The organism is Meiothermus ruber DSM 1279 (assembly GCF_000024425.1).
Lineage (GTDB): Bacteria > Deinococcota > Deinococci > Deinococcales > Thermaceae > Meiothermus > Meiothermus ruber.
Window position 1 is genome coordinate 2779482 of record NC_013946.1, and the last position, 111300, is coordinate 2890781.

General features: G+C 63.7%; 106 protein-coding genes, 2 tRNA genes, 2 rRNA genes, 2 pseudogenes and 1 CRISPR repeat array (2 of these 113 running past the window's edge). Of the genes and pseudogenes, 61 read left to right on the forward strand and 51 right to left on the reverse strand.

All coding sequences use genetic code 11. The features are described 5' to 3' along the window. The 7 genes from MRUB_RS13760 to MRUB_RS13790 form a co-directional block, all read left to right on the forward strand. Positions 1 to 658: the 3' portion of a competence protein gene (locus MRUB_RS13760; protein ID WP_013014986.1), read on the forward strand. The gene continues 8 nt to the left of window position 1, outside the view; only the last 658 of its 666 coding nucleotides appear in the window; its start codon lies off the left edge, out of view; it ends in the stop codon at positions 656 to 658. 1 nt (position 659) lies between these two features. Then, complete coding sequence (locus MRUB_RS13765) at positions 660 to 1256, forward strand: type IV pilus inner membrane component PilO (RefSeq protein ID WP_013014987.1); 597 nt, start codon at positions 660 to 662, stop codon at positions 1254 to 1256. Continuing rightward, the gene (locus MRUB_RS13770; protein ID WP_013014988.1) at positions 1253 to 2278 is read left to right on the forward strand and encodes a hypothetical protein; all 1026 of its coding nucleotides are present in this window, start codon (positions 1253 to 1255) and stop codon (positions 2276 to 2278) included. The genes MRUB_RS13765 and MRUB_RS13770 overlap by 4 nt, the downstream gene beginning before the upstream one ends. A gap of 9 nt (positions 2279 to 2287) precedes the next feature. After that, positions 2288 to 3817, forward strand: coding sequence for a secretin N-terminal domain-containing protein (locus MRUB_RS13775; RefSeq protein ID WP_013014989.1), 1530 nt, complete (start codon positions 2288 to 2290; stop codon positions 3815 to 3817). Between the two features lie 96 nt (positions 3818 to 3913). Further along, positions 3914 to 5065, forward strand: a complete 1152-nt coding sequence (aroC, locus tag MRUB_RS13780) for a chorismate synthase (protein ID WP_013014990.1) — start codon at positions 3914 to 3916, stop codon at positions 5063 to 5065. Positions 5066 to 5150: 85 nt separating this feature from the next. Beyond that, positions 5151 to 5696: a shikimate kinase gene (locus MRUB_RS13785; protein WP_013014991.1), complete on the forward strand. Its 546-nt coding sequence runs from the start codon at positions 5151 to 5153 to the stop codon at positions 5694 to 5696. Further along, on the forward strand, positions 5677 to 6729 hold the full coding sequence (locus MRUB_RS13790; protein ID WP_013014992.1) for a 3-dehydroquinate synthase: 1053 nt from the start codon (positions 5677 to 5679) through the stop codon (positions 6727 to 6729). The genes MRUB_RS13785 and MRUB_RS13790 overlap by 20 nt, the downstream gene beginning before the upstream one ends. Here MRUB_RS13790 and ald read toward each other — a convergent pair. Further along, positions 6713 to 7816 (reverse strand): alanine dehydrogenase, encoded by a 1104-nt coding sequence (gene ald, locus MRUB_RS13795; protein WP_013014993.1) that lies wholly within the window; start codon positions 7814 to 7816, stop codon positions 6713 to 6715. The genes MRUB_RS13790 and ald overlap by 17 nt on opposite strands. A gap of 109 nt (positions 7817 to 7925) precedes the next feature. Here ald and MRUB_RS13800 point away from each other — a divergent pair, with 109 nt between their 5' ends. Continuing rightward, positions 7926 to 8375 (forward strand): Lrp/AsnC family transcriptional regulator, encoded by a 450-nt coding sequence (locus MRUB_RS13800; RefSeq protein ID WP_013014994.1) that lies wholly within the window; start codon positions 7926 to 7928, stop codon positions 8373 to 8375. 3 nt (positions 8376 to 8378) lie between these two features. Here the strand turns inward: MRUB_RS13800 and truB are convergent, their stop codons facing one another. After that, entirely contained in the window at positions 8379 to 9308 is a 930-nt protein-coding gene (truB, locus tag MRUB_RS13805; protein ID WP_013014995.1) for a tRNA pseudouridine(55) synthase TruB, read from the reverse strand. A gap of 64 nt (positions 9309 to 9372) precedes the next feature. On the opposite strand from truB, the gene MRUB_RS13810 reads away from it, so the two are divergent. The 8 genes from MRUB_RS13810 to MRUB_RS13845 all read left to right on the forward strand — a co-directional run bounded on the left by MRUB_RS13810 (position 9373) and on the right by MRUB_RS13845 (position 19178). Next, positions 9373 to 10179, forward strand: a complete 807-nt coding sequence (locus MRUB_RS13810; RefSeq protein WP_013014996.1) for an enoyl-CoA hydratase/isomerase family protein — start codon at positions 9373 to 9375, stop codon at positions 10177 to 10179. A 42-nt stretch (positions 10180 to 10221) separates the two neighbouring features. Beyond that, positions 10222 to 11100, forward strand: a complete 879-nt coding sequence (locus tag MRUB_RS13815; protein WP_015586676.1) for a pseudouridine synthase — start codon at positions 10222 to 10224, stop codon at positions 11098 to 11100. After that, positions 11006 to 11536, forward strand: coding sequence for a hypoxanthine phosphoribosyltransferase (hpt, locus tag MRUB_RS13820; RefSeq protein WP_013014998.1), 531 nt, complete (start codon positions 11006 to 11008; stop codon positions 11534 to 11536). The genes MRUB_RS13815 and hpt overlap by 95 nt, the downstream gene beginning before the upstream one ends. Positions 11537 to 11607: 71 nt before the next feature. After that, a complete protein-coding gene (locus MRUB_RS13825; protein WP_013014999.1) occupies positions 11608 to 12285 on the forward strand; it encodes a queuosine precursor transporter in 678 nt (225 codons plus the stop codon). Positions 12286 to 12494: 209 nt separating this feature from the next. After that, positions 12495 to 14916: a CRISPR direct-repeat array (repeat unit 37 nt; unit sequence GTTGCACTCGGGCAAAAGCTCGAGTGAGGATTGAAAC). A gap of 74 nt (positions 14917 to 14990) precedes the next feature. After that, complete coding sequence (locus MRUB_RS13830) at positions 14991 to 16430, forward strand: FAD-linked oxidase C-terminal domain-containing protein (RefSeq protein ID WP_013015000.1); 1440 nt, start codon at positions 14991 to 14993, stop codon at positions 16428 to 16430. A gap of 6 nt (positions 16431 to 16436) precedes the next feature. Then, positions 16437 to 17510 carry an FAD-binding protein gene (locus tag MRUB_RS13835; protein ID WP_013015001.1) on the forward strand — a complete coding sequence of 358 codons (1074 nt, stop codon included), beginning with the start codon at positions 16437 to 16439 and terminating at the stop codon, positions 17508 to 17510. A 14-nt stretch (positions 17511 to 17524) separates the two neighbouring features. Then, positions 17525 to 18802: a glycolate oxidase subunit GlcF gene (glcF, locus tag MRUB_RS13840; RefSeq protein WP_013015002.1), complete on the forward strand. Its 1278-nt coding sequence runs from the start codon at positions 17525 to 17527 to the stop codon at positions 18800 to 18802. 22 nt (positions 18803 to 18824) lie between these two features. Further along, positions 18825 to 19178 carry a DUF4147 domain-containing protein gene (locus MRUB_RS13845; protein ID WP_013015003.1) on the forward strand — a complete coding sequence of 118 codons (354 nt, stop codon included), beginning with the start codon at positions 18825 to 18827 and terminating at the stop codon, positions 19176 to 19178. On the opposite strand, the gene MRUB_RS13850 is transcribed toward MRUB_RS13845, so the two are convergent. Next, a complete protein-coding gene (locus MRUB_RS13850) occupies positions 19158 to 19589 on the reverse strand; it encodes a transposase (protein WP_157413585.1) in 432 nt (143 codons plus the stop codon). The two genes, MRUB_RS13845 and MRUB_RS13850, sit on opposite strands and share 21 nt — an antisense overlap. A 122-nt stretch (positions 19590 to 19711) precedes the next feature. After that, on the reverse strand, positions 19712 to 20212 hold the full coding sequence (locus MRUB_RS13855; RefSeq protein WP_081439958.1) for a winged helix-turn-helix domain-containing protein: 501 nt from the start codon (positions 20210 to 20212) through the stop codon (positions 19712 to 19714). Between the two features lie 18 nt (positions 20213 to 20230). Between MRUB_RS13855 and MRUB_RS13860 the strand changes: the two are divergent. Both MRUB_RS13860 and MRUB_RS13865 read left to right on the forward strand, forming a co-directional pair. Further along, a pseudogene (locus tag MRUB_RS13860) lies at positions 20231 to 21184 on the forward strand (glycerate kinase type-2 family protein); the annotation flags it as partial. 29 nt (positions 21185 to 21213) lie between these two features. Next, on the forward strand, positions 21214 to 21903 hold the full coding sequence (locus MRUB_RS13865) for an alpha/beta hydrolase (protein WP_013015005.1): 690 nt from the start codon (positions 21214 to 21216) through the stop codon (positions 21901 to 21903). Between the two features lie 3 nt (positions 21904 to 21906). On the opposite strand, the gene MRUB_RS13870 is transcribed toward MRUB_RS13865, so the two are convergent. The 9 genes from MRUB_RS13870 to mreB all read right to left on the reverse strand — a co-directional run bounded on the left by MRUB_RS13870 (position 21907) and on the right by mreB (position 30843). Further along, entirely contained in the window at positions 21907 to 22590 is a 684-nt protein-coding gene (locus MRUB_RS13870) for an RNA-binding protein (RefSeq protein WP_013015006.1), read from the reverse strand. After that, on the reverse strand, positions 22590 to 24263 hold the full coding sequence (locus MRUB_RS13875; RefSeq protein ID WP_013015007.1) for an ABC transporter ATP-binding protein: 1674 nt from the start codon (positions 24261 to 24263) through the stop codon (positions 22590 to 22592). Before MRUB_RS13875 ends, MRUB_RS13870 begins: the two co-directional genes overlap by 1 nt. A 60-nt stretch (positions 24264 to 24323) precedes the next feature. After that, positions 24324 to 25517 (reverse strand): glycosyltransferase family protein, encoded by a 1194-nt coding sequence (locus tag MRUB_RS13880; RefSeq protein ID WP_241476945.1) that lies wholly within the window; start codon positions 25515 to 25517, stop codon positions 24324 to 24326. Continuing rightward, positions 25507 to 26292 (reverse strand): acyl-ACP--UDP-N-acetylglucosamine O-acyltransferase, encoded by a 786-nt coding sequence (lpxA, locus tag MRUB_RS13885; RefSeq protein WP_013015009.1) that lies wholly within the window; start codon positions 26290 to 26292, stop codon positions 25507 to 25509. Before lpxA ends, MRUB_RS13880 begins: the two co-directional genes overlap by 11 nt. Continuing rightward, positions 26289 to 26732, reverse strand: a complete 444-nt coding sequence (gene fabZ, locus MRUB_RS13890; RefSeq protein ID WP_013015010.1) for a 3-hydroxyacyl-ACP dehydratase FabZ — start codon at positions 26730 to 26732, stop codon at positions 26289 to 26291. Before fabZ ends, lpxA begins: the two co-directional genes overlap by 4 nt. 37 nt (positions 26733 to 26769) lie before the next feature. After that, positions 26770 to 27732, reverse strand: coding sequence for a Gfo/Idh/MocA family protein (locus MRUB_RS13895; RefSeq protein WP_013015011.1), 963 nt, complete (start codon positions 27730 to 27732; stop codon positions 26770 to 26772). 207 nt (positions 27733 to 27939) lie between these two features. Then, the gene (lpxC, locus tag MRUB_RS13900; RefSeq protein WP_013015012.1) at positions 27940 to 28692 is read right to left on the reverse strand and encodes a UDP-3-O-acyl-N-acetylglucosamine deacetylase; all 753 of its coding nucleotides are present in this window, start codon (positions 28690 to 28692) and stop codon (positions 27940 to 27942) included. Between the two features lie 12 nt (positions 28693 to 28704). Next, on the reverse strand, positions 28705 to 29697 hold the full coding sequence (locus MRUB_RS13905) for a UDP-3-O-(3-hydroxymyristoyl)glucosamine N-acyltransferase (RefSeq protein ID WP_013015013.1): 993 nt from the start codon (positions 29695 to 29697) through the stop codon (positions 28705 to 28707). 99 nt (positions 29698 to 29796) lie between these two features. After that, a complete protein-coding gene (gene mreB / locus MRUB_RS13910; RefSeq protein ID WP_013015014.1) occupies positions 29797 to 30843 on the reverse strand; it encodes a rod shape-determining protein in 1047 nt (348 codons plus the stop codon). A 623-nt stretch (positions 30844 to 31466) separates the two neighbouring features. Between mreB and MRUB_RS15670 the strand changes: the two genes are divergently transcribed. From MRUB_RS15670 to MRUB_RS13950, 8 genes are all read left to right on the forward strand, one after another. Next, entirely contained in the window at positions 31467 to 31664 is a 198-nt protein-coding gene (locus MRUB_RS15670) for a helix-turn-helix domain-containing protein (RefSeq protein WP_041654084.1), read from the forward strand. 10 nt (positions 31665 to 31674) lie between these two features. Beyond that, positions 31675 to 32130 (forward strand): hypothetical protein, encoded by a 456-nt coding sequence (locus tag MRUB_RS13920; protein WP_013015016.1) that lies wholly within the window; start codon positions 31675 to 31677, stop codon positions 32128 to 32130. Beyond that, the gene (locus MRUB_RS13925; RefSeq protein WP_013015017.1) at positions 32123 to 35131 is read left to right on the forward strand and encodes a bifunctional DNA primase/polymerase; all 3009 of its coding nucleotides are present in this window, start codon (positions 32123 to 32125) and stop codon (positions 35129 to 35131) included. Before MRUB_RS13920 ends, MRUB_RS13925 begins: the two co-directional genes overlap by 8 nt. Further along, positions 35128 to 35442 carry a hypothetical protein gene (locus MRUB_RS13930; RefSeq protein ID WP_013015018.1) on the forward strand — a complete coding sequence of 105 codons (315 nt, stop codon included), beginning with the start codon at positions 35128 to 35130 and terminating at the stop codon, positions 35440 to 35442. Before MRUB_RS13925 ends, MRUB_RS13930 begins: the two co-directional genes overlap by 4 nt. Next, positions 35432 to 35998, forward strand: coding sequence for a hypothetical protein (locus MRUB_RS13935; RefSeq protein WP_013015019.1), 567 nt, complete (start codon positions 35432 to 35434; stop codon positions 35996 to 35998). The genes MRUB_RS13930 and MRUB_RS13935 overlap by 11 nt, the downstream gene beginning before the upstream one ends. Next, positions 35985 to 36368 (forward strand): hypothetical protein, encoded by a 384-nt coding sequence (locus MRUB_RS13940; RefSeq protein ID WP_013015020.1) that lies wholly within the window; start codon positions 35985 to 35987, stop codon positions 36366 to 36368. Before MRUB_RS13935 ends, MRUB_RS13940 begins: the two co-directional genes overlap by 14 nt. A gap of 368 nt (positions 36369 to 36736) precedes the next feature. Continuing rightward, entirely contained in the window at positions 36737 to 36994 is a 258-nt protein-coding gene (locus tag MRUB_RS13945; protein WP_013015021.1) for a hypothetical protein, read from the forward strand. Beyond that, positions 36954 to 38135 carry a tyrosine-type recombinase/integrase gene (locus MRUB_RS13950; protein WP_244403981.1) on the forward strand — a complete coding sequence of 394 codons (1182 nt, stop codon included), beginning with the start codon at positions 36954 to 36956 and terminating at the stop codon, positions 38133 to 38135. The genes MRUB_RS13945 and MRUB_RS13950 overlap by 41 nt, the downstream gene beginning before the upstream one ends. An 82-nt stretch (positions 38136 to 38217) precedes the next feature. Here MRUB_RS13950 and MRUB_RS13955 read toward each other — a convergent pair. After that, positions 38218 to 38292, reverse strand: a tRNA-Val gene (locus MRUB_RS13955). A gap of 86 nt (positions 38293 to 38378) precedes the next feature. Between MRUB_RS13955 and argB the strand changes: the two genes are divergently transcribed. Next, positions 38379 to 39131, forward strand: a complete 753-nt coding sequence (gene argB, locus MRUB_RS13960; protein ID WP_015586668.1) for an acetylglutamate kinase — start codon at positions 38379 to 38381, stop codon at positions 39129 to 39131. A gap of 40 nt (positions 39132 to 39171) precedes the next feature. Continuing rightward, positions 39172 to 40200, forward strand: a complete 1029-nt coding sequence (locus tag MRUB_RS13965) for a zinc-binding dehydrogenase (protein ID WP_013015024.1) — start codon at positions 39172 to 39174, stop codon at positions 40198 to 40200. A 116-nt stretch (positions 40201 to 40316) separates the two neighbouring features. Here MRUB_RS13965 and MRUB_RS13970 read toward each other — a convergent pair whose 3' ends face one another. Then, positions 40317 to 40646 carry a hypothetical protein gene (locus MRUB_RS13970; protein WP_013015025.1) on the reverse strand — a complete coding sequence of 110 codons (330 nt, stop codon included), beginning with the start codon at positions 40644 to 40646 and terminating at the stop codon, positions 40317 to 40319. A gap of 56 nt (positions 40647 to 40702) precedes the next feature. Here MRUB_RS13970 and MRUB_RS13975 point away from each other — a divergent pair, with 56 nt between their 5' ends. Further along, a complete protein-coding gene (locus tag MRUB_RS13975; RefSeq protein ID WP_013015026.1) occupies positions 40703 to 41275 on the forward strand; it encodes a LabA-like NYN domain-containing protein in 573 nt (190 codons plus the stop codon). Positions 41276 to 41318: 43 nt separating this feature from the next. On the opposite strand, the gene MRUB_RS13980 is transcribed toward MRUB_RS13975, so the two are convergent. The 6 genes from MRUB_RS13980 to MRUB_RS14005 all read right to left on the reverse strand — a co-directional run bounded on the left by MRUB_RS13980 (position 41319) and on the right by MRUB_RS14005 (position 46564). Then, entirely contained in the window at positions 41319 to 41606 is a 288-nt protein-coding gene (locus MRUB_RS13980) for a hypothetical protein (RefSeq protein ID WP_013015027.1), read from the reverse strand. Between the two features lie 17 nt (positions 41607 to 41623). Further along, positions 41624 to 42751 (reverse strand): ABC transporter permease, encoded by a 1128-nt coding sequence (locus MRUB_RS13985; protein ID WP_013015028.1) that lies wholly within the window; start codon positions 42749 to 42751, stop codon positions 41624 to 41626. Between the two features lie 68 nt (positions 42752 to 42819). After that, on the reverse strand, positions 42820 to 43257 hold the full coding sequence (locus MRUB_RS13990; protein WP_036198589.1) for a 3D domain-containing protein: 438 nt from the start codon (positions 43255 to 43257) through the stop codon (positions 42820 to 42822). Between the two features lie 433 nt (positions 43258 to 43690). After that, on the reverse strand, positions 43691 to 45289 hold the full coding sequence (locus tag MRUB_RS13995; protein WP_013015030.1) for a DAK2 domain-containing protein: 1599 nt from the start codon (positions 45287 to 45289) through the stop codon (positions 43691 to 43693). A 29-nt stretch (positions 45290 to 45318) separates the two neighbouring features. Next, positions 45319 to 45660, reverse strand: a complete 342-nt coding sequence (locus tag MRUB_RS14000; protein ID WP_013015031.1) for an Asp23/Gls24 family envelope stress response protein — start codon at positions 45658 to 45660, stop codon at positions 45319 to 45321. A 241-nt stretch (positions 45661 to 45901) separates the two neighbouring features. Then, positions 45902 to 46564 (reverse strand): DUF3108 domain-containing protein, encoded by a 663-nt coding sequence (locus MRUB_RS14005; protein ID WP_013015032.1) that lies wholly within the window; start codon positions 46562 to 46564, stop codon positions 45902 to 45904. Between the two features lie 184 nt (positions 46565 to 46748). Between MRUB_RS14005 and wecB the strand changes: the two genes are divergently transcribed. The 3 genes and pseudogenes from wecB to MRUB_RS14020 all read left to right on the forward strand — a co-directional run bounded on the left by wecB (position 46749) and on the right by MRUB_RS14020 (position 49298). Beyond that, positions 46749 to 47900, forward strand: coding sequence for a non-hydrolyzing UDP-N-acetylglucosamine 2-epimerase (wecB, locus tag MRUB_RS14010; RefSeq protein WP_013015033.1), 1152 nt, complete (start codon positions 46749 to 46751; stop codon positions 47898 to 47900). Beyond that, positions 47897 to 48441: pseudogene (locus tag MRUB_RS14015) on the forward strand (peptidylprolyl isomerase). The gene wecB and the pseudogene MRUB_RS14015 overlap by 4 nt, the downstream one beginning before the upstream one ends. Positions 48442 to 48467: 26 nt before the next feature. Beyond that, on the forward strand, positions 48468 to 49298 hold the full coding sequence (locus tag MRUB_RS14020) for an alpha/beta hydrolase (protein WP_013015035.1): 831 nt from the start codon (positions 48468 to 48470) through the stop codon (positions 49296 to 49298). Between the two features lie 5 nt (positions 49299 to 49303). On the opposite strand, the gene MRUB_RS14025 is transcribed toward MRUB_RS14020, so the two are convergent. The 8 genes from MRUB_RS14025 to MRUB_RS14060 all read right to left on the reverse strand — a co-directional run bounded on the left by MRUB_RS14025 (position 49304) and on the right by MRUB_RS14060 (position 57413). Next, positions 49304 to 50512 (reverse strand): extracellular solute-binding protein, encoded by a 1209-nt coding sequence (locus tag MRUB_RS14025; protein ID WP_013015036.1) that lies wholly within the window; start codon positions 50510 to 50512, stop codon positions 49304 to 49306. A gap of 60 nt (positions 50513 to 50572) precedes the next feature. Beyond that, positions 50573 to 51364, reverse strand: coding sequence for an SDR family NAD(P)-dependent oxidoreductase (locus tag MRUB_RS14030; protein ID WP_013015037.1), 792 nt, complete (start codon positions 51362 to 51364; stop codon positions 50573 to 50575). 10 nt (positions 51365 to 51374) lie between these two features. Next, on the reverse strand, positions 51375 to 52232 hold the full coding sequence (locus MRUB_RS14035) for an ABC transporter permease (protein WP_013015038.1): 858 nt from the start codon (positions 52230 to 52232) through the stop codon (positions 51375 to 51377). Continuing rightward, positions 52225 to 53172 (reverse strand): ABC transporter permease, encoded by a 948-nt coding sequence (locus MRUB_RS14040; RefSeq protein ID WP_013015039.1) that lies wholly within the window; start codon positions 53170 to 53172, stop codon positions 52225 to 52227. Before MRUB_RS14040 ends, MRUB_RS14035 begins: the two co-directional genes overlap by 8 nt. A 75-nt stretch (positions 53173 to 53247) precedes the next feature. Then, complete coding sequence (locus tag MRUB_RS14045; RefSeq protein ID WP_013015040.1) at positions 53248 to 54747, reverse strand: ABC transporter substrate-binding protein; 1500 nt, start codon at positions 54745 to 54747, stop codon at positions 53248 to 53250. Positions 54748 to 54948: 201 nt separating this feature from the next. Further along, positions 54949 to 56142 (reverse strand): M20 family metallopeptidase, encoded by a 1194-nt coding sequence (locus MRUB_RS14050; protein ID WP_013015041.1) that lies wholly within the window; start codon positions 56140 to 56142, stop codon positions 54949 to 54951. A 28-nt stretch (positions 56143 to 56170) separates the two neighbouring features. Further along, positions 56171 to 57166 carry a P1 family peptidase gene (locus MRUB_RS14055; protein WP_013015042.1) on the reverse strand — a complete coding sequence of 332 codons (996 nt, stop codon included), beginning with the start codon at positions 57164 to 57166 and terminating at the stop codon, positions 56171 to 56173. 34 nt (positions 57167 to 57200) lie between these two features. Beyond that, positions 57201 to 57413 carry a CDGSH iron-sulfur domain-containing protein gene (locus tag MRUB_RS14060; protein ID WP_013015043.1) on the reverse strand — a complete coding sequence of 71 codons (213 nt, stop codon included), beginning with the start codon at positions 57411 to 57413 and terminating at the stop codon, positions 57201 to 57203. 123 nt (positions 57414 to 57536) lie between these two features. Between MRUB_RS14060 and MRUB_RS14065 the strand changes: the two genes are divergently transcribed. Both MRUB_RS14065 and MRUB_RS14070 read left to right on the forward strand, forming a co-directional pair. Continuing rightward, positions 57537 to 59387 carry a phosphoenolpyruvate carboxykinase (GTP) gene (locus MRUB_RS14065; protein WP_013015044.1) on the forward strand — a complete coding sequence of 617 codons (1851 nt, stop codon included), beginning with the start codon at positions 57537 to 57539 and terminating at the stop codon, positions 59385 to 59387. Between the two features lie 65 nt (positions 59388 to 59452). Then, a complete protein-coding gene (locus MRUB_RS14070) occupies positions 59453 to 59863 on the forward strand; it encodes an acyl-CoA thioesterase (RefSeq protein WP_015586664.1) in 411 nt (136 codons plus the stop codon). 15 nt (positions 59864 to 59878) lie between these two features. Here MRUB_RS14070 and MRUB_RS14075 read toward each other — a convergent pair whose 3' ends face one another. Next, complete coding sequence (locus tag MRUB_RS14075; protein WP_013015046.1) at positions 59879 to 61216, reverse strand: hypothetical protein; 1338 nt, start codon at positions 61214 to 61216, stop codon at positions 59879 to 59881. 184 nt (positions 61217 to 61400) lie between these two features. Between MRUB_RS14075 and MRUB_RS14080 the strand changes: the two genes are divergently transcribed. From MRUB_RS14080 to MRUB_RS14150, 15 genes are all read left to right on the forward strand, one after another. Beyond that, positions 61401 to 63653 carry a RelA/SpoT family protein gene (locus MRUB_RS14080; RefSeq protein ID WP_013015047.1) on the forward strand — a complete coding sequence of 751 codons (2253 nt, stop codon included), beginning with the start codon at positions 61401 to 61403 and terminating at the stop codon, positions 63651 to 63653. A gap of 11 nt (positions 63654 to 63664) precedes the next feature. Next, complete coding sequence (locus tag MRUB_RS14085) at positions 63665 to 64312, forward strand: DUF92 domain-containing protein (RefSeq protein WP_013015048.1); 648 nt, start codon at positions 63665 to 63667, stop codon at positions 64310 to 64312. 168 nt (positions 64313 to 64480) lie between these two features. Continuing rightward, on the forward strand, positions 64481 to 64840 hold the full coding sequence (locus MRUB_RS14090; RefSeq protein WP_013015049.1) for a hypothetical protein: 360 nt from the start codon (positions 64481 to 64483) through the stop codon (positions 64838 to 64840). Continuing rightward, positions 64837 to 65511 carry a response regulator transcription factor gene (locus MRUB_RS14095; RefSeq protein ID WP_013015050.1) on the forward strand — a complete coding sequence of 225 codons (675 nt, stop codon included), beginning with the start codon at positions 64837 to 64839 and terminating at the stop codon, positions 65509 to 65511. The genes MRUB_RS14090 and MRUB_RS14095 overlap by 4 nt, the downstream gene beginning before the upstream one ends. A 26-nt stretch (positions 65512 to 65537) precedes the next feature. Continuing rightward, the gene (locus MRUB_RS14100) at positions 65538 to 66899 is read left to right on the forward strand and encodes a sensor histidine kinase (protein ID WP_013015051.1); all 1362 of its coding nucleotides are present in this window, start codon (positions 65538 to 65540) and stop codon (positions 66897 to 66899) included. 42 nt (positions 66900 to 66941) lie between these two features. Then, a complete protein-coding gene (locus MRUB_RS14105; RefSeq protein ID WP_013015052.1) occupies positions 66942 to 67724 on the forward strand; it encodes a DeoR/GlpR family DNA-binding transcription regulator in 783 nt (260 codons plus the stop codon). A gap of 172 nt (positions 67725 to 67896) precedes the next feature. Continuing rightward, positions 67897 to 69189 carry an ABC transporter substrate-binding protein gene (locus MRUB_RS14110; protein WP_013015053.1) on the forward strand — a complete coding sequence of 431 codons (1293 nt, stop codon included), beginning with the start codon at positions 67897 to 67899 and terminating at the stop codon, positions 69187 to 69189. 110 nt (positions 69190 to 69299) lie between these two features. Next, positions 69300 to 70139 carry a carbohydrate ABC transporter permease gene (locus MRUB_RS14115; RefSeq protein ID WP_013015054.1) on the forward strand — a complete coding sequence of 280 codons (840 nt, stop codon included), beginning with the start codon at positions 69300 to 69302 and terminating at the stop codon, positions 70137 to 70139. Further along, on the forward strand, positions 70136 to 71146 hold the full coding sequence (locus tag MRUB_RS14120) for a carbohydrate ABC transporter permease (protein ID WP_013015055.1): 1011 nt from the start codon (positions 70136 to 70138) through the stop codon (positions 71144 to 71146). The genes MRUB_RS14115 and MRUB_RS14120 overlap by 4 nt, the downstream gene beginning before the upstream one ends. Before the next feature lie 146 nt (positions 71147 to 71292). Continuing rightward, the gene (locus tag MRUB_RS14125) at positions 71293 to 73233 is read left to right on the forward strand and encodes a beta-galactosidase (protein WP_013015056.1); all 1941 of its coding nucleotides are present in this window, start codon (positions 71293 to 71295) and stop codon (positions 73231 to 73233) included. Between the two features lie 4 nt (positions 73234 to 73237). Beyond that, positions 73238 to 74692 (forward strand): glycoside hydrolase family 36 protein, encoded by a 1455-nt coding sequence (locus MRUB_RS14130; protein WP_013015057.1) that lies wholly within the window; start codon positions 73238 to 73240, stop codon positions 74690 to 74692. Between the two features lie 45 nt (positions 74693 to 74737). Then, complete coding sequence (gene galT / locus MRUB_RS14135; protein WP_013015058.1) at positions 74738 to 75778, forward strand: galactose-1-phosphate uridylyltransferase; 1041 nt, start codon at positions 74738 to 74740, stop codon at positions 75776 to 75778. A 66-nt stretch (positions 75779 to 75844) separates the two neighbouring features. After that, positions 75845 to 76849, forward strand: a complete 1005-nt coding sequence (locus MRUB_RS14140) for a M24 family metallopeptidase (RefSeq protein ID WP_013015059.1) — start codon at positions 75845 to 75847, stop codon at positions 76847 to 76849. Further along, positions 76849 to 77928, forward strand: coding sequence for a galactokinase (gene galK / locus MRUB_RS14145; RefSeq protein ID WP_013015060.1), 1080 nt, complete (start codon positions 76849 to 76851; stop codon positions 77926 to 77928). Before MRUB_RS14140 ends, galK begins: the two co-directional genes overlap by 1 nt. Positions 77929 to 77957: 29 nt before the next feature. Next, on the forward strand, positions 77958 to 78773 hold the full coding sequence (locus MRUB_RS14150; protein WP_013015061.1) for a PIG-L deacetylase family protein: 816 nt from the start codon (positions 77958 to 77960) through the stop codon (positions 78771 to 78773). A 5-nt stretch (positions 78774 to 78778) separates the two neighbouring features. On the opposite strand, the gene hslO is transcribed toward MRUB_RS14150, so the two are convergent. Beyond that, complete coding sequence (gene hslO / locus MRUB_RS14155; RefSeq protein WP_013015062.1) at positions 78779 to 79705, reverse strand: Hsp33 family molecular chaperone HslO; 927 nt, start codon at positions 79703 to 79705, stop codon at positions 78779 to 78781. A gap of 126 nt (positions 79706 to 79831) precedes the next feature. Here hslO and MRUB_RS14160 point away from each other — a divergent pair, with 126 nt between their 5' ends. Further along, the gene (locus tag MRUB_RS14160; RefSeq protein WP_013015063.1) at positions 79832 to 80353 is read left to right on the forward strand and encodes an HNH endonuclease; all 522 of its coding nucleotides are present in this window, start codon (positions 79832 to 79834) and stop codon (positions 80351 to 80353) included. Between the two features lie 124 nt (positions 80354 to 80477). On the opposite strand, the gene MRUB_RS14165 is transcribed toward MRUB_RS14160, so the two are convergent. The 3 genes from MRUB_RS14165 to MRUB_RS14175 all read right to left on the reverse strand — a co-directional run bounded on the left by MRUB_RS14165 (position 80478) and on the right by MRUB_RS14175 (position 83651). Next, positions 80478 to 80553: transfer RNA gene (locus tag MRUB_RS14165), tRNA-Gly, on the reverse strand. 11 nt (positions 80554 to 80564) lie between these two features. Next, positions 80565 to 80681: ribosomal RNA gene (gene rrf, locus MRUB_RS14170) — 5S ribosomal RNA — on the reverse strand. A 75-nt stretch (positions 80682 to 80756) separates the two neighbouring features. Continuing rightward, positions 80757 to 83651, reverse strand: a 23S ribosomal RNA gene (locus MRUB_RS14175). Positions 83652 to 83946: 295 nt separating this feature from the next. On the opposite strand from MRUB_RS14175, the gene MRUB_RS14180 reads away from it, so the two are divergent. After that, positions 83947 to 85164, forward strand: a complete 1218-nt coding sequence (locus MRUB_RS14180) for a molybdopterin molybdotransferase MoeA (RefSeq protein WP_013015064.1) — start codon at positions 83947 to 83949, stop codon at positions 85162 to 85164. A gap of 216 nt (positions 85165 to 85380) precedes the next feature. Beyond that, complete coding sequence (locus MRUB_RS14185) at positions 85381 to 87051, forward strand: DEAD/DEAH box helicase (RefSeq protein WP_013015065.1); 1671 nt, start codon at positions 85381 to 85383, stop codon at positions 87049 to 87051. A gap of 139 nt (positions 87052 to 87190) precedes the next feature. On the opposite strand, the gene MRUB_RS16010 is transcribed toward MRUB_RS14185, so the two are convergent. The 11 genes from MRUB_RS16010 to MRUB_RS14240 form a co-directional block, all read right to left on the reverse strand. After that, positions 87191 to 87496: a hypothetical protein gene (locus tag MRUB_RS16010; RefSeq protein ID WP_015586660.1), complete on the reverse strand. Its 306-nt coding sequence runs from the start codon at positions 87494 to 87496 to the stop codon at positions 87191 to 87193. Positions 87497 to 87546: 50 nt separating this feature from the next. After that, a complete protein-coding gene (locus MRUB_RS14195; RefSeq protein WP_013015067.1) occupies positions 87547 to 89055 on the reverse strand; it encodes a tripartite tricarboxylate transporter permease in 1509 nt (502 codons plus the stop codon). 9 nt (positions 89056 to 89064) lie between these two features. Further along, a complete protein-coding gene (locus tag MRUB_RS14200) occupies positions 89065 to 89496 on the reverse strand; it encodes a tripartite tricarboxylate transporter TctB family protein (RefSeq protein WP_013015068.1) in 432 nt (143 codons plus the stop codon). Positions 89497 to 89567: 71 nt separating this feature from the next. Beyond that, positions 89568 to 90533, reverse strand: a complete 966-nt coding sequence (locus tag MRUB_RS14205; RefSeq protein WP_013015069.1) for a Bug family tripartite tricarboxylate transporter substrate binding protein — start codon at positions 90531 to 90533, stop codon at positions 89568 to 89570. Between the two features lie 75 nt (positions 90534 to 90608). After that, on the reverse strand, positions 90609 to 91256 hold the full coding sequence (locus tag MRUB_RS14210) for a GntR family transcriptional regulator (protein ID WP_013015070.1): 648 nt from the start codon (positions 91254 to 91256) through the stop codon (positions 90609 to 90611). Positions 91257 to 91323: 67 nt separating this feature from the next. Next, on the reverse strand, positions 91324 to 92316 hold the full coding sequence (gene mutY / locus MRUB_RS14215; protein WP_013015071.1) for an A/G-specific adenine glycosylase: 993 nt from the start codon (positions 92314 to 92316) through the stop codon (positions 91324 to 91326). Positions 92317 to 92350: 34 nt separating this feature from the next. Beyond that, positions 92351 to 92752, reverse strand: a complete 402-nt coding sequence (locus MRUB_RS14220; protein ID WP_013015072.1) for a CoA-binding protein — start codon at positions 92750 to 92752, stop codon at positions 92351 to 92353. A gap of 22 nt (positions 92753 to 92774) precedes the next feature. Then, positions 92775 to 93347: an ankyrin repeat domain-containing protein gene (locus tag MRUB_RS14225; RefSeq protein ID WP_013015073.1), complete on the reverse strand. Its 573-nt coding sequence runs from the start codon at positions 93345 to 93347 to the stop codon at positions 92775 to 92777. Between the two features lie 19 nt (positions 93348 to 93366). Next, positions 93367 to 94281: a metallophosphoesterase family protein gene (locus MRUB_RS14230; protein WP_013015074.1), complete on the reverse strand. Its 915-nt coding sequence runs from the start codon at positions 94279 to 94281 to the stop codon at positions 93367 to 93369. A gap of 2 nt (positions 94282 to 94283) precedes the next feature. Continuing rightward, positions 94284 to 94502 (reverse strand): hypothetical protein, encoded by a 219-nt coding sequence (locus MRUB_RS14235; protein ID WP_013015075.1) that lies wholly within the window; start codon positions 94500 to 94502, stop codon positions 94284 to 94286. Between the two features lie 73 nt (positions 94503 to 94575). Continuing rightward, on the reverse strand, positions 94576 to 95907 hold the full coding sequence (locus MRUB_RS14240; RefSeq protein WP_013015076.1) for an Ig family protein: 1332 nt from the start codon (positions 95905 to 95907) through the stop codon (positions 94576 to 94578). 74 nt (positions 95908 to 95981) lie between these two features. On the opposite strand from MRUB_RS14240, the gene dcd reads away from it, so the two are divergent. From dcd to MRUB_RS14255, 3 genes are all read left to right on the forward strand, one after another. Next, on the forward strand, positions 95982 to 96530 hold the full coding sequence (dcd, locus tag MRUB_RS14245) for a dCTP deaminase (RefSeq protein WP_013015077.1): 549 nt from the start codon (positions 95982 to 95984) through the stop codon (positions 96528 to 96530). Positions 96531 to 96672: 142 nt separating this feature from the next. Beyond that, entirely contained in the window at positions 96673 to 97221 is a 549-nt protein-coding gene (locus tag MRUB_RS14250) for a peptidylprolyl isomerase (protein WP_013015078.1), read from the forward strand. Next, positions 97218 to 98324 (forward strand): ATP phosphoribosyltransferase regulatory subunit, encoded by a 1107-nt coding sequence (locus tag MRUB_RS14255; RefSeq protein ID WP_013015079.1) that lies wholly within the window; start codon positions 97218 to 97220, stop codon positions 98322 to 98324. Before MRUB_RS14250 ends, MRUB_RS14255 begins: the two co-directional genes overlap by 4 nt. A gap of 38 nt (positions 98325 to 98362) precedes the next feature. On the opposite strand, the gene MRUB_RS14260 is transcribed toward MRUB_RS14255, so the two are convergent. Then, positions 98363 to 99052 carry an FAD-dependent oxidoreductase gene (locus MRUB_RS14260; RefSeq protein ID WP_152024903.1) on the reverse strand — a complete coding sequence of 230 codons (690 nt, stop codon included), beginning with the start codon at positions 99050 to 99052 and terminating at the stop codon, positions 98363 to 98365. A 157-nt stretch (positions 99053 to 99209) separates the two neighbouring features. On the opposite strand from MRUB_RS14260, the gene MRUB_RS14265 reads away from it, so the two are divergent. The 3 genes from MRUB_RS14265 (at position 99210) to MRUB_RS14275 (ending at position 102477) form a co-directional block, all read left to right on the forward strand. Continuing rightward, complete coding sequence (locus MRUB_RS14265; protein ID WP_015586653.1) at positions 99210 to 100088, forward strand: metal ABC transporter substrate-binding protein; 879 nt, start codon at positions 99210 to 99212, stop codon at positions 100086 to 100088. 88 nt (positions 100089 to 100176) lie between these two features. After that, positions 100177 to 101328: a PQQ-binding-like beta-propeller repeat protein gene (locus MRUB_RS14270; RefSeq protein WP_013015082.1), complete on the forward strand. Its 1152-nt coding sequence runs from the start codon at positions 100177 to 100179 to the stop codon at positions 101326 to 101328. Positions 101329 to 101406: 78 nt separating this feature from the next. Next, positions 101407 to 102477, forward strand: coding sequence for a CobW family GTP-binding protein (locus MRUB_RS14275; RefSeq protein WP_013015083.1), 1071 nt, complete (start codon positions 101407 to 101409; stop codon positions 102475 to 102477). Here MRUB_RS14275 and speA read toward each other — a convergent pair. The 4 genes from speA to MRUB_RS14295 all read right to left on the reverse strand — a co-directional run bounded on the left by speA (position 102474) and on the right by MRUB_RS14295 (position 107604). Then, on the reverse strand, positions 102474 to 104366 hold the full coding sequence (gene speA / locus MRUB_RS14280; RefSeq protein WP_015586651.1) for a biosynthetic arginine decarboxylase: 1893 nt from the start codon (positions 104364 to 104366) through the stop codon (positions 102474 to 102476). The two genes, MRUB_RS14275 and speA, sit on opposite strands and share 4 nt — an antisense overlap. A gap of 153 nt (positions 104367 to 104519) precedes the next feature. Further along, positions 104520 to 104849: a DUF1905 domain-containing protein gene (locus tag MRUB_RS14285; protein ID WP_015586650.1), complete on the reverse strand. Its 330-nt coding sequence runs from the start codon at positions 104847 to 104849 to the stop codon at positions 104520 to 104522. Next, positions 104828 to 105331, reverse strand: coding sequence for a DinB family protein (locus MRUB_RS14290; protein ID WP_013015086.1), 504 nt, complete (start codon positions 105329 to 105331; stop codon positions 104828 to 104830). The genes MRUB_RS14285 and MRUB_RS14290 overlap by 22 nt, the downstream gene beginning before the upstream one ends. Positions 105332 to 105453: 122 nt before the next feature. After that, positions 105454 to 107604: a glutamine synthetase III family protein gene (locus MRUB_RS14295; RefSeq protein WP_013015087.1), complete on the reverse strand. Its 2151-nt coding sequence runs from the start codon at positions 107602 to 107604 to the stop codon at positions 105454 to 105456. Positions 107605 to 107822: 218 nt separating this feature from the next. Between MRUB_RS14295 and MRUB_RS14300 the strand changes: the two genes are divergently transcribed. The 3 genes from MRUB_RS14300 to MRUB_RS14310 are packed head-to-tail and all read left to right on the forward strand — an operon-like array spanning position 107823 to position 111039. Beyond that, complete coding sequence (locus MRUB_RS14300) at positions 107823 to 108626, forward strand: NUDIX hydrolase (protein WP_013015088.1); 804 nt, start codon at positions 107823 to 107825, stop codon at positions 108624 to 108626. Continuing rightward, a complete protein-coding gene (locus MRUB_RS14305; protein ID WP_013015089.1) occupies positions 108623 to 109651 on the forward strand; it encodes a bifunctional nicotinamide-nucleotide adenylyltransferase/Nudix hydroxylase in 1029 nt (342 codons plus the stop codon). The genes MRUB_RS14300 and MRUB_RS14305 overlap by 4 nt, the downstream gene beginning before the upstream one ends. Further along, positions 109648 to 111039 (forward strand): nicotinate phosphoribosyltransferase, encoded by a 1392-nt coding sequence (locus tag MRUB_RS14310; protein WP_013015090.1) that lies wholly within the window; start codon positions 109648 to 109650, stop codon positions 111037 to 111039. The genes MRUB_RS14305 and MRUB_RS14310 overlap by 4 nt, the downstream gene beginning before the upstream one ends. Here MRUB_RS14310 and MRUB_RS14315 read toward each other — a convergent pair. Continuing rightward, positions 111036 to 111300 carry the final stretch of a phosphopentomutase gene (locus MRUB_RS14315; protein WP_015586648.1) on the reverse strand. Its footprint extends 884 nt past the window's final position, so only the last 265 of its 1149 coding nucleotides appear in the window; its start codon lies beyond the right edge, outside the window; its stop codon occupies positions 111036 to 111038. The genes MRUB_RS14310 and MRUB_RS14315 overlap by 4 nt on opposite strands.

Below are 111300 nucleotides of genomic sequence, written 5' to 3' on the forward strand. Positions count from 1 at the left end.
ACTCAACCTCCTGCCCAAGAACCTGCGCCGTCGGGTTGAGCCCGGCTGGTGGCGCCTGGCCGCTGTGGCGGTGGTGCTCGCGGTGCTGGGGACGGTGGCCTTCCTCCATCTCTCTACGCTCTCAAGGGTTCAGGCACTGGAGAACCAGCGCGACCAGCTCCAGGTAGAGGTGGATGTGCTACGCCCCTTCATCGCCGAGCAAAACCGCCTCAACCAACAACAGCGCGAACTCGAGCAGCTCCTAGCCGTGCGCAACCAGCTACGCGAACGTTTCGTGCCCTGGTCGGACAACCTGGCCCTGGTCATCAATCAGATTCCACGGGAAGGCCGCCGGTTTGGGGTGGCCCTGCGCAGCATCGGCACCAAAGTCCTCACGCCCCAAGAAGTCCAAAGCAACGTACAGAACGGTCTATACGACGGTAAGCCGGTCAACGTGGAATTCAACCTCCAAGGCGAAGCCATCGGCCAGAACGCCCTGATTCGCTTCGTTGAGGCCTTCGAAACCTCGCCGCGCTTCGGCATTAACTTCCAAAGTGCCAGCCTGGATCAGCAGCGGCAGCTTTACACCTTTGGGGCCACCATCGGCCTGGTTCGGCCGACCTCGCAAACCACCAGCAACACATCGGGAGGTGAAAATAGTGGTAGCCCTTCTCGCTAGAATGGGCCAGCGTGAGTGGGCCATCGTCGCTATAGTGGCCGCCTTGTTGCTGGGCATGATGTGGTACTTCTTTGTAACCCAGCCCCTCCAAGGGCGCATCCCCGAATTACAGGCCGAGGTGGATCGCCTTACCGTCGAGCGCGATCGGGGCCGTGCGGCCCAGCGCGCCTTGCCCCAGCTTCGTGAGACCATTGCGCGCCTAGACGCCGAGCGGCAGCAGTTCTTGCGCGAACTGCCCCCCACCGAGCAGCTTGGTCGGGTGTTGAGCTCCCTGGCGCAAACCGCCCGGGAAAGTGGGGTGGTGCTGCGCGCCCTGAGCCGCAGCCCTGGGGACAACCAGGGGGTTGCCAATGTGCGGGCCACCAACCTGGCCTTGCAGGTTGAGTCGCCCTTCCCCGAACTGTACGTGTTCTTGCGCAACCTCGAGGGTCTGCAGCGCTTCGCCACCGTCTCGGGCCTCAACCTCACCCTTGGCGGCAGCGGGCCCGCCGCTACGGAGGCCCAGGCCACCAACCCCATCATCAACACCAGCCTGACCATGACGGTCTACACCTATACCGGTCAGGCCCAGCCCAACCAACCTGGAGGTCAGCCATGAATTTCCTCCAGCGCATGCCCCAGGGAGCCAAAGTAGCGCTGGTTGCAGTCCTCCTGGTAGCGGCCGTGGCCGCTTGGTACATCGGCTTCTTCCGTCCAAACCAGGCAGCCCAGCAGCCTGCGGCCCCCACCCCAACACCCGCACCTGAGCCCAGCGCCCCGCTGACCACTGCCCGGCCCCTCGAGGTGCTGCCGGTGCCTTTTCTGGTCACCGAGGCGCCCCGCTCAGAGCAAGCACAGGAGCAGGGTCAAAGCCCCGTCGCTGTTGCAACCACCCAGCCACGGGTAACGGTGCCGCCTAACCCCTTTGTACCCCTGATCATCGAAACGGCGCCAACCGCTGTGGCCCAGCCCAACCCGCCAGCCCCGGCCCTCACCAGCCGCCCAGCCACCGCGCCGGTAACCCCGCAGCCCATCCCAAGCCAGACCACCCAGGTACAGGTGCGGCAACCCACCACCCCGCTACCACAACCCAGCCTACCTGGCACCCGACCCACGCCCAGCGTAGCTGCACCTTCTACCCCTTCCGCCCCACCCCGCCTGGCCCAGGGCACCACTCGCACCAGCCTACCCCCTGCAGTCAGCCTGGGTTCGGGTGCGCTTCCCATCCGCCTCACCCCTCTAGAACGCGAACTGAGCAGCGTGGGTGCTTCCACCACGGCCGCAGCGGCCCTGGATGTCCAGCCCACCGCCGCCAGTGGCAGCAGCCTCGACTTCGCACGAGCCGAGATCGATGCCCGGCTCGCCCAGGTGCTCGAGCCCAAAAGCAGCCTTAGCCGCACGCAGGAAACCACCCAGGAAAGCAGCCTGGCCCGCTTCGTGCGCGAGCAAAACCTCAAGCTCTCGGGGGTGGTGCTGGGCCCAACCAGCGTAGCCATCTTCCAGAGCAAGGACGGCTTTACGGTACTGCCGGTCGGCCGCACCCTCCCTGGTAGCGATGTGCTGCTTAAAAGCTTGAGTGCAAAAGAAGCCCTCTTGGTACAAGGTTCGGAAAGCCTGAACCTGACGATGGACAATCCCTAGGCGGTGAATATGAAGCGTTTGATTGCTCTTTTGGTGGTGTTGAGTCTGGCGCTGGCCCAGGGTACTTTGCCCAGGGATGCCCGCTTCGACCAACCGGTAAGCAACATCGGCACCAACCTACCCCTACCAGCCCTGCTGGACGCGCTGGCCCGTAGCGTGGGGCTCTCCCCCATCCTGCGTGACATCCCCAACGTCAACGTTACAGCCGACATCGACCAGAAACCCTTCCGGCAGGTCTGGGACTTGCTCATCAACACCTACGGCGATGGCCGCATCACCTACGCCTTGCTCGATAACAACGTAATTGTGGTAGGGCCCAAGGAAGTGGTGGATCGGGCCCGCGGGCAGACCGCCCAGCCCGCCCAAACCAGCGAGCCGGTAGCACGTGAGTTCTACCAGGTGCGCTCGGGCGACCCAGCCGCCCTGGCCACCTTTGTTCAGCAGGAGGTGCCGGGGGTTACTGTGCGGGCTGTACCCGGACAAAATGTGCTCTCCATCAGCGGCCCCTCCCGGGCTGTAAACGACGCTCTCAACTTCTTGCAGCGCATCGATGTACCCAGGGCCACCACAGCGACCATACCGGTGGTGCAAAAGTCGTTTGCCCTCTCGCATGCCCGCGCCACCGAACTGGCCGATGTGCTGGGCAAGGCCATCACAGCCCAAGCCCAGGGCCAGACCACCCCGGCTCAAGGGCAAGGGCAAGGGCAGGCCCAGCCTGCCCCGCAGGTAACGGTGGTGGCCGAACCCCGCACCAATACCCTGATCGTTACCGGCACAGCCGAGCAGATTGCCCTGGCCGAGCGCCTGATTCCCAACCTGGATCGGCCTGTGCAGCAGGTGCAACTGCAAATCCGGGTGCAGGCGGTTTCAGGTGAGGTCATTCGCAACCTGGGTATCAAGTGGGAGACCGTCTCAGGGGGCAACCTGATCGCCAGCTTCCTGTCCACCGGGCTCAACCTGATCTTCGATGCCACCCGCAGCCTGGCCTCCCTTAACATCCGGGCGGTGCTGGACGCCCTGGAAAAACAGCAGCTTTCGCGCCGCCTGAGCGACGCCAATGTGCTGGTGGAGGACAACTACGGCGCCGACACCTCCGACCTGCGGGCCACCGGGGCCAAGGGCGCGGAGATCAAGGTGGGGGGTCGGCTGCTCATCCCCATTACCATCGGCGATCAGATCACAGTGCGTGAGTTCGATTATGGCCTGCTGGTGCGGGTACGCCCGCAAATCTCAACCGACGGCAACATCCTGCTCGAGGTCTTCACCCAGACCGGCGGCGACCCGGCTGATGGCCCAGCCGGCAGCATCCGCATTCCGCAACAATCCACCCTATCCAAACTGCGCATCCGCGACGGCCAGACCGTGGTGCTGGGGGGCCTGATTCAGAAGGTGACCGACACCTCCGAGACCAAAATTCCCCTCCTCGGCGATATTCCCTTGCTGGGCGAGCTTTTCAAACAACGCACCTCCTCGATCAAGGACGATGAGCTGATTGTGATCATCACCGGTAACATCGTTAAGGACTCCGCCCAGCGCTAAGCCCCGTATCCCCAACAGCCGGGCCCTGTCCCGGCTTTTTTCATATGGGCCCCTACGCGGTTTTGGACTTGGCCGCGGTTATGCTAGATTCTGTTCATGCGTTTTCTGACTGCTGGAGAATCCCACGGGCCACAGCTCACAGGCATTGTGGAAGGCCTGCCCAGCCAGCTCCCCCTTACGGTGGAGGACATCAACCCCTGGCTCAAGAAGCGCCAGGGCGGGTACGGGCGCGGGCGGCGGATGGTCATCGAGACCGACACAGTGGAGTTTATGAGCGGTGTGCGGGCCGGGCGTACCACCGGCGCACCGGTGACCCTGGTCATCAAAAACACCGACTACCGCAACTGGGTCGAGATCATGGATCCAGCCCCCGGCAACGAGCCGCGCAAAAAGGCCCTTACAGCAGCCCGGCCCGGCCACGCCGACCTTGCGGGGGGTGTCAAATACGGGCATAAAGACTTACGCGATGTGCTCGAGCGGGCCTCGGCCCGCGAAACCGCCATGCGGGTAGCGATAGGGGCCATCGCCCATAAGCTGCTCTCGTTTTTTGGGGTGGAAAGCGCCTCGTTCGTGGATGGGATGGCCGGGGTCTGGAGCGAGGTTCCCTTCGACTGGGGCCTCAAGGAGCGCATCGAGGCCAGTCCGGTACGGATGACCGACCCCCAGGCCGAAGCCGAGGTGATCCGCCGCATAGACGAGGCCAAGGCCGCCGGCGACACCCTGGGCGGCATCATCGAGGCCCGTTTCAAAGGACTGGTCATGGGGCTCGGCTCCCAGATGCACTGGGATCGCAAGCTCGACGGGCGCATCGCCCAGATGGTGATGAGCATTCCGGCCATTAAGGGCGTGGAGATTGGCCCCGGTTTTAGCAACGCCATGAAGCCGGGCTCGCAGGTTCACGACCCCATCTACTGGGAGGCCAGCCGGGGCTACTACCGCCGGAGCAACCGTTCGGGGGGCACCGAGGCCGGTATGACCACCGGAGAAGAGCTGGTGGTGCGGGCTGCTCTTAAGCCCATCGCCACCCTGATGAAGCCCCTACCCACGGTTGATGTGGTGACGCACCAGCCCGCCGATGCCGCCCGGGAGCGCTCCGACGTGACCGCGGTGCCAGCGGCCAGCGTAATTCTGGAGGCCCTGGTGGGCATCGTGCTGGCCCAGGCCTACCTGGAGAAATTTGGCGGCGACACCCTGGACGAGCTGATTGAACGGGTCGAGCGGTACAAGCAACGGGTACTGGCCTATTAGCCCCTTCGACCCCGAAAGCCGACAGCCCCCAGCAGATGAGGGATATCTATACCACACCCCAAGGCCCATTTCCCAACCCTCTTTTATGATTGAGATTGAACGCCCCGTTACCTGGGTAGCCCTGACCGGCTTTATGGGTGTGGGCAAGAGCCGCATCGGGCGGGAGCTGGCCCGCGAGCTGATGCTGCACTTCATTGACCTCGACCGCTACATCGAGCGGCAGATGGGGCTCTCGGTGGCTGATATTTTCCGTCACCTGGGGGAAGCCACCTTCCGGCAGCTCGAGGCCGAGGCCGTTAGCGAGCTCACCCAGAAAGATTACTTGGTGCTTTCGCTGGGGGGTGGCACCTTTGTCAACCCTGAAAACCGGTGGAAGCTGTTGCAGCGTGGGCCGGTGGTGGCGCTCTGGGCCAGCCCCAGCACCATTTTCGAGCGCATCAGCCGCCGCCCCGGCCAGCGTCCCATGTTGGATAACCCCGACCCCTTTAAACGCATCCAGCAGCTCCTGGCCGAGCGAGAGACGGTTTATCGCCAGGCCACCCTCCACGTCTCTACGGACAACCGCCGCATCCCTGAGGTGGTAGACGAAATTATCCAGCGGCTGTGGAACTATGCAAAAACTAGAGATTAAGCACCCCGTTCCCTACCCGATTCACCTGGGATTCGCGCTCGAGCTCCCCCAGGCCCCGGGCCCCCGGGCCCTCCTTTACGATTTAGCTGTACAGGACTACGCCCAGCAGGTGGCCGCCCGCCTGGAGATTCCATTCAGTCTAGGGCTGCCCGGCGGTGAAGAGGCCAAAAGCCTCCATAGCTACAGCCGGGTGCTATCCTGGCTGGCCCAGCAGGCCCTTCCCCGCAACACCACGCTGTATGTGGTGGGCGGAGGCTGTCTTACCGACCTGGGTGGGTTTGTGGCCGCCACCTACCTGCGCGGGATACGGTACATCAGCCTACCCACCACCACCCTGGCTATGGTGGATGCCTCGGTGGGCAACAAAACCGGCCTCAACCTCCCCGAGGGCAAAAACCTGGTTGGGGCCTTCCACGCCCCAGCGGGGGTGTACGCCGAGCTCAGCACCCTCCGCACCCTTCCGCCCCAAACCTTCAAGGAGGGGCTGGTAGAAGCCTTCAAACACGGCCTCATTGCCGGTGATGAGCTGCTGGTTGATGTAGCGCCGATCTCGCCCGACTGGGAAGGCCTCGAGCCCTACCTGGCCCGCGCCGTAATGGTCAAGGTAAGGGTGGTGGAGGCCGACCCAACCGAGCAGAACGAGCGCCGCAAGCTCAACCTGGGGCACACCCTGGGCCATGCCCTCGAGGGCGCCACCCACGGGGCCATATCCCACGGGGTGGCGGTGGCCTACGGGCTGCTCTATGCAGCCCTGCTGGGTCGGGCCCACGGGGGGGCAGACCTGGTACCCACGGTGCTAAAGCTCTTGCAGTGGCTCTCCCCTGCCCCACCCCCAGGCCTGAGCTGGGAAGACCTGACCCCGTTCCTCAGCCGCGACAAGAAGAAGGTGAGCCAGGCCCTTCACTGGGTCATCCCCATGGGGATGGGCCGGCTGGAGATCCGGCCCGTACCAGAAGAGGTGCTGGTAGGCTGCTACCAGGAATTCCTCGAGTTGCTGGCTTCCCTCGAGCGCAGCGCTACAAAACCGCTTTAGGCTCGACATAGGGCAGGCCAAAGGCCTCGGCCACCCCCCGGCAGGTTAGTTGACCCTGGTGGGTGTTGAGGCCCTGTAGCAAGGCTGCATCCTCTTGCAGCGCGTCCAGGCCCTTCTCGGCCAGCTTGAGCAGGTAGGGCAGGGTCTGGTTGGTGAGGGCGAAGGTGGAGGTGCGCGGAACCGCCCCCGGCATATTAGCCACCCCGTAGTGCACCACTCCGTCTACTACATAGGTGGGCTCGGCGTGGGTGGTGGGGTGGATGGTTTCCACACAACCCCCCTGATCCACCGCCACGTCTACAATCACCGCCCCTTCTTTCATGGTGGAGAGCATCTCGCGGGTAACCAGCTTGGGCGCTTTAGCCCCCGGAATCAGCACCGCCCCAATCAACAGGTCGGCGTGGCGGATGGAGGCCGCCACATTGGCCTCGGTGGAGGCCAGGGTGATTACCCGCCCGCCAAACACATCGTCGAGGTACTGCATGCGGGCCTTGCTAACCTCCAGGATGGTCACCTGCGCGCCCATACCCAGGGCGATTTTGGCCGCGTTGGTGCCCACAATGCCGCCGCCGATGATCACCACACTGGCCGGGGCCACCCCTGGCACGCCCCCCAGCAGCACCCCGCGTCCGCCGTGGGGCTTCTCCAGGGCCGCTGCCCCCACCTGCGGGGCCATCCGCCCGGCCACCTCGCTCATGGGGGTGAGCAGGGGCAGGGAGCCGTCCTCGAGCTGCACCGTTTCGTAGGCGATGGCGGTCGTACCCCCAGCCAGCAAAGCTTTGGTGAGCGGCTCATCGGCGGCCAGGTGCAGGTAGGTGAACAGGATCAGGCCCCGGCGCAGGTACTTGTACTCCTCGGCAATGGGCTCCTTGACCTTGACCACCAGATCGGCGGCCCAGGCCTCCTGGGCGCTCACGATCTCGGCCCCGGCTTTCTGGTATTCGGCGTCGGAAAGGCCCGAACCCACCCCGGCCCCCTGCTGCACCAGCACCCGATGCCCCCGCCGCACCAGGCTGGTCACCCCGCCCGGCGTGAGGGCCACGCGGTTCTCGAGCGTCTTGATCTCCTTGGGAACACCAATCACCATAACAACCTCCTGTTTTCCCCAAGCCTAGAACGCCCGCCGCGCAAAAGAAAGCCATAAGTTAAGGATAAATATCAGATTTGCTTGAAGTTCTTAAGGCATAATAGGCTTTATGCTTTCCAAACTTTTAGACAAATTCAACATCGCCATTCTGAACGAGCTACAGCGCGATGGGCGGCTCTCCTACAGCGAGCTGGGCCGCCGGGTGGGGCTCTCGACCCCGGCGGTCACCGAGCGGGTGCGCCGCCTCGAGGATGCCGGCGTTATCGCGGGCTACGGGGCCCGGATTAACCCAGGGGCCCTCGGCTACACCATCACCGCCCTGATTGAGGTAGCCACCCCGCCGCACCGCTACCAGCAGATGCTCGAGTTTGCCCAGGCCACCCCGGCAGTACGGGAGTGCTACTTTGTCACCGGCGAGTCGTCGTTTGTAGCCAAGGTGATGACCGCCTCGGTGGAGCAGCTACAGGAGCTCATCCAGCAGCTCGGTTTTTATGGCAGCACCCGCACCTCGGTGGTGCTTTCACAGCCCATCATCAAGGAAATCTTTGAGATGGGCTGACCGCTAGACCTTGAAAACCCGCTTGATGCGTAGCTTGAAGCCGTCGCCTTCGGCGATGGCCACCAGGCGGCGCTTGGGGCCCACCAGGGCCACCAGGCCTTTGGCCGGAATGGCCAGCGGAACGCCCTCCATTACCCGCTTGGCCTCGGCGTGCGTAAGCTCAACGCTGGGGCAGGAAAGGGCCTCGAGCTCGTCCAGGGTTCTGTGCACATCCAGGCGTTCGATCTCCTGGGCCTGCTCGAGGCCAATCCTCCCCACCCGGGTGCGCACCAGCCCCGATAGAAAAGCCTGGGTGCCGAGACGCTGTCCCAGGTCGCGAGCGAAGGAGCGCACATAAGTACCCGGCCCCACCACCAGGCGAATCACCGCGGTGGGGTAGTCGCCCAGCGGCCTGGGCAGCTCGACCGGGCGACCCCGTGGGGCCAGTTGCCAGCCGGTGGCCGAGGGGGCAATGCGATGGGGTATGGGCGCGGGCTCGTAGGCCAGCAGGCTCACCTCGTGGTAGGCCACCGGGCGGGGGGCCAGCTCGAGGGCCTGCCCCCTGCGGGCGGCCTCATAGGCCTTGACCCCCCCCACCTTCACCGCCGAGTAGGCCGGTGGGGTCTGCTCGGTCAACTGCAAAAACCAGGGCAGGGCCGCTTCAATCTCGCGCTGGCTTGGATAGCCCGTATTGGGGCCCATCACCGGCCCTTCGGCATCGAGGGTTGCGGTGGTGACGCCAAAAGAAACCCAGGCGATGTACTCTTTTTCTTCTGCGGACAAAAAAGGCACCAGCTTGGTGGAGGCCTCCGTGGCGAGGATCAGGACGCCCGTAGCCAGGGGGTCGAGGGTTCCGGTGTGACCCACCCGGCGCGTGCCAAGCAGCTTACGGGCCATATCCACCACGTCGTGCGAGGTGCGCCCCAGCGGTTTGTTCACGGCAAATAGGGCCATGCCAGCGGATTGTACCCATAAATAAGCCGGTGCGGCTAGTCGGGGCTTTGCGTAAACTTTTAGCATGAACTGGCAAGCCCGCTACCAGCGTCTGAAGTTTGCTGAGCCCAGCGAAGGCGTGCTCGAGGTCGTTCTTTCAAACCCAGGCCGCCTCAACGCGGCCGATAGTCAGATGCACCGTGAGCTGGCCTATGTCTGGCGGGATATCGACGCCGACCCCGAAATTGCAGCGGTGCTGGTGCGCGGCGAGGGCGGGGCCTTCAGCAGCGGCGGCGACTTCGAGATGATCGAAGAGATGATCCGGGATTACGAAACCTTGCTGCGGGTCTGGAAGGAAGCCCGCGATCTGGTGTACGGGGTGGTGAACTGCGCCAAGCCCATCGTGTCGGCCATCGAGGGGCCGGCGGTGGGGGCCGGGCTGGCCGTGGCGCTGCTGGCCGATATCAGCGTGGCCGGGAAAACCGCCCGCATCGTGGACGGGCATGTGCGGCTGGGGGTGGCAGCCGGCGATCACTCGGTGATGGTCTGGCCTTTGCTGTGCGGTATGAGCAAGGCCAAGTACCACCTGCTGTTGAACGAACCGCTCACCGGGGAGGAGGCCGAGCGCATTGGGCTGGTCTCGCGCTGCGTGGAGGATAGCCAGGTCTATAGCGAGGCGCTCAGAATTGCAACCCGGCTTACCCAGGGGGCCCCTTCAGCCATCCGCTTCACCAAGTACGCCCTCAACAACTGGCTACGCATGATGGGCCCCAACTTCGACACCTCGCTGGCCCTCGAGTTTATGGGTTTTCTGGGCCCCGATGCCCAGGAAGGGCTGCGCTCGCTGCGCGAAAAACGCCCTCCACGCTTCCAGAAGAAGTCTCCCATATAAAAACCAGCACACTCTAGCCCGGCCAGTAATACTATGGTGGGTATGCGCCTACAGCAATTTTTAGCCCGCGCCGGCATTGCCAGCCGCCGCAAAGCCGAAGACCTGATCCGTGCAGGAAGGGTCACCATCAACGAGCAGGTCGCCAGCATTGGAGCGGTCGTTCAACCCGGCGACATCGTACGGCTGGATGGTGAGCGGGTGCGAATGCCGCAAAAAAAGGTGGTGATTGCCCTGCACAAACCCAAGGGCTACACCACCACCCACGAGGACGAACACGCCGAAAAAATCGTCTACGAGCTGGTTCCCAAGCACCCTGGCCTGCATGCGGTGGGACGGCTGGACAAGGACACCGAGGGCCTGTTGCTGCTAACCAACGACGGCCATCTGACCCAGCATCTTACCCATCCCCGCAACCAGGTGCCCAAGCTCTACCGGGCCTGGTGCAAAAACGGCCGGGTCAGTGAGAAAGCCTGTCAGCAATTGGTGCAGGGGGTCGTGCTGGGGGATGGGCTGGCCCAGGCCCTCGAGGCTCATCCGACCAGGAATGGGGTCAAGCTGGTACTAACTGAAGGGCGCAAGCGCGAGGTGCGCCGGATGCTGAACAAGGTGGGGTATCCAGTGGAAAGGTTGGTGCGGCTGGCCGTGGGCCCCATAGAGCTGGGTGAGCTCGAGGCGGGCGAGTGGCGCTACCTCACCCCAGATGAAATCAAGCTGCTGTACACCAGCGCCCAGCTACCCAGGCCCAAAACCCAGGCCCAGAAGCCCACCCCCACACCCAAGGCCAAAACCGGTACACGGCCTCAAAAGAGTACCGTAGAATCTAGCAGTGAACGTCTTTCGACCCGGCAACGGCAAGGTACAAATCGGGGAAGCACAGATCGCCAAGCGCATACGCGAGCTGGGCGAACAAATAAGACTTGACTACCAGGGCCAAGAACCCCACCTAATTTGCGTTCTAAACGGCGCTTTTATCTTTATGGCCGATCTGGTGCGGGCTATTGATATGCCCCTAACCATGGACTTCCTGGCGGTTTCTTCGTATGGCAACAGCCAGAAAACCAGCGGCGAGGTGGAGCTCATAAAAGACCTGCGCCTTCCGATTGCGGGGCGGCACGTAATTGTGGTTGAGGACATTGTGGATACCGGCATCACCATTAACTACCTGCTGCGGATGCTGGAAGCCCGCCAGCCCGCCTCGCTCAAAATTGCCGCCCTGCTCTCCAAACCCTCCCGACGCCAGATTGAGGTACCCATCCACTACCTGGGCTTTGAGATCGAAGATGCTTTCGTATACGGCTACGGCCTCGACCGAAGCCAGTTCGACCGCAACCTACCCTTCATCACCTCTCAGGCCTAAAATAGGTCGTTGCGGGGCCAGCTCTGCATTGGCCCAATCTGACGCGCTGCTGTAGCGCACACCATCCTGCTATGAAAACTTACCGCTACCTCGACTTAATTACCGCGCTGTTTGTGGTGGTGTTGGTGGTCTCCAACATCGCCTCGACCAAAGTGGTGCTTTTTGGCCCTTTTACCTTTGACGGCGGTACCCTGTTGTTCCCCCTGGCCTACATCTTTGGCGATGTGCTCACCGAAGTTTACGGCTACAAAAGAAGCCGCCGGGTGATCTGGACTGGTTTCTTCCTATTACTACTCTCCGCCCTCACCTTTGGCCTGGTTAGCGCATTACCCGCACCCACCGACGAGTTCAGTCAAAAATCGGCGGAAGCCTTCTCTACCATCCTGGGCCTGGTACCCCGCATCGTGCTGGCTAGTCTGGTGGCCTACTGGGTGGGTGAGTTTGCCAACAGCTACATTCTGGCCCGGCTCAAGGTGGCTACCCAGGGACGCTTTTTAGCCCTGCGCACCATCGGGTCTACCCTGGTAGGGCAGGGCCTGGATACCGCTATTTTCCTGCTGATAGCCTTCTATGGCATCTGGGACAACAACCTGCTTTGGACAGTGTTCGTTTCGAACTACATCTTTAAAGTTGGTATAGAGGTACTGTTCACGCCCATTACCTATGCCGTGGTGGGCTTCTTGAAGCGCGCTGAAAACGAGGATTATTACGACCGCAATACCCGCTTCAATCCGTTTGCGCTGCGCTAACAAATTAGTCTCGCATATCTGGTAAAATGCGCGAACCCCAAGCAGGTGCCAAAACCCAGGGGGGTTCGCGCAAGCCGAGAAACTGGCTAGGGGACATTGAAAACCCGCTTTCCCTCCACCTTCCCCCACCCTGCGTCGGAAGCTTTTTTTGGGGGGTTCGCGCAAACGGCCTCTTGAGCCCCGTCCTGCACGCACGCTAGAATGAGGGCGTTGCACTCGGGCAAAAGCTCGAGTGAGGATTGAAACAAATACTTCTGGGTGCTGGAGTTCCAGTCTCGCGGGGGTTGCACTCGGGCAAAAGCTCGAGTGAGGATTGAAACTGAGGAGGGCTAAAGCTGCACAGATACGTCGGCAGTTGCACTCGGGCAAAAGCTCGAGTGAGGATTGAAACCTATACTCATGGCATCTCCTTTCTTGGCCCCGGTGTTGCACTCGGGCAAAAGCTCGAGTGAGGATTGAAACTATTTGTGCTCGATTAGCTCCCGAGTTGTACAGCGTGTTGCACTCGGGCAAAAGCTCGAGTGAGGATTGAAACCCAAATCCGGGAGGGGATAGTGAATGCTATCCACTGTTGCACTCGGGCAAAAGCTCGAGTGAGGATTGAAACGTCAATATTGACAATCGCCCAGGTTTCGTCAATCGTTGCACTCGGGCAAAAGCTCGAGTGAGGATTGAAACTGCATGCACACACACGCGGCGGGCTGGCAGCGAGCGTTGCACTCGGGCAAAAGCTCGAGTGAGGATTGAAACGATGAACTGGTGACCCTTGCGCACCGCCGCAAGCACGTTGCACTCGGGCAAAAGCTCGAGTGAGGATTGAAACGTATAGAAAGACATTGGAGAACTAATAACAGGAATGTTGCACTCGGGCAAAAGCTCGAGTGAGGATTGAAACTTTGTCCGCCCGTCCCGGGCCTGTACCACCTGGAAGGTTGCACTCGGGCAAAAGCTCGAGTGAGGATTGAAACGAGAGCCCCGCTAAGGTGCAGGTAGCGGGCCTGCACGTTGCACTCGGGCAAAAGCTCGAGTGAGGATTGAAACGCGCAGCCGGACGCGCTCGCCCGATTGTGACCCCGGGTTGCACTCGGGCAAAAGCTCGAGTGAGGATTGAAACCCGGGCGCGCTTGGCGATTGCCAGGCGCACTCGGGTGTTGCACTCGGGCAAAAGCTCGAGTGAGGATTGAAACGTGAAGCTCAAGAGAGCCGGCGACCCGGGTCGCTGGTTGCACTCGGGCAAAAGCTCGAGTGAGGATTGAAACGGCCACATCACTGCCGTCGCCCCAACCCTCAGATTGTTGCACTCGGGCAAAAGCTCGAGTGAGGATTGAAACGCAGGCTGGGCTGCCTAGGGCGGCTGGGCTTGCAGGCGTTGCACTCGGGCAAAAGCTCGAGTGAGGATTGAAACTACACGACAGCGTAACTCACTATTACGCCGCCATCGTTGCACTCGGGCAAAAGCTCGAGTGAGGATTGAAACGGCATCGAGGGAGTTCAGCTTCCCGCTGAGGTGCGTTGCACTCGGGCAAAAGCTCGAGTGAGGATTGAAACCTACTCTGACACCAGCGCTGGGCCCAAAAGGCCCCGGTTGCACTCGGGCAAAAGCTCGAGTGAGGATTGAAACACGAGTTAGCGTAGCGGTTGGAGGAACCTCATAGCGTTGCACTCGGGCAAAAGCTCGAGTGAGGATTGAAACGCAACCCGACTTCGAGGCGGCGCTGCGGCTGGCGGCGTTGCACTCGGGCAAAAGCTCGAGTGAGGATTGAAACCCGGAGCACGAGCTGCTCGGCATCCCGTACCCGCGTTGCACTCGGGCAAAAGCTCGAGTGAGGATTGAAACCTTTGTGCGGATGTTCTCCCACACGGGGCCCTCATCGTTGCACTCGGGCAAAAGCTCGAGTGAGGATTGAAACCCGGCATGGAAGGTCTACAAATTGACGGCCCTCGGTTGCACTCGGGCAAAAGCTCGAGTGAGGATTGAAACTTTCCGCAGGCAATGGCCTGGCTAAAAAGTACGAGGTTGCACTCGGGCAAAAGCTCGAGTGAGGATTGAAACCTTCCCCCCGGGAAGAAAGCCCCACCCCCAGGGCCGTTGCACTCGGGCAAAAGCTCGAGTGAGGATTGAAACGATTTCCGCACGCCGCAGGAGATTGCGGCAGATGAGGTTGCACTCGGGCAAAAGCTCGAGTGAGGATTGAAACCAAAGAATCAAGAGAGCCTCTTTGCGAATCATTTCGTTGCACTCGGGCAAAAGCTCGAGTGAGGATTGAAACCTGCCTTCTACACGGCTAATGGCCGTGGTAGTGCCGTTGCACTCGGGCAAAAGCTCGAGTGAGGATTGAAACTCAATGAGGCCTGTGTTGTGCACGTGGGAAAAGTCGTTGCACTCGGGCAAAAGCTCGAGTGAGGATTGAAACATGGTCTTTTGCGCTGCGCACCCCGGCCACCACCGGTTGCACTCGGGCAAAAGCTCGAGTGAGGATTGAAACCTGGACTTCAGAAATTTATCGACCGCATCAGCATCCGTTGCACTCGGGCAAAAGCTCGAGTGAGGATTGAAACACAGAGGCGCTCACTACAGCAATGTCGAAAATCCCGTTGCACTCGGGCAAAAGCTCGAGTGAGGACTGAAACGACCTGGCTTGGTCTTAAACCAGGCCTCTCCCTGGGGGTTGCACTCGGCAATAGCTCGAGTGAGGATTGAAACCATGATTCCTCTAGACGAGTTGGCCAGACTCTTTCCCCCTACGCGCCTGCTGCACAAACCCGGCGAGTTGGCGCCATACGAATCCGATGCGCTCACGGCCTTCCGGGCCCGACCGCTGGCGGTAGTGCTACCCGAAACCCATGAAGAGGTGGTGGCCGCGGTGCGCTGGTGTGCCAAGCATCAGGTGCCCTATGTGGCCCGCGGCTCCGGCACCAGCCTTTCGGGGGGCTCGCTGCCCATTGAGGGGGGCCTGGTCATTGGGCTCAACCGCATGAACAAACTCCTGCGGCTCGAGCCCCAGGAGCGCATTGCCGTGGTGCAGCCCGGCTTTATCAACTTACAGGTCTCGAATGCCGCCGCCCCCTATGGCCTCTACTACGCCCCTGACCCCTCTTCCCAGCCGGTCTCGACCATTGGGGGGAACCTGGCCTTTAACTCGGGCGGGGCCCACTGCCTCAAGTACGGCATGACCTCCAACCACGTGCTGGCGGCCAGGGTGGTACTGCCCGACGGCGAGAGCGTGGTGCTGGGCAGCGAGAGCCTAGAGAATGCCGGCCCCGACTGGCTGGGCCTGTTCGTGGGCAGCGAGGGGCTGCTGGGCATCGCCACCGAGATCACCCTGCGCCTTTTGCCCAAACCCGAGGCCTATCACACCGTGCTGGCCGCCTACGACACGCTGGAGAAAGCCGGTGACGCGGTGGCCGCGGTGGTGGCTTCTGGCCTTTTGCCCGGCGCGATGGAGATCATGGACTCGCTGGCGATTGAAGCCGCCGAGGCCGCGGTCAAGGCTGGTTATCCAAGGGAGGCCCGGGCCCTGTTGATTGTGGAGCTCGAGGGCGAACCCCCCCAGGTGGAGGCCGAGGCCCGCTATCTGGACGAGGTCATCCGGCAATCGGGGGCCTACGAGGTGCAGGTGGCCCAGAGCGCCGAGGAGCGCCTGAAAATCTGGAAAGGGCGCAAGGCCGCCTTCTCGGCAGTGGGGCGGCTCTCGCCCGACTACCTTGTGCAAGACGGGGTGGTGCCCCGCTCTAAGCTGGGCCAGGCCTTAGCCGAGATCGAGCGGCTCTCCGCACGCTATGGCCTGCGGGTGGCCAATGTTTTCCATGCAGGCGATGGCAACCTGCACCCCCTGATTCTCTACAACGGGCGGGAGGCCGGGGAGCTCGAGCGGGCCGAGGCGCTGGCGGGGGAGATCCTGCGCCTGTGCGTGGCCCTGGGCGGCTCCATCACCGGCGAGCACGGGGTGGGTATGGAGAAAAAAGCCTACATGCCCGAGATGTTCTCCGAGGCCGACCTGGCCGCCATGCGGCGCATCCGCCTGGCCCTGGATCCCCTCGAGCTTTCCAACCGTGGCAAGATGTTCCCCGGCGGCGAAGCCCCTGCGCTGCACCAGGCCGGGCCCCATCCCCTGGAGCGGGCCGGGGTTATTTCCAGGGAGTAGGCCGCCATGACCGTGCTCCACCCCACCAGCCCCGCCGAGGTGCAGGAAGCCGTCCGGGCCCACAGCCGGGTGCGGGCCAGGGGCGGCGGCAGCAAACCGGCGCTTTCCACGCCAACCGAAGACCAGATCGTTCTGGAGATGCGCGGCCTCTCGGGGGTGCTCGAGTACGACCCCGGCGAGTACGTGCTGGTAGCCCAGGCCGGAACCCCCCTGGCCGAGGTGGAGCGGCTTTTAGCCCAGCACGGGCAGTACCTGCCCTTCGACCCGCCCCTGGTGGAACAGGGGGCCACCCTGGGGGGCACGGTGGCGGCGGGGCTTTCCGGCCCCATGCGGCAGCGCTATGGGGGGGTGCGCGACTTCATCCTGGGGGTGCAGTTCGTGGACGGCACGGGCCAACTGGTGCGGGCAGGTGGCAAGGTGGTCAAGAACGCTGCCGGCTTCGACCTGCCCAAGCTGATGGTGGGCAGCCTGGGGCGGCTGGGCCTCCTCACCGAGCTGGCCTTCAAGGTGTTCCCCTACCCCAAAGCCACCGCCACCCTGCGGCTGGCCTTCCCCAAGCTGGAAGAGGCGCTCGAGATCCTCTACCGGCTGGCGGGCTCGCCCATCGAACTTTATGCCCTCGACCTCGAGCCCCCCGCCACCCTGACCCTGCGCCTGGGGGGCCTGCCCGAAGCCCTCCCGGCCCGGCTGGAGCGGCTCATAGCCTTTGTGGGCAGGGCTGGCGACCTCCTGCAAGGCGAGGCCGAGACCCAATACTGGCGCGACCTGAACCGGCTCGAGCTGGGCGCGGGTTACCTGGTTAAGGTAGCCCTCACCGCCCGGCGCATCCCCACCCTGGAACAGGCCCTGGGCAGCGCCCCCCGCCGGTACATGAGCGCGGGGCATCTGCTGTACCTGGCCTGGAACCACGAGCTGGCCCAGTTGGATACCCTGCTACGGTCTCAGAACTTATCTGGTCTGGTTCTGAGGGGCCACACCGCTCGCCCCCAGATTGGAATAGACTTGGAACAGGTCTTTGGTCAGCGGGTGGCCGCCGCCCTCGATCCTCAAGGCCGGTTCAGCCCTGCTCCACCCCAGTAACCCCAGGAAACCCTATGCAGCACAAAATTGACCTTGAAAAGCTCGGCCCCCAGGGTGAAATCATGGCCCACGCCATCGAGGCCTGTGTGCACTGCGGCTTCTGTCTGCCGGCCTGCCCCACCTACCAGGTGCTGGGCGAGGAGATGGACTCGCCCAGGGGGCGGATTTTTCTGATGAAAGAGGTGCTGGAGGGCAACCTGAGCATGGAGGAAGCCCAGCCCTACCTGGATAAGTGCCTGGGCTGCCAGGGCTGCGTGACGGCCTGCCCCAGCGGGGTGCCCTACGGCGAGCTCATCACCACCTACCGGGGCTGGAGCGAGCCCCAGCGCCACCGCTCCCCTTTCCAGAAGCTCTTCCGCATGGGTATTCAGGAGACCCTCCCCTACCCCACGCGCTTCCGCGCTGCCGCCGCGCTGGGCCAGCTGGGCAAGCCGGTCAAGCCGTTGCTGCCCCCCCTGCTGCAAGCCCCGCTCGAGCTGCTGCCCGCGGCGCTGCCCAGGCTCGAGCCCCTGCCCGAGCTGGTTCCCGCCGAGGGGGAACGGCGGGCTCGAGTGGCCTTTCTGGCCGGCTGCGCCCAGCAGGTGTTGCAGCCCAACTTCAACCACGCCACCCTGCGGGTGCTGGCCCGCAACGGGGTGGAGGTGGTGATCCCCAAAGGCCAGGGCTGCTGCGGTGCACTGGCCATGCACACCGGCGAGCGTGCGCGGGCCCTGCACTTCGCCCGCACCAACCTCAGCGCCTTTGCCGGTGAGTACGACGCCATCCTCACCAACGCCGCTGGCTGTGGCTCGGGCCTCAAAGAGTACCCCCTGCTCTTCCACGGGGAGCCCGAGCAGGCCCAGGCCCACCAACTGGCCGCCAAGGTCAAGGATGTCTCGGTTTTCCTGGTCGAGCTGGGGCTGAAAGCCGTACCCCCGCTGGAGCGGCCCCTCAAGGTGGCCTACCACGACGCCTGCCACCTGGCCCACGCCCAGCAGGTGCGGGCCGAACCGCGCCAACTGCTCAAAAGCATTCCGGGCCTCGAGCTTGTGGAAATTCCCGAAGGCGAGCTGTGCTGCGGATCGGCGGGTACCTACAACCTCGAGCAGCCCGAGATCGCCGCCGCCCTGGGCGAGCGCAAAGCCCGCCACATCCTGGCCACCGGGGCCGAGCTGGTGGTCACCGGCAACATCGGCTGCTTTACCCAGATCCAAACCCACCTGCGCAAGCTGGGCCGGGAGATTCCGGTGCTGCACACCCTCGAGCTGCTGGACCGGGCCTATACCCAAAGCCCCATCCTTCCAGGTCGCTAAAGCCCAGCCCGGATAGAGGCCTATGCGCGCGCTGCTCACCGCCAGTTTTCGGCAGGCTTTAGAACAAACCCACCCGGCCCATCTCACCGCCCAGCACCTCCCCCAGGAAGCCCCGGCGCTGATCGTTTCGGTGGGGAAAGCGGCCATGAGCATGCTGGCCGCGGCCCGGGAGCGGTTTCCAGAGGCGCCCTTTATAGCCGTGCCCAAGGCCGAGGCGGGCCGGGCCTGGCCGCAAGCGGAACGCGGTCAGATCATACCGGCCCGCCACCCCGTGCCCGACGAGCAGAGCGTGCGGGCCGCGCAAATCATTCTCCAGGCCGTCTCGCGTTTGCAAGCCAGCGATCTTCTACCAACTCTACGACGAGGTGACACATAAAGCCTCTTGAATCCAAGGCCAAAAGCAAAGCCGCTTGACCCTAGTTGGATCAGCCGCAAGCTGGGTGAGGAACTCCTCGGCAGCCAGGCGTTTGTGTTCCAGCGAAGGGTACACTTTGCCTTCAATGGCCCGCCTGACCTCCTCAAACACCCGCTCGGCAGGATTGAGCTCGGGCGAATAGGCCGGTTGAAGGATACGACTCCCCGCTAGCTCGGATAGGCTACGACCCCGATGAACCCCCGCCCCATCCCAAACGTTGATGGCTAACCCCCATTGCTCCAGCACCGGTTTGAGGTGTTCTTGCTTCAGGCGGGGAATCCAACCCCACCTCAACTGACCGATGGCCGGTATCACCGCCAGCAGCAGGTAGGCATACTGGTATGCCCGCTGTACCGTTTGAACGACCTTCACCCCCCGAGGCGCCAGCACCCGTCGAACTTGACCCAGCAGTCCCAACCGCAGCTCATCGCTAAACCCAATCCGGCCCAGAGCCTCCCCCAGGGTCTGACCCCCTCGGTGGAGCTGCTCGGCTATCAGGGCTTTGAGCCCCCCTTTTTCCAGCGCGCTTGCGCTGCCGCATCGGCCTTGGCAGCACTCGGTCGCGGTACTTTGGGGTGAATCTTCCATCGAGCCATCAGCCCATAGAGGCCTTTATAGCTGTACTGCACCCCAAAGCGTTGTTGCACCCACTGCCGCGCTTCTTCGTAGGTGCGAAAGCTTCCTTGGGCACTCTCGGCTCGCAGTTCCAGTTGTTGGTCTTGATCCAACCAGGCTCGACTGACCTTGACCCCCCAGCCCGGTACGCGCTTCAACACCTCCTGCAATCCCCCGGCCCGATACCAAGCCAGCCACCGGTTGAGGGTTTTACGTCCAATCCCCACTTCTTTGGCCGCATCCTGTGCAGCTTTGCCTCGACGTACCAGCCACATCGCCTGCAGCCGTTTACGTCGTTCCAGGTGCTTCTCCCGTCTATACTGTGCCTCCAGCTCCTCTGCGCTTTCAGTCCAATCGATTGGGGCAATCCTACGACCCATTCCCCAATCCTACTATAGGTGTCACCTCGAGGGAGATTTGGTATTCTGCTGGTTCTGGTCTCCGGGGGCGGCAGCGCGCTGTTGTGTGCACCCTGGGGTATTGACCTCCCCACCAAACAAGCCCTGACCCAGGCCCTTTTGCGCTCGGGGGCCGATATTCAGGAGATTAATGCGGTGCGAAAGCACCTCTCCGCCATCAAGGGGGGGCGGCTGGCCGCGGCCACCCCCGCCCGCATCCAGGCCCTGTATCTATCGGATGTTCCGGGCGACGACCTCTCGGTGATTGCCTCGGGCCCCACCGTACCCGACGAGACCACCTTCGCCCAGGCCCTGGCGGTGCTCGACAAGTACGGCCTGGACTTCCTCGAGGTGCGCTCCCACCTGGAGCAAGGCGCAAAGGGTGCCCTGCCCGAGTCGCCCAAGCCGGGCGAGGCCCTCTTCCAGCGGGTGGAAAACCGGCTGATTGGCAGCAACCAGATTCTGCTCGAGGCCGCCCAGCGCTTCTGGCAGGCCCAGGGCTACCCGGCGGTCATCCTCTCCGACCGCTTCCAGGGCGAGGCCCGCGAGCTGGCCCGCTTTCACGCCAACCTGGTGCAGAGCATCCGCGCCCACGGGCAACCCTTCCGCCCCCCGGTGGTGCTGCTCTCCGGCGGCGAGGCTAGCGTCACGGTGCGCGGGTCGGGCCAGGGGGGGCGCAACCAGGAGTTTCTGGGCTGGCTGGGCTTTTACCTGGGCCAGGATGGGGTCTGGGCCCTGGCCGCCGACTCCGACGGCATCGACGGCAACACCTCCGCGGCGGGCGCCATCCTGGAGCCCGATACCTGGAGCCAGGCCCAGCGGCTGGGCCTCGACCTCAAGGCCCTGCTGCACGACAACAACGCGCACGGGTTCTTCCAGGCCCTGGGGGGGTTGCTCATCACCGGCGAGACCGCCCACAACCTCAACGATTTTCGGGTGCTGGTGGTGGAGTAAGCCGCACTGCGGTAAGCTAGGGCCGGCCCATGTCGAACGTTCTGGTTTTGCACGGCTTTACCTCCCACCCCACCCTGACCATGGGGCCGCTCCCCGAAACCCTGCGCAAGGCTGGGTTTACCGTGGCCCAGCCCACCCTGCCCGGCCACGGCACCCGGCCCGAGGATCTGCGCGGTGTGCGCTGGCTGGACTGGCTCCAGACCGCCCGCGAGGCCTATCAGGCGCTCCCCGAGCCCAGGGCGGTGGTGGGCCTCTCGATGGGGGGGCTGCTGGCCGGCTGGCTGGCCGCCGAGCACAAGACCGCCGCCCTGGTGGCCCTGGCCCCGGCGCTGGGCTTCAAGAACCGCCTGGCCTACCTGGCCCCGCTGCTGCACCACGTCAAACCCTGGGCCCACAGCACCGACCCCGCCGAAGAGGCCCGGCGGCGGGCGCGGAGCCCCAACTACCCCAACTTTCCTACCGTGGCCCTGGTGCAGTTAATTGCGCTCCAGCGACGGGTGCCCGAGCTTTTGCCCAGGGTGCGGGCCCCGGCGCTGGTGCTCGAGGCCGCCCACGACGACACCGTGCCGGAAGCCGCGGTGCGGCGCTATTTTGCCCTGATAGGGGGCCCCCACAAGGGGTACCGGGTCTACCAGAGCCAGCACGATATGCTCCTGGATCCGCTGGCCCAGCAGATCTCCGACGATATCGCGGCCTGGCTGAAAGAAAAGCTGGTGTAAAACTTATCGGTGCACCTCGAGCTCCAGCTTCACATTGCCCCGCTTGGTCTGGCCCAGCACCTTTTTGACCACCAGGCTGCCCAGCCCTTCGGCCAGCAGGTGGTCGCCCTCGGTTACCTCGTCCTTGGCCGAGGCGGTCTTGCCCCGGAGTTTGACCTTACCGGCCTTGACCCCCTGGGCAAAGTAGGTGCGCGAGACCCCAAAGCCCTTGGCCCCCACCACGTCCACCCGCAGGCTGGGCACCACCACGCTGCGGGTGCGTTCGCGCGTTCTGGGCAACTGCTCGGGCGCGGCTTCTTTGGCCTGAAAACCGGCTTCTTGCAGGGTTTTGAGGCCCTTGGGAAGGGTGGCCAGCAGGAAGCCTTCCGGGGTCTCCTCGAGATCCCCCAGCAGCCCCGGTTCCAGCAGCGCGCGCAGCCTGTCTTCCAGGGCCTCGAGGTCACCCTCAAAGGCCAGAAAGACCACCGTGGTGGGGTCGGATACCGCAGGGATGTGTTCCGGGAAAAGCACCGCCACCTGCCTCGAGGCCATGGGCAACCCCCCAAAGGTCTCGAGGCGCAGCCCCTCCTGCTGGGCCTGCCGGCGGAGTTCCTCCAGCGCAAGGGCCTCCAGAAAGGGGGTCTGCACCACCCGGCCCCCTCGAGCTTTTTTCAGGTATTCCTGCATGGCGTCCATCCTTTCGGTCATTAACTTCTCCAGAAATCCGCGTAGAGGCCGGGCGAACCCATCAGCTCGGCGTGGCTGCCCACCTGCACGATCCGGCCCTTTTCCATCACCACGATCTGATCGGCGTGCTGCACGGTGGAGAGGCGGTGCGCCACCACGATCACCGTGCGGCCCAGGCGGGCGGCCTCGAGGGCGGCCATCACCTGCCCCTCGCTGGTGCGGTCGAGGGCGCTGGTAATCTCGTCGAGCAACAGAATTTTGGCCTCTCGCAGCAGGGCCGCCGCAATGGCCAGGCGCTGCCGCTGCCCCACCGAAAGCCCGCCCCCGTCGTCCTCGAGCGGGGTTTGCAGACCAATTTCCCGGCCCAGGCCCACGGTATCCAGGGCTTGCTGCATGGCTTCCGGACGGGCGCCGGGGGCCAGCGCGGCCAGGTTCTCCTGTACAGTTCCGGCGAACAGCAGGGGCTCCTGCGGAACCCAGGCCATGCGGGCCCGCAACCACCCCGCCTCGTAGCTGTGTAGCTCGAGGCCATCCAGCAAGACCTGGCCCGCACTGGGACGGTACAGGCCCAGCAGCAAGCGCAGCAGGGTGCTCTTGCCCGCCCCCGAAGGGCCCACAATGGCTGTGAAGGAGCCCGGGGCAATGCGCAGGTTGAGGTTTTGCAGGGTGGCTGGGCTGCCGGGGTAGGCAAAGCTCAGGTTTCGCAGCTCGAGGCCCCCCGCCAGGGTCTGGGGTCGGAGCTGCCCCATGGCTGGGGCCGGGGGCAGCTCGAGCAGCTCCACCAGGCGGGCCGAGGCCCCCTCGGCCTGGGCAAACCCGGCGCCGATCCGGCTCAGAAGCTGCAGGGGGGTCACCGCCAGCCCCAGCAGGGTGAGGAAGGCAGTCAGGTCACCGGGGGTCATCTGCCCGCGCTGCACCGCCCCCACCCCCAGGGCCAGCAGCAGGCCCAGCAGCAGCGTGGTGGCGAGCTGGCCCAGGGGCAGGTTGAGGGCCGCGATCAGGGCGCGGGTGCGACCCAGCCGGTACTGCTGCTGGTTGCTGTGCCGGAAGCGCGCCCGCGCAAAGGCCTGCAAGTCCAGGGCCCGGATCAGTTCCAGCCGCCCGAACCCCTCGGCCATGCGAGCCGCCAGGCGCTCCATAGCGGCCTGGGTTCGCCGGCTGTAGCGGGTCACCCAGGCCCCAAGCCAGCCCAGCAGCAAGGCCATGAGGGGGAGCACCAGCAGCAGGTACAGAGTGAGCTGGGCGTAGTGCAGCAAAAGCTGGAATAGCAAAGCCAGGAGCAAGATCCCCTGCACCAGCAGCCCCCCCAGGCTGTAGAACAGAAAGCCCTCGAGCTCCTTCAGATCGGCCACCAGCCGCCCGGTCAGCCCGCCCGAGGAGGCCGGCAGGGCCATCAGGTCGGCTTGCAGCAGCCGCTCGAACACCCGCTCCCGCCAGACCGCCGGAATCTTGAGCGAAAGGTAGCCTATAAAGGCCTCGAGCGCGTACCCGCTCACCACCAGCACCGCCAGCAGACCCGCCCCCGCCCATAAAACCGCCCCGAGCCGCTCCCACTGCCCCGACAGCACCTGATCAAACAGCGGCTTGACCACCAGGGTCGGCAGCCAGGCCTGGGCCGCCGCCGGCAGCAGAGCCAGCCCGGCCGCCAGCAGAATTTGCAGCCAAAAGGGACGTAGCAGGCCAAGCAGGTTCATAGGGCAACGCAGGATGGGCAAAAGGCACCGCCGCTACGGGGGCCAAGCCACCTCTGGGCCTCAGCAGCGGGCCAGCACATACTCCACCAGCTTATCGGCTCCGGGCTGGGCGTCCAGGCGCTTTAGCCGGGCCCGGACGTCCCGGGCCCGCTGGGGCTCGAGCAGCTCGAGGCCCGCAGAGGCCACCTCAGCCGGGCTAAAAACCCCGCGCAGCTCAGGGAAAACCCGCTCGTTCAGCCACAGGTTGGGCAGGGCCAGGTGGGGCAGGCGCGCCGCCAACCGCCAGACGAAGCGCTGCTTGAGGCTGCGGAGGCCCGGCCCGCTCAAAAGCCAGTGCCAGAGGCCCTCCAACGGCAGCATCTCCGGCTTGTGCAGCGGCAGCAACACCAGCGAGGGCAGGCCGGCCAGGGCCAACTCGAGGGTGTTGGTTCCAGGAATGGTAATCGCCAGCTGCGCGCGGCGCATGGCCGCATAGCGCTGGGGCTCATCCAGCACCAGAACCTCGAGGCCCCCAGCGGTCTGCAGGCGATCCCCCACCCAGCGGGCCCCCACCCCGCCCAGCTCCTTCGCCAGCCCACCCTCCAGCGCCTCGGCTACCACCGCTTCCGGCAGCAAGCGGCTCCTCACCCAGGCAAAGCGCAGGTCGGGCCGGGCTTTAGCCATCTGTTCGGCTGCCGCCAGCAAGAACCCCAGCAGGTAGCGGGCCGCAAAGGGGCGGCTACCGGCCAGCAGCAGCACATCGGCGGCTGGGGCCGCGACCGCCGGTGCTTCGTGGAGGGCGTCCACCACCAGATTACCCACCACCTCGATGCGGGCCGGGTTTACCCCTCGAGCCTGCATGGCCGCCCGGGTGCGCTCGGAGTCCACCAGCACCGCCCGTAAGCCGGGGTGATGGGCCCTGGCATCGAAGGTATAGGAAAAAGCCGGGTAGCCCGTGGCCCGGCCCAGCAGCACCGCGTCGCGGGGCGCCCCCCCCAGCAACAGCACCAGCCCACGGCGGCCCGTCTTGCGCTCCAAGAGCCTGCGGAAAAGCGCGGAGCGGCCCGAGAGGGCGTCCAGTTGCAGTGCTTCGGCCTTGGTCTGCTCGGTTCCGGCGGCAAACTGGTCGCGGATCAGGAACAGCTCGATGCGGGCCCCGGGCACCCGCTGCCGCAGGCGCGTCAACACAGGCGGCACCCAGGTCGAAAGCTCGCCGGGGCCGTTGGTCAATAGCAGAATTTCGTCCAGCATCTTGGGTTCGACTTCAGACCTCAAAATCCGGCTCGCCCCGCACGAAGCCCGAGAGACGGCGCCTGGAAGGCCCCGCCAGGAAGGCTTTGAGCATCTGTACCTCCTCGGTATCGGGTAAGCCCTCGAGGGGGCGGCCCTCACGCACCGCCCGGAAGGCCTGCTCGAGGGCCCGGTAGCGCTCGCCGTGGATACCCGCCCGGCGCAGCCCCACCGTGTTGAGCCGGTAGTGCAGGGCCGGGCTGCCGTCGGCCAGGCTAAAGGGCAGGACATCCCGGGTCACCTTGGCCAGCCCACCCACCATAGCCCGGCTGCCCACCCGCACAAACTGGTGAATACCGGCCAACCCCCCCACCACGGCATAATCGCCAATCTCCACGTGCCCGGCCAGCGCCACGCTCTGGGTCAGAATCACGCCGTTGCCCACCTGGGCGTCGTGGCCCACGTGCACATGGCCCATCAGGTAGCAGCCCGCGCCGATCCGGGTGGGCGCTTCCTCTTTGGTGGAGCGGTGCAGGATCACCCCCTCGCGCAAGACGGTGTTTTCCCCGACCTCGAGCCAGGTCTCCTGCCCTTTGAAACTCAGATCCTGCGGGAGGCCCCCCAGCACCGCGTGGGGCCCCACCCGAACCCCGGCAGCCAGCCGCACATACGGGTGGATGACCGCGTGAGGCCCCACCTCCACCCCAGGCCCTAGCTCACAGGGGCCTTCTACCACCGCATACGGGCCAATCTTTACGTCCGGGGCCAGATGGGCTTTAGGGGAAACCACCGCAGTGGGGTGTATGGCGACCTGACTCACGAAGCAGCGCCTCCCGTATCCGAGCGCAGCACAAAGCTCAGGGTGGCCTCGGCCCGCAACTCGCCTTCTACCCTGGCCTCAACCTTTACCTTCCCCAAACCCCGCCGGTAGGCCAGCAGCTCCCCTTCCAGAATCAGGGTGTCGCCCGGAACCACCGGCTTCTTGAAGCGGGCCTCCTCCACCCCCACCAAAAACACCAGCCCGCCCGGCTTGAATTCCGGCTGTTTGGTCACCACCGCCACCGAGCCCTGGGCCATGGCCTCGATCAACAACACCCCTGGCATGATGGGGTAGCCAGGAAAATGGCCTTGAAAATGCGGTTCGTTGAATGATACGTTCTTCAAGGCCCGAAAACGCTTTTCGTCGGCTTCCAGCACCCGGTCAATCAGCAGGAACGGGTAGCGGTGCGGCAGGAACTTGAGGATCTCGTAAATGTCCACGGCTTAATACTAAAGGGCCGGGGCAGAAAAAGGGGTTTCAACGGCTCATCACCGGCTGGAGGGCATTGGAAAGCTCGAGGGCCAGCTCGAGGGCCTGCAGGTCGTCCTCGAGGGTCACCAGCGAGGGCTCCCCCCTCTGAATCCGATCCACGAAATGCTTGAGCTGGCGCCGCAGGGGGTTGTCGTTGTGAATTGCGATGCGCTCGGTCTGTACCTGGGTGCGCCCGTTGGGCTCAACCCGGTCGGGGTCGGGCTGCACGGGCGGCGAGCGGTGCAGCGAAAGCTCGGTGTACTCGCTGTTGAAATCCAGTCGCAGCACCTCGCCGGGCTGGGTGATGGTCAGCGAACGCTCAGCCTGGGGCGAGATCCGGCTGGCGGTAAACAAGGCCCGGGCCCCCGAGGGAAAATCCACCACGGCCTGGGCGAACTCGTCCAGCCCATCCACCTGCCGGCCCACCACGCTGTAGCGCAAGGGCTTTTCCCGCAGGAGCAAGAGCACCAGATCCAGGTCGTGGATCATCAGGTCAAGCACCACCCCAATGTCACGGATCCGGCGGTTGTTGCCTATGCGACGGGCCTCGAGCACCCAGGGGGTTTTGACCATGCTCATCAGGTCGTTTACAGCGCGGTAAAAACGCACGATATGCCCCACCTGCAAAACCACCCCCCGCTGCTCAGCCAGCCGCACCAGCTCCCGCGCCTCGTGCATGGTGCGGGTCATGGGCTTCTCCAGAAGCACATGCACGCCGGCCTCCAAAAACATGCGGGCCTGCTCGTAGTGAAAAGAGGTAGGGGAAGCAATCGAAACCGCCTGCACCTTGCCCAGCAGTTCTTCCGGGCTGGAAAAGGCCGGTACTTCTAGGTCCTGCTCGATGGCGGCTTGACGAAACGGGTCGGGGTCGGCCACCCCCACCAGACGAACCCCTGGCAATCCCGCGTATACCTGAGCGTGGTACGTCCCCATCACACCAACACCCACAACGCCTACATTTAGCTCCATAAAATCCTCGTTACGTGATGCACAAACCCTGCGTCCCAAGCAGGATGATACACTTAAGACCCGTTTACAACCACATTTCTGGTCAGGCTGGGCTTTAAAAAAAGCTCAGGAAAGTCACAGAGTAGGGGCCGAGCGACCGCCCAGGAGCATTTCCGAGCACTTCACTCCGGGAGCCCGCCACACAGCCAACCCTGCTTCGCCCAGCCTCTAGCTTTGTAGCAGCTTGGCCAGCTCCACGTGCAGGCGGTGCGAGGCCCGGTGGGCCACAAACTGTCCCCGGTAGGGCCTGCCGGCCAGGTACAGGTCGCCCAGAAAATCCAGGGCTTTGTGGTATACAGGCTCGTACAGCATCCGGGGTGTATTGACCGGGCCGTGCTCGCTGAAGACCAGGGCGTTCTCCAAGGAAGCCCCCTGGATGAGGCCGCGGGCCCGCAGCGCCTCCACCTCGTGCAGAAAGCCAAAGGTGCGGGCCGGGGCCAGCGCCGCCAGCGGCGTGGGGGGGCACTGCACCTGCTGGTAGCCAATTCTGGGGTGTGGGAACAGGATGGTGGCGGTGAGGGCGAACTGCTCCGCTGGCTGGGCCAGCACACTGCTGCGCCCCTCCTCGACCCGGATGGCACCGCTCAGCGGCAGCGCCTGGGGGCCCTGGGCCGGAAAGTCCTCCAAGGCCGCCAGCCATTCCTGGGCGCTGCCGTCCAGGATGGGAATCTCTGGGCCGGTCACCTCGATGACCAAACCCTCCCAGATGCCCCGAATAAAGAGGGCGGCCAGCAGGTGTTCTACGGTCATCAGGCGCAGGTTATGCTCACCCAATACCGTGCAACGGGCGGTATCCACCACGCTCGAGGCCAGCGGGCGCAGCTCGAGCCCCCCCACCCAAAACCGCACCGGCCCCTCGGCCGGATGAAACCGCACCGTGCTGGGTTCGCCACTATGAAGACCGATTCCACGTAGGGTCATAGGGCTTCCAGTTCAGCGCGACCGTCGCAGGAGTTGTCGCAAGGTACGCTCCATGCTAGCCAGCCAGTCCAGCATCGCCAGCCGCCGCCAGTGCCGGCGGGCCGGCTGGGCCGGAATCCCACCGGCCCAGGTCTCACCTGCTGGAACGTTCTTGGAAATGGCGCTGCTGCCGGCCAGCCGGGCTCCCCGCCCCACCCGCACATGGTCGGCAATCACCACCCAGCCGCCCATCAGCACCCCATCCTCCAGCACCGCGCTGCCCCCAATGGCGCTGCTACCCACCATGACCACGTTCTTTCCGATCTGAACGTTGTGGCCGATCTCGGTGAGGTCGCCGATTTTGCTATGCGCCCCGATGCGGGTCTCCCCCACCACGCTGCGCTGCACCACGCAGTTGGCCCCCAGCTCCACCCCATCCTCCAACACCACCCGGCCGGTGTGGGGCAGGCGTCGGTTGTCCTGAAAGCCAAATCCAACAGCGCCCAGCACCGTGCCTGCACCAATGTGGCAGTCTGCCCCCACACGGGTGCGCGGGTAGAGCGTAACCCGGGGCTCGAGCACTGTCCGGGGGCCTATCTCGGCCTGCTCCCCGATATAGCAGTAGGGGGCTATCACCGCACCCGCCCCCACCTTAGCCCCCCGGCACACCAGCACATAAGCCCCTATCGAAGCAGTGGGATCCACCTCCACCCCCGCCTCGAGGGTGGCGGTGGGGTGCACGCCCACCCCCGCCCAGGTCTCGGGTCGGTTGAAAAGGGCCAGCACCAGCGGCCAGGCTTTCTGCACCGAGGCAACGCGAATCCGGCTGACACCCGATGGGCACTGGGTTGTCTCATCCAGGATCAAAGCCGCACCCGTCTCCAGAGCTGCCGGCAGAAACCGGGCCTCCCGCACCACCACCAGCTCGCCCGGCCTGGCCCGGTCGGGCGGGGCTAGAGTAACAACCTCGGTATCGGGGCCCTCGAGGCGGCCCCCTAGGCGCTGGGCAATTTCGGAGAGCAGCATACCAAGCCTAAAATTTTCACTTCGTCAACTCAACCCCGCACCTCTATTGCTGAAGCCACGCCGTGGGTGGGTCAACATAGCCCATTTGGGTATCGCCAATTACCGCCTTAGCACGTTATCAGAGGTAACCAGGGCATCCCGCAGCACGTGCAGCATGTCGAGGGCCTTGCCGGTGCCCAGAGCCACTGCCTCCACAGCATTTTCAGCCACCACCACCGGTACGCCAGTGGCCTCTTGCAGCAGCAGATCCAGGTTGCGCAGCAGGGCTCCCCCGCCGGTCAGCAAAATGCCCCGGTCAATGATGTCGGCCACCAGTTCGGGCGGGGTGGTTTCCAGAACACTCTTCACGCCCTGAACAATCTTTTCTAGGGGCTCTTTGAGGGCTTCCACCACATCCTCGGTGGTCACCTCGATGCTCTTGGGCAGGCCTGAGATCAGGTCACGCCCGCGCACCTCGGCCACAGCATCCTGCTCCCCAGGGAGCCGCTTGGCAGCGCCGATTTTGATCTTGAGCTCCTCGGCGGTGCGCTCCCCAATCAGGAGGTTGTACTTGTTACGGATGAACCGGATGATGGAATCGTCGAATTCGTTACCGGCAATGCGCAGGCTGGTCGAGCGCACGATCCCGCCCAGCGAGATCACCGCAATATCGCTGGAGCCACCCCCAATGTCCACCACCATGCTGCCGGTGGGTTCAGCAATCTTGATGCCAGCCCCAATAGCAGCCGCCAGGGGCTCATCAATTAGGTAGGCCCGTTTGGCGCCGGCTTCCACAATGGCCTGCACCACTGCCCGGCGCTCGACCTCGGTCACCCCGGAGGGCACCCCCACCATTACCTGGGGCCTAAAAAAGCGCAAAGGGGGCAAAACTTTCTTGATAAACAGGGTGAGCATCCGCTCGGTCAGGGTGTAGTCGGCAATTACCCCATCCTTCAGAGGGCGGGCCGCCACAATGTTGCCGGGCGTGCGCCCCAGCATCCGGTAGGCTTCGGCCCCCACCGCCTTAACCTCTTTGGTATCACTGACCATGGCAATAACCGAAGGCTCTCGCAGCACAATACCTTTGCCGCGCATATAAATCAGCACCGAGGCGGTGCCCAGGTCAATACCCACATCCTCGCCGCGAAACGAAAGCAAGCCAGCCATAGCGATTTATTGTACAGGTTTGTATGTGAAGCACAAAGCACCAAGCGACCCCAGCCCAAACCTTGTTGCACACCCCCACGCTGGGGTGAAGCTACCCACATTGGGGTCAAACGCGAAACCGGAGTCTGGTTGACTCCGGTTTTTTTCGCCTTGAACGTGGTGGGCGATGTAGGATTTGAACCTACGACCCCACGCGTGTGAAGAGTAAAAGCAGCGTACCAAGGCGTACAAGGGTGTTGGAGATTTAGCCTTTAGAACGGGATTTTTGCCCAAAGGGGTTATTCGCTGTTGGGGGTAACTTTTGGGGGTATGAGCAGTTAATGGGGGTACGGTTTGGGGGTACACAACGACCCCACGCCTTAGTACGACCTTGTACGGGATTGGGGGGGGTTGACTTTTTCCTCAGTTCAGGTCATATTTTTGCTAAGATAGGCGAAAGCTATACCAAGTAAGCAAAAGCTGTACCAACCTGCCGTAGGGCAGGCATTTTTATGCCCCTCCGCCACAACAAAGACCCGCCTTTATCGGCTTTCTTCCGCGAACCCCACAGAGGTCTTTTCGCCCTCGTGGGGTTTTTTGTTGGTTTTCGGCAATGGAAGTTTGCTGATGAAAGGACGTAACAAATGGAACGTTTAGCAATCACTCCAAGGGAGCTCGCGAAGATGCTTGGCGTTAGCGCCAACCACGTTTATAACCTGATTGCGAGCGGTCAGGTAAAGGTTACTCGACTGGGAAGGCGTTTGCTGGTTCCCCGCTACGAGCTCGAGCGCCTGGGGCTCTTGCCCAAGGAAAACCCCGCCATGCAGGGCGGGGCTGAGTAGGAGGGTGGCTATGCTTCCCGAAAACATTCTACACGCCCGGCTCACCTTCCTCTCGCACTTCCCCCACAACCAGCGGGCCACCGCCACTAACTTTCTGCTCCAAGCCATCCGCGCCGGCTGCAACGAGCCTAACCAGGTGGTGGGGTATGCCCTCGAAACGGCGTGCCGCCGTTGCCACCTCGAAGCCGCCCAGACCTTTTTGTCCCTCTTCGAGAACAACCCCGAGGCCCTGTTAGCCGGGGCACGCTGGGCTTTGTGGTGGGAGAGTCTGTCTCCCGAGGAGAAGCAGCAGCTGCGGGAGGGGCGGGCTGAGGAAGCCATAGAGCGCTGGATGGAGCAAAACCCACCCACAGACAGGCAACTCGCCTATTTGAACCGCCTGGGCTACCGTGGGCCGACACCCGCTAATCGGCTCGAGGCTTCCCGCCTGATTGACGAGCTTGTGAAGGGGGTGCGCCATGCCTAGCCCCCTACAAGCCGCCCTCGAGTACGCCCGGCTGGGGTATGCGGTGCTGCCCCTGCTGCCCGGTGAGAAGCGCCCACACAGCCGGTTGGCCCCTAACGGGTTGACGAACGCCACCCCCGACCCCGAGGTGTTGCGCCGCTGGTGGCAGGCCGTGCCCACCGCCGGGGTGGGTATCCTGCCCCCCGAGCAGGTGTTGGTGCTGGACTTTGACGCGCCCGAGGTGTGGGAGCAACTGCGGGCTGAATACCCCGAGCTAGCCACAGCCCCCCGGCAAAGGAGCCCTCGGGGTGGGGTGCATGTCTTCCTGAAGCTGCCTAAAAGTCTGATAGGAAGCCTCACCACCACCGCCCGGAAGATGCCGGGGTTAGACCTGCGCGGGCTGGGGAAAGCGTACCTTGCGGCTGCCCCCACCGAGCTACCAAACGGGGGCTATAGCTGGGAAGCCCCCCTGCTGCCCCCGGCTGAACTGCCCCTGCCCCCCGAGGGGCTGCTAAAGCGTCTGCTGCCCGAGCCCCCACCCCCACCACCTGAGTACCAGCCCGCGAGCTTCCGGGGTGTGAAGGGCGACAAGCTGACCCGCCGCCTGGAAGGCCTTCTGCGCTGGGCTTGTGAGCGGGTAGCCAGTACCCCCGAGGGGCAACGCCATAACACCCTGCTCAGTTACGCCCGGCTGATAGGCGGCTATGTCCACCTGGGCCTCGACCCGGAGCAGGTCACCAGCGCCCTGGCCGAGGCTGCTATGCAGGCCGGGTTACCCCACTCCGAGGCCGAGGCCACCGCACGGGACGGGCTGAGGTACGGGCTGGATGCGCCGTTGGAACTGCCCGCTGATGAGGGCAAGGGGGATACTTTCGGGGAAGCCCCCACCTGCCCTCTGGATGGGCGCACTGGTGGGGGGCAGGTGATGGGGAACCCCCGCTACAAGGTGGAGCGCGGGCAGATTTGGGCCGCCAAGGTAGAGGGCCGGGGTGAGTCACAGGGTGTGGCCTACTGGCCCCTGTGCAACTTCGCTGCTGTGATTGAGCGCGAGATAGTCGCTACTGATGGGCTCGAGACCGAGACCCTGTTTGAACTTCGGGGCTACACCTCCACAGGCCGCCCGCTGCCTGTGGCCCTGGTGAAGTCGGGCGAGTTTTCCGGCATGAACTGGGTGGCCCGGCACTGGGGGGCTGAGGCGGTGGTGCTGCCCGGTCAGGCCAACCGGGATCACCTGCGGGCCGCCATTCAGTTTTTGAGCCTGAGCGAAGGGCGCATCCGCCGCGCTACCGTGTACCGGCATCTGGGTTGGACGAAGACAGCGGACGGCTGGGTGTACCTGCACGCGGGAGGTGGCATCGGGGCGAAGGGAAGCGTGACCGGGCTCGAGGTACAGCTTGGGAAAGTATTTGAGAACTTCGCCCTGCCCGAGCCCCCTACAGGCGAAGCTGAGCGCGAGGCCATCACCACACTGTGGCGGCTGTCGGAGGTGACCCCCTACAGGGTGAGCGTCCCACTTCTGCTCTACGCCCTGGCTACGCCGCTGGGTCACACACCCTTCAGCCTCTACCTGGCAGGCCCGAGTGGAAGCCAGAAGACCTCGCTGGCCTTGGTCATTCAATCCCTGTGGGGCTGGCACGACAGCCCGCCCACAAGCTGGGAAGCCACCCCCAACGCCCTGGAAGCCTACGGCTTCACCGCCAAAGATGCCCTGCTGCTGATAGACGACTACGCCCCTCAAGCGAGTGAGCAGAAACAGAAGGAACTACAGGCCAAAGCCGCTCGGGTTTTGCGTTCACAGGGTAACGCTACGGGGCGGGGAAGAATGCGGGCAGACGGCTCACTGGCAGGGGATAGACCCCCTCGGGGCAGTCTGCTGGTCACCGGGGAGGACTTACCGCCGGGGCACTCCATTCGGGCTCGGTGTCTTTTTCTCGAGCTCGAGCGCGGGGATGTAGACCTGCGCCGGCTCAGTGAAGCGCAACGCCAAAACCGTGAAGGCGCATATGCCCGCGCCCTGAGCGCTTGGGTTCGCTACCTCTCCGCTGACCTCGAAACCTACCAACGCCAACTCGCAGACCGTACCGCTGAACTTCGCCCGCGCTGGGAATCCCAACACGGGCGCACCACGGATGCCCTGGCCCGGCTGCACGCCACCTGGGAGCTATACCGCGACTACGCCGCCACCGTGGGGGTTGACCTCGCTTATATGGATGGGCGGGTGCTGGAAGCCCTCGAAGCAGTACGCCGCACCCAATCGTCCTACCAAAGAGATTCTGACCCCACCGAGCGCTTCGGGGGGTTACTCTTTAGCGCCCTTCGCATGGGCCGGGGCCACCTGGTGCCTGTGTCTTGGAGGCCGGGGCAATCTATAGAGGATTACCTGGACGACCCCACCCGCTGGGGCTGGCGCTACCGCGAAACCACCAGCGGCCACCCTGACGCTCATGGGGTGTGGGAACCCCTGGGGCCACAAATCGGCTGGCTTCCTGACGACCCAGACACCCTCGGGCTATACCTCGACCCCACCCCGGCCTACACCGTGCTGGCACGTCTGGCGAACGAGTCGGGCGAGCCGTTACTCACCGAGCGCACCCTGTGGAAGCGGCTGGGGGAGCGGGGGGCTATCCGTATTCAGGGGGACGGTCAGTCTATCCGTTACCAAGCAGTGGTCAAGATTCACGGTAAATCCACCCGTGTTGTGCACCTGCTAGGGGGTTATATCTCAAAAACCGGTAACACCGGTAACCGTGCCGATAATGGCGTGCAGGACGAGGAAAACTCGGTTACCGGTTTTTCTTCGGTTACCGGTACGACCGGTAACCGGGAGCCCGCACCAGAACAGCGCGAAGAGATGGTTACCGGTACGACCGGTAACCTGGCAGAAACCGGTAACCACGGGAGAGCCGTCCAGGACGCAACAAAAACCGGAGTTACCGGTGTTACCGGTTGTACAGATATAAGGGGTAGCCACGCTACGCAAGAGGAAGAGGAAGAGGGGGGTGACTGGGAGGTGGTGCTATGACCCCCTGGCCCGCCCTCTTCTCCCGGCTGCCCCAACTGGTGGAAAAGCTCGAGGCGATAGCTCACCCGCTGCTGACTGTGGAGGTAGACGGGGAGGCGGTGGCCCGGCTGGTACGCCCGAGCCGGGCCGAGCTCGAGGCTCACGCCCGCCGGGCCGGTATGCCCACCCTTACCCCCGAGGGGTGGCTGCGCGAGGCCCTGGGACGGGTGCGGGACTACTACCCCGAACCACGGGAGCAGGTGGCCCTGTATGCAGGAAGCCAACCTGTGGCAGTGCTACGGCGTAGGGGGGTGGTGGGCCATGCCGCATAGGTACCCCCACCTACCCGCTGCCCTGCTGGGGCTGCTCGAGGTTGGCCCCTGGGAAGGAACCTCCACCGAGCTTTACATCGCCCTCGAGCCCTACCGGGTAGAGCCCTGGCCCGCTAACCCGGTGAGTCTGAGTCTGTGGTTGAAGCACCACGCTGAGGCGCACGGTATCCAGGTGGAAGCCCATCACACCGGCGAGCGCCGGGTGTTGCGGCTGGCACGGGTGGCTAACGGGTTGAAGGGTGCAAGCGAACCGGAACATAGCGGCACGATTCCGCCGAATACCGCCGCGTTTTGGAGCTTCCCCACCTGGGGGGCTTTACGTGAAGGCCTTCCGGAGGTGTTTGACGCCCACCCCTCTGAGATGACTTTTACCCTCGCGTACCGTTACCCGAACTGGCAAAGCGCGAGGGTGGTCAAGCGCTTCTTTCTCGAATCTGAAGCAGCGGAGGATTCCTTACGCTACCCCCAGGTGTGCGAGGTGCGTATCTACCCCGGTGAGGTGGATATAGCCACCGTGTGGCCTATGGAGAATAGGATTGAGTATGCCGAGCTTTGACTACGAACGCGCCGCCACCATCCTGGCCGAGGCCGCATTCTCGGACGACCAGAGTGTGTGTCAGCGTCACGGAATCACGGATAGGACGCTGCGCCGCTATCGTGCGCGGCTGCTGTCCGACCCGCGTCTGTCCGCTTTCGTCCAGGAGCGGCAAGCGCGGCTTGCTGAGCAGTGGGCACACGAGCTGGCACCCGCTATCGGTGCGGCTGTTCGGTTTCTCCGGCAAGCCGCACAAAGCGCTGACCCCACCAACCCCGCCGCAATCCGCGCTGTGGCCGAGGCCCTGAAAGCGTTGGCCGAGATAGACATGACCCGCGATATGCTTCGCTCTCGAGTTGGAGGTGACACATGGGACTTTGGGAAAAACTAAGGCGACTTGAACGGATACAACAAACTGGTGAACGCAGCGTCACGCTTCACCGTTCGTACGCGCTGAATAGCGAGCTACACCCAACCCCGGAGCAGCTACGGAAAGCCGAGGCGCTGTGCGAGCAGGCCCGCCGCGAACACCCACGCGCGGTGCTGATTGTTCGTTTTGGCCCCGAGGGGGAGGTCACAGTCACACCCGCAAGGAGGATGCCTACGCTTGGTGCAAAAGCGCCTCATCGTGGCTGAGGCGCTAAAGACCTAAAACACCACCCCTCTTGACCCTTGGGAGGGGGGATTTATCGGTCAAAACAAAAGCGTACTTACTTTACTAAGTGCGCTTTTTGGTAGGCAACCGTGTATAATCCCTATATGCCAAAGGGTGAGAAGCTGCATCTGGTAAGACCCCCACGTGAGGCCCTAGCCGCCCGGTGGGGGTTGCGATTGTTTGAGGGCGGAGAGACTGGTGAGCGGGTTTATATCCGTGCCCTTGCCGTGGTACTCGAGCGGTTCAAAGCGCTACCCCCGGACAAGCGGGGCCGGGTGGTGGAGGCCGGGCTCGAGGCTTTAGGGCTGTTGGAGGTGCAGGATGAGCAAGATGAGCAAGATGAGCAAGAAGCGAACCGCTAACCTGCAAGGCAACGTCAGGCAACGCCCTAACGGGCTGTGGGAATGCCGCTTTTATGTAACCGAGCCGGACGGCATACACCGCCGCCGGGTATCGGTGTATGCGCCTAGCCAGAAGGAGGCCCTGCAAAAAGCCCACGAGTACCAGGTACAGCACAGCCGGGGGCTGGTAGCGCGTCCTGACCGCCGCCGTTTCGGGGACTTCGCCAAGGAGGTACTGGAGCGCCATACCCGAGGCAAGGCCCCCAACACCAGGCGCAACTACCAGCGCGAGCTAGCCCTGGCCCTGGAGCACCTGGGGGACATCCCCTTGCAGAAACTCACCCCCCACAACCTGCGCCGGATGCTGGATCGGATTGGCGAAAAGCACAGCCCCCGCACCCTGGGTAAGGTGCTGGAGCGCGTCCGGCTGGTGCTGCGGGAAGCGCTGGCCCTCGAGCTCATCCACCGTGACCCGAGCGCTGCGGTACGGCTACCCCGAGCGTCAGAGCGGGATAAGGCCGCGCAACACCTGGAGCCCCCACAAGTGCGGCTGTTGCTGGAGTATGCCGAGGCTTCCAAAAGCCCGACTATGGCCCTGTTGCTGCGGGTGCTGGTACAGCTAGGGCTACGCAAAGGGGAGGCGCTGGGGCTGCAATGGCGGGACGTGGACTTCAAGGAGGCCACCCTGCGGGTGGAGCGGCAATACACCCTGCAAGGCAACAAAGCCGATATAGGCCCCTTGAAGACCCGTGCGGCAAGGCGGGTGCTTCCGCTACCGGCTGACCTGCTTGCACGGCTTCAGGCCCGCTATGAAGCCCTGTGCAGCGAGGGCTTCCGGCCCCAAGACCTGCAAAACGCTTTTGTGTTCGGGCTGGACAGGCCGCTGGACGTGAACGCACCCAACCACTTTTTGCACCGCCTGGTGGAGCGCATACGGGCTGACCACCCCGAGTTTCCCGAGGTACGCATCCACGATTTACGCCACACCGCTGCCTCGCTGATGCTGGCCAGGGGCCTTGACCTGTCCCTGGTAGCCGACAAGCTGGGCCACGCCACCCCGAGCGTCACCCTTGGCGTGTACCGTCACCTGTTGCAGGAAGAGCGCAGGGCCGGGGTGTTGGCTTTGGAAGACCTGTTGAGCGGCTCCCGTCACCGAGCCTAGCTCGAGCCCCAATGGGGGTATGGCGTGGGGGTACAAGCGAAAACCGGAGCCTTAGCGACTCCGGTTTTTCTCGTCCTGGTGCTGGTGGGCGATGTAGGATTTGAACCTACGACCCCACGCGTGTGAAGCGTGTGCTCTCCCGCTGAGCTAATCGCCCGCTACCGGCCTGCTCGCGCAAGCGCACTCAAAAGGGTAACACCCGCTAGGGGGCCTGTCAAGGCCGCGCTGGGTATGATAAACGCCATGGAACAGGCCTTGCTTGTAAAAATCGGCGGTAGCCTCAAAGAGGCTGGTGAACTGCTCGATGAGCTCAGCGCCTACCCAGGCCCCCTGGTGCTGGTACATGGGGGCGGCCCGCGCATTGCTGAGTGGTTAAATCGGATGGGTTTTGAAACCCATTTTCATCGGGGGCTGCGCATCACCCCCCCGGAGCAGATGGAAGTGGTCGAGATGGTGCTCACCACCCTGGGAAAATACCTCGCCGAAGGGCTTTCCCGACGCGGGCGGCCTAGCATAGCCCTGACCGGACGGGATGCGGGGCTGCTCGAGGCCCAGCCGCTAGACCCCCTCCTAGGCCGGGTCGGCGAGGTCACAGCGGTGCATACCCAGGTTATCCACAAACTATTGCAGGCCGGGCTGACCCCCCTGATCGCCCCCATTGGCCTGGATGCCCAGGGCCCGCTCAACATCAACGCCGATACCGCTGCCGGCGCCATAGCCGGAGCGCTTCACCTGCCGGCCATCTTCCTAACCGATGTGGTGGGTGTGCTGCGCGAGGCCAAAGACCCCTCGAGCCGCTTCCCCCAGCTCAACCCAGCCCAGGTACAGGCCCTGATTCAGGAAGGCACCATTTCCGGGGGCATGATACCCAAAGTGGAGGCCGCCCTCAATGCGCTGCACAAAGGCGCTCCCTGGGCCGCCATCGCCAAGGGCACCCAGGGCATCCTGCAGCAAGTTTTGGAGGGCAGCGCCGGCACCCGGGTTGTGGGCGGGTAAAGTTTGACGGTGCATAGCCATAGGTGGCAGAATCGCCTTTATGCGGGCAGTATGGATGGCGTCTAGGGGCGGCCCGGAGGTTTTGCGCTACGGAGAGATCGCGCCCCCTGTGCTAGAAGCCGGTCAGGTGCGGATCGCCGTAAAAGCCGTGGCCCTCAACCACCTCGACGTGTGGGTACGGAAGGGCGTTGCCAGTCCCAAGCTCCCCCTGCCCCACATCCTCGGGTGTGACATCGCCGGTGTGGTGGAGTCGGTTGGGGCGGGTGTCAGCGGGGTAGCCCCGGGGGATGCGGTGGTCGTGAACCCTGGGGTCTCCTGTGGCCGCTGCGCACGCTGTCTGGGCGGACAGGACAACCTCTGCGCCGGGTATCAAATTCTGGGCGAGCACCGCTGGGGCGGCTACGCGGAACTGGTCGTCGTCCCAGCGGCCAACATCCTGCCCAAACCAGCCCGGCTAAGCTGGCTCGAGGCCGCTTCGCTGCCCCTCACTTTTCTGACCGCCTGGCAGATGGTGGTGGACAAGCTACAGGTTCGCCCCGGCGAGGATGTGCTGGTCATGGCAGCGGGCGCAGGGGTCTCGGTCGCCGCCATCCAGATTGCCAAGTTGCACGGGGCACGGGTCATCGCCACAGCCAGCAGCGACGAAAAGCTGGCCCAGGCCAAAGCCCTCGGCGCCGACGAGGGGGTCAACTACAGCCAGCCCGACTGGTACAAAGAGGTTCGCCGGCTCACCGGGGGTAAAGGGGCCGATGCAGTGGTCGACCATACCGGGGCCCAGTACTGGGAGGGGGTCATCAAGGCCACCGCCTGGGGCGGGCGGATCAGCCTGGTTGGGGCTTCTTCGGGGTATGAGGCCACCACCCCCCTCTCGCACATCTTTTACCGGCAGCTCTCCATTTTTGGCTCCACCATGGCCTCCAAAAGCCGCCTTTTCCCCATTTTGCAGTTCGTGGCGGAGGGGCGCTTGCGCCCGGTGATCGGCGCCACCCTACCCCTTAGCCAGGCCGCTGAAGGCCACCGGCTGCTGGAGGAGCGCCGCGTGTTTGGCAAGGTGGTCTTGGAGGTGTAGCTGGACGGTTTTGCTCTATTTCCGTACCAGGATGAAAAAAAATCAATTTATCTTTGATTCTTAATACTCAGTTCGAATAACACCCTCACAATCCGCGAACATCCTGCTATTTTCGCTCATAAGCAGGCGGTCTGGGTCTTGTGGCTCTGCACGTATACCAGCGCAGCACGTACCGCATGGGGCTGCGCTCGCAGGGGCCGGTCTGGGGACGGATCGAGCAAATAAGCCTCGATGCCGTGCAAAAGAAGGGTTTTGAACAGTTCTTCCTTTGCGCGCCAATCGTCCGCCACCTGCACATCCAGGCCCGCCAAAACCGTTACGTTGCTTGGAAATTGGCGGGCAATGTCGCATGATGTAAAGAGCAGAGCTAGGGGTGGCCCTGTCTTGATTAGTAGCGGTCGCTCGAGCGTACCGAGGTAGTAGATTGGGCCGTCTAGGTGTAGCATACACATCTAGCGTAGCGGTTAACCCCTCCGCAAACCAGGAAGCGAGATAGAAGACGATGAAGACGGCTTTGTTTATTGACGGATCCTACATGTACGACGCGGCCAAGCGTCTAGGGTGGAACATTGACCACCGGAAGGCGATTGGAGTTTTTTCCAAACCCGAAGACCTGTATAACGCTTTCTATTACGCCCCCGTCACCGATAGCAACGATGAGCGTCAGCAAAAATTCCTCGATGCGTTGGTGTTCATGGGCTATACCGTGCGCAGCCGCGAGACCCACGGCGACCCCCGCTTCGAAGCCATGATTGCCACCGACCTGCTCGTTACCGCACCCCGCTGGGAACGGGCAGTGGTAGCCAGCGGTTCGGGTGACCTGGCCCACACCCTGTCGGCCCTGCGGGCCCAGGGTAAAGAGATTCACCTGCTGGGTGTACCCGAGCTCACCGACCTCGAGCTGCGCAATCAAAGCGACCGTTACCTCGACCTGCGCGAGCTACAGGCCCAGCTCGAGCGCACCGGGGGCGGGCGGCGCAGCTACCCCAGCGTCGCCGAGGATAGTTTTACCAGCGAGGAGCAAAGCAGCCTGGCCCGTCGGCTGATGGAAAACCTCGAGGACGAGCTGCATTAACCCCTCGCTCAACAGGCGCACCCCTACCCACGGGTAGGGGTTTTTACGTCCATTCCTTGATGGGAATCAGCTCGCCCCCCTCCACCGCCTTGCGCGTGGGACGGTAGGCGCGGTCGAACCAGATTTCCAGCACAGCCCGATCCAGGTGCTGGGGCGATACGATAATCTTGCGCACATAGTACCCCCCCTCATCGGAGGCAGAAATCTCATTGCCCTTGGTAAGCCGCAGCTCCACGATATCGCCGCTTCGCGCCGTGCGCACCCGCACACGGAAGGCCGACTCGCCCTCGCGCTGGACATGCTCATCCGGTTTGCGAAAAAAGCCGAACATACCCCTAGTTTACGCCCCTAGCGCAGCACCTCGCCGGGTTTAATCCGCAGGGCCCGCCAAAGCGGTAAAAGGGAGGCCAAAAGCACCACCAGCAGGCTCATCGCTGAGACCCAGATAAAATCTGAGGATCGGATCTCCACCGGCAGGCGGGTCAGGAAATACAGCTCGCCGGGAATCTCCACAGGCCGCCAGGCAAAGTAGCTGGAAAGGCCAAAGCCCAGCAGGTTGCCCACAGCAATGCCCAGCACTCCCAGCACCAGACCCTCGAGGGCAAACACCCCCGCCACCTGACCCGCCCTGGCACCCATCACCCGAAGCAGGGCGATGTCCGGGGTTTTCTCGATGACTGTGAGTACCAGCACGCTGGCCATACCCAAGGCCGCCACCACCACAATTAAGAAAACCACCATACCGATCACCCGCTTCTGCAAGGCCAACTGCTCAATCAGGGTGCGGTTGCTGGACTGCCAGGTCTGGGGAAAGTAGTGCGAACCGGCCAGGGCCTGCCCCACCTGGGGGGCCTGTTCGGCATCGCGCAAGCGGAGCTGGTAACCCGAGAGGGCGGTAGGGGCCTCCATCAGAGCGCGAACATCCTGCAAAGGAACAAAAGCAAAGCCCGCATCCAGAAGGTAGTTCCCCGTCTGGAAAGTGCCCACCACCCTCAGTTCGATGCGCTTTTGATTGATGGAAACCAGGAACAATCGATCCCCTGGGTAAGCCCCCAGGCTTCGCGCCAGGGCGCTGCCCAGCACGATGGTTCCGGGCTTTAGCTGGCCCAGATCCAGCTCGGGATAAACCGCCTGGCCCCCTTCCCCAAGCCCTATCAGGGTGGCGAAGTCGGCCCCAGCACTGCGGCCATCCCCTGCCCTGCGGGTCAGGAGGGCTTTGGTCAGGAAGACCGGGGCCTGGCCCACCACCTGGGGGTGAGGGGGGGGTGGAGGGCTTTCCTCAGGATTGAGGCTCTGCAGGTAGATGTGAGGCACCGCCTTGAGGGTGGCCTCAACCAGCCCCTTGATAAAGCCATTGGTCAGGGAGAGGGCGGTGGTCAGCACCATAATGCCCACCGCCACCCCCAACAGGCTGATCAGGCTCTGGGTACGACGGTGGCGCAGGTGGCGTAAAGCAAGGAACCAGACGAAACGCATAGGGTTGGGGTAAGGGTCGGATGGCGCACGCCAGGCCTCGTCAATTCCTGGGCGTGGCCCCCCTCATCTTATCCCCTGCCCCGCTGGATAACCGTCACCCGAACATAGCGCACCCCAAAGCGGATGGCCGTACTGCGGTCGGGTAGCCAGACATCGAGTTGTTCGCGCTTGCGGGGGTGCATGGTATCTTCCACAACAAAAACCCGGTTTTTGAACAGGTAATTAAAGCGGCCTTTGTTCTTGCCGCCCGGGGTGCCCAGATCCTCGAGCATCACCTTTGAACCATAGGGCAGCTCACGCAACATGTCCCGGCTTACCGCGATGATGCCGATGCGGGTGCGCGCACCGGTGGCGGTAATAAAGGGCGTGCTGTCGGTTTCGCGAACCGAGGAGGTATAGGCTGTGGCCTTGAGGGTCATGACCTTGGGTGCTTGGGCCCAGCTCAATCCAAACGCCGTAATCAGCAAGATTAAAGTTGCAATTGCTCGGGGCAATAGCCGTCTCATACGCCCCTGAGGTTAGGAGGGTAGTTCCCAGGTTCTCTTAGAAAGAGGCGTTACGCCTCTCATCTAATGGGGCCTCTGGGCTGCAGCGCGCTTGGGTTTTGTTTACTTTTTATCTCAAATAAGAGCTATTCGCAGTTTTGTTTTATGAGTTTAACCTAAAGCCTTTCTTTATGTTTCTCATCTTAGCCCTGACCTCTCTTTGACAAAGATTGTGCGTTTTAAGGGCCGCTTTCAACGTGCCAGGCAGTTATTTCGCCAAAAACACCTCCGCAGGGTCTCGCGACCATTCGTAACGCTGCGGATTAGGGCATTGGCACCGTTCTTGAGGCAACCGATTCTCTTTTGAGTTTCGAGGGCCGGCTGAGCTTGCTGCAGCCGGCCCTCTACGAGGGTTATCCGTTTCTAAATGACCCTCAAGGAATCCAAATCAACGCTACTCCAGCACAGCCAGGTAGTCGTAGAGATCAGGGCCCCCGGGGTGGACTTCCAGGCTAAGGTCGGGGAAGGCCTGGGCAATTCGAGCGGTCAGAGCCTCCAGGGATTCTTTGCTCACCGTAGCCCCGTGGAAAATGGTGAGTATTTCGTACTCGTTCTCCTGAACAGCCAGGCTGACCAACTTGAACAGGACTTCCTCGGGGCTATCGGCGGCCAGCGCCAGCTTGTCGTCTCGCAAGCCGATGGGCTGTCCCTCGGTCACGCTAACCCCACCGATTTCCACGCTGCGGCTGGCCCGGGTTACCTCCAGGGTGGCGGCCCGTTTGGAGGCCGCCTCCATCGCAGGCAGGAGCTCACTCGAGGGCAGCTCAGGCTGGTAGGTTACGCTGGCTGCCAGGCCCTGCCCCATGGTGCGGGTAGGTATCACGTGAACGGTTTTCCCCTCAGCCAGGCTCGCAGCCTGCTGGGCCGACATAATCACATTGCTGTTGTTGGGCAGCACGATAACCTCGGGGTTGGGCAGGCTGCGGATGGCGTCCAGGATATCCTGCACGCTGGGGTTGGCGGTCTGTCCCCCAGCCACCACCCGCGCCCCGAAACCCCGGAAGGCCTTAACCAGCCCCCAGCCGTTGGCGACCACCACCAGGCCGGTGGGCGGCGGCGCCTCGTCGGCGGCCCCGGCCATGGAGAGAATTTCGGTGTGCTGCTGGGACATATCCTCCACCTTGGTGCGGATCATCCGGCCGTAGCGAGCGACGGTCGCCAGCAAGCCGTCGGGGTCGTTGGTGTGGATATGGCCCTTGACATAGCCCTCGGCTCCTACCACCAGCAAGGAGTCGCCAAAGGACAAAACCGCTTCGCGGATTTTCTCGATGGGCTCCGCCACCCCCTCCATCAGGAACTCTGTGCAGTAGCCGAACTCCTCTTCTTCGAAGGCGGTCTGGGCGTAGCGCTCGATTTTGGGAGGTTCGGGTAGGGGCCGATCCCTGAGGTAGCCCTCGAGGCCCTCGATCAAGTGCAGCAAGCCCACCCCACCGGCATCCACCACCCCGGCCTGCTTGAGCACCGGCAGCAGCTCGGGGGTGCGCAGGGAGGCTTCACGCCCCCTTTGCAAAGCCCCTTGTAAGACCTCCTCGAGGCTGGCCGCTCCCTTTTCGACTGCTTCACGCGCCCCCTCAGCCACCGCACGCGAAACCGTCAGGATGGTGCCCTCCACCGGTTTCATCACCGCCCTGTAGCCCATACGAGAGCCCTCCTCGAGGGCCCGCGCCAGCAGCGTGGGTGAGATCGAGGCCGCGTCTTTAATGCATTCAGCGAAGCCCTTAAGGATCTGGGAGGTGATGACCCCTGAGTTGCCTCGAGCCCCCAGCAACGAGCCATAGCTGATGGCTCGAGCCACCTCCCCCATTTTGCTGGTATCGGTCAGGTCTAGCTCCCGTCGCACCGACTGTAGCGTGAGGTGCATGTTGGTGCCGGTATCACCATCGGGTACCGGGTAGACATTAAGGGCGTTGACCTCCTCTACGTACACCGCAAACCAGTCGGTGGCGTAGCGAAAAGCCTTGGCCAGTTCGGCGGGTGAAAGGCTATTGGCCACGGCGCACCCCCTGAAACCCCTGCACCCGCCTAGCCACGGCTCACCCCTACCACGTGCACACGCACGCTGGAAAGCTCGGCCCCAGCCAGGCTCTTGGCTGCCCAACGCACCCGCTCACCAATGCTATCGACCACAGCGGGTATGCGGGCTCCAAAAGCAACCACCACATACAGATCGGCCTGGTATTTTCCACTGGCAGCCGGGTCGGGCTTAACCACCACCCCTTCGCTGGCCTCACTGCGGCCCAGGATACGGCTAATGGATTCGCGGATGCCCGCAGGGCTCATGCCCAGCACACCCGGTACCTCGTGTGCGGCCAAACCTAAAATAGCGGCCAGCGCACTTTCCGTTACGGTGATCTCTCCTTTCAACACATGCCTCCAGATTTGCTTGGTCTTGCCTGCAACCTCAGCCTTTTATAGCCCTTTGGGGTATGTGTCAGGGTTGGCTGGGTTAGGGCAACTATAACGCACCCCGAAGCAGTTTCCAAGCCATCGGTTGCAACAGGGCCTGTGGTCAACGCACAAATCCCGGCCAGCATCGAATCCAGGATGGTTCGAAGAGGCCCCGGCGGCCTGGGGATTGGTTGTACCTGGGGATTGGTTGTATGTGCTAGCGCCCGCTCTCAACCAGCGTGGCCTCCAAACGACCGAAGTCGCGCCCAAAAACAAAGCGTACAGGGGTTCGCTGGGGATTCTGACGGTACCAGACCTCAACCAGCACATCGTCTCGAGCAAAACGATAGCCCACCAGGCCGTTGCTGGCTGGCAAGACTTCCAGTTGCCCCTGGGCAGGTTTGGGGTAGTCCACCGCGACGATCTGCCGCGTCTCGGGATGCAGGCGCAGGTAGTAGATAAGAGCAAGCTGATCCAGCAGTTGATCGTTTGGGCTGACCCAGCCGGTCTGGCTGCCATCGGGGTGGATCACCCGGGCCCACGAACCGCTGTTTTCCTGCCGCTCGTATATGAGCCGGGTGGTGCCCCTGAGCGGCTCGGTCAGGTTTTGCCAGAAGCGGTCGGTGCGAAAGTCGAAGCCGACGTAGCTTTCGGACTCGAGCCCATACCCCAGGGTTTTAGCCAGTCCGGTGGGCTCGAGTTTGAGCCGATAACGCCAGCCACCCTCCACCAGGTCTGCGCCCAGGTAAAGCCGGCCCACCCCGAGGCCCTGCCAGGTGAGGTTGTAGGTCAGCCGCTCGCCCGGCGGCCACGGCACACCCTGGGCCAGCGCCAGCAACCCGATTCCGGCTGCTACCAGCGGTGCAAGGCGGCTCAACATGGCAGTATCCCCAGGCTACTGTACCCGTTTTGAGCCGTTCAGTATACAAGGCTGTACTATGGTGCGATAGGATGGTCTTTCTATCAGATTTTCCAAAAAACTGCAGAACGCACGGTTCAATTACGGCAAAGCCCCAGTTTCTTCACACCCTCATACGGCAAAACCTCGCTGCGCAGGAGGGCCTGTGAAGCGGGTGGTGCTGGCCTTTGGAACCCGGCCGGAGGCCATCAAGATGGCCCCGGTCATCTTCGCCATGCGCAAACAAACCGGCATCGAGAGTGTGGTGCTTTCAACCGGGCAGCACCGCACCCAGCTCGAGGACGCCCTGCGGGTGTTTGGCATCGAGCCCGACGCCGATCTACAGGTAATGACCGACCGCCAGACCCTCCCCGACCTGATGGGGCGCATCGTACCGGCGGCGGCCGCCAAGCTCAGGGAACTTCGCGCCGATTATGTGATGGTGCACGGCGATACCCTGACCACTTTTGCCGTAACCCTGGCGGCTTTCTTCGAGCAGATTCCAGTAGCGCACGTGGAGGCCGGGCTGCGCAGCTTTAATATGCTCGAGCCCTTCCCCGAGGAGGCCAACCGCCGTCTGACCGACGTGCTCACCGACCTGGATCTGCCCCCCACCCATACCTCCAGGGCCAACCTCCTGCGCGAGGGCAAACCCGCCCAGAACATCATCGTAACCGGCCAGACCGAGGTGGATGCGGTGCTCTATGCCAGCGAGCGCGGCACACCACCACCGCTACCCAAGGACAAGCGCATCGTGACCGTAACCATGCACCGCCGCGAAAACCTCCCCTTTATGCACGAGCTGGCCTCGGCCCTGGCGCGGGTGGCTCGAGCGCACCCCGAGTGTCATTTTGTATACCCCGTGCATCTCAACCCGGCGGTGCGGGAGGCGGTCTACCCAGTGCTGCAACAGGTGCCCAACTTCACGCTGCTCGAGCCCCTGGAGTTTGGGGCCATGGCCGGTTTAATGAAGCGCTCCACCCTGCTTGTAACCGACTCCGGTGGGGTTCAGGAGAGCGGGGCCACCCTGGGGGTGCCGGTGGTGGTGTTGCGCAACGTGACCGAGCGGCCCGAGGGGCTCGAGGTGGGGGCCCTCAAGCTGGCTGGAACCGACCCCGAGCAGGTGTTTGCCACCATCGACACCCTGCTCTCGGATGAGACTGCCCTAGAGGCCATGCGCCACCGCCCCAACCCGTATGGCGACGGCCAGGCCGGGGAGCGCTGCGCCCAGGGCGTGGCCTGGCGCCTGGGCCTGGCGGAACGCCCGGCCGACTGGGAAGGATACCCCGTTTCCAGCAAAGGAGCCGCCCACCTATGAATCCAAGAAACCCACAGGTTTCGATCCAGACCGAGCTAGGTGAGATCGTCCTCGAGCTTTTCTCCGCCCAGGCCCCCCGCACGGTAGCCAACTTCCTGCGCTATGTGGACGAGCATCGCTACCGGGGCGCAACCTTTTACCGCACCGTGCGCATGGACAACCAGGCCCAGAGCCCCATCAAGATCGAGGTGATTCAGGGTGGGCTGGGCATGGGCGAACACCCGGCCAAGCTGCCGCCCATCACGCTGGAGACCACCGCCCAGACCGGGCTTCGGCACCAAAACGGTACGGTCTCGATGGCCCGCCTCGAGCCCAACTCGGCCCAGTCCGAATTTTCATCTGCATTGGCGACCAGCCCGAGCTCGACCACGGTGGCCGGCGCAACCCCGATGGCCTGGGGTTTGCCGCCTTTGGCCGGGTGGTGCGGGGCATGGAGGTGGTTCACCGCATCCATCAACGGCCCGCGGGGGGCGAGACCCCACCCGTTCAGGGGCAGTGGCTGCTGGAGCCTGTTAGAATTTTTTCGGTCAATCGCGTATAGTAAATACACTTTGGGTTGACTAGGCTATGCGCACCGGTGAAGGTTATTTTTCAGGCGCGTTTGGGGCAAGGTTATTCTATCGGTGCTGGCGGCCCGAAGAACCCAGAGCAGTTTTGGTGATCATTCACGGGTTTGGTGAGCACAGCGGGCGCTACACCGACCTGGCAACCCACCTGGCGTCTCGAGGCTTCGCAGTATATGCCTTCGATCTGCGGGGGCACGGCTGCTCACCCGGTCAGCGCGGGCACGTTGATACCTGGCGTGATTACTGGTACGACCTGGCGTTTTTTCGCAATGTGGTTGAGAGCTACGAACGCCAGACACCCCTGTTCATCTACGGCCACAGCATGGGCAGTCTGGTGGTGCTGGACTACCTGACCTATCAGACATCAGGCTTGCAAGGCGCCATCCTGAGCGGGGTGCTGCTCGAGCCCGGCAAGGTGGCCAACCCCCTGCTGGCAGGGATTGCACACCTGCTTTCCAGGTACCACCCTACCTTCTCGCTCCGGCTGGGACTCGATGCGCGCGCCCTTTCCCGCGATCCGGGGGTGGTCGAGGCCTACCGCAAAGACCCACTGGTGCACAATCAGGCCAGCGCCCGCTGGGGTAGCGAGGTGCTCAAGACCATTGCTTCGGTCAAGGCCCAGATCAAAAACATTCGCGACCCCTTGCTCATCCTGCACGGCGAGGCCGATACCATCAACCGTGTAGAGGGCGCGCGCTGGCTATTCCGCGAGGCCGCTTCCATCGACAAAGAGCTCCGCGTCTACCCCGAAGGCTATCACGAGCCCCACAACGACCTGCAAAAAGAACAGGTGCTGCACGATATAACCGACTGGCTCCAGCGGCACCTATAAAGGCATCAGCGGCGTTCCACTGTCAGGGCTTTGCGCTGGGCCTCTTCCAGGGCCTGGCGGGGGTTGGCGCCGCCCTTCAAAACGCGTTCGAGGGCCTCTTCCAGGAAGCCGTACCACAGGGTTACCTCGGGGTCTTGCGCCCAGAGCGCGGCCTGCTCGAGGCCCCCCAGCACCACCCGGCGGCGGGGGTCTTCGCGGTAGAAGTCCTCCAGCAAAGGCTGGGCCGAACGACGCAGGGGCAGGCAGTAGGTGGCCTTGACCCACTCGGCTATGTTGGCCGGCTCCATCCAGTAGCGCCACAGCGCCACCGCCCCGCGGGCCTGGGCCTCGCTGGCCCCGCGCAGCACCATCAGGTTGCCCCCGGCCAGCGGCAGCTTTCCGTCGGGGGTGCGGGGCAGCGGGGCCACCCCCAGCCGGAAAGGAATGGGGGTGCGCTTTTCCAGGGTGGGCCAGACGGTGATGGGGGCCACCCCCATAAACACCTTGGTGCGCACAAAATCCACCATGGCAAAGGGGGCCTCGGCGATGTTGCGGCTCACCGCGTAGCCCGAGCGCACCAGGTTCTGCAGGTACTCGAGGCTCTGCACCACCTTGGCATCGGTAAAGTTGGGCCGGCCTTCGCGCACCAGTTGCCCGCCCCGGCTCATCACCACCGCATTAAAGCTGTACACATCGCTCACCACGATAAAACCCTTGGCCGAGCGGGTGGTGAGCTGCTGGGCCGCCGCGGCCAGGGCCTCCCAGCTTGAGGGGGGGTTGAGACGGCGGCTGGCTAGCTGGTCGGCGTTGTAAAACAGCACCGGCAGGTGCAGCTCCACCGGCAGGGCATAGGTTCGGCCCCGCCAGCGCCCGGCCTCGAGCAGCCCCGGATAAAAGTCGCCCGGCAAAGCCCCAAGGTACTCGTCCAGCGGCAGGGCCAGGTTTTCCTGCACCGCCCGGCTCACAAACGAAACCTCGCCGTAGTAGAGCGGGGGCGCATTGCCAGCGCGAATGGCCGCGGTGAGTTTAATACCCCCTTCGCGCAGATCGCCCACATACTGTGGCAGCACACGGTAGTCGCGCTGCCGGCTGTTGAAGTCGGCCACAATTTTTTCCAGGGCCTCCCGTGCTGGGGGCTCGAGGGTGTGCCAAAAGGCAATGTCCACAGGTCGTTGGGCGTAAGCAGCGCCGCCCAGCAACAACAGCAAAAGGAAGGCTCGGAACGCAGCGTTCACGGGCCAAGTTTAGGGCATCTTTCTGAACAATCGCTGAAGGCTTCCGGCAACCTCGGCTGGCTATAACGGCGGATCAAACCGCCCATCAATGGCCGTCCAGCCCCCATCCACAAACAGAATGGTGCCGGTGATGTAGGAAGCCGCCGGCGAAGCCAGAAAAACCACCGCTGCTGCCACCTCCTCGGGGCGGCCCCAGCGCCGCAGGATGTTGCGCTCGGCGTAGGCCTGATACCAGTCGGGCTTGCCCTTGATGGGGGCGGTGAGGGGGGTATCAATCACCCCAGGGGCAATCGCATTGGCCCGCACCCCCCTGGGGCCGAGCTCCACGGCCAGGCCCCGGATGAGCTGCACCGTCCCAGCCTTGGTCATGGCGTAGACCGACTGCCCCGGCTCCACCACCAGCGAGCGGATGGAGGAAAATGCCACGAGCGAGCCCCCGCCCTGCTCGGCCATGACCCGGCCCGCTTCGGTGAGCAGGTTGAAGGTGCCTTTGAGGTTGAGGTTCACCACCCGGTCGAACTCCTCGCCGGTATAGTTCAAAGCAGGCTTGCGCACGTTGATGCTGGGCGTGGTCACGGCCACATCGAGCCGCCCGTGGCGTTCCAAAATGCCCTTAATCAGACCCTTGACCGCCTCGAGGTCGGTGATGTCCACCGGGCTGGCCTCGGCCCGGTCCCCATTGGCCTCAATCCGGCCGGCGGTTTCAGCGGCCAGCTCGGCCTGCGCATCCGCCACCACCACGGCGGCCCCCTGGGCCGCCAGGGCCTCGCAGGAGGCCTGTCCAATCCCCGAGCCGCCTCCTACCACCAACGCCACCTTGCCATCCAGCCGGAACATCTCTGCGTAGTTCATGGTTCCCCCCTTAGCTCCTTTTCCTGGGGTCGAGGTAGTCCCGCAACCCGTCGCCCAGCAGGTTGAAGCCCAGCACCGCCAGGCCAATGGCCAGACCGGGAAAAATGACCGGGTACGGTGTCAGCTCCTGGTAGCTCTGCGCCTCGCGCAGCATCCGGCCCCAACTGGGGTTGGGGGGCTGGGTGCCCAGGCCCAGGTACGAAAGCGCGGCTTCGGCCAGAATTGCCACGGCAAAGGCCAGGCTGGCCTGCACCACCAAAGGCCCGATGATGTTGGGCAGGACATGCTTCAGCATGATGCGCCCATGGCCCATGCCCAGGGCCCTGGCCGCCTCGATGTAGGGCAGGGCCTTGACCGACAACACCCCGGCCCGGGCCACCCGGGCAAAGGCTGGCACCGCGGCCAGGCCAATCGCCACCATCGAGGTGGTTACGCCGGGGTTGAAGATGGCCGCCAGCAAGAGGGCGATGAGCAGGGCCGGAAGGGCGTAGAGGGCCTCGAGCAGCACCGACAGAATCTGGTCGAGCCAGCCCCCAAAGTACCCCGCCAGCACCCCCAGCAGAAGCCCTGCCGTCAACCCAATGCCCACCGCCACCAGGCCCACGTAGAGCGCATTCTGGGCCCCGGCCAGCACCCTTGCCAGGGTGTCCCGTCCCAGGATATCGGTGCCGAGGGGATGCCCTGGGGAAAAGATGGGGGCCAGGCGGTTGGGGGTGGTGGCGTTGGGGTCGGTGGGGTTGAGCGCGCTGGCCAGCACCATCAGCAGTATGAGCAAAATCAGGAAGGCCCCCACCCTGAGGGCGATGGGCAGCCGGGCCCACCCCGAGGGTTTTTTGAACGGTTTGGCCGGTACAGCCCGATCAGGCATAACTCACCCTTGGGTCGAGCAACCCATACAACAAGTCCACCAACAGGTTCATCAGCACGATAAAGGCCGCAATCACCAGCACCACCCCCTGCACCAACGGGTAGTCGCGGGCGCTGATGGCGGTAAGCGAGAGCGAGCCCAGGCCGGGAATCCCAAAGACCGTCTCCACCACCACCGTGGCGATGAGCAGGCTGGCGAACTCGAGCCCCAGCACCGTGACCACCGGCAGGGCTGCGTTGCGCAGGGCGTGCTTGTACAGCACCACCCGCTCGGTCAGCCCCTTGGCCCGGGCGGTGCGGATAAAGTCCTGCGAGAGCACCTCGAGCACGCTCCCCCGCACCAGCCGCACCAGAAACGAGGCGCTGGCCAGCGCCACGGTGAGCACCGGCAGCACCAGGGCCGCCAGCGCGCGCTCCGGGTTCTCCCAGCCCCCGATAGGAAAACTGGTGGGCAGGGGCAGCCTGAGCCAGACGATGAAGATGTAGATGAACATCAGCCCCACCCAGAACGAGGGCAGCACGATGCCCAGCAACGAGGCCACCGAGACCCCCAGGTCGATGGGGCTGCCAGCCTTGCGGGCCGCCAGGATGCCCATGGGCACGGCCAGGATGGTCGCCAGCAGCAGCGAAGCTACCACGATGGGCAGGGTGATGCCCAGCCGGGCCACAATCAGCTCCGAGATGGGCTGCTCATAGCGGATGGACTGGCCCAGGTCGCCCCGCAGCACCCCGCCCAGCCAGCTTATGTAGCGCTCGAGCGGCGGTTTATCCAGGCCTAGCCGGGCCTCGAGGGCCTCGAGGTCGGCGGGCGTGGCCTCAATCCCCAGAATGGCCTGGGCCGGGTTGCCGGGAATCAGCAGCAACGCCCCAAACACCAGCAGCGTCGCCAGCCACAGAGTGACGAGGGCCAAGCCAAGGCGACGAAGCGTGTAGGCGAACATAGTCAGAGATCAAGGGTCGAGGGTCTCGAGCCGAAACGCCCTTGACACTCGACCCTCAAGGCCCACGTTAGCTAGCTACTGCCGTACCCACACCTCGGCCACGCTGATGCCCGGTGACAAGAAGCCATCCGGCCAGTTCTGCACACGGGCCCGGTAGGCGCCCAGGGCGGGCAGGCTCATAGTCCAGACCCCCGCGGCATCCTCAGCCAGCAGGCGCTGGGCTGCTGCCAGGGCCTCGCAGGCCTTGGTCTGGTTGGGGGCCCGCAGGTACTGGGTGAAGAGCTGCTGGAAGCGCGGGTTGTTATAACGCCAGTAGTAACGGGGGTTGGCGTAGTTGCCAATGTCGTTGGCCTCCACGTGCCCGATGATGGTCATGGCGTAGTCGGCCTGCGAGAAAACCCGCTGGATCCAGGTGTTGAAGTCAGTGACCTGGATGGTCACTTGCAGCGGCCCCAGCCTGTTGAGCTGGGCCACCATGGCCTCGCCGATGCGGCGCTCGTAGGGGAACTCGGCGGCCAGGTTGAAGGTAAAGCGCAGGGGGTTCTGGTTGGTGAAACCGGCCTCGGCCAAGAGACGGCGGGCCTCGTCGGGGTTGTAGGCGTTGAAGTTGCTCAAATCTACGTAGCAGGCCTCACCCGGCGAGCGCATGGAGCCGATCTTGGTTCCATAGCCCAGCATGGCCCCCTGGATCAGCTCGTCCTTGTTGGTCGCCAGGGTGATGGCCCGGCGCACCCGCACGTCGTTGAAGGGGGGGCGGCTGTTGTTGAAACCGGCCACCGCTTCGGCCGTCCCGGAGCCCGAGAACACCTTGAAGTTGCTATCGCGCGAAAGCACCACCGCGTTCTCGGGCAGCAGGCTGTAGGCGATCACGTCCAGGTCGCCGGCCCGCAGACCGGCCAGTTGGGCATCCCCATCGCCCAGGAAGCGGAAGTTGACCCGATCCAGGTAGGGCAGGCCCTGCACGTAGTAGTTGGGGTTGCGCTCGAGCCGCACCGCCACCCCCCGCTCCCAGGCCGCAAAGCGGAAGGGGCCGGTGCCAATGGGCTGCACCCGTTGCTCGGCCAGGGGGCGCTGCCGGGGGCCAATCAGCGACTCGGGGCGCGACAGGATGAAGAGGAAGTCGTTATTGGGCTGGCGCAGGCTAAACACCACCGTGTTGGGGTTGGGGCTGGTGATGTTGGCAATGTCGCGGTACAGGTCGGGGCGCAGGTGGCCCGAGGCCCGGGTATCGGGGTTGCGGGCCCGGTTGAACTTAGCCAGCACGTCCTGGGCGGTAAAGTCGGAGCCGTCGTGGAACTTCACGCCCTGGCGCAGGGTAAAGGTGTAGGTCAGGCCCGAGTTGGAAACCACCCAGCGCGTAGCCAGCGAGGGCACGATCTCACCCTTGGGGTTGCGCTTGACCAGACCCTGCAGCACGTTGTCGTAGACCACGCGGGAGATGTCCGCCCCGGCCACCTGGGTCGGATCCCAGGCCGCGGGCTCGGTCTGGATGGCGATGGTGAGGCTACCACCGCGCTGCTGGGCCCAGGCCAGCCCAACAAGAGCCAGGACACCGATGAGCAACCAACGTTTCATCTCGATTCCTCCTTGGATTGTTGTGGGAATGTCGCGATTTATGGCCGCGTCGCGCGGGTGAACCCGGTATCTCGAGTTTCACCATGCTAGGTCGGGTTTTCTCCACCCTTCCTATCCGAAAAAAGCCTACCCGATACGCTTTTTTCGGCCTCGCTCGCAAAGAGACAATACCACAATTTCCCCCCAAGGAAAAAGCCTGCCCTACCCGGCCAGCATCAGCACCCCCACGGCGGCATACAGCCGGGCTGCGGCCAGCAGTTCTTCAATCTCTATGTACTCGTCGGCCTGATGGGGCATGGTTTTACCGCCCGGCCCCAGGGTTACGATGGGCAGCCCGGCCCAAGCCCGCAAAAAAGTACCGTCGGTGGCCCCCGGCACCCCCCCATACCGGATGGGCATCTGCAAAAGCTGCAAGCCCTGTTCCACCGCCTGCACCAGCGCAGCATCGCGCGGGGTCTCGGTGGCGGGGCGGTCTTCGAAGACCTCGAGGCGCGCGCTGACCCCAGCCTCCAGACTCTCTTCCAGGGCCTGCCGAAGCCGGGCCTCGAGAACCCGGTGATCCTGTCCGGGGTTGGTGCGGATGTCCAGCCCCACCCGCGCCCGATCGGGTATCACGTTGAACTGCCCCTCCCCGGCCCCCGCCTGGAAGACCGTCGGGGTAATCCAGGGCAGGCCCAGGTACTCGTGCTGGCTTTCCGCCTGCAAGGCCGCCTGCAGCCTGCCCAGCTCGGTTACGAATCTGGAGGCTGCCAGGATGGGGTTGGCCCCGGCATAGGGCATGGCCCCGTGGGCCATCTTCCCCTGAAAGTGCACCCAGACCCGCATGGCCCCTTTTTGCCACAGGCAGACCTGGTTTTCCTCCGGCTCGCAGATGACAGCCCCGGCGAAGCCCTCGGCATAACCCGCGCGTATAAACGCCTTGATGCCGATCATCAGGCCCTCTTCGTCGCAGGGAATGCACAGCCGCAGGGTTTTCTGGGGCGGGCCCAGCACCTTTTGCACCGCCACCGCCGCGCAGATGGCCGCAGCCAGCCCGCCTTTCATGTCACAGGCCCCGCGCCCGTAAATTTTGCCGTCCACAATTCGGGCCTCGTAGGGGGGAATCGTCCATTGATCCAGACTGCCGTGCGTGACCACATCGGTATGGCCTTCCAGAATGAGCCCCCCTTTGCCCTGCCCCAGGTCGGCGATCAGGTTGGGGCGGCCCGGCGCCACCCTCTGCACGGTGGTCTTGAAACCGCGCTCGCGCAGGTAGGGCTCCAGGAAATCCACCACCGGCTGCTCCCCCGGCCCCGGATAGTAGCTTGCAATGCGAACCAGGGCCCGGGTCAGGCGCACCAGTTCGTCGGTGTCTACAGCCTGGGCCGCGCTTTGGGCCAGTTGCTCCTTATCCATATTCAGCCCACCCTCATGGTTGGGGTCTTCAGCGATCGTATAAGTCCCGGTAGGCAACCAGCCCGCCCACCGAGTAAGCATGCAGCACCCCATGCACCAGGGCCCGGGCGAACACATCGGCGGCCACCGCGCCAATCCGGCTGAGTTCAGCGGGGCCGTTAATCTCTACCTCGCCGGTGGCTAGGCAGAAGATGACATCGCCGTCGAACATGGTGTGGGCCGGGAAAACCGCTCGAGCGATGCCGTCGTGGGCCATCTGGGCTACCTTCTGGGCCTGGGCTTTGCTCAGCCTGGCGTTGGTGGCTACGCAGCCGATTACCGTGTTGCTACGCACAAAGGCGTCGGCGAAGACCTCGGTGTAGTCCGGGGCTGACAATTGCCGGGGAGGGTGCTTGAGCTTGAACTCGCCCTCCTGCTCCAGGAAACGCGCGTAAAGCTCGCCGGTTACCGGGTCGTGGGCCCGCCCGTGGGCGTTGGCCGCCACAATGGCCCCCACCAACAGCCCGCCGGGCAGCTCGAGGCTGGCGGTGCCCACCCCCCCTTTCAGCCCCCCGTTGCGGGCGCCCGTGCCCACCCCCACCACCCCTTGCTCCACCGGCCCGCCCTTCAGGTTCTGGGCCGCCCAGTAGCCGTACTGGGCATTGGGGCGCACCGTGGCGCTGCCCACCAGCAAATCGAAAATCACCGCCGCCGGCACGATGGGCACCACGGTCTGGGTGGTGGCGTTACCCACCGGGTAGCCCTGGCCGCGCTCCTCGAGCCAGCGCATTACCCCTGAAGCGGCCTCGAGGCCATAGGCACTCCCCCCCGAGAGCACAACGGCCTGCACCCGCTCGACCAGGTTAACCGGGTTAAGCAGATCGGTTTCACGCGTGCCCGGTGCGCTACCGCGCACATCCACCCCTGCCACCGCGCCGTTTTCAGGATAGATAACCGTAACCCCTGTGAGGTGCTCGAGGTCGGTGTAGTGGCCTACCTGGATACCTGGCACATCGGTAATGGCGTTAAGAGGGCCCGGCTTCATGGACGGACTCAGCATAGCAAAAAGCCCGCCAAGGCTATTGCAGCTCTACTTCCAGCTCACCCCCCGCCGCCACAAAGCCCACCCGCTTATGGCTCCCGTCGCACAAAGGTTTGTCTTCCGAGTGGCCGCAGCGGCATAAAGCCAGCTTGGCCCGCTCGAGCACCCGCTCCTCCCCACCCAGCCGGTACCGGCTGCCCTCGGGCAGGTCAATCACCAGCGGCCCGTTCTCGCGCAAGCGAATCCGCATGTGCCCAGTTTAGGGCAGCCAAGGATCAGGGTGCTTGACCCTACACCCAGACCGGCAAGCGGCAGAAACTGACCTCGAGAGCTCGTGAAATATCTCAAAGCTACCGTTAGAGTAAAGGGGATTATGTCAAACCTCGAGTTCCCTCCTTACATCAAGAGTGAACGGGTCAAGCACTGGATCGCCGAAGCAGTCGCGCTATGCAAACCCGATGCGGTGCACTTCTGCGACGGCTCGGAAGAGGAGTACAACGCCCTGTGCGATCAGCTCGTGGAGGCCGGCACCTTCATCCGCCTCAACCCCAAGCTGCGCCCCAACAGCTTCCTGGCCCGCTCCGACCCCAGCGACGTCGCCCGGGTAGAAGACCGCACCTTCATCTGCTCCATCAACAAAGAAGACGCCGGCCCCACCAACAACTGGGTCAACCCCAAAGAAATGCACGCCACCCTGCAGAGCCTCTTCGACGGCTGCATGCGGGGGCGCACCATGTACGTGGTGCCCTTTAGCATGGGGCCGCTGGGCTCCCCCATCAGCTACATCGGCATCGAGATCACCGACTCGGCCTATGTGGTGGTCAATATGCGCATCATGACCCGCATGGGCAAGGCCGTCTACGACGTGCTGGGTGAGGATGGCGATTTCGTGCCCTGCATGCACAGCGTGGGCATGCCCCTGGAACCCGGACAGAAAGACGTGCCATGGCCCTGCAACCCCACCACCAAGTACATCGTGCACTTCCCCGAAGAGCGCAGCATCTGGAGCTACGGCTCGGGCTACGGCGGCAACGCCCTGCTGGGCAAAAAGTGCCTGGCCTTGCGGATTGCCAGTGTTATCGGGCGCGACGAGGGCTGGCTGGCCGAGCACATGCTGATTCTGGGGGTCGAAGACCCTAAAGGCCAGAAAACCTACGTAGCCGCCGCGTTCCCCAGCGCTTGCGGCAAGACCAACTTTGCCATGCTGATCCCGCCCAAGCCCTTCCAGGAAGAAGGCTGGAAAGTCACCACGGTGGGCGACGACATCGCCTGGATCAAGCCCGGCCCCGATGGGCGGCTCTATGCCATCAACCCCGAAGCCGGCTACTTTGGGGTGGCTCCGGGTACGTCCTATAGCACCAACCCCAACGCCATGGAAACCATCAAGGCCAACACCATCTTCACCAACGTGGCCCTCACCCCCGAGGGCGATGTCTGGTGGGAAGGCATGGACGGCCCACCGCCGGCCAGGGCCATCGACTGGCAGGGCAACGAGTGGACACCCGACTGTGGACGCAAAGCCGCCCACCCCAACGCCCGCTTTACCGCCCCGGCCAGCCAGAACCCCGCCATCGACCCCGAGTGGGAAAACCCCAAGGGTGTGCCCATCAAGGCCTTCATCTTTGGTGGGCGCCGGGCCACAGTAGTGCCGCTGGTTTACCAGAGCTTCAACTGGAGCTTTGGGGTGTATCTGGGCGCTACCATGGGCTCGGAGATGACCGCTGCGGCCTTCGGGCAGATCGGCGAGGTGCGCCGCGACCCCTTCGCCATGCTGCCCTTCATCGGCTATCACATGGCCAGCTACTTCAATCACTGGCTGGACATGGGCCGCCGGGTGGTAGACCCGCCCCGCATCTTCAGCGTGAACTGGTTCCGCAAGGACAAAGATGGCAACTACCTGTGGCCCGGCTACGGCGAAAATATGCGGGTGCTGAAGTGGATTGTGGATCGGGCCAACGGGCGCGGGCGCGGCACCGAATCGCCCCTGGGCTATGTGCCCCACTACGAAGACCTGGACTGGCGCGGCCTGAACTTCAGCAAGGAGCAATTCCAGGAGCTCATGGCCATCGACCGTGAGCTGTGGCTCAAGGAGATCCTCTCGCACGAGGAGCTTTTCATCAAGCTCTACGAGCGGATGCCCAAGGAGTTCCTGGCCATGCGCGAGCTGCTGATTTCCAACCTCTGGCGCTCCCCCGAACACTGGGACGTGGGCAGCTCGGAATAACACCTCCCCTTTCTGACCTCCCCTGCCCCCAGGGGGGGGTTTTTTAAGGCGCTATATTGATGAGGATGCAGCGCGCCGATTTTGGCTTCTTCCACCGCCTGCGGGTTCGCTGGGCCGAGACCGACCCGCAGGGTATCGTTTTCAACGGGCACTACCTGACCTATTTTGATGTGGCCATCACCGAGTACTGGCGGGCCCTCGGCATCCCCTACCCCAGCACGGTGGAGCGCTTTGGGCTGGATTTATTCGTGGTCAAGGCCACCGTGGAGTACCACGCCCCTGCCCACTACGATGACGAGCTGGATATCGGGGTGCGGGTCGGGCGCATCGGCAACAGCAGCATGCAGTTTGTGCTGGGTATCTTCCGGGAGGAGGCCCACCTGATTAGCGGGGAGGTCATCTATGTGGCGGCCCACCCCCAGACGCGCCAGCCCCAGACCGTGCCACAGGCCATGCGCCAACTGCTGGGGCACTGAGCTGGTTGGGTGCGGTTATTCCACTCCTTCGGCGCGCAACTCCTGGGCCAGCGACTCCCAGCCCCGGCGCCCCATCAGGGCGTAGGTGTACTCCTTGCCCAGTTCCACCCCCGGCTGGTCGAAGGCGTTGATGTTCCACAGCTCGCCCAGGAAGGCAGTCTGCCACATCAGGTGTTGTAACAGCCAGCCCAGGTGGTAGGCATCGAGTTGTTCCAGGGTGAGGGTGTAGTTGGGCTGGCCGGCCTTGGCCAGGGCGTGGGCGGTGGCTTTGGCCTCAGCATCCAGCAGCTTGAAGAAGCTCTTGCCAAAAAGGTAGTCGAGGGCCTCGAGCCCCCGCACCGCCGGAATTTCCAGATCCTCGCTGGGGTTCAGCAGGCGCACAAAATTGATGAGCTTGTCGTGCGGCCCCTCCCGGAAAAGCTGCACCTGGGCGTGCTGGTCAGTGGTGCCGATGGCTCGAACCGCGGTGGTGCCGGTGCGCACTTCCTGGCCGGCCCGATCGCGCATCTTGCCCAGCGACTCGTCGTGCAGTTGCACAAACCAGTCCGGCAGGTAGCGCAGGCGGGTGGAGTAGGGCATAAACACCACGATGTTCTGGCCTTTCTGGCTAAACAGGTGGTGCAGCAGCGCGGTCTGGGCCGGCAGGTTGTGCTCGAGGGCGGCCCGGGCCTGTTCGTTGGCCTTGCGGGCCCCGGCCAGCAGGTTTTCCAGGTCGACCTCAGCAAACGCCAGCGGCAGGGTGCCCACCGGGCAGGTCACGCTAAAACGTCCCCCCACCGCGCGCGGCACCTCGAAGGCGGGAAGGCCCTCGGCCTGGGCGTAGGGGCGCAGGACGCCTTTGGCAGGATCGGTGGTAACCACGACATGCCGCTTCCAATCCGGCCCGAGGCGATCCTCCAGCCACCGGCGGAAGGCCAGAAAGGCCGCCATGGTCTCGGCGGTGGAGCCCGACTTGGAGATAACGTTGACCAGGGTTTTATGGGGCTCGAGCTTCCGCAGCAGCTCGAGGATGGGTTCAGGTTCGACATTGTCCACAAAATGCAGCCGCACCGGGCCTTTACCCAGGGCCGCGGCCACCGCCTGGGCCCCCAGGGCCGAGCCCCCAATGCCCAGCACCACCAGATCCTCGACCCAAGCCTGGGCCTCGCGGAAGCGCAGTACCCGTCGCAGGGTCTCGGTGTCCTCGGGTACGTCAATCCAACCCAGGAACTCGGCAGGATCCGACTTACGCTGCCAGAGCGCATCGCGGGCCGCTTCCAAGCGCTGGGCATGAGCCGCCAGGGCCGAAGGCCAGTCGATGCCCTTTGGGCCAATGCGTTCGGAGAGTACGTTTGCCAGGTCTAGCCGCAGCATGCGACCAGTGTATCCTGTTCTTCAGGAATTTGTCGCAAAACCCATAACGCCCTATCCGTCGAGCCTCCCTGGCAGCACCCAGCTCGGTCGGATGAAATTGGCTAGTTGTTTGCAAGGTGCTAGACTGAGAGGCATGTCCATCTAAGGGCTGACCTGCGCAGACCCGGAACCTTGAAACCTCGATATGACCGAGCCTACCCAGCCCACCGCGGCGCCCCCATCGCCCACAACACATTCTGCAGTTGAGGCCTTGTGGCAGCGGCTCGAGCCCTATCTTCACTACCTGAACGATGCCGCCAAGGCCCAGGTGCGGGAAGCCCTCGAGTTCGCCTACCGTGCTCACGAAGGCCAGCAACGCAAGAGCGGCGAGCCCTACATCGTTCACCCGGTCGCAGTTGCGCAAATCCTGGCTGAGCTGGGCCTGGATGTCGAGACCCTGCTGGCTGGACTCCTGCACGACACCATCGAGGACACCGAGGTTCGGCCCGAGGATATTGAAGAGCGCTTTGGGGCCGCGGTACGAAAAATTGTGGAGGGCGAGACCAAGGTCTCCAAGCTCTACAAGCTGGCCCATGCCGCCCAGGAAGATAAGCACGCCGAGGGAAAGCACGCCGAGGACCTGCGCCAGATGTTTATCGCCATGGCCGAGGACGTGCGGATCATCATTGTCAAGCTGGCCGACCGGCTGCACAACCTGCGCACCCTGGAGTTTATGCCCCCCCACAAACAGCAGCGCATCGCCCGCGAAACCCTGGAGATTTATGCCCCGTTGGCGCACCGGCTGGGGATTGGGCAGGTCAAGCTCGAGCTCGAAGACCTCTCCTTCCGCTACCTCGACCCCGAGAACTACCAGGCCCTCGAGCGCCGTCTCAAAAGCCACCGGGCCGAGCGGGAAGCCGCGGTGCAAGCAGCCAAGGAAAAGCTCGAGCAGGCCCTGGCCCGCGACTTCATCCTCAAGCAGTCCATCAAAAAATTCGAGGTCACCGGCCGCACCAAACACCTGTTCTCCATCTGGAAAAAGATGGAGCGGGAGGGCAAAACCATCGAACAGATCTACGATCTGCTGGCCTTGCGGGTGATCCTGGATCCGCGCCAGGGGCCGGATCCCGAGGAAAACAGCTTGCGTGAGAAGCAGGTCTGCTATCACGTGCTGGGCCTGGTGCATGCCCTGTGGCAGCCCATCCCGGGCCGGGTCAAGGACTACATCGCGGTGCCCAAGCCCAACGGCTATCAGTCGCTGCACACCACCGTCATCGCCGTGAACGGGCTGCCGCTGGAAGTGCAGATTCGCACCAGGGAGATGCACCGGGTCGCCGAGTTTGGCGTCGCCGCCCACTGGCTCTACAAGGAGGGCGTCACCGACCCCGAAGACCTCCGTCGGCGGGTGGGCTGGCTCAAAAGCATCCAGGACTGGCAGCAGGAGTACAGCAGCTCGCGTGATTTCGTCGAGGCCGTCACCAAGGAGTTGCTGGGCGACCGGGTTTTTGTCTTTACCCCCAAGGGGAAAATTATCAACCTACCCAAGGGCTCGAGCCCGGTAGACTTCGCCTACCACATTCACACCGAGGTGGGCCATCACATGGTAGGGGCCAAGGTGAATGGGCGCATCGTGCCCCTCAGCTACGAGTTGCAAAACGGCGAGATTGTGGAGATTCTCACCGCCAAGACCGCCCACCCCTCCAAAGACTGGATCGATTACGCCAAAACCCGCTCAGCCAAGCAGAAAATCCGCATGTACTTCCGGGCTTTTGAGCGGGCCGAGACCCTGGAAAAAGGCATGCGGATGCTGGAGAAGTACTTCAAGCGGCGGGGCCTGCCCCGGCCGCTGGAAAGCCAGCTCGAGGAGGTGGGGCGCAAGCTTATCAAAAGCTCGTCGCCAGAAGATCTGTACGCTGCCATTGCAACCGGGCGGGTGGCACCCCAGCAGATTGCCCGCATCCTGGTACCCAGAACCGAATCCGCTGCCGCCAGGCCCAAGCCCGTCAAGAACACCCTGGGCATCCGCCTGGAGTCCAACCTCAACGTGCCCATTAAGCTGGCTAGCTGCTGTGAGCCCGCCAAAGGCGATACCATCCTGGGGTACATCACCCGGGGGCGGGGGGTCACGATTCACAAAGCGGGCTGCCCCAACATGCGCCGGCTGATGGAGCACGACCCCGGGCGGGTTGTGCCGGCCTACTGGGAAGGGCTGGGCCGGGTGATGCAGCTCGAGGTGCTGGCCGATGACCGGGCCGGTTTGCTGCGCGACATCATGGATGCCATTGCCTGGATGGGCAAAAGCGCCATGGGCGTAAATTCGAGCCCCACCTCGCCGCTTTCTTCCCTGTTTCGCATCAGCACCCGCATCGACTTAAGCGAGGGCGAGCAAAAAGCCCTGGATGAACGCCTGCGCAACGTGCCCAACGTGCGCTCGGTGCGTTGGTCACAGGTGTTGTAGCCGCCTGCAAGATGAGTCTTTTCCTGGCTTTGTTCATCGCCCTTGGAATCGGGCTGCTGGCCGAGCACATGGGCTGGCTCAAACCGGGGGCTTCCTGGGCCGCCGCGCTGGTAGGGGGCTTACCCTTATGGGCGGGCGGTGTCCCCGCAGCCCTGGCGGTGCTGTTCTTTGTGGCTCTGGGCAGCCTGGCCAGCCGGCTCAACTCGAGCAGCCGCGATCGTGCAGGCCGAACAGCTTCACAGGTACTGGCCAATGGACTTCCGGCTGCACTGGGACTTGTACTCGGCTCACCGACCTTTTTCCTCGCAGCGCTGGCTACCGCCACAGCCGACACCCTGGCTACTGAACTGGGTAGCCGAAGCCCGCGGGCCTGGCATTTGCTAAAAGGCCCTGTGGAAAGCGGAACCAACGCGGCCATCAGTGGGCCGGGTACCCTGGCCTTGCTCGCAGGGGCGCTTCTATTTGCCCCCTGGGCGGCCTGGCTCGAGGCACCCGTCTGGGCGGTGGTGCTGGGGGGCCTCACCGGCGCGCTGGCCGATACGCTGCTGGGGCTGGGCGAAGATCAGATTTCCTGGTGGAGCAATGACCTCACCAACCTGCTGGCCACCACCCTGGGGGGGCTGGTAGCCGTGTGGCTCGCCGGGGCCTTCGCGGCTTAAGAAATGCTAAACTTTTGAGGCTTCCATTTACACTACCATGACGGTGGATATTGCCAGCCATATTATCGGCAACGCAAAGACCTATGAAGCACCCCCTCAGCACGTATAAAATGCCCTTTACTGGAATCCCATGCACCTATTTGGGTAGGCTTGCATAGTGGTGAGACGATGCGCAGTCTTTTACTTGCCTTCGTACTAGCGCTCGCACCGCTACCCAACCTGCCCTTTATTCCGTCGGGCAGCGAAATTCGGGTGGTCTCCCCGGATTTGCTCACAGTGTACGTGGTCTGGCAAGTGGAGGAGCGCAACCTGGTTTTGCAAAGCAAGCTGCCTGCGCCCGCTAACCGCGAGGTGCGGGTGCTGTTCCGGGTAGATGGCGGCTACCGCCCACCCTACAATGGAATCACCACCCCTAGGGGGGATGTCGCCCTGGTCATTCAAGGAGAACGCGTGAGCCTTAATGAGCTCTTAACCCGCACATACCGCCTGAATCTGCCCAACGGGCGTGTCTTGCCGGAGGTACGATGAAACGTATTTTGCTGATTGAAGACGACCCCGAGATCGCACACCTCTTGCAGCTCGAGCTGGGCGAGGCCGGTTACACCGTGGACTGGGCCTCGGGAGGAATGTCGGGCCTGGTGCGCCTGCGCGAGGCCACACCGGATCTGGTCATCCTCGACCTAGGCCTACCCGATCTGGACGGCGGTGAAGTAGCCCGGCGCATTCGAGCAGGCTACGAGGTGCCCATCATCGTCCTCACCGCCGCCGATGCAGTGGAGCGCAAGGTCAGCCTGCTCTCCGACGGGGCCGACGACTACATCGTCAAGCCCTTCCACCCCGCCGAGTTGCTGGCCCGCATCCAGGTGCAGCTCCGCCACCGTGAAGGGGGTGAGCAGATCAGCGTGGGGGGCTTGGAAGTCCACCTAGCCAAGCGACAGGTGCTGTTCGAAGGCCAGGAGCTGCGCCTTTCACCTAAGGAATTCGAATTGCTGTCGCTTTTGGTGAGCCGTGCGGGCAAGGTGTTCAGCCGTCAGGAGATCGAGGAGCACCTGTGGGGAAGGCAGCTCGAGCGTGACTCCAATGTGGTCGATGTGCATATTGCCAACCTGCGCGCCAAGCTGCGCGAAGCCGGTGCTTACGGCTACCTGCGCACCGTGCGCGGGGTGGGCTATGCCCTGCGGCAGCGCGAGGCCGAGTGAGCCGGGGCCCCAGCCCCCCTTTCTCTATGTCCTTCCGCACCCGACTGATCCTGGCCTATACGATCCTGTGGGTGCTGATTCTGGTGCTGACCCTGAGCATCGCCGTCTACAGCATCAACTTCGGCCTGTATGGGCAGGTTGAACGCACCCTCCTGCGTTACGTCAACGAGGTGGCTTTGCTGTACGCCTCAGGGCGCGCTGGGGAGATCAGCCTACCCCGCTCCGGCCCCATCAATGTGAGCTTTTACAGCACAGGCGGGCAACTTCTGATAGCCCCCAGCCCCGATTTTGAGCACATAGTACCCAAACACTTTATTCGTTCGGCCAGCAACACGGCCAAGCCCTACTATGCCCCCAGCTTTATGGCGGCCTACCAGGCCATACCGGGGGCGGTGGTGGTGGTCAGCCAGGACACCCGCTACATCGAGAGCATCTCAGCCACCGTGCGCAATACCCTGATCCAGGGGATGGCTTTTCTATTGCCCTTGGGGGCTCTTTTGATTGTGCTGGCGGCCCGCCTCTCGCTCATTCCCCTGCACCGCGCGGCCTCGGAGGTGGACAAGCGCGGCCCGCGCAACCTCGAGCCCATCCACTACACCGGCCCCAAGGACGACCTGGGGGTGATGGTGGAGAAGGTCAACGACCTGCTGGGCGAGCTGCGCGAGGCCCAGGCACGCGAGCGGGCCTTCCTGGCCGAGGTATCGCACGAGCTGCGCACCCCCCTCACCTCGCTCAATGGCTACCTCGAGCGCCTCAGCCGCAACCCCGGCGATACCGAGATGCTCGAGCGCGCCCGTAAGATTGCAGCCCATACCGTCCGCATGGTGCAGGATCTCCTGGCCCTGGCCCGCGGTGAGGCCGAACGCAGCGTGAACCCACACATCATCAATCTTGGCGACCTGCTGCGGCAGGCGGTGGGCGAGTATCCGGGCGTGGTTCTCAAAATGCCCCGCGAATTTCCCGAGGTGTTAGGCGACCCCGACCGCCTGCTGCAACTGGCCCGTAACCTGATTGCCAACGCGGTGCGGGCTGCTGGAAGTCCGGAGAAAGTACAGGTGCGGGTCTGGATGGTCAAGGAGCCTACCGACAACCCCCCCGACCCCTACGAGTCCGCCGATGAGCTACGCACCACCTCCACCCCCGAGATGAAGCCCCCCAAGCAGCCCTGGGCGGCCTTTGCTGTGGTGGATCGGGGGCCGGGCATCGCCCCCGAGGTGCTCCCGCGCCTGTTCACCCGCTTCGCCCGCGGCCCCGAGGGCGGAACCGGGCTGGGGCTGGCTATCGCCAAGCAGATTGCCGAAGCCCACGGGGGCGAAATTCGCGTAGCCAGCCGGCCTGGCGAGACCCGTTTTACCGTGTTCCTGCCACTGCTGGCCGAAGAAGAGTAGTTTTTGTTTGCATCCCTTCGCAAACTTTCGTATTCTTTCGCTATGCCCTCCCTCGAAGCCACCTTCCGACATCAAGACATCCTGGAGATGCTCCGCCGGGATGGACGGGTCAAGGTACGCAAGCTGGCCCAGCATTTCGGTGTTTCTACGGTCACCATCCGCACCGACCTGGAATACCTGGAACAGCAGGGGGCGCTGCGGCGCACGCGGGGGGGCGCCGTACCCGCCGAGATCAAGCGCTTCGAGCTGCCCCTGGAGGAAACCCGCCAGGTGCACGCCAGAGAAAAAGAAAGCATCGGTAGTTACGCAGCCAGCCTGGTGCGCGACGGCGAGACAATTATTGTGGACGTGGGCAGCACCACCACCGAGCTGGCCAAAGCCCTCCCGCCCTCTTTGAAGAACGTGGTGGTCATTACCAGTGCGCTCAACATCGCCTTGCTGCTGGAGTCGCACCCCGGCGTCACCGTCATCGTCACAGGCGGTACGCTACGGCCTTTGCAGCACTCGCTGGTCAACCCCTACGGCACCCTGCTGTTGCGGGAGATCAACGCCGACAAAGCCTTTATCGGCTGCAACGGGGTGCACCCCGACAAAGGCTTCACCAACACCAACCTGCAAGAGGCCGAGATTAAGCGGGCCATGATCGAGGCCGCCCGTGAGATTATCGTGTTGGCCGACCACAGCAAGCTCATGCAGATCGCCGCCGCCCGCATCGGGCCGCTGGAAATAGCCCACCTGCTCGTCACCGACCGCAAGGCTAAAAAAGAAGACCTCGAGCTCCTGCGGCAGCGGGGGCTCGAGGTTGCGGTAGCACGGCAGCCCTAAAGCAAGGGGCTTTTTTCGAAAACTTTCGTAAGTGTTCATAACTATTGACAAGCTCCGGGCCCCACCCTTAGACTCCGCTTGAACCTTGACGGGGAAAAAGCTTCTTGCATGTCTAAATGCGGCTTTTTCATGAAGTACGGCCCCGAAAAGGCTGGTGTCTAAGGAGGGATACATGAAACGTCTACTGGTTCTAGGAACGGCCCTGGCCCTCACGCTGGCCTCGGCCCAGTCCATACAGGGGAACCCCAACCTGCGCGGCGAGATCACCGTGTGGAGCTGGGACATCGCGGCCAAAGCCCTACAGGCCAACATCCCCGGCTTCAACAAACTCTTCCCCAACGTTAAGGTCAACGTGGTGGATCTCGGCAACCAGGCCACCTACGACCGCGGCCTGGCCGGCTGTGCTGCCGGCGGGGGCGACCTGCCCGACGTCTACTCCGTTGAGAACAACGAGGCTGAGGTGTTCTGGGCCCGCTTCCCCAACTGCTTCACCGACCTCAACACCCTGCAGCCCGCCGCCTCCACCCTGCGCAACCAGTTCCCCGCCTTCAAGTGGACCGAGCTCACCGTGGGCAACAAGGTCTTCGCCATGCCCTGGGACTCTGGCCCGGTGGTCATGTTCTACCGGCGCGACATCTACAGCCAGGCGGGTGTCAACCCAGCCACCATCCGCACCTGGGACGACTTCATCGCCGCAGGCCGCCGCATCGCCCAGGCCACCAACAACCGCGTCAAGGTAGGGGTGATTGCCAACGGCCAGGACGACGAGTGGTTCCGTATGCTGGCCAACCAGAACGGCTGCTTCTACTTCAACAACGAGGCCAACGCCGTCACGGTGAACCAGCCCGGCTGTGTAACCGCGCTCGAGACCGTCAAGAAGCTGATTGACGCCGGTATCGTGATGCAAGGCGGCTGGAACGAGCAGATTCAGGCCTTCAAGGCCGGCACCGTAGCCACCAGCATGTTCGGGGCCTGGTACGAAGGCACCATCCGCTCCAACGCCCCCGAGCAGAGCGGTAAGTGGGGCGTGTACCCGATGCCCGCCTCCCGCCCCGGTGGGGTGCGCGCTGCCAACCTGGGCGGCTCAGCCCTGGCCATTCCTGCCTCCTCGCGCAACAAGGAAGCCGCCTGGGCTTTCGTCCGCTATGCCCTGGGTACTACCGAAGGCCAGGTGACCATGCTCAAGGAATTCGGCCTGGTGCCCTCGCTGCTGGCCGCCACCCGCGACCCCTACGTGGCCCAGCCTCAGCCCTACTGGGGCAACCAGCGCATCTGGCAGGTGATCCTGGGCACCCTGGGCAACGTGCCGGCGGCTCGCGGCACCCAGTTCTTCCAGGAAGCCCGCGCCATTATGGTCAAGACCCAGGCTGACTACGTCGCTGGGCGTTTCCCAAGCGCCAAGGCCGCCCTCGACGCTGCCGCCCAGCAGATCTCGCAGGCCACCGGTCTGCCCATCGCACGCTAAAACCACTTTGGGGGTGGGGGCCGCCCCACCCCCTCGCTTTTACAACAGTAGAATCGCTTTGGAGCCTCCCGTGAGGTGCAATATACCCAGACTTTTGACCTGGAGGACGCGTGAAACGTAGCGCGACCCCCTACCTTTTTCTGCTGCCCTACCTGGCAATTTTCGCTTTGTTCTGGGCCTGGCCCATCCTCGAGTCGCTGCTTTTGTCGTTCCAGAACACCCGGGTCTCCCCCCCGGTTTGGAACCTGAGCATCAACTGGGGCCGCATCCTGGGCGATGCTGCCTTTTGGGACGCCCTGCGCAACACAGTTTTGATTCTGGTAATCCAGGTGCCCCTGATGCTGGCCCTGGCTACCGCGCTGGCCGTTGCGCTGAACTCGCAACTGCTGCGGGCCAAGGGCTTTTTTCGCTTTGCTTTCTTTGCGCCGGTGGTGGTGGGGGCGGTGGCCTACTCGGCGGTGTTCCGCCTGCTTTTTAACCAGAACGGCGCCGTGAACGCCGCTTTAGGCACCCAGATTAACTGGATTTTCGACCCCGTGGGGGCCATGGCGGTCATCATCATCACCCTGACCTGGCGCTGGACCGGCTACAACGCCATCATCATCCTGGCCGGCCTGCAAAGCATCCCCAAGGATCTCTACGAGGCCGCCGAGATAGACGGGGCTAGCCCCTGGCAGCAGTTCTGGCGCATCACCGTACCCAGCCTGCGCCCGGTTTTGCTGTTTTGTCTGGTGCTCTCCATTATCGGAACCCTGCAGCTCTTCACCGAGCCCTGGCTCATCACCAACGGCGGCCCCGGCACCGCCACCACCACCCTGGGGGTCTACCTCTACCGCCAGGGCTTCCAGAACATCAACTTCGGCTACGCCTCCACCATCGCCTACGCCATCACCCTGCTGGCGTTGGTCTTCTCCATCATCCAGCTTCGGCTGTTCGGGAGGGAATCGTGAAGCGGCGGCTCTGGTGGCGCAGCTTCTGGCTGCACCTGTTCCTGACCCCCCTGGCCCTTCTGTGGCTGGCCCCTTTGTGGCTGATGTTCGTCTTCTCGACCCACCCCGAGATCGCCATCTTCAGCACCCCCACCCCCATCCTGCCGGGCAACCAGTTTGCCGCCAACCTGCAAAGCCTGCAGGCCGACACCAACTTCCTGCGCGCTCTGTTCAACAGCGTGATGGTGGCCGGCATCTACACGGTGCTCTCGATCTTCCTGACCAGCCTGGCCGGGTATGCCTTTGCGCGTTTTGAGTTCTGGGGCAAGGGCCTGCTGTTCTCCCTGGTGATTGCCACCCTGACCATCCCCTACTTTGCGGTGGTGATCCCCCAGTTCATCCTGGTGGCCCGCGAGGCCAAAACCCTGCTGGCAATTCTGATTGGGATGGCGGTGTTTGGCGGTATCGCAGCCCTGCTGGCCTGGCTCCGCTTCTCGCCCGCGCTCGGGCGGGTGCTGTGGGTGGGGTATGCGGTGGCGGCCCTGGCCTACCTCTTCCTGGGGGTGCCGGCCCTGCGCGAGGCCATGACCTTCGACTTCCGCCTCACCAACACCTGGTGGGCGGTGATTCTGCCCTCGCTGGCCAACAGCCTGGGGGTGTTTTTCATGCGGCAGAACTTCCTGAGCCTGCCGGCAAGCCTGCTCGAGGCCGCCCGTATCGATGGGGCCGGGGAGTTCCGCATCTTCTTCCGGATCGCCGTGCCGCTGGTGCTCCCGGCCATGGCCGCCCTGGCCATCATCCTCTTTTTGGCTTCCTGGAACGACTATCTGTGGCCTTTGCTGGTGCTCTCGGATCGGGAGATGCAGACCGCCCCGGTGGCGCTGGGCTCGCTGATTGGGCTCACGCGGGTCTCGTGGGGGGGCATCATGGTGGGGGCGGTCATGACCACCCTGCCCTTCCTGGTTCTGTTCTTGTTTTTGCAGCGCTACTTTATTGCGGGCATTACCGCGGGAGGGGTGAAGGATTAACTGTGAACCCCATCCGAAGCCCATCTACCCTATGGCTTTTCCCCTGGAGCAAGCCAACCTCATACCCCATCGCTGGACTCAGCTAGTGGATATCTGATCCGGCAGACGCTTTGCCGGATCACCCCCCCTTCTCTACCCTCGAGCATATGTTAGGTGTCTGCTACTACCCCGAACACTGGCCCCGCGAACGCTGGGCCGAGGATGCCCGGCGCATGCGCGCGCTGGGCCTGACCTACGTGCGCATTGGCGAGTTTGCCTGGAGCGCCATAGAACCCGACCCGGGCCGCTTTACCTGGGACTGGCTGGATGCGGCCATCGAGACCCTGGGCGAAGCTGGTCTCAAGGTGGTGCTGGGCACCCCCACCGCCACCCCCCCCAAGTGGCTCATCGACCAGCACCCCGACATCCTGGCCTACGATATCCAGGGCCGGCCCCGCAAGTTTGGCTCGCGCCGGCACTACAGCTTCAGCAGCCGGGTTTACCTCGAGGAGGCCCGCCGCATCGTAACCCTGCTGGCCCAGCGCTACGGCCCCAACCCCTTTGTGGCCGGCTGGCAGACCGATAACGAGTACGGCTGCCACGACACCACTCGCAGCTACGGCCCCGAAGACCTGCGGGCCTTCCGGCTGTGGCTACAGGCCCGCTACGGCAGCATCGAGGCCCTCAATCAGGCCTGGGGCAACGTCTTCTGGAGCATGACCTACCGGGCTTTTGGCGAGATCGACCTGCCCAACCAAACCGTTACCGAGGCCAACCCCGCGCACTGGCTGGATTTTTACCGCTTTAGCTCGGATCAGGTGGCCGCTTTTAATCGCATGCAGGCCGAAATCCTGCGGCAGTATGCTCCCGAGAAGTTCATTGTGCACAACTTCATGGGCTACACCCCGGACTTCGACCACTTCAAGCTGGCCCAGGATCTTGATATAGCCGGCTGGGACAGCTACCCCCTGGGCTTTACCGATATGGACGTGCTGCCCTGCACAGCGGAGGAAAAGCTCCGCTACGCCCACACCGGCCACCCCGATATGGCCGCCTTCCACCACGACCTCTACCGCGGGGTCAAGCCGCGCTGGTGGGTCATGGAGCAGCAGCCGGGGCCGGTCAACTGGGCCCACCACAACCCCTCCCCGGCCCCCGGCATGGTGCGGCTGTGGACCTGGGAGGCCCTGGCCCATGGTGCCGAGGTGGTGAGCTACTTCCGCTGGCGGCAGTTTCCCCAGGCCCAGGAGCAGTTCCACGCCGGACTCAACCGGCCCGATTTCGAGCCCGACCTGGGCTTCTTCGAGGCCCAGCAGGTGGCCCAGGAGCTCAGCCGACTGTCCCTGCCCCAAAGCAGCCCAGCCCCTGTGGCCCTGGTCTTCGACTACGAGGCCGACTGGGTTTTCCGCATCCAGCCGCAGGGCCAGGAGTTTGTGTACCGCGACCTGGTCTGGCACTTCTATCAGGCCCTGCGCAGCCTGGGGCTGGACGTGGATGTGGTGCCCCCGGGGGCCGACCTGCACCCCTACCGGCTGGTGGTGGTGCCCAGCCTGCCCATCCTGCGCAAAGCGGCCTTGCAGGCCTTCAAAGAGGCACCTGGCGCGGTGGTGTTTGGGCCGCGCACTGGCTCCAAAACCGAGGCCCTGGGCATACCGGCCCAGCTACCCCCCGGCGCTTTGCAGGCGCTGCTGCCCCTCAAGGTAACCCGGGTGGAAAGCTGGCGCCCCGGCTTGAGCGAAACCCTCACCTGGCAGGGCCAGTCCTGGCCGGTGGGGGTCTGGAAGGAGTGGATCGAGTCCAGCCTCACCCCGGTCGCCACCTTTGCCGATGGCAGGGGGGCCATCTACCAGCACCACCACCGGCACTACCTGGCCTTCTGGCCGGGCCGGGAGTTTCTGCAAAGCTATCTGGCCGAGGTGGCCCAGAGCCTGGGCTTGCCAATCCAACCCCTGCCCGAGGGCTTGCGCATGCGGCGGCGGGGGCCCTGGGTGTTCGCCTTCAACTACACCGACCGGCCCCAGACCGCCCCAACCCCCCAGGGCGCCCGGTTCGTTTTGGGTGGCCCCACCGTGGCCCCCTATGATTTGAGCATCTGGGTTGAGGAGTGACGCCGTGCAGATTCAGGGCTATGAGTTCAGCATCAGCGCGGGGCGGCTCGAGGAAACCCTGGGCGGCTACCTGCTGAGCGGCAAAACCGTGCAGATCGGGCACCCCTTTGGGCGCACGCTCTACTTCAAGCACGGCTGGCAGAGCTGGAGCGAGGCCGGCTGGGTGAGCCTGAAAGAGAGCCCCAAACCCATCCTGCCCCCCGAGCGCCGCCCCCAGTGCGACGACCCAGCCTACGCCCTCTCACCTGTACACGGCGGCAGCGGCCTGGGGGGCCTCGAGGGCCACGACGGGCGGATGCTCTTCCTGGGGGCTCTGCGTCCGGGGGCGCGCATCGAGGCTGACCGCCTGAGCCTCAAGGGCTCGAGCGACCACGAGACCCAGTGGTTTCTGGCCTACGGCGAACAGCAGCAGGTGCTGGCCCGCTACACCGAACTGCTGGCTAACACCCTGGGGATCCGGGGCCAGCCGCCCGCCCCCCGGGTCTGGTGTAGCTGGTACAGCTATTACAGCGATATCTCAGAAAGCAAGATGCTGCAGACCATCGCCGCTTTGCAGGGCCTGCCCTTTGAGGTGTTCCAGCTCGACGATGGCTGGCAGCAAAACATGGGCGACTGGGAGCCCAACCACAAGTTCCCCTCGGGCATGAGCGCTATCGCCCTGCGGGCCCAGAGCCAGGGCCTGACCCCCGGCCTCTGGCTGGCCCCCTTTATTGCCCGGCCCAGCTCCAACCTGTTCAAGGAGCACCCCGACTGGTTCTTGCGCGACGAGCAGGGCGAGCTGGTTCTGGCGGGCACCAACTGGGGCGGCTACTACGCGCTGGACGTGACCCTGCCAGCAGTGCAAGACTGGCTGCAGCGCCTGATCCAGAAGGTGCGGGGCTGGGGCTACCGCTACTTAAAGCTGGACTTCCTGTTTGCAGCGGCCCTGCCCGGTCAAAGGCATAGCGGAGCCTCGAGGGAAGAGGCCTACCGCGAAGCGCTCCGTCTCATCCGCGAGGCCGCCGGTGACGACGTGTACATTCTGGCCTGCGGGGCCCCCATCCTCGCCTCGCTGGGCTTGGTGGACGGGCTGCGCATTGGGCCGGACGTGGCCCCTTACTGGGACAACGAAGACCGGCGGGTGTACCTGCACGACCCCACCGGCCCCGCGGCCTACAACGCCCTGCGCACCAGCCTGCACCGCCTCTGGCTGAAGCCGCTGGTGCACACCGACCCCGACGTGGCCTACTTCCGCACCCGCTACAACCTGCTCACCCCGGCCCAGCGCGTGGTGTTGCAAGACCTGGCCCTGGTCGCGGGCTTCAAGGCCACCTCCGACCCCCCCGAGTGGCTGGACGGCGATGAGCGGGAAGGGCTCAAGGAGTGGCTCGAGGCCAGCCCCTCCATCCTCCAGACCGGCCCCTACACCTTCAAAATTGGCGAGCGGGAGGTGGATTTCTCGAGCTGGCTGGAGATCTGACCCCGCCTGGCCCTGCGCATCCTAGAACAACAACTCGAGGAGACCATGCATAAACGTGTATATGCCAAAAAAGACGGCCGGATGCTCTACCTGTACGGCCTGAAGCCCCACACCCTGCCGGCGCTCGAGGAGGGCGAAAACACCGGCCAGGCCCAGTCCCACGCCCGCTGGCACCCCCTGCGGCAGGAGTGGGTGGTGTTTGCCGCCAGCCGCCAGGGGCGCACCTTCCTGCCCCCCAAGGAGTACGACCCCCTGGCCCCCAGCAAACCCGGCGGCTTCCCCACCGAGATCCCCTTCGAAGACTTTGAGATCGCCGTCTTCCAGAACCGCTGGCCCTCCCTCTCCCCCCACGCCGGGGCGCCGCCCGAAGGCCTGGTCATCCCCACCCGCGACGCCCAGGGTGACTGCGAGGTGGTGGTGTACACCCCCGAGCACAGCGGCAGCCTGGCCTCCTTAAGCCCCGAGCGGCGCGAGCTGCTGGTGCGGGTCTGGGCCGACCGCTACCGCGAGCTGTACGCCCGCCCCCAGATCCAGTACGTGATGCCCTTCGAGAACCGGGGCGAGCAGATGGGGGTCACGCTGCACCACCCCCATGGGCAAATTTACGCCTACCCCTGGATTCCCCCCATTTTGCAAAAGGAGCTCGAGGCCTTCCAGAAAAGCCCGGTGCTGCTCAACCTGCTGCCCCACCTGGGGCCCTACACGGTGCTGGAAGATGCACACGTGCTGGCCTGCATTCCGCCTTTTGCCCGCTACCCCTACGAGGTGCTGGTCTTTCCCAAGCAGTTCCGCCCCGGCCTGTGGGCTTTCACCGAGGAGGAAATAAGCAGTTTTGCCAGGGTGTTGGGCCAGGTGGTGCAAAAGCTGGATAACCTGTTCCACAAGCCCATGCCCTACGTGATGGCCCTGCACGCCGCCCCCAAAGGCGCTGAGGAGGTCTTCCACTTCCACGTGGAGTTCTACCCGGCCCTGCGCACCGCCGACAAGCTCAAGTACCTGGCTGGCACCGAGCTGGCCGCCGGCACCTTTGCCATGGATGCCCTGCCCGAGGAGACCGCGCGGGTGCTGCGCGAGGTGGCGATCTGAGTGCGGCCCCTGGCCTACCCTGGATTTTTTATGAGTGTGCGTAACACGAAAGCGGTAGCCTGAAGTATGAACGCTTTTGCGCTCACCCGACTGCGGGCCTGGATGGAAGGCCAGGGTTTTGCGCGCTTTTTTGTGCAGCAGCCCGAGAACTTCGCCTGGCTCACCGGCGGTGGCGACAACACCGTGGTCACTTTTCGTCCGGTAGCAGCCTGGCTCGAGATCACCCCCGACGGCGTGCGGCTCCACGCCTCACAGATCGAGGCCGGGCGGCTACTGGACGAGGAGGTACCGGGCCTCGAGGTCGTGCGCTACCCCTGGTACAGCCCGCCCGCCCCCCAGGGGCCCAGCGACAGCGAGCACGACCTCACCCCTTTGCGCCTGGTGCTCTCGCCGGAAGAACAGGCCCACTACCGCGCCCTGGGCCGGGATGCCGCGGCGGCCCTGGGCGAGAGCCTCCGCTTCGCCGACCCCGGCTGGAGCGAGTACGAGCTGGCCGGGGCCATCAGCGAGGAACTCCTGTCCAAGGGCATCCAGCCCCTGGTGTTGCTGGTCGCCGGCGAGGAACGGCTCTTCCGCTACCGCCACCCCATCCCCCAACAACGCCCCTTGGGGCGGCTGTTTATGGGGGTGATCTGCGGGCGACGGCACGGCCTTATCGCCAACGTCAGCCGCCTGCGCAGCTTCGGCCACCCGGAGGCCCAGCGCCTCAACCAGCAGGTCTGCCAGATCGAGGCCGCGGCCCTCGAGGCCTCGAGGCCCGGCGCAACCCTGGGCGAGGTGCTGGAAAGCATCCGCGCGGCCTACCAGGCCATCGGCCAGCCCCAGGAGTTTGAGAACCACCACCAGGGCGGCCTGACCGGCTACCGCAGCCGCGAGGTGCTGGCCCGGCCCGGCAACCCCACCCGGCTCGAGCCCGGTATGGCCCTGGCCTGGAACCCCAGCCTGCCCGGCGCCAAGGTCGAGGATACCTTTTTGCTCGGCGAAACCGGCCTGGAAAACCTCACCTTCGATCCGGCCTGGCCCAGCACGCAAGTCAACGGGCGCCTGCGTCCAATGGTGCTCGAGGGCTGATGGAAAAACCCAAGACCCTGTTTCCTGATCCGACTATGTTCAAAGACCTCTTTGGCAGCGAACCCAGCGTATCCGTCTCGGCCCCTGGCCGCGTCAACCTGCTGGGTGAGCACACCGACTACAACGGGGGGTTTGTCTTCCCCACCCCCCTCCCCTACCAGACCTATATCGAAGCCGCCCCCGCCGAGGGCCTCGAGGCCTACGCCGAAAACTTCCAGGAGCACAAAAGCCGCGGGCTGGAGGTGGGCCGGCAGGGGGACTGGCTGGATTACCTCGCGGGCTGTGTGTGGGCTCTGCGCCAGCAGGGGTATGCCGTGCCAGGCCTGCGGGCCTACATCCGCAGCGAGGTGCCCATGAGCGGGGGGCTCTCGAGCTCGGCAGCGCTGGAAGTGGCCACCCTGCGGGCCCTGCGCGCCCTCTATGACCTTCCCCTCGACGACGTACAGATTGCCCGGCTGGCCCAACAGGCCGAGGTGGCGTATGTGGGGGTGCGCTGCGGCATCATGGATCAGATGGCCTCGTCGGTGGGGCGGCTGGGGTACGGGCTGTTCCTGGATACCCAGAGCCTCGAGACCCGGCTGGCGCCCCTGCCGCCAGGCTACCGGGTGGCCGTGGTGGACTCGTCGGTGCCGCGCCGCCTGGCCGAGTCGGGCTACAACACCCGTCGAAGCGAGTGTGAGCGAGCCTGTGAGCTGCTGGGTGTGCAATCGTTGCGCGAACTGACGCCCACCGATCTGCCCCGCCTCGAGGCCCTGCCCGAGCCCTTGAACCGCCGGGCCCGCCACGTGGTCACCGAAAACCAGCGCGTGCTGGAGGGGGTAGCGGCGCTGGAGCAGGGCGATATCCAGCGCTTCGGCGAGCTGATGGTGGCCTCGCACCGCTCGCTCCGCGACGATTACGAGGTCTCGATCCCCGAGCTCGACCGGTTGGTGGAGGCCGAGCTGCGCCACGGGGCGGTGGGGGCCCGCCTGACCGGGGCCGGTTTTGGCGGCTCAACGGTGGCGCTGGTCGAGGCGTCTAAATACGAAGATTTCAAAAAGGGCGTCTTGCAGGACTACCCCAGGGCGCGCTTCTTTTGAGCTCGAGGCCCTCGAGTATAATCCCGAGCATGGCCGAGCTTCCCCCCATCCTGGCGGTGTTTGCCCACCCCGACGACGAGGCCTTCCCCACCGGCGGCACCCTGGCCCACTACGCCCGGCGGGGGCATCCGGTCTACCTGGCCTGTGCCACCCGGGGCGAGGCCGGGCAGCTCAAAGACCCCGCCCTACCCGTGGAGGATATGGGCGCATGGCGCACCCGGGAGCTCGAGGCCTCCTGCCGGGCCCTGGGCCTCCAGCCCCCCATCTTTCTGGGCTACCGCGACTCCGGGCGCAACGAGCGGCTGCGCCGCGACGACCCCCAGGCCCTCCACAACGCCAACCTGTGGGAGGTGGAGGCCAAAATCCGCGAGCTTATAGCCGAACTTCAGCCCAGAATCCTCATTACCTTCGACCCCCACGGGGGCTACGGACACCCCGACCATCTGGTCATTCACCGCGCCACCACCGCCGCGTTCTTCTCCACAGGCCACCTGCCCAACCCTCCAGCGCGCCTTTTCTACAGCGTTTTCACCAGCGAATACGCCGCCGCCATGCAGCAAAGCGGCCAGGCCAACAGCATCCTGGGCGGCCTCGACCCCCAGGTCTTCGGCGTGGCCGAGAACACCTTGGCGGTGCGGATGAACGTGCAGGCCTACCTGCCCCAAAAGCGAGCGGCCATCGCCGCCCACCGCTCGCAGTTCGCCGACCGCATCCAGGCTATGAACGCCACCCTCGAGCAGCAAACCCTCATGGAGCAGTTGATCTCAGTAGAAACCTTCGCGCTGGGCGGAACCCGCGGCCCCATCCCGCACTGGCCCTTGCAGGACCTGTTCGATGGCCTGTAAAACACTCAGGCTTTGGGCACCTCACGCCCGGAGCCCTCACCCCACGGCAGGGAGCGGATCTCCTCGGGGGTAATCTGGTACTTCTCCGCGCACCAGTGGCACTGCACCTCGGCCCCCCCGTCCTGCTCGATCATTTCTTCACGTTCCTCCGGCGAAAAATAGACCAGGGCGTTCAGGGCCCGTTCCCGGCTGCAGCGGCAGCGGAACGCCAGGGGAATATATCCTTCACGGAAGCCCACCGCACTCAGATCGGTGGGGTCATAACCCAGCCCCTCCAGTAAAGCCTCAACGGCCCCATTCAGACCTTTTTCCAGCAGCAGATCGGTGATACCGGTGCGGCCTTGCAGGTTGCGCTCGAGGCGCTCAATCACCTCCTCCGGGCAGCCCGGCAGCACCTGCACCGCCACCCCTCCTGCAACCTGCACCTTACCCTGTCCGTGCACCCGCACCCCCAGCAGCACCGCTGAAGGAATCTGCTCCGACTGCCACAGGTAGCGGGCCAGGTCTTCGGCCACCTCACCGCTCACCAGCTCTATACTGGACTGGTAAATCTCTTCATTGGATAAAAGCCGGTCAACCCTAAGCTCACCCTTGCCGATAGCCGCTCCCACATCAAGCTTGCCATCAGGCCTCAGGGGTGGATTGGCCTGGGGATTTTTGACATAACCCCGTACAAACCCGTCCGGCGCGGCCTCCACCACCGCCCCACCCAGCGGGCCATCCCCTATAAACTGCAGGCTTATCCGCTCCTTGGGGGTTTTAGAAAGCAGGAAAGTTAGTAGCAAAACCCCGCTCATAGCCCGACCCAGCGCAGCGGTGGCGGTGGGCGAAAGCTGATGGCGTTCCCTGGCTTCCTCGGCAATATCGGTGGTTTCTACGGCCAGCACGCGCAGATTCCCCTCCGCAGCCAGCCCACGAATCAGACGACCCATAACTTTCCGATTTTAGCAGTAGCGTCCCGCTTAAAAGGGTGTTGGCGCAGGGTTTTCTGACCATCGCAGCTCATTGTGCAACATCGCTCTAGAATCCCCTGACATGTTTCGAGTATCCTGAGCTACATGAACCTCGACTCTCCCCGTATTCTGGTGCTCAACGCCGGGTATGAGCCCCTGGGCCTGGCCAGCGTCAAGCGCGCGGTTATCCTGGTTATGAACGGAACCGCCGAGGTGGTCGAGGAAAGCGGCGAATACCTACGAACTCCCAGTACCCCCTACCCCATCCCCAGCATTATCCGCCTCAAACGCCTTGTTCGCCGCCCTCCGGGGCGGCTTGCCCTTAACCGTCGGAATATTCTGCGCCGCGATGGTTACACCTGCCAGTACTGCGGTAAGCGCGGGGGCGATCTCACAGTAGACCATGTCTTCCCCAAAAGCCGGGGGGGGCGCAGCATCTGGGAAAACCTGGTTACAGCCTGCCGTCCTTGCAACCTTAAAAAGAAAAACCGCACCCCCGAGGAAGCCGGGATGCGTTTGGCTCGCCGCCCCATCGCGCCGCGTCATAGCCTGCTGCTGGTGGCTGACCTACCCCACCTACCCGAGACCTGGCGCACATATCTGCCTGATATAGATCATCCCCGCTAACCCGAAATCCTTTAGGGTGATGCCAACCTCGGCAGCCTTACTGCCGGGTTAGCGATCGGGAACCAGAATTAAGGCGTCGAAAACAAAACCCCTCCTCAAAACTGAGGGGGGGTAAGTAGTTATTTGGAGCGGGAAACGGGACTCGAACCCGCGACCCCAACCTTGGCAAGGTTGTGCTCTACCAACTGAGCTATTCCCGCAAAGAAAAAAACCTCTGCACTGCCCTACTCTCCCAGGCCCCTTCGAGCCAAGTACCATCGGCGCAGGCACGTTTCACTTCCGTGTTCGGAATGGGAACGGGTGGTACCATGCCGCTATGAGCACAGAGGTTTCCAATGTTTTACATTTCAAAGTTGGATCGAAAAGGGGTAGGGGAGGGAAGGGGTATCCAGATCAGTGCATAAAGGTCAAGACCTCGGACGATTCGCACGGGTCGGCTCAACGCATCGCTGCGCGTACACCTCCCGCCGATCCACCCGGTATTCTACCGGGGTCCTTACCGGATTGACTCCGTGAGAAGGCTCATCTTGGGGCAAGTTTCCCGCTTAGATGCTTTCAGCGGTTATCTCTCCCGTACTTGGCTACCCTGCATATGCCCTTGGAAGAACAGCAGGAAAACCAGCGGTACGTCCACTCCGGTCCTCTCGTACTAGGAGCAGCCCCCCTCAACCTTCTTGCGCTCGTGACGGATAGAGACCGAACTGTCTCACGACGTTCTGAACCCAGCTCGCGTGCCACTTTAATGGGCGAACAGCCCAACCCTTGGGACCTTCTTCAGCCCCAGGATGTGACGAGCCGACATCGAGGTGCCAAACGATTCCGCCGCTATGGACGCTCGGGAATCATCAGCCTGTTATCCCCAGGGTAACTTTTATCCGTTGATCTATGGCCCTTCCACACAGAACCACAGGTTCACTAGGCCCCGCTTTCGCGTCTGCTCGGCTTGCAGGCCTCACAGTCAGGCTCCCTTCTACCCTTGCGCTCTCTGGTGGGTTTCCGTCCCACCTGAGGGAACCTTTGGGCGCCTCCGTTACCTTTTGGGAGGCGACCGCCCCAGTCAAACTGCCCATCAAGCCCTGTCCCCGTCAACGGGTTAGAAATCCAGACGTCTCAGGGTGGTATCTCACCGTCGCCTCCACCGAGACCAAAGCCCCGGCTTCATAGGCTCCCACCTATCCTGCGCAGAAACGGCCGAATCTCAAGGCCAGACTACAGTAAAGCTCCATGGGGTCTTTTCGTCCTGCCACGAGTAGGCTGCATCTTCACAGCCAGTTCAATTTCACCGGGTCCCTCGCTGAGACAGCGCGCTGATCGTTACGCTTTTCGTGCAGGTCGGAACTTACCCGACAAGGAATTTCGCTACCTTAGGACCGTTATAGTTACGGCCGCCGTTCACTGGGGCTTCGGATCAGGGCTTGCACCCCTCCCCTTGACCTTCCAGCACCGGGCAAGCGTCGCTCCGTATACTTCCACTTACGTGTTCGCACAGAGCTGAGTTTTTGGTAAACAGTCGCCAGCGCCTATTCACTGCGGCTCTCCATGGCGCCGCACGCGGCGCCACCTTGAGCACCCCTTCTCCCGAAGTTACGGGGCTAGATTGCAAAGTTCCTTAGCGAGGGTTCTCCCGCGCGCCTTGGTGCATTTACACCCACCCACCTGTGTCGGTTTACGGTACGGGTACTCCGCAGTTATGCTTAGAGGCTTTTCTCGGCTCCATGGCTTCGGCGAGTTGTCACCTTGCGGCTTCCACACCACCCACCGGTAATGGACTACGGATTTGCCTATAGTCCCCTTTGGGCTTCTGTCCGGGCTCTTCCATGGCTCCGGTTCGCCTAGCCTAAAGCGTCCCCCCATCGCACTGCGTAGTAGGACTGGAATATTAACCAGTTGTCCGTCGGCCTCGCCTCTCGGCTTATCCTTAGGCCCCGCCTAACCCTACGATGACGACCATCGCGTAGGAAACCTTGGGTTTACGGCGAAGGGGATTCCCACCCCTTTTATCGTTACTCATGCTGGCATTCGCACTTCCCGTACCTCCACCACTCCTCACGGTATGGCTTCATCGGCATAGGGAACGCTCCTCTACCACTCAACCAGGCAAAGCCCGGCTAAGTCCGCGAATTCGGTGACAGGTTTGAGCCCCGATCATTTTCAGCGCAGGGTCACTCGACTAGTGAGCTATTACGCACTCTTTAAAGGATGGCTGCTTCTAAGCCAACCTCCTAGCTGTCTGGGCAACCCCACATCTTTATCCACTTAACCTGTACTTGGGGACCTTATTCGGCGGTCTCTGTTGTTCCAGCGCTTGGACACGGATGTTAGCACTCGTGCCCTCACTCCCGGACTCCATTTCGGACCCTTCAGAGTTTGAAAGGGTTTGGTAGGCTGGTAGGCCCCCTAGCCCTATCAGTGCTTTACAGGCCCAAATAAGCATCCGAGGCTGACCCTAAAGTCATTTCGAGGAGAACTAGCTATCTCCCAGATCGGTTAGCTTTTCACTCCTAACCCCAGCTCATCCGAAGGATTTGCATCTCCCACCGGTTCGGCCCTCCACCGAGTGTCACCTCGGCTTCAGCCTGGCCAGGACTAGCTCTCTGGGTTTCGAGTCTACGGCAGCCGACTACACGCCCTGTTCGGACTCGCTTTCGCTACGCCTCCGCCTTCCGGCTTAAGCTCGCCGACTACCGTAAGTCGCCAGCTCATGCTTCAATAGGCACACCAAAAGACCTGTATAGTCCTTTGATTGCTTGTAAGCACACGGTTTCAGGTTCTATTTCACTCCCCTCCCGGGGTTCTTTTCACCTTTCCCTCACGGTACTGGTCCGCTATCGGTCACCTAGAGTATTTAGCCTTACGCGGTGGGCCGCGCAGATTCACCCATAGCTCCACGAACCACAGGCTACTCGGGTACTGGCTACTAGCCTCCGCCTTTCGTCTACAGGACTTTCACCTTCTATGGTGGGCTTTCCCAAAACCCTTCGACTAGACTTCCGCTTCGATACCGCCAGCCCCACAACCCCGCTGAGCACGCTCAACGGTTTAGGCTCCTCCCCTTTCGCTCGCCGCTACTCAGGGAATCGATTCCTCTTTCTTCTCCTCTGGGTACTTAGATGTTTCAGTTCCCCAGGTTCCCCCCACCTCATAGGTGGTGACCTGTGTTCCCACAGGCCGGGTTCCCCCATTCGGACATCCCGGTATCAACGCTTACTACCAGCTCCACCGGGCTTTTCGCAGGTAATCACGTCCTTCATCGGCTTAGGTGCCAGGGCATCCACCGTGTGCCCGTTCTATCTTGACCTTCTCTCCTCCTCAGGGTTACCCCCGAAGATAAGGCCTATTCCAACCCACCCCATGACACCTCTACCGCTACCGCAAATAGAAGCCTGGGATGGACTTCCTTCCTACTCCCTACTACCCCTTTTTCATGATCCTCGCGCCTGCTTCCTATCGCGGCGCAACGAGAAGAATATCAAAGGCAGTGAGATGTGTCAATAGGGGGTGCCCGGCCACTGCCCAAGTACGCCGTTGGAAAGGGCTTTCAACCAAGGCCACCAGGCGAACTCCCCCTTTCCAAGCCAGGTAGGATAGGGTTTATGAAGCAAAATCTGACCGTGGAAGATGCTTTGGAGTTGGTTCTACAAGCCGCCAGACCGCTGCAGGACATCGAACACCTTCCGCTAGCTGCGAGCTACGGAGCAGTATTGGGCGCAGATCTGGTTTCAAAGGTTGACCACCCTTCGATAAGCGACACGGCGGTGGATGGCTATGCCTGCCTCGAGGCCGACACTCGAAGCGCTTCTCTAGGTAACCCGGTCAGGCTCGAGGTAATCGGACAATCCCCTGCAGGTAAGCCTTATGTTGGGAGGGTTCGGCCCGGTGAGGCCGTGCAGGTTTTTACCGGCGCTCCCATTCCAGACGGGGCCGACGCTGTAATTCGGGTAGAAGATACCCTGCGAGAGGGGGATTTTGTGTGGCTGATGAAGCCCGCCTCGAGGGCCGACATTCGCCCCAAAGGCGCCGATCTGGTGCAGGGGCAGGCCTACCTGCACAAAGGCGATCTGCTCACGCCGGGGCGCGTGGGACTGGCTGCCGCGATGGGCTACGCCACCCTGCCGGTCATCCGACGGCCCCGTGTGGGCATCCTGTCTACTGGCGACGAAGTGGTTGAGCCGGGGGAGCCCTTGCCCTATGGTGGGGTCTACAACTCCAACAGCTACTCCGTAGCAGGCTTGGTAGCTGAGGCAGGCGGTGAGCCTGTCATTTTGCCGAAGATATCAGATGATGTAGAGAGTCTGCGCACCCAGTTGCGGCGAGCTGGGCAACTCGATCTGCTCATTACCACCGGTGGGGTTTCCATGGGGGCGTACGACATCGTGCGTCAATTGCTCGAGCGCGAGGGCGAAATTCTCTTCTGGAAGGTTCGAATACAACCCGGAGGCCCCTTGTTGTTTGCAACCTGGAACGGGCTGCCCCTGATGGGGTTGCCCGGCAACCCAGTATCGGCCATGGTCACGTTTTTACTTTTTGGGCGACCGCTGCTCTTCAGGTTGCTTGGACGCACCGATCCACCCTATAGCCGGCTCAGGGCCATAGCCGATACCCCCTTTGAGGCCAACCCCACCCGCCGGGCCTACCGCCGGGCGGTGCTGCGCTGGGTGGACGACCGCTACCGCGTAGCCACCACCGGCAATCAATCCAGTGCGGTGCTTAGGTCAATGGCCGTGGGCAATGCTTTGGTGGTGCTCGAGGCCGGGCGTTCGGCCCAGCAAGGTGAAGCTGTAGAGGTGATTCCTTTTCCGGGTGCCTGGTAGCCTCTCTTGACAAAACCCATTCCATCCCCCAGACTGCTAGGGTTGCGCTTACTCGAAACCGCAGGGTGCGGTCGAGCGCATGGTTCCCAAGCCGTACATCCTTACCCCTGGTACAGTCTGGACATTCGGTTCTTTCTGGGATGAGCGGCTCGAACCCTATAGGGTTGGTTTCGCCTACGTGGCATTCAGCCCACACCCAAAAAGGACGTTAGAAACATGGAGTTTTCCGCATTTACGTTGAGACCCGAGGTTGCCCAGGCCATCCAGGCCAAAGGTTTTACCACCGCCACCCCCATCCAGGCCGCGGCCATTCCGCTGGCCCTCGAGGGCAAAGATGTGCTGGGCCAGGCCCGCACCGGCACCGGCAAGACCCTGGCCTTTGGCATCCCCATCGCCAACCGGCTGGACGCGGCCCGCGAGCGCGGGCGCGCTCCCAGGGCCCTTATCCTCACCCCCACCCGCGAACTAGCCCTTCAGGTAGCCAAAGAGCTGGAGTGGCTGGCCCCCCACCTGACCATCACCCCCATCTACGGGGGCACCGGCTACGGCAAGCAGGCCGAAGCCCTCAAGCGCGGCACCGACGTGGTGGTAGCCACCCCAGGCCGGGCCATTGATTACCTCGAGCAGCGCGTCCTTGACCTTTCCAGAATTGAGATTGCGGTGCTGGACGAGGCCGACGAGATGCTCTCGATGGGCTTTGAGGAAGCCGTCGAACAGCTCCTGGAAGCCACCCCACCCACCCGCCAGACCCTGCTGTTCTCGGCCACCCTACCCACCTGGGCGCGCCGCCTCTCCGAGCGCTACCAAAAGGCGGCCATCCACATCAACGTGATCAAGGACGAGGCCATCTCCTACGAAGAAGTGGCCATTCAAGCGCCCATTCACAACCGCCTCTCGGTGCTTTCGGATCTGCTTTTCGCCTATGCACCCGAGCGCACCATCGTTTTTACCAGCACCAAGGCCGAGTGCAATGACCTGGCCCTGGGCTTAGAAAGCCGGGCCCACAGCGCGGCCCCCATCCACGGCGATATGGGCCAGATTGACCGTGAACGGGTGATGGAACGCTTCCGCAGCGGGGCGGTGAGCGTGCTGGTGGCAACCGATGTGGCCGCTCGAGGCCTCGACATCCCCGAGGTGGACCTGGTGGTGCACTACCGCCTGCCCGACCAAAACGAGTCATACCTGCACCGCTCGGGCCGCACCGGGCGGGCGGGGCGCTCGGGCAAGGTGGTGATTCTGTACGGCCCGCGTGAGAAGCGCGAACTGGAGACCCTCGAGCGCGAACTAAAGCGTAACTTCAAGCGGGTTAATCCCCCCACCCCCGAGGAGGTCATGGCCGCCAAGTGGGCCATGCTGGCCCGCCGCATCGCCAAGCAGCCCGAGGCCGATAAAAAGCTCTGGCGCGAACAGGCCGAACGCCTGATAGCCGAGGGCGGCGTCGACGCAGTGGCCGGTATGCTGGCCCTGATTCTGGGCGGCGCCCCCACCCCCAAGAGCCTGATGACCGGTGAGGAGAACTGGGTCACGGTCAAGCTCGCGGGCTCGCGCATCAGCGTGAACCGGGCGGTGGCGGTGTTGAAGAGCGCCGGCGCTGGGGAGATTGGCCGGATTCGCCTGGATGGGGATGTGGCCGCCTACGTGGACATCCGCCCCGAGGATCTGAGCAGGCTGGATCACACCGCGCTGCGCGATCTGCGCCTCACCAAGGCCAGCGAGGTTCCCGCTGAAACCCGGCAGTCCGAGCGCCAGGGGCAGGGCTTCGCGCGCGGTCAGGGCAAGCGCCAGGGTCAGGGTCGCCGCGAAGGAAGCAGCCAGCGCGAGCGGCCCTTCGAAAGCCCGTCCGAAAACCGCCGCGAAGGGGAACGCCGGCGGGTCGTGTACCGATAAACGACAGGAAAGACAGAGCCCTACAACTGATATTTCCCCATCTTGGGGCCCCCGCGGGAAGCACAAATAGGTTCCTGAGCAAGAACACGCTGTTTTCTGCAACAGGCCAAGGCGCAAAGCTTCCCGTGGGGTACATACTTCAGGCCTGCAAGCGCGGGCGGCGCGTCCGAGTGAGCAGCCAAATACCCGCCAGTAACAACAATAAGGGCAGCCCCCACTGGAGCAAAAACCCGAGCAGGCCCGCCGCCACGCCAATGGCACTGCCCACCACCCACAGCAACAGGCCCAGAACCAGCAACACCAGCAACAGCGGCAAGAGCATTACCCCCAGCACCGCCAGGGCCGGCAGGGCTGCAACGGCCAGCACCACCCCCAGCACCGGCCCCAGCAAACCCGTGAGCAGCAGAACAGCCAGAATTACCAGCGACCACCCGAGGAGTTCCATACCCTGAGGGTAGCGCATCCGGGGGTGGGGGTCGTAAGCCCCCTCACACTTCAAAGCTCCTCGTCGCCGCCCAAACCCTGCTTACGGAAGCGGGCCACCAGCACGGGCGCAAGCAACGAGAGCCCCGCCAGCACCCACAGCCCAACGGCAATGGGGCTGCTGAACAGATAGCCCACGTCGCCGTTGCTGATGGTCATGGCCCGGCGCAGGTTGATCTCCATCAGGTAGCCCAGCACCAGGCCCAAAAGCACCGGGGCCAGGGGAAACTCGAGCTTGCGCATCAGGTAGCCCACCAGCCCGAACACCGCCATCAGGAGCAGATCGAAGGGGTTGTTGTTGACCGCATAAACCCCAATGAAGCTGACGGCCAGCACCGCCGGAATCAGGAACCAGGCCGGCACCGCCAGAAGCCGCACAAAAAGGCCCACCAGGGGCAGGTTCAGGAGCAACAGCACCGCGTTGCCCACGTACATCGAGGCAATCAGGCCCCAGACCACCTCGGGGTGCTGCTGAAACATCTGCGGCCCCGGCGTCACCCCCAGGCTCATCAGGGCCCCCAGCATGATGGCGGTGGTGCCGCTACCGGGCAGGCCCAGGGTGAGCAGGGGAATCATGGCCCCGCCCGCCGCGGCGTTGTTGGCCGACTCGGGGGCGGCCACCCCGCGCAGGTCGCCCTCGCCAAACCGGGCCTTGGAGCCCAGCAGGCGCTTCTCGGTGGTGTAGGCCACAAAGCTGGCAATCGAGGCCCCCGCGCCGGGCAAAACCCCAATCAGGAAGCCCAGCACGCTGCTGCGCAGAATGGTGAGAAGCGAGGCCATGAAGTCCTTGAAGGAGAGGTAGATGCGCCCCACCTGGGCCCGCAGGGCCCCAGGGGTCTTCTCCTCCAGAAGCATCAGCACCTCGCTCACGGCGAAGAGGCCGATAGCCACCACCAGAAAATCCATGCCGTCCTCGAGCTGCAAGAAGCCAAAGGTGTAGCGCGAGATGCCCGACTGGGGGTCCTGGCCCACGGTGGCCAGCATCAGGCCAAAACCCGTGGCAATCAGGGCTTTGAACAGGTTCTTGCCCGCCAGGGCCGAGAGGGTGGAGAAGCCAAAGACCATCAGGGCGAAGTACTCGGCCGGCCCGAAGCGGATGGCCCACTGGGCCAGCAAAGGGCCCAGGGTCATCAGGCCCACCACCGAGAGGGTGCCGGCGATAAACGAGCCCCAGGCGGCCATGGCCAGGGCCGGGCCGGCTTTGCCCTGCTTGGCCAGCTTGTTGCCGTCAATTGCGGTGACCACCGACGAGGTCTCGCCGGGGATGTTGAGCAGGATGCTGGTGGTGGAGCCGCCGTACATGGCCCCGTAGTAGATGCCGGCCAGCAGAATCAGGGCCGACTCGGGCGGCATCTTGAGGGCAAAGGTGAGGGGCACCAGCAGGGCCACCCCGCTGATGGGGCCGATGCCGGGCAGCACCCCGATGAGCGTGCCCACCAGGCAGCCCAGCACCACCAGGAGCAGGTTGAGGGGCTCTAAGGCCACCCCAAAGCCGTTGAGGAGCGCTTGCAGGATGTCCATAGGCCGCTCCTATCCGAAAATCCGGCCCACCGGCAGGGTTACGCCCAGGCCTTCGGTGAACAGGAAGTAGACCGCCAGCGTAAAAGCCAGCGCGCCGCCCAGGCCTTGCCACCAGCGCGCCCCAAACAAAACCGAGAGCAGGGTCATCTCGAGGGTGGTGGTGAGGATAAAGCCCAGCGGAACCACCAGGTAGGCGTAGGCCACCAGGCTCAAAAGTACCAGTCCCAGCACCGGCCAGAAGCGCGGGGCCGGCCAGGTGGGGTTGGGGTCGGGTTTGAAAATCAGCCACAGGGCCGAAAGCCCCACCAGAATGGCGATGATGTAGGGGAAAGGCCGGGGGCCCAGCGGGTCGGAGAGAAAACCCACCTGCATCCGGCTGGCCTCGAGGCCATACCCCAGGGCCAGTAACAAAATCAGGATGCCTACGATGCGGTCGGTCATAAAGGAGGCTCAAACGTATGGCTGACAGCCCGCAGCGGTGGGCCCTGGGCTATCGGCCATCTGGTTAGGGGCTAGCGGATGATGCCCAGCTCGCGGGAGAGGTTGCGGAACTGGTTAACCTGGCGGTCGATAAAGACCTGGAACTCGGCCCCGGCCATGAAGAACTGGCCCAGGCTGTTCTGCTCGCGGATCCTGGCCCACTCCGGGCTGCGCTCCACCTGCCGCAGGGCCCTGAGCCAGAACTCGTAGGCCTCGGCGGGCATGTTCTTGGGCACATAAAAACCCCGCCAGACCACCCACTCCACGTTGTAGCCCAGCTCCTTGAGGGTGGGCACGTTGGCGTAGGGCGCGGGGAGGCGGCGGGGCGACATCATCCCCAGTACCCGCACCGTACCGGCCTCCACCTGGGCGCGAAGCTCCGAGGCATCCCCGGCAAACACCTGGATAAAGCCGCCCAGCAAGGAGGTCAGGGCCTGGCCGCCGCCGTCGAAGGGCACATACTTGATCGAGCGCGGCTCGAGGCCCACCGCCCGGCCCAGCAGCAGCACCTTCATGTGATCCTGACCGCCCACGGCGCTGCCACCACCCACCGCAATCTTGCTGGGGTCGGCTTTCCAGGCTGCTACCAGCTCCTGCATGGTTTTCCAGGGGGCGTCGGCCTTAACCGCTACCAGGCCAAAGTCGGCGGCCACTGCGCCCAGCCAGCGCACGTCGCGCTCGGTAAAGCGGCTGAACTGCCCCTGGGCCAGGCGCACCGTGGTGGCCGGGCTGGCTGCCACAATCAGGTTGGGGTCGTCGCTCCGCTGGGTAACCACATTGGCATAGGCCACCCCCCCACCACCACCGGTTACGTTGGTGGTTTTAATCGGCTGGGTCACGATCTTGAGGTCTTGCATGACCTGGGCCACGCTGCGGCAGGTGAAGTCCCAGCCGCCTCCAGCGCCAGCGGGCGCGATACACTCAGGGTTGCGTGGGGTGAACTGGGCCAACGCCCCACCAACAGTTAGTACAACCACGGCCAACGTTACCCATCGCATCGTCTGTCCTCCTAGTTCAGCAAAAATCGCCAGAGGTGTTGAGTGTCTAAGATTCTATCCCGCTGGCCCTGCCCGTCAAGACCGCCGGGTACCCAGCAGAATAGAACCCTCGAGGCTCTTTAGCAGGGCCTCCCTCGAGCGCTCGAGGTGCTTCTGTAAGAAGCTCGCGGCCTCCTCGGCCTGCCCCTGCTGCACCAGCTCAATCAGGTGCAGGTGGTCGCTCAGGGCCTGGTCGGCCCCCTGTGGACGGGTGATCTCGAGGTAGCGGGCCCGGTAGATGCGCTGCAGAACCTGGGCCAGCGAGGCCACCACAAAGCGGTTGCCGGTGAGCTTGGCCAGGGCCAGGTGGAAGTCGGTGGCTTTCTCTAGCTCCACCTCGGGGTCGAGGTCGGCCTCCACCGAGGCCAGCAGCTCCCGAAGCTGGCGGGCGTTGGGCCGTCGGGCCGCCGCCACCCGGATAATCTGGCCCTCGAGCCAGTGGCGAAACTCAAAGGCTTCCTCCAGCTCGGCCAGGTCGAGGGGGGCCACCGTATAAACCCGCCCGGTGCGCTGCGCCAGCCCTTCGCGAAATAGCTGCTGGATGGCCGCCCGGATGGGCGTACGGGAAACCGCCAAGATTTCTTCCAGTTTACGCTCAACCAGGGGCTCGCCGGGCTTCAATTCCAGCGACAGGATCATCCGGCGTAGACGACGGTAGGCTTCTTCGGTTTGTGGAGCAAGCATAGCGTATGTCAGGATATGCTACCCGCTTTGGTATACCATCTCAACTCGAGCCCACACAACCAGCGCCCTACACCGGCTGGGTAGGGCTGGCCCCGGCCAGGGCCAGAATTTTCTGATCCAGCCTCGATAAGGGCCGGCGCACCGGGTTCTCTCCGGCCACCCAAGGGGCCCTGTAAACCCGAATGTGCAGCTTTCGGTGGGTAAACTCGTGGCGCACGGGGCCCACCAGCTCGGCCGAATCCAGACCGAAGCGGGCCAACAAGCGCTCCAGGGCCCCTGGCCCTTCCTCCATTGGAACCCCCCACAGCCCGCCTAAAACCGGCCCCTGCCGCTGTTCCAGATAAACCCCTTCGGGCCCCTGTAGTACCAGCGCAACCAGCTCGAGGCTTTTCTGCTTGCGTACCCTGGAGGCCGGGTAGTGCGCAGGGCTGGCCTTCCCCTGGCAGAACGCGGCCACCGGACAGCCCCCGCAGCCTGGGTTCTGGGGCGTGCAGACCGTGGCCCCCAGTTCCATCAGGGCCTGGTTCCAGTCACCAGGGCGAGCATCTTTTTGTTGCACCAGAGCGGATAAAAGTGCATCAGCAGCCTCCTGCACCTGCTTTGGGGTGGGATGTTCCCAGGCCAAAAGGCGCGATAGCACCCGCCGCACGTTGCCATCCACCGCTGCCGCCGGCTCCCCAAAGGCAATGGAGGCTACCGCCGCTGCGGTGTAGGGGCCAATGCCCGGTAGGGCCCGCAGCCCCCGGGCCGATTGGGGTAGCACACCCCCCGCGGCCACCACCTGCTGGGCCAGGCGGTGCAGGTTGCGGGCTCTGGTGTAGTAGCCACACCCCTGCCAGACCTGTAGCACCGCTTCCTGCTCGGCCTGGGCCAGGGCCTCGAGGGTGGGGAAGCGCTGTAAGAAGCGATGGTAGTAGGGAATGGCCTGCTCGACCCGGGTCTGTTGCAGGAGCACCTCCGACAGGAGAACCCTGTAGGGGTCTGGCTCGCCCCGCCAGGGCAGCCTGCGCTGGTGGCGTTGATACCAGGTAAGCAGGGCGCTGTGTAGATCGCTGGACATAAGCAGGTCGAGCACCAAGGCCTGGTAGCGAGGGCTAGCCCAGCAGTTGGCGGTGTACCACCATCAAGCACCGATCCTGCACCACCTGAATCCCGGCCTGTCGAAGGGTTTCAGCAAAAGCCTCGTTCACAATGCCCGATTGCAGCCAGACCAGCCTGGGCCTGGCCGCCAGAATATCGTCCAGATGTCCCATCAGGGCCTCGCTGCGGCGAAACACGTCCACGATGTCTATGGGCTGTTCCAGATTGGTTAGCTGGCCGACCACCGCCTGGCCCCAGAGCGTTTGTCCGGCGTAGGCCGGGTTGACCGGTAGTACTGCGTAGCCCTTTCGGGCCAGGTAGTCGGGCACGTAAAAGGCGGCTTTGGCGGGGTTGGGATGAGCGCCCAGCACCGCTATGGTGCGGGCCTGGAGCAAAAACTCACGCAGGTTTTCCATACCGGCTTACCTCCCGATGGGGCTACGACCGACCCCCAAAGGCCCGCAACAGCGCCACCATCTCGTCATGGCCCGCCTCCAGGGCCATATCCATCACCGTTTTGCCCTGGAAGTTCTTCCAGCCCAGGTCGGGGCGGGCGTGTTCCAGCAGCCAGCGCGCCACCGCCGTATCACCCCGGCCCACCGCCAGGCTGAGGGCCATGCCGCTGCCCTCCAGCGCGCCATGGGAAAAGACCAGCTCGAGCATCCCGGGCTGGCTCGAGAGGGCCGCATGCGGCAAGAGCGGAATTCCGTGGGCGCTTTTGTGCTGGGCCAGCGCAGGCTCGCGCTGTAACATCTCCCGAACGGTTTCCACCTCGCCCAGCATGGCCGCCGTGGAGATTTCCAGGGGGGCGCCCCGAGCCAGCAAATACAGGGCAATCTCCCGGTTCCCCACATGGGCCGCTGCCTGGATGGCCGTCTCGGTATCGCCGGGCTTCCACTCGTGCGCCCGATTGAGCAGCTCCGGGGTTTCTGCCAGCATGGCCTGTACCCTGGCTAGGTCGCCGTGGGCAGCCAGTACAAACTCACGGATGCGTTCAGGCGTAGGGTGCATGGTCATAGCCTACCGCAGGCTAGGCGAAGCGCTCAGGATGGGCTGCCATGTACAGCCGCCAGGCCTCCCAGTCGCGGGGGAGGGCCTGCGACTCGGCCCAGTACCAGAAAGGCATCAGCAGCGAGCGCGCGGTGCGGGTCTCGTGGTAGAAGATATCGGCGCCCAGGCCGCCTGCTTCCATCAGGCCGGAGTCGTAGTAGGCCTGCAAAGCGGCCTGCAGGTTATAGGGAATCTGGCGGAAATCCACCTGCACGTGGTTCTCCCCTATTTCCACCACCATATACTGGGCCCGCACATCGCCGTTGAAGGGAGCCCCCACCGCCCCGCTGTTGAGCACCAGGGCCTCGCCCAGCTGGTACATAAAAGGACGGTGGGTATGCGAGCCCACCAAAAGCCGGGCCGGGAAGTCCTCGCTGATCTCGGTGAGGGTGCCGAGGGTCTGGTGTTCGTCGTAGCCTTCGCGGTAGTGGCGGGGCGAGCCGTGGGTGGCCCGCACCAGCACCCGCTCGCCCATGCCCTCGGCCTTCTCCAGCCCAAAGGCTCGCCGGGGCGCTTCTCCAATAACCACCTGGAAGGGTAGGTTGCCCAGCCAGTCCAGGTGATCCTGGGATAGCTGGGCCACCGACCAGGCGGTGGGCTCGAACAGGGGGTCGGTGTAGAGGTCGTTGAGCGAGGGATCGCGCTGGGCCCACTTGACCAGCAGGTCGTCGTGGTTGCCCAGGGTAAACCAGAACCCCTCAGGGGCCAGGGCCCGGCCCTCTTTGGAGGAGGAAAGGTTGAGCAAACGCTCCAGCACCTCGCGGTTGGAGGGCCCCCGGTTCACCAGGTCGCCGTTGACGATCACCAGATGGGCCTGTACCTCCTTCAGGTCGGCTAAAACAGCCTCGAGGGCCGGAAGATTGCCGTGGATATCCGAGAGAACCGCAACGCGCATGGTTAGTTGGTCGGTGTAAAGGGATTCTTCTGGATGGTGATGATGCCGGTGACCAGAGCCACGATGGCCAGAAGGCTGACCACGCTGAGGGCCTGCAGGAGCAGCCAGAAAAAGTCGCGCAGCCCCCACAGGGGGGAGGTTCTGGGGGTTTGGCGCAGGGCCAGAAAGCCCGCCAGGGCCACGACCCACAAAAACGCCAGGACAACCAGCGCTCTGCCCACAGTTTATTCAGGATAGCAGCGAAGCTCCGCTTCAAATAGAAGGGGGCTCTCCATCCTCGAGCAAAGTTCGGGGCTACTTACCTTCCGACTGGTCGGGGTTTGGCCCATTCCCAGGGTTGGTGCTGCTCGAGCCCGGCGTACCGCTTCCTGGCTGGGGGTTTCCTGGGGGTGGCGTGGGGGTGGAAGGTGGGGTTGTTGACCCCGCGCCCACGCTGGCCCAGGCGTAAGAAGAACGCAGCAGCTCCAGGTCTTTCTGATCCACCACCCCATCGCCGTTGAGGTCGCCCTCGAGCCTCTGGGCTTGAGGGGACGGCGCAGGCGCGACCTGGCCCTGCGGGGCGTTGGCGGGTTCGGGCTGGGCGGGTTGCGCCTGTTCAGGTGGGGCTTGTCCAGGTTGAGGAGGCGGCGCCTGTCCAGGTTGGGTTGGCGATGCCTGTCCAGGCTGAGGCGGCTGCGCCGGCTCCGACGCCGTTTGATCGGCGGGTGCGGCTGGAGGCGTCTGCTGGGTCGTACCGGCGGCCTGGTTCTCGCTGGCAGGTGCGGTGGGGCTTCCCTGGCTCTGGGGTGGGTTGTTCTCAGAGGTGGGCGGGCTGGCCGGGGTTAGGCGGCGGCCCCAGTTGCGGGCGATGGCCTCGAGGTCGCTGTATCTGTACTGCCCCTGGGTAGCCACCCGTTCGATGGCCTGGGCGTTGCCGGCCAGCTTGCCGTTTTTGTCGTAGAAGGCCACCCGGGTCTCACGGAAGCTGGCCTCGGGCCGAACTTTTTTGTCGGGCAGGGGGGTCGCGGTAAAGCGGAAGGCCTCGAGGTCTTTGCGCGGGCTGGTAAAGACCGCATCAATGTCCACCAGGCCCTTTTCTTCGTCGTAGCGCAGCACGTACAGCAGGCTGGCGTCGGCCTTGAAGCTGTCCAGGGCCAGCTTGAGGTCTTTGAGCGGAATCTGGGCCTGAAAGCCCCGGGCCTCGCGGTCGCGCACCCGGAACAGGTAGGGGAAGGGGTCGGAGACCTCGGCCAGCGGGAAGACCTGATCGAGCCGGGGCGGCGGGGTCTCGCCGATCACCAGGGTGACCTTCTGGGTGCGGTTGGAAAGGTTGGCGTCCTCCACGCTCACCGTAAGCTCGAAGCTGCCTTTTTCCTGGGGCGTGCCGCTGATGCGACCGTTGCTGTAGACCAGCCCCCTGGGCAGGTTGCCCTCGAGGGTGAACCGGTAGGGCCGCACCCCCCCGTCGGCGGTAAGGGTGGTGTTGTAGGGTTCGTCCACATAGCCGGTGTCGAATCGGAGGGTGAGGCGCAGGGGCTGGCGGCTCTGGTTGTTCTGGCTGTCCGAACCGCAGGCTGCGAGCAGAATACCCAGGAAGACCAGCCCTCCCAGCAATAAGACCCTGCCCAATACCGGTCGCTTGCGCATGCCTTAAGTTTAGACCTCCAAATGAACGCTGGTTGTGAAAATGGCCGGGCCGCTGCCCTTGTATAGTGTGGGGCATGAGTGTTAAGCCCGACTGGTGGATTCGCGAAAAGGCCAAACAAGGCATGATTGAGCCGTTCGAAGAGCGGCTGGTGCGCGACGGGGTGATCAGCTATGGGCTCTCGAGCTTCGGCTACGACCTGCGGGCGGCGCGGGAGTGGAAAATTTTTGCCAACGTATTCCACACCATCGCCGACCCCAAGGGCCTCGACCCCAAGAGCTTTGTGGACTACGAGGGCGACGAGGTGATCATCCCGCCCAACTCCTTTGTGCTGGCCCGCAGCATGGAGTACATCCGCATGCCCGATAACGTGCTGGCCATCGCCATTGGCAAAAGCACCTACGCCCGGGTGGGCATCGTAGCCAACATCACCCCCCTGGAGCCGGGCTGGGAGGGGCACGTCACGCTCGAGTTCTCCAACACCACCCCCCTGCCAGCCAAGATGTACGCCGGCGAGGGGGTGGTACAGCTGGTGTTCTTCGAGGGCGAGCGCCCCGAGGTGACCTACCGCGACCGCAAAGGCAAGTACCAGGGCCAGCGGGGCATTACCCTGCCCCGCATCTGAAACCTGGCGCGTTCTCATCCGGGCCGGTAGACTGGGTGGGATGCGCGCCGCTCTGGTAATTGCCGCTCTCCTGGCTCTAGCTATCGCTGCTTTCTTCCTCTGGCAAGGCAGCAGCGGAGCCCAGGGTGGCTTTGGAGGAAAAATGGAAGCCCTGCCTTACAAAACCAATCAGCCGGTGACCCGGTTTGCCAAGCCCGAACAGGTGATTGACCCGACCAAGTTCGACTACTACGCCGAGATCGAGACCAGCAAAGGCCGAATCGGCATCGATTTGTTCGAGAACGAGGCCCCCATCACCGTCAACTCCTTCGTGTTTCTGGCCCTTCATCGCTACTTCGAGGGGGTTGTGTTCCACCGGGTAATTCCGGGGTTTGTGGCCCAGACCGGCGACCCCACCGGCACCGGCATGGGCGGCCCCGGCTACCAGTTTGGCCTCGAGGTCACCCCCAAGCTCAATTACGACAAAAAAGGCCTGCTGGGCATGGCCCGCACCATGGACCCCAACTCCAACGGCAGCCAGTTCTTCATCACCTATGGCCCCACCCCCAACCTTAACCAGCAGTACACCATCTTCGGCCAGGTGGTGGAGGGGATGGAGGTGGTCGAGCGCATCGCCCCCACCGAAGGCCCCCAGGCCAGCCGGGAGCGCGACAAAATCCTCTCGGTGAAGATTTTTGCTAAAAATAAATGATTCCCGAGGGCACCCGCTACTTTTTACCGCCGGAAGCCCGCCTGCGCCGCGAGCTACAAGAGCGTCTGGCCAACCTGCTGTATAGCTGGGGCTACGAGCCGGTGGAGCTGCCCGCGCTCGAGCTCTATGACCCCCAGCACGCCCTGGCCGAGCGGGCCTTCAAGCTGGTGGACAAGACCGGCGAGGTGCTGGCCCTGCGTTCGGAGTTCACCACCGCGGTGGCGGGGCTCTTGCGCAGCAACGGGCGGCTGGCAACCGGCCAGCCGGTGCGCTTGCAGTACGCCGGGAGCCTCTGGCTGCGCGAGGCCAACGCCGAGCTGGGGCGCAGCCGCGAGTTTAGCCAGGTGGGGGCCGAGCTGGTGGGGGTCTCGAGCCCCCGGGCCGACGCCGAGGTGCTCGAGCTGGCCTGGGCGTGTTTGCAGTTGGTGGGCTTTGCCGAAGCCAAGATCGAGGTGGGGCTCCCCGCGCTGGTGCGGGATCTGCTGGACGCCACGGGTCTATCTGGCGAGCAAAAAGAGCGCCTGCGCCAGGCCATCCACCGCAAGAACAGCCCAGAGCTCGAGGCCTTGCTGAAGGAGTATCGGGTACACCCGGGCTTGCAGGATGCCCTGCTGGCCCTGCCCGACCTGTACGGCGGGCGCGAGGTGCTGGCCGAAGCCCGCCGGTTACCCCTATCGGACAAGGCCCAGGCCGACCTGGACTGGCTCGAGGCCGTGCTGGCCCTGCTGCCCGAGGTGCCCTTGCTGCTCGACCTGGGCCGGGCCCGGCTGCTGAACTTCTACACCGGCCTCAACTTCCAGGCCTACACTCCCGATTTTGGCCTGCCCCTGCTGGGTGGGGGCCGCTACGATGGGGCCCTTTTGCCCTACGCAGCGGGCTTTGCCCTGGGCCTGGAGCGGGTCATGGAGGCCTTGCGCCTGCCCTTATCCGAGCCCCCCCCGGAGGTGCTGGCCCTGGATCGAGCCCTGGCCCACCAGCTACGGGCCGAGGGGAAACGGGTAGAACTGGCCTGGACCGATAATCTGCGCGAGCTAAAGGAATACGCCCTGGAAAAGGGCATCGGCTGGCTGGCGGTGGATGGGCGGCTCGAGCCCATCCAGTAGTACCAGACCTGATCATTTCGCTGGCTCAAGACCACCAATCACAACAACGAGGCCAGCCGCATACCCTCTGTGGCCATCTGCGCGTATGTGCCCTGCCCCAGCACGCACAGGCCCACCCCATACAGACCCTCGAGGCGGACTAAGCGCATGTTGCTGGGCTCCCACTCCCCTTCGGCAAACACCGCATACTCCACCCGGTAACCGGGGGTTCCACCCTGCGCGGGCACCTCGGCGCGGTAAGTAGAAAAGGCAAAGCCGAGCTGCTGCAGGTGCTGATACAGATCGGGGTAGGCCACCTCCGAAAGGCGCCCGGCCTCCTCAACTACCTGACCGATGTGCAGCCGGGGGTTCAGGAAGCTGCCCACCGCCAGCACCACCTTGGGGGCGGTTTTTCGCGGCCCCTCCCAGCTTTCAAGGCCCACCACCGCCGGGCCTTCCAACATTAGCCGTGTAACCGAAAGTTGCAGAAGGTGAATTCGTGGATGGTTCTCGAGGCGGTACTTAGCCCGGCTGTGCAGTTCCCAGCCTTTCAAGCCGGCCTCACCCACCTCAGCCAGCAGCGAGCCCTGGGGGAAAGGAGCCTGAATCGGGGTAAAGGGCAGGTAGACCGAGTCCAGGCTGGTGGTGACCAGGCCCACCCTGAGACCCCTGTTGGCCAGGGCATAGGCCGCTTCGGAACCGGCAAACCCCGCGCCCACAATCAGTACGTCGTAGTCCACGGGCCACATCATACGCACCTTTCCACACGGGCGCACACCAGAAGCCTCACCCTTAGGTCATCGCACAAACTCCCCTCGTTCGAGCTCCCATCTGCACTTCCTAATGAAGAACAACCTGTGGTGCGGCTAGTTTAAGATTTTGATAATGCATTATCATATACTGGATATGCAGCGCTGGTTTGCATTTATTGTCCTCAGCGGCCTGGCTTTGGGCCAGCCGCTACAGGTGGCCGCAACCACCACCGTGATAGCCGACCTGGTGCGTGAGGTGGGGGGGCCACGGGTGCGGGTGGTCACGGTAGTGCCAATGGGGGCCGACCCGCACAGCTTCGAGCCCCGGCCTTCCACGGTGCAGGCCCTTGCCCGTGCCAGGGTGCTCTTCGCCAACGGGATGAACCTCGAGGTCTTCCTGGATCGCATCGCCGCCCAGCTTCCCCGCAACGCCCAGGTGGTTCGGCTGGCGGAAGGACTGCCCAACCCCATCTGCTACACCCAGGCCGACCGCGAAGCCCCCGGGGCCCATCTGCACGGCCCCTGCGACCCCCACCTCTGGCTTGACCCCAGCTACGGCCTCGCCTACGCCGAGCGCATCCGCGACGCACTGACCCGCCTCGATCCGGCAGGCCGCAGCCTGTACGAGGCCCGGCTGGCCGACTTCCGGGCTCGAGTACAGGCCGCCGATGCCAAGGTGAGAGCCTGCCTGGCCCGCACCCCACCGGCCAGCCGCAAAGCGGTGGTGCAGCACGATGCCTACCGCTACGCCGGGCGCCACTACGGTATCGAGTTCGTGGGCTCTATCGCCAGCTTCTCAGGCCAGCAGCAGGGCGCACGCGCCCTTGCCAACCTGGCCCTGGCCATGCGCGAGCGCGGGGTGCAGGTAATCTTCACCGAGCCGCAGTTTGCCCAGACCGCAGCCCGGGCCCTGGCCGAGGCCACCGGTGCCCGCGTTTTCACGCTGTATTCCGACACGCTCACCCCCCAGGTGGCCAGCTACCTGGCCCTCATCCAGCACAACGGGCAGACCCTATGCCAGGCCTTCCGCTAGGGCTGGGAGGGAGCAAAGCTTATGCCAGGGGTCTGAATCTTGCAAAGTTTTTGATAATGATATATCAATATTATCTCGGAGGTGGATGATGAACCGCTGGACAAACTGGATGGTAGCAGGCTTCTTGCTGGGCCTGCCCGCGTGGGCAGGGCCGGATGACGCAAAACACCCTGGACGGCTGGTGGTGGCCGATGGCAAGGTGGGGATGCTGCGGGTGATTGACCTCGAGACCGGCGCGGTGGTGGGCTCCTTCTCGGCCCCTGGCCCGGCCAGCGTATACAGCGCCGGCAACGGGATGTATGCCTTCGCTGTGCACCGCGAGCAGAACCGCGTGAGCGTGGTGTATGGAGGCTTGAAGCAGGAAGACCACGGCGACCACCAAGACCTAGTGGTGGAGGCCCCCTATGTGCTCCAGACCTTCACCACCGGCCCCAAACCCACCCATTTCAGCAGCCACGGTGGGATGGCGACCATTTTCAACGACGGCGACGGCACGGTGGCCGTGCTAGATGAAAAGAGCCTGGGCCTCAACCTGCGCATGTTCGAGGTTGCCACCGGTGCACCCGATCACGGCGCACCGCTGGCGGTGGGGGACGTGGTGCTGGCCGGTAGCCTGAACCGGGGGGTGGTGGAGGTGTTCAGCCGGGGCGGGCGGAAGATTACCAGCTTTGGCGCTTGCCCGCGCCTGCACGGTCAGGCCGCGCTGGGCAACCGGATCGCCTATGGGTGCAGCGATGGGGTCTTGTTGCTGGAGCGCCGGGGCAGCGGTTTTGTAAGCCACAAGCTACCCAACCCCGCCAACGCTCCAGCGAACGCGCGGGTCGGCACCCTGGTTAGCCACGCCAAGTACCCCTTCTTTATCGGCAATTTTGGGCAAGGTCTGGTGCGTATAGACAACCAGCTCAGCGTTTATCCCCTGCCCGCCAATCCGGTGCGCTTCGGCTTCGATAAGGACGGGGTGCTGGTGGTGCTCACCGCCGATGGAAGCCTGCACACCCTCGAGGCCCCCACCGGACAGGTGATCAAGAGCCTAAAGATCTCCGAGCCTTTTACCCTCTCCGGCGAAGGCGCGGTTCGTCCGGGCCTGGCCCTGGGTGACGGCATGGCCTTTGTGGCGCTGCCCAATCAGGGTGAGGTGCTCGAGGTCAAGCTTTCCAGCCTGGAAATCCAGCGCCGCTTCAAGGTAGGCGGCACGCCGGGCAGCGTAGCCTGGCTATGGGTGGATGGGGTACGGCACTAAGGTCAAGCATGCCTGACCACCTGCGGGGCTGCACTGCCCCGCATTTAGGTTCTGCTCAAAACGTCGAGGAGATGAACGGTGAGAACCAGTCCGATTCCGGTTGGCGTCCTGGTGGGTTTCCTGGGCGCTGGCAAAACCACCCTGATCAACCATCTGCTCTCAAGCAACCATGGCAAAAAAATAGCGGTGGTGGTGAACGAGTTCGGCGAGGTCAACGTAGACGCCAGGCTGGTGCGCCACACCACCGAGAGGATGGTGGAGCTGTCCAACGGCTGCATCTGCTGCACCCTGCGTGAGGATTTGCTGGACGAACTGCGGGCGCTTTCGCAGATGAACCTGGACTACATCCTGGTCGAGTCCACCGGCATCGGTGAACCCCTGCCCATCGCCCAGACCTTCCATATGGAAGACCTGCCGAGTCGGGTGCGCCTCGACGCCATCATCACCGTGGTGGACGCCGAGGCGTTCTGGGACGACTGGAACCGCAAAGATACGGGAGAAGATGGGGAAGGCAACCCCATAGAGCAGCCCCTGGCTCCCCTGCTGGCCGACCAGCTCGAGTTCACCTCTATCGTGCTGCTCAACAAAGCCGACCGGGTGGACGAGGCCACCCTGACCCAGCTCGAGGGTTTCATCCACGAGCTAAACCCTTACGCGCAGATCTACCGCACGGTGCGGTGCCAGATTGCACCCGAGAAACTTATGCACACCGGCCTCTATAACTACGAGCTGGGCCTGGCCCACCCCGACTGGGAGAGCGAGTGGAACAAGCCCAGCTCGGAGGTCGAGGAGTACGGCTTCGAGAGCTTCGTCTACCGCAGTGAGGTGGGCTTCGATGCCCAGGCTTTCGAGCAGTTTCTAAACGACTGGCCCAAGAACATCGTGCGCGCCAAGGGCTGGGTCAAGTTCCGCAACCATGTGCCGGTCACGCTTTCGCAAGCCGGAAGGCAGATCGTGCTCGAGCCCCTCATGGAGCCGCTGCAGCAGCACGAGCTCGAGGCCCTGCCGCTCGAGGAGCAAACCCGCTACCACCAGGTGCTCGAGGCCCTCAATCAGGAGCCCACCGAGATCGTCTTTATCGGCCAGGGAATACTGAAGCAGCGACGGGCGCTCGAGGATCGCCTCAATGCGTGCATCTGGAAAGCCTAGTCTTCCAGATAGGTGTACCCCACCAGCTCCCGCGCGTACAGCTCCATAAAAGCGCCCTTTTCGGCCGGGGTGAGTTTTTTGGAGGAGCGCACCAGCTTCTCCACCGCCTCGGCCAGCTCGTCGTCCTCGTAGCCCATCTTCTCGATCACCCGCCGGGCTTTTTCACCCAGGATGAAGCGCTCGATCTCGTAGCCGTGCTCATCTACCACCACGTGGGCCTCACCGATGCGGCCAAACAGGTTGTGGTTCATGCCCAGCACGTCCTGGTAGGCCCCGGTCAGGAAGACCCCCAGGTAATAGGGTTCACCGGGGCGAATTTCGTGCACCGGCAGGGTGTTGCGCACGTCGTGGGTGTCGATGAAGCGGTCGATCTTGCCGTCGGAGTCGCAGGTGATGTCCACCAGGGTGGCCTCGCGGGTGGGGCGCTCGTTCAGGCGGGTGAGCGGCACGATGGGGAACATCTGCTTGATGGCCCAGGTATCGGGGAGGCTCTGAAACAGGCTGAAGTTGCAGACCAGTTTGTCGGCCAGCATCTTTTGCAGGTCTTCGAGTTCGTCGGCGGGGTAGTCGAGCTCGAGGGCCAGCTTGAGGGTCTTGCGGGCAATCTGGTAGAACAGGGCCTCGGCCGCGGCCCGGTCGCGCAGGGAGATCAGGCCCAGGTCGTAGAGGTTCTGGACGGTGTCCTTGTTGGCGAAGGCGTCGTGGTAGACCTCGCGGTAGTTCTTGGCCGAGATGCTCCGGGCCAGCTCGAACATGTCCTTCACCACCGGGTGGGCGTCCTTGGGCTGCTCGAGCCGCTCCTCGCCAGGGGGGCGGATGGTATCGATCACCTCGAGCACCAGCACGCTGTGGTAGGCGGTCACGGCCCGGCCCGACTCGGTGACCAGGATGGGGTGAGGCTCCCCGTGTCCATCGCAAATTTCTTTGGTCACGTAGACCAGGTCCTCGGCGTACTCTTCCAGGGTGTAGTTGGCCGAGGCGTAGAAGGCGGTCTTGGAGCCGTCGTAGTCCACCGCCAGCCCCCCGCCCAGGTTGAGGTAGCGCACCGGGGCCCCCAGCTTGCGAAGCTGCACGTAGGTCTGGGCAATCTCCCGCACGGCCTGTTTGATGCGGCGGATATCGGTCACCTGGCTGCCGATGTGCGAGTGCAGCATGGCGATGGTGCCCAGCAGGCCGGCCTCGGCTAGCATATCCACCGCTTTGATGATCTCAGGGGTGGTGAAGCCAAACTTGGCCGCCTCGCCCCCCGACTCCTCCCAGGCCCCCGAGCCTTTGGTCTTGAGCTTGTAGCGGATGCCAATCTGTGGCTCCACCCCGATTTCTTTGGCGATGCGGATCACCCGCCCCAGCTCGGCAAACTTCTCGAGGGTCACCACCACGTTCCTGCCCAGCTTTTTGCCCATCAAGGCCAGCCGGATAAAGTCGTCGTCTTTGAAGCCGTTGCAGGCGATGATGGACTCGGGGTGCAGATCCTGGGCCAGAATCAGGGCCAGCTCGGCTTTGGAGCCAGCCTCGAGGCCGTAAGCAAAGGGCTTCCCCGCTCTGGCCACCGTCTCCACCACCATGCGCCGCTGGTTGACCTTGACCGGGAACAGCCCCTGGTAGCTGGCGTTGTAGTGGTACTTTTTGATGGCCCGCCGGAAGGCCTCGTTGAGCGCCACCACCCGCGCTTCTAAAATCTGTGGGAAGCGCAGCATCACCGGCAGCGGGCGTCCTTCGTCGCGCAGGTCTTGCACGATCTCAAAAAGCGAAGCGCTGGGGCCCTCCGCCCCCTCGGGCGTGACCTCGAGCTCGCCATCCTCCCCTACCCGAAAAAACCCCGCCGCCCAATGGGGGACGAGGTAGGTTTCTTCGGCATCCTTGGCAGTGTAGCGTTTGAGCTTCTCCAACTTGAATCCGGGTCTCCTCGCACAGGCTACGGACGGAATGTCTGGGGGCATTCACCGTGCGCTGTCCAGAACAGAGTGTAGGGCATTTTGCCCCAGGATGCTATAGCAAAACACCATTCATCAAGGAATCCGTTCTGCTCCACACGAGAGCCTTTATTGCTTATCTGCCGGGCCCAGACCCACCTCGAGCCACACCTGCACGACCTGCCCCACCTCGAGGCCCTCGGCCCGGCGCACCGCATCTTTGAGCGGGAGAACATACCGGCCCTCCTTAGGCCAGAGCGCCGTCTTCCAGACCGTCCGGCCGATGCGAACCTTTGCCGGAATCATGCCCCAGCCGTAGGTCAGGAGCCGCTCGGCGCTTTTGATGGCCCGGCTCTCTACCTCGGGCACGGTCACGAAGTAAAAGGGCGCCGGGCCGCGCCACTCCCAGATTTCACCGCTGAACTCGAAGCCCATGGCTACCAGACCTCCGTGCGCCACAGGCTCCAGATGGCCTGCTCTTCCAGCACCTCCGGCATCACATAGCCCGTCCGCTTCAGGGCCAGCTTGATCTGCCCGACGTGGTAGCCCTCGTGCCAGAGCATGTGCTGAAGGAACAGCACCGGGTGGTCGTAGCGGGCGTGCGCCCCCTCCATCGGCTGACCGGCCTCGAGGCGATGCTTCACCGCCTTGCAAATAGCTCGAGCGCTCTCCTCAAACGCTGGCTCGATGCCTTCGGCCGACCTGTCGTCAGGGTCTTGATAAAAGAGCGGAAGCAAGCCCTCTGCAAACTCAGGGGCGACCTGCTGCAACCAGAACAGCCGGGTGTTCTGGATATGCGCAAACTGCTCCCCCACCGACGGGCTCCCTTCCATGGCCCTGGCCTCCAGGCCCCCTTCTGGCAGAGCCCGCAGCAGGTTGAGCAGGATGGTGTTGTTGCGCTGAAAGGAGTCCAGCAGGGCTTCCGAAACCGAATTGCGCATGGATATACCTCTTTCGTAACACGATTAGCAAATACGATAATAACATATCGGCCCCAAACCCTCGTCGGAGCACAAAAACACCCCCAGGCCCGGGGGTGTTTGGAGGCAGAAGAAGCCGATGCCTACTTCACGAACAGCATCTCGCGGTAGCTGGGCAGGGGCCAGTATTTGTCGGCCAGGATGCGCTCGAGGGCGTCGGCGGCCTTGCGCACCTCGGCCATAGCGGGCAGCACGTTGTCGCGCATGTGGTGGGCTTTCTCGTGCACCTCGTCACCACCCAGCTCGGCGTTTTGGGCCTTGAGCTTCTCCAGGGCATCCGACAGCGCGTCGGTGGCCTCCACCACCTGCTTGATGGTGCGCTCAACCGCCCGCGACTTGACCTCAATCTCCGAGAGTTCGGCCAGGTAGCTCAGGGCCCCGGGCAGAATCTGGGTCTGGGCCACCCACTCGGTGGTTTCCCCTTCGATGTTGACCTGCTTGAAGTAGATGTCGTACATGATCTCCTGGCGGGCGTGAATCTCGCGCTCGTTGAGCACCCCCAGGCGGGTAAACAGCTTGATGTTCTTCTCGTCGGTAAAGCGCTCGATGGCGTCAATAGCCGTGCGCAGGTTCAACAGCCCCCGCTTGGCGGCCTCTTTGTGCCAGGCCGCCGAGTAACCGTCGCCGTTGAACACAATGCGCTTGTGCTGGACGTAGGTCTCCTTGATGGTCTCCAGCACGGCCTGCTCGAAGCGCATCTTTTTCTTCATCTTGGACTCGAGCAAGTCCACCAGGGCATCAATGGCGTCGGCCACGATGGTGTTGAGCACCGTGATGGGGAAGGAGATGCTCTGTGAAGAACCCACCGCGCGGAACTCAAACTTGTTGCCGGTAAAGGCGAAGGGCGAGGTGCGGTTGCGGTCGCCGGCGTGCTTGGGCAGGGGGGGTAGCACGGGCGTGCCGAGCTCGAGCACCCCAGCTTTTTTGCTCGAGCCACCCTTGCCGTTGGCCAGGCGCTCAAAGATATCGGTGAGCTGGTCGCCCAGGAAGATGGACATGATGGCTGGGGGGGCTTCGTTGGCGCCCAAGCGGTGGTCGTTGGAGGCCGAGGCCACACTAATGCGCAGCAGATCCTGGTGCAGATCCACCGCCTTGATCACCGCCGCACAGAAAAACAGGAATTGCAGGTTTTCGTGCGGGGTGTCGCCGGGCTCCAGCAGGTTGATGCCGGTGTCGGTGCTCATGCTCCAGTTGCAGTGCTTGCCCGAGCCGTTGATGCCGGCGAAGGGCTTTTCGTGCAGCAGGGCCACCAAACCGTAACGGCGGGCGGTGTTCTTAAGCACCTGCATGATGAGCTGCTGGTGATCGGCGGCAATGTTGGAGGGCTCGAAGATGGGGGCAATCTCGTACTGGCCGGGGGCCACCTCGTTGTGGCGGGTCTTGACCGGGATGCCCAGGGCGTAGAGCTGGTTTTCCACATCGGTCATGAAGGAGAGCACCCGGTCGGGAATGGAGCCGAAGTAGTGATCCTCGAGCTCCTGCCCGCGCGGGGGCTTGGCCCCAAACAGGGTGCGCCCGGTCATGACCAGGTCGGGGCGGCGGAAGTAGAACTCCTCGTCAATCAGGAAGTACTCCTGCTCCGCCCCCAGGGTGGAGGAAACCTTGCTGGCCTCCACTCCAAAGTACTTGAGGGCCCGCTGGGCGCTTTTGTTCAGGGCCTCAATGGAGCGCAGCAGGGGGGTTTTGAGGTCGAGGGCCTCCCCCGTCCAGCTAGCAAAAGCGGTGGGGATGCACAGGGTGGCGCCGTTGGAGTGGCGCATGATAAAGGCCGGCGAGGTGGGATCCCAGGCGGTGTAGCCCCGGGCCTCGAAGGTCGCCCGCAGGCCCCCCGAGGGGAACGAAGAGGCGTCCGGCTCGGCCTGGATGAGCTCTTTCCCACTAAACGAGGCGATCACTTTGCCGTCGGAGATCGGGACAAAAAAGCTGTCGTGCTTCTCGGCGGTATAGCCGGTGAGGGGGTGGAACCAGTGGGTGTAATGGGTGGCCCCTTTTTCCAGGGCCCATTTTTTCATGGCCAGGGCGATGGTATCGGCGATGCTGGGGTCGAGCGGGGCCCCTTTCTCGATGGTGGCCTGCAGCGACTTCCAAACTGGCTTGGAGACCAGCTCGCGCAACTCGTCCATATCCAGCACATCGCTGGCAAACACCTGGCCGGCGATATCGCTGGAAACCTGCCGAACGTCCTTAAACCGCCAATTGCGGGCCGCCGAAACAACGTCAAAATCGTGGGTCATAGGGTCTCCTGGGGGGTGGTGCTGGTTGGCGCACATTTAGATGTTATGTGTATCTAAATGGGCCGATTATCCAGCACCACTTGGAACAACACAATGGCATAAATCCACAAAAATCAACACCATGTTCGCCAATAAATTGCAAAATGTACCACTGTAATTGAACTTTTGTCAGAAATAAAGCCAACTATTTACCATTTTGTTGTTTACACTTGACTTATATGCATTTTAGATATATGCTCTTCGCATATAAGCAGGTGGTTCCCTTGATTCAGCGCAACCCAGAAGAGCAGCAATACCTGAGCAGCTACGACCCCAACGCCTTCGACCGGCCATCGGTCACGGTTGATGTGGTCATCCTGACCCTGCGGGAAGGGCATCTGGAAGCCCTGCTGGTCAAGCGCAAGGAGCATCCATACCTCAACTACTGGAGCCTGCCGGGTGGCTTTGTGCAAACCCATGAGTCGCTCGACGAGGCCGCCGCGCGGGTGCTGCGGCAGAAGGCTGGGCTGGAGGGCATGGTGGGTATGGAGCGGGAGAGTCCCCACAAGCACCCGGTTTACCTCGAGCAGCTCTACACCTTTGGCGACCCCAGGCGCGACCCCCGCATGCGCGTGATTAGCGTGGCCTATTACGCCCTGGTCGAAGCCAGCCACATCCGCGAGGTGGGCGAGGAGATCGCGCTGTTCAAGTTGCGCACACCGGAAGGGGCCAGCAGCGTGGAAATTTTTGATGGCAAAAACAAAAAGTACTCCCTGGCCTTCGACCACGCCGAGATACTGGGGGTGGCCCTGCGGCGCATCCGGGGGAAGCTCTCGTACACCCCCATTGGCTTTGAGCTGCTTCCGGAGCGTTTCACCCTGCGCCAGCTCCAGGCCGTGCACGAAACCATCCTGCAGAAAAAGCTCAACAAGGACTCCTTTCGGCGCAAGATGCTGGCCTCGGGGATGCTCGAGGCCACCGGGGAGCTCGAGCGCGGCCTGGGCCGGCCTGCCGAACTCTACCGCTTCCGGAGGGCACCATGAACACCGCCGTCTTTATCGGGCGCTTCCAGCCGCCGCACCTAGCCCACCTCGAGACCATCACCCGGGCCCTGGAGCGCTTCGACCGGCTGATTGTGGTGCTGGGCAGCGCCTACTGCTACCCCAGCGCCAAAAACCCCTTCAGCGCCGAGGTGCGCGAGGCCATGATCCGAGCCTGCCTGGGCGCGGACGCGGCCCGCTTGCAGTTTGTACCCATCGCCGACGACTACTACAACGACCCCCGCTGGTTTCACACGGTACGGACGGCTGTAGAGGTTCTGGCTGGCCCCCAGGCCCGCATCTCTATCACCGGCTACGACAAGGACGAGAGCAGCTACTACCTGCACGGCTTTGGTGACTGGCCCTTTGAGCCCAGCGGCGTGGTGAGCCCCCTCAACGCCACCGACGTGCGCAACAGCTACTTTGGCGACAGCGCCGATTGGAAGGCCATGGTTCCAGAGGCGGTGCGGCAGTATATGGAGCAGTTCGCCGCCACGGCAGAGTTCAAACGCTTGCAGGAGGAATGGAAAACCATTCAACACTACCGCGCGCTCGAGCAGCGCTACCCCTACCCCATCCTGCACGTTGCCACCGACGCTTTTGTGCTGGCGCAAGAACAGGTGCTGCTCGTCGAGCGCAAGGGCGCCCTCGGCAAGGGGGCCTGGGCCCTGCCGGGGGGCTACGTGGAACCCAGGGAAACCCTGCTGGCATCGGCCCTGCGCGAGCTACGCGAGGAAACCGGCCTGGCGCTGCAAGCCCAGCACCTCAAGGCCACCCAGGCCTTCGACTATCCGGGCCGCAGCCTGCGCGGGCGGGTGATTAGCATGGGCCACTTCTTCGACCTGCAAGACACCCCTCCCCCAGCAGTTCGAGGGCAGGACGACGCCGCAAGGGCCTTCTGGCTACCCCTGGCCGGGCTCGAGCGCCACCAGGCCCGCTTCTTTGAGGATCACTACCAGCAGATTTGTTGCTTTTTGGGACTCACCCCGCACAAACCCATAGAGCCCCAAAGAAAGGAGTCCAAGTGAAAACCCTCAACCCCCACAACCTCATCCTCAACACCGACAGCTACAAAGCCAGTCACTTTGCCCAGTTCCCCAAAGGCATGACCTATGCCAGTTGGTACATCGAGAGCCGGGGCGGCGACTCGAATTTTGTGCGTTTCTTTGGCCTACAGGCCTTCTTAATCGAGTACCTCAGCAAAGGGGTCAGCCTGGCCGATGTGGAGGAGGCCCAGGAAGTTTTCCTGGCCCACGGCCTGCCCTTCCCCACAGAAGGCTGGCGCTACATCGCTCAGGACTTAGGAGGGCGGCTGCCGGTGCGCATCCGGGCCGTGCCCGAGGGTAAGGTGGTTCCCGTACACAACCCCCTGGTCATCATCGAGAGCACCGACCCCAAAGTGCCCTGGCTGCCGGGTTGGCTCGAGACCGCGCTGCTGCGGGCGGTCTGGTACCCCACCACGGTCTGCACGGTCTCCTGGGGTATCCGCAACACCATCAAGGAGTACCTGGAGAAAACCGCCGACGACCCCGAGGCCGAGCTGCCCTTCAAGCTGCACGACTTTGGCGCGCGCGGGGTGAGCAGCCTCGAGAGCGCCGGGCTGGGCGGGATGGCCCACCTGGTGAACTTTATGGGCACCGACACCGTCACCGCCCTGATCTACGCCCGCAACTACTACGGGGCCGAGATGGCCGGCTACAGCATCCCGGCCATGGAGCACAGCACCGTGACCAGCTTTGGCCGCACCGGCGAGGCCCAGGCCTACCGCCAGATGCTCGAGACCTTTGCCAAGCCGGGGGCCCTGATGGCCATGGTGATTGATTCGTACAACCGCGAGCACGCCGTGGGCCAGATTATCGGCGAAGAACTGCGCGAGCTCATCCAGCAGTCGGGGGCCACCGTGGTCATCCGGCCCGACTCGGGCGACCCGCCCTTCGTGGTGCTGCGCACCGTGCAGACCCTCGAGGCCAAATTTGGCGCCACCCTCAACCGCAAGGGCTACAAGGTGCTGAACGGGGTGCGGGTCATCCAGGGCGATGGGGTGAACGCCGACTCCATCCGCAAGGTGCTGTTTTTGCTCGAGCAGTGGGGCTACAGCGCCTCCAACGTGGCCTTCGGCATGGGCGGGGCCCTCTTGCAGCACCCCCACCGCGATACCCAGAAGTTCGCCCAGAAGCTGCACCTGGTCACGGTGAACGGCGAGACCTACGGGGTGGGCAAGAGCCCGGTGGACGACCCCGGCAAACTCTCCAAGAAGGGCCGTCTGGACGTTATCCAGGACGAGCGCGGCATCCGCACGGTGGAGCTGCCGCTGGAGGCCGCCCAGCCGCACCCCCAGAGCATCCTGCAAACCGTATTCGAGAACGGGTCGATTACCCGGCGCTACACCTGGGAAGAGGTGCGCAACAACGCTTAGAACACAGCGGTTCCGGGCCCCGCCCAGCTCAGACCGAAAGCCTGGGCCCAGCTCGCGGCCAGATCGGCAAAGGTGGTGCGGGTGCCCAGATCCCGCCCGGCCATCCCCGGCCCCGCTGCCAGCAGCATCCCATATTCGCGGGTATGGTCGGTGCCGCGGTAGGTGGGGTCGTTGCCGTGGTCGGAGACGATAAAGAGGTAGTCGTCCGGGCCGAGGGCGGCCAGCAGTTCGGGTAACCGGGCATCGAATTCTACGAGCGCC

What these genes read in the sequence shown, in the direction of transcription:
- MRUB_RS13975 (WP_013015026.1), top strand. Translation starts at nt 40,703, where the DNA reads ATGAAGACGGCTTTGTTTATTGACGGATCCTACATGTACGACGCGGCC.
- MRUB_RS13985 (WP_013015028.1), bottom strand. Translation starts at nt 42,751, where the DNA reads ATGCGTTTCGTCTGGTTCCTTGCTTTACGCCACCTGCGCCACCGTCGT.
- MRUB_RS14100 (WP_013015051.1), top strand. Translation starts at nt 65,538, where the DNA reads ATGTCCTTCCGCACCCGACTGATCCTGGCCTATACGATCCTGTGGGTG.
- MRUB_RS14200 (WP_013015068.1), bottom strand. Translation starts at nt 89,496, where the DNA reads ATGACCGACCGCATCGTAGGCATCCTGATTTTGTTACTGGCCCTGGGG.
- MRUB_RS14265 (WP_015586653.1), top strand. Translation starts at nt 99,210, where the DNA reads ATGCAGCGCTGGTTTGCATTTATTGTCCTCAGCGGCCTGGCTTTGGGC.
- MRUB_RS13800 (WP_013014994.1), top strand. Translation starts at nt 7,926, where the DNA reads ATGCTTTCCAAACTTTTAGACAAATTCAACATCGCCATTCTGAACGAG.
- hslO (WP_013015062.1), bottom strand. Translation starts at nt 79,705, where the DNA reads ATGGGTCGTCTGATTCGTGGGCTGGCTGCGGAGGGGAATCTGCGCGTG.
- MRUB_RS14075 (WP_013015046.1), bottom strand. Translation starts at nt 61,216, where the DNA reads ATGCTGCGGCTAGACCTGGCAAACGTACTCTCCGAACGCATTGGCCCA.
- MRUB_RS14090 (WP_013015049.1), top strand. Translation starts at nt 64,481, where the DNA reads ATGCGCAGTCTTTTACTTGCCTTCGTACTAGCGCTCGCACCGCTACCC.
- MRUB_RS13970 (WP_013015025.1), bottom strand. Translation starts at nt 40,646, where the DNA reads ATGCTACACCTAGACGGCCCAATCTACTACCTCGGTACGCTCGAGCGA.
- MRUB_RS14055 (WP_013015042.1), bottom strand. Translation starts at nt 57,166, where the DNA reads ATGAAGCCGGGCCCTCTTAACGCCATTACCGATGTGCCAGGTATCCAG.
- MRUB_RS14255 (WP_013015079.1), top strand. Translation starts at nt 97,218, where the DNA reads ATGATTCCCGAGGGCACCCGCTACTTTTTACCGCCGGAAGCCCGCCTG.
- MRUB_RS14140 (WP_013015059.1), top strand. Translation starts at nt 75,845, where the DNA reads ATGAACGCTTTTGCGCTCACCCGACTGCGGGCCTGGATGGAAGGCCAG.
- MRUB_RS14260 (WP_152024903.1), bottom strand. Translation starts at nt 99,052, where the DNA reads ATGTGGCCCGTGGACTACGACGTACTGATTGTGGGCGCGGGGTTTGCC.
- MRUB_RS13940 (WP_013015020.1), top strand. Translation starts at nt 35,985, where the DNA reads ATGCCGAGCTTTGACTACGAACGCGCCGCCACCATCCTGGCCGAGGCC.
- MRUB_RS13835 (WP_013015001.1), top strand. Translation starts at nt 16,437, where the DNA reads ATGACCGTGCTCCACCCCACCAGCCCCGCCGAGGTGCAGGAAGCCGTC.
- MRUB_RS13785 (WP_013014991.1), top strand. Translation starts at nt 5,151, where the DNA reads ATGATTGAGATTGAACGCCCCGTTACCTGGGTAGCCCTGACCGGCTTT.
- MRUB_RS16010 (WP_015586660.1), bottom strand. Translation starts at nt 87,496, where the DNA reads ATGGAACTCCTCGGGTGGTCGCTGGTAATTCTGGCTGTTCTGCTGCTC.
- MRUB_RS13920 (WP_013015016.1), top strand. Translation starts at nt 31,675, where the DNA reads ATGCTTCCCGAAAACATTCTACACGCCCGGCTCACCTTCCTCTCGCAC.
- MRUB_RS14040 (WP_013015039.1), bottom strand. Translation starts at nt 53,172, where the DNA reads ATGTTCGCCTACACGCTTCGTCGCCTTGGCTTGGCCCTCGTCACTCTG.
- MRUB_RS14305 (WP_013015089.1), top strand. Translation starts at nt 108,623, where the DNA reads ATGAACACCGCCGTCTTTATCGGGCGCTTCCAGCCGCCGCACCTAGCC.
- MRUB_RS13925 (WP_013015017.1), top strand. Translation starts at nt 32,123, where the DNA reads ATGCCTAGCCCCCTACAAGCCGCCCTCGAGTACGCCCGGCTGGGGTAT.
- dcd (WP_013015077.1), top strand. Translation starts at nt 95,982, where the DNA reads ATGAGTGTTAAGCCCGACTGGTGGATTCGCGAAAAGGCCAAACAAGGC.
- mreB (WP_013015014.1), bottom strand. Translation starts at nt 30,843, where the DNA reads ATGGCTGGCTTGCTTTCGTTTCGCGGCGAGGATGTGGGTATTGACCTG.
- MRUB_RS13825 (WP_013014999.1), top strand. Translation starts at nt 11,608, where the DNA reads ATGAAAACTTACCGCTACCTCGACTTAATTACCGCGCTGTTTGTGGTG.
- MRUB_RS14035 (WP_013015038.1), bottom strand. Translation starts at nt 52,232, where the DNA reads ATGCCTGATCGGGCTGTACCGGCCAAACCGTTCAAAAAACCCTCGGGG.
- MRUB_RS14290 (WP_013015086.1), bottom strand. Translation starts at nt 105,331, where the DNA reads ATGCGCAATTCGGTTTCGGAAGCCCTGCTGGACTCCTTTCAGCGCAAC.
- galK (WP_013015060.1), top strand. Translation starts at nt 76,849, where the DNA reads ATGGAAAAACCCAAGACCCTGTTTCCTGATCCGACTATGTTCAAAGAC.
- MRUB_RS14300 (WP_013015088.1), top strand. Translation starts at nt 107,823, where the DNA reads ATGCATTTTAGATATATGCTCTTCGCATATAAGCAGGTGGTTCCCTTG.
- MRUB_RS14250 (WP_013015078.1), top strand. Translation starts at nt 96,673, where the DNA reads ATGGAAGCCCTGCCTTACAAAACCAATCAGCCGGTGACCCGGTTTGCC.
- MRUB_RS13855 (WP_081439958.1), bottom strand. Translation starts at nt 20,212, where the DNA reads ATGGGTCGTAGGATTGCCCCAATCGATTGGACTGAAAGCGCAGAGGAG.
- argB (WP_015586668.1), top strand. Translation starts at nt 38,379, where the DNA reads ATGGAACAGGCCTTGCTTGTAAAAATCGGCGGTAGCCTCAAAGAGGCT.
- MRUB_RS13765 (WP_013014987.1), top strand. Translation starts at nt 660, where the DNA reads ATGGGCCAGCGTGAGTGGGCCATCGTCGCTATAGTGGCCGCCTTGTTG.
- MRUB_RS15670 (WP_041654084.1), top strand. Translation starts at nt 31,467, where the DNA reads ATGGAACGTTTAGCAATCACTCCAAGGGAGCTCGCGAAGATGCTTGGC.
- MRUB_RS14125 (WP_013015056.1), top strand. Translation starts at nt 71,293, where the DNA reads ATGTTAGGTGTCTGCTACTACCCCGAACACTGGCCCCGCGAACGCTGG.
- MRUB_RS14080 (WP_013015047.1), top strand. Translation starts at nt 61,401, where the DNA reads ATGACCGAGCCTACCCAGCCCACCGCGGCGCCCCCATCGCCCACAACA.
- MRUB_RS14020 (WP_013015035.1), top strand. Translation starts at nt 48,468, where the DNA reads ATGCGCACCGGTGAAGGTTATTTTTCAGGCGCGTTTGGGGCAAGGTTA.
- MRUB_RS13945 (WP_013015021.1), top strand. Translation starts at nt 36,737, where the DNA reads ATGCCAAAGGGTGAGAAGCTGCATCTGGTAAGACCCCCACGTGAGGCC.
- MRUB_RS13950 (WP_244403981.1), top strand. Translation starts at nt 36,954, where the DNA reads ATGAGCAAGATGAGCAAGATGAGCAAGAAGCGAACCGCTAACCTGCAA.
- MRUB_RS13870 (WP_013015006.1), bottom strand. Translation starts at nt 22,590, where the DNA reads ATGACCGAAAGGATGGACGCCATGCAGGAATACCTGAAAAAAGCTCGA.
- MRUB_RS14210 (WP_013015070.1), bottom strand. Translation starts at nt 91,256, where the DNA reads ATGCTTGCTCCACAAACCGAAGAAGCCTACCGTCGTCTACGCCGGATG.
- MRUB_RS14110 (WP_013015053.1), top strand. Translation starts at nt 67,897, where the DNA reads ATGAAACGTCTACTGGTTCTAGGAACGGCCCTGGCCCTCACGCTGGCC.
- MRUB_RS14095 (WP_013015050.1), top strand. Translation starts at nt 64,837, where the DNA reads ATGAAACGTATTTTGCTGATTGAAGACGACCCCGAGATCGCACACCTC.
- MRUB_RS14195 (WP_013015067.1), bottom strand. Translation starts at nt 89,055, where the DNA reads ATGGACATCCTGCAAGCGCTCCTCAACGGCTTTGGGGTGGCCTTAGAG.
- MRUB_RS14160 (WP_013015063.1), top strand. Translation starts at nt 79,832, where the DNA reads ATGAACCTCGACTCTCCCCGTATTCTGGTGCTCAACGCCGGGTATGAG.
- glcF (WP_013015002.1), top strand. Translation starts at nt 17,525, where the DNA reads ATGCAGCACAAAATTGACCTTGAAAAGCTCGGCCCCCAGGGTGAAATC.
- MRUB_RS13845 (WP_013015003.1), top strand. Translation starts at nt 18,825, where the DNA reads ATGCGCGCGCTGCTCACCGCCAGTTTTCGGCAGGCTTTAGAACAAACC.
- truB (WP_013014995.1), bottom strand. Translation starts at nt 9,308, where the DNA reads ATGGCCCTATTTGCCGTGAACAAACCGCTGGGGCGCACCTCGCACGAC.
- MRUB_RS14005 (WP_013015032.1), bottom strand. Translation starts at nt 46,564, where the DNA reads ATGTTGAGCCGCCTTGCACCGCTGGTAGCAGCCGGAATCGGGTTGCTG.
- mutY (WP_013015071.1), bottom strand. Translation starts at nt 92,316, where the DNA reads ATGTCCAGCGATCTACACAGCGCCCTGCTTACCTGGTATCAACGCCAC.
- MRUB_RS14185 (WP_013015065.1), top strand. Translation starts at nt 85,381, where the DNA reads ATGGAGTTTTCCGCATTTACGTTGAGACCCGAGGTTGCCCAGGCCATC.
- MRUB_RS14295 (WP_013015087.1), bottom strand. Translation starts at nt 107,604, where the DNA reads ATGACCCACGATTTTGACGTTGTTTCGGCGGCCCGCAATTGGCGGTTT.
- MRUB_RS13935 (WP_013015019.1), top strand. Translation starts at nt 35,432, where the DNA reads ATGCCGCATAGGTACCCCCACCTACCCGCTGCCCTGCTGGGGCTGCTC.
- MRUB_RS13875 (WP_013015007.1), bottom strand. Translation starts at nt 24,263, where the DNA reads ATGAACCTGCTTGGCCTGCTACGTCCCTTTTGGCTGCAAATTCTGCTG.
- MRUB_RS14070 (WP_015586664.1), top strand. Translation starts at nt 59,453, where the DNA reads ATGCAGCGCGCCGATTTTGGCTTCTTCCACCGCCTGCGGGTTCGCTGG.
- MRUB_RS14240 (WP_013015076.1), bottom strand. Translation starts at nt 95,907, where the DNA reads ATGCGCAAGCGACCGGTATTGGGCAGGGTCTTATTGCTGGGAGGGCTG.
- MRUB_RS13770 (WP_013014988.1), top strand. Translation starts at nt 1,253, where the DNA reads ATGAATTTCCTCCAGCGCATGCCCCAGGGAGCCAAAGTAGCGCTGGTT.
- MRUB_RS14225 (WP_013015073.1), bottom strand. Translation starts at nt 93,347, where the DNA reads ATGCACCCTACGCCTGAACGCATCCGTGAGTTTGTACTGGCTGCCCAC.
- MRUB_RS14180 (WP_013015064.1), top strand. Translation starts at nt 83,947, where the DNA reads ATGAAGCAAAATCTGACCGTGGAAGATGCTTTGGAGTTGGTTCTACAA.
- MRUB_RS13990 (WP_036198589.1), bottom strand. Translation starts at nt 43,257, where the DNA reads ATGAGACGGCTATTGCCCCGAGCAATTGCAACTTTAATCTTGCTGATT.
- MRUB_RS14150 (WP_013015061.1), top strand. Translation starts at nt 77,958, where the DNA reads ATGGCCGAGCTTCCCCCCATCCTGGCGGTGTTTGCCCACCCCGACGAC.
- MRUB_RS14205 (WP_013015069.1), bottom strand. Translation starts at nt 90,533, where the DNA reads ATGCGATGGGTAACGTTGGCCGTGGTTGTACTAACTGTTGGTGGGGCG.
- MRUB_RS13810 (WP_013014996.1), top strand. Translation starts at nt 9,373, where the DNA reads ATGAACTGGCAAGCCCGCTACCAGCGTCTGAAGTTTGCTGAGCCCAGC.
- MRUB_RS13775 (WP_013014989.1), top strand. Translation starts at nt 2,288, where the DNA reads ATGAAGCGTTTGATTGCTCTTTTGGTGGTGTTGAGTCTGGCGCTGGCC.
- MRUB_RS14045 (WP_013015040.1), bottom strand. Translation starts at nt 54,747, where the DNA reads ATGAAACGTTGGTTGCTCATCGGTGTCCTGGCTCTTGTTGGGCTGGCC.
- MRUB_RS13895 (WP_013015011.1), bottom strand. Translation starts at nt 27,732, where the DNA reads ATGGAGCTAAATGTAGGCGTTGTGGGTGTTGGTGTGATGGGGACGTAC.
- MRUB_RS13965 (WP_013015024.1), top strand. Translation starts at nt 39,172, where the DNA reads ATGCGGGCAGTATGGATGGCGTCTAGGGGCGGCCCGGAGGTTTTGCGC.
- galT (WP_013015058.1), top strand. Translation starts at nt 74,738, where the DNA reads ATGCATAAACGTGTATATGCCAAAAAAGACGGCCGGATGCTCTACCTG.
- MRUB_RS14065 (WP_013015044.1), top strand. Translation starts at nt 57,537, where the DNA reads ATGTCAAACCTCGAGTTCCCTCCTTACATCAAGAGTGAACGGGTCAAG.
- MRUB_RS13830 (WP_013015000.1), top strand. Translation starts at nt 14,991, where the DNA reads ATGATTCCTCTAGACGAGTTGGCCAGACTCTTTCCCCCTACGCGCCTG.
- aroC (WP_013014990.1), top strand. Translation starts at nt 3,914, where the DNA reads ATGCGTTTTCTGACTGCTGGAGAATCCCACGGGCCACAGCTCACAGGC.
- lpxC (WP_013015012.1), bottom strand. Translation starts at nt 28,692, where the DNA reads ATGACCCTACGTGGAATCGGTCTTCATAGTGGCGAACCCAGCACGGTG.
- MRUB_RS13815 (WP_015586676.1), top strand. Translation starts at nt 10,222, where the DNA reads ATGCGCCTACAGCAATTTTTAGCCCGCGCCGGCATTGCCAGCCGCCGC.
- MRUB_RS14270 (WP_013015082.1), top strand. Translation starts at nt 100,177, where the DNA reads ATGAACCGCTGGACAAACTGGATGGTAGCAGGCTTCTTGCTGGGCCTG.
- MRUB_RS14230 (WP_013015074.1), bottom strand. Translation starts at nt 94,281, where the DNA reads ATGCGCGTTGCGGTTCTCTCGGATATCCACGGCAATCTTCCGGCCCTC.
- MRUB_RS13980 (WP_013015027.1), bottom strand. Translation starts at nt 41,606, where the DNA reads ATGTTCGGCTTTTTTCGCAAACCGGATGAGCATGTCCAGCGCGAGGGC.
- MRUB_RS14050 (WP_013015041.1), bottom strand. Translation starts at nt 56,142, where the DNA reads ATGGATAAGGAGCAACTGGCCCAAAGCGCGGCCCAGGCTGTAGACACC.
- MRUB_RS14085 (WP_013015048.1), top strand. Translation starts at nt 63,665, where the DNA reads ATGAGTCTTTTCCTGGCTTTGTTCATCGCCCTTGGAATCGGGCTGCTG.
- MRUB_RS14030 (WP_013015037.1), bottom strand. Translation starts at nt 51,364, where the DNA reads ATGAACTACGCAGAGATGTTCCGGCTGGATGGCAAGGTGGCGTTGGTG.
- ald (WP_013014993.1), bottom strand. Translation starts at nt 7,816, where the DNA reads ATGGTGATTGGTGTTCCCAAGGAGATCAAGACGCTCGAGAACCGCGTG.
- MRUB_RS13905 (WP_013015013.1), bottom strand. Translation starts at nt 29,697, where the DNA reads ATGCTGCTCTCCGAAATTGCCCAGCGCCTAGGGGGCCGCCTCGAGGGC.
- MRUB_RS13865 (WP_013015005.1), top strand. Translation starts at nt 21,214, where the DNA reads ATGTCGAACGTTCTGGTTTTGCACGGCTTTACCTCCCACCCCACCCTG.
- MRUB_RS14220 (WP_013015072.1), bottom strand. Translation starts at nt 92,752, where the DNA reads ATGGAAAACCTGCGTGAGTTTTTGCTCCAGGCCCGCACCATAGCGGTG.
- MRUB_RS13930 (WP_013015018.1), top strand. Translation starts at nt 35,128, where the DNA reads ATGACCCCCTGGCCCGCCCTCTTCTCCCGGCTGCCCCAACTGGTGGAA.
- MRUB_RS13790 (WP_013014992.1), top strand. Translation starts at nt 5,677, where the DNA reads ATGCAAAAACTAGAGATTAAGCACCCCGTTCCCTACCCGATTCACCTG.
- MRUB_RS14105 (WP_013015052.1), top strand. Translation starts at nt 66,942, where the DNA reads ATGCCCTCCCTCGAAGCCACCTTCCGACATCAAGACATCCTGGAGATG.
- MRUB_RS14060 (WP_013015043.1), bottom strand. Translation starts at nt 57,413, where the DNA reads ATGCGGATTCGCTTGCGCGAGAACGGGCCGCTGGTGATTGACCTGCCC.